116 protein-coding genes, 2 tRNA genes, 1 other RNA gene and 8 pseudogenes (2 of these 127 cut by a window edge) are annotated in these 112,034 nt (G+C 51.1%); 68 read left to right on the forward strand and 59 right to left on the reverse strand.

The annotated features are described in order from the left end of the window. From uilS to OGV82_RS10835, 8 genes and pseudogenes are all read right to left on the reverse strand, one after another. Positions 1 to 271 carry the 5' end (the start) of a UilS family quorum-quenching N-acyl-homoserine lactonase gene (gene uilS / locus OGV82_RS10800; RefSeq protein ID WP_047461249.1) on the reverse strand. The gene continues 590 nt to the left of window position 1, outside the view, so only the first 271 of its 861 coding nucleotides appear in the window; its start codon is at positions 269 to 271; the stop codon falls past the left edge of the window. Between the two features lie 778 nt (positions 272 to 1,049). Next, on the reverse strand, positions 1,050 to 1,211 hold the full coding sequence (locus OGV82_RS10805; protein WP_180960686.1) for a hypothetical protein: 162 nt from the start codon (positions 1,209 to 1,211) through the stop codon (positions 1,050 to 1,052). Between the two features lie 117 nt (positions 1,212 to 1,328). After that, positions 1,329 to 1,805: a hypothetical protein gene (locus OGV82_RS10810; protein ID WP_047461251.1), complete on the reverse strand. Its 477-nt coding sequence runs from the start codon at positions 1,803 to 1,805 to the stop codon at positions 1,329 to 1,331. A 35-nt stretch (positions 1,806 to 1,840) separates the two neighbouring features. Continuing rightward, positions 1,841 to 2,287 (reverse strand): hypothetical protein, encoded by a 447-nt coding sequence (locus tag OGV82_RS10815; RefSeq protein WP_047461252.1) that lies wholly within the window; start codon positions 2,285 to 2,287, stop codon positions 1,841 to 1,843. After that, complete coding sequence (locus tag OGV82_RS10820; protein WP_174957257.1) at positions 2,284 to 2,655, reverse strand: hypothetical protein; 372 nt, start codon at positions 2,653 to 2,655, stop codon at positions 2,284 to 2,286. The genes OGV82_RS10815 and OGV82_RS10820 overlap by 4 nt, the downstream gene beginning before the upstream one ends. Before the next feature lie 252 nt (positions 2,656 to 2,907). Continuing rightward, positions 2,908 to 3,357: a hypothetical protein gene (locus OGV82_RS10825; RefSeq protein ID WP_180961895.1), complete on the reverse strand. Its 450-nt coding sequence runs from the start codon at positions 3,355 to 3,357 to the stop codon at positions 2,908 to 2,910. Next, positions 3,350 to 3,622, reverse strand: a complete 273-nt coding sequence (locus tag OGV82_RS10830) for a hypothetical protein (protein WP_127891255.1) — start codon at positions 3,620 to 3,622, stop codon at positions 3,350 to 3,352. Before OGV82_RS10830 ends, OGV82_RS10825 begins: the two co-directional genes overlap by 8 nt. Before the next feature lie 87 nt (positions 3,623 to 3,709). Further along, positions 3,710 to 3,832 (reverse strand): annotated as a pseudogene (locus tag OGV82_RS10835) (RHS repeat-associated core domain-containing protein); the annotation flags it as partial. Positions 3,833 to 3,952: 120 nt separating this feature from the next. Between OGV82_RS10835 and OGV82_RS22870 the strand changes: the two are divergent. Further along, a pseudogene (locus OGV82_RS22870) lies at positions 3,953 to 4,090 on the forward strand (hypothetical protein); the annotation flags it as partial. A gap of 30 nt (positions 4,091 to 4,120) precedes the next feature. After that, on the forward strand, positions 4,121 to 4,261 hold the full coding sequence (locus tag OGV82_RS10845) for a hypothetical protein (protein WP_257983259.1): 141 nt from the start codon (positions 4,121 to 4,123) through the stop codon (positions 4,259 to 4,261). A gap of 72 nt (positions 4,262 to 4,333) precedes the next feature. Here the strand turns inward: OGV82_RS10845 and OGV82_RS10850 are convergent, their stop codons facing one another. The 3 genes and pseudogenes from OGV82_RS10850 to OGV82_RS22960 all read right to left on the reverse strand — a co-directional run. Then, a complete protein-coding gene (locus OGV82_RS10850; protein WP_047461254.1) occupies positions 4,334 to 4,948 on the reverse strand; it encodes a hypothetical protein in 615 nt (204 codons plus the stop codon). Next, a complete protein-coding gene (locus OGV82_RS10855; RefSeq protein ID WP_145991251.1) occupies positions 4,942 to 5,226 on the reverse strand; it encodes a hypothetical protein in 285 nt (94 codons plus the stop codon). Before OGV82_RS10855 ends, OGV82_RS10850 begins: the two co-directional genes overlap by 7 nt. A gap of 99 nt (positions 5,227 to 5,325) precedes the next feature. Further along, positions 5,326 to 5,727: pseudogene (locus OGV82_RS22960) on the reverse strand (RHS repeat domain-containing protein); the annotation flags it as partial. On the opposite strand from OGV82_RS22960, the pseudogene OGV82_RS10865 reads away from it, so the two are divergent. The 3 genes and pseudogenes from OGV82_RS10865 to OGV82_RS10875 form a co-directional block, all read left to right on the forward strand. Further along, positions 5,683 to 6,519 (forward strand): annotated as a pseudogene (locus OGV82_RS10865) (type VI secretion system baseplate subunit TssF); the annotation flags it as partial. The pseudogenes OGV82_RS22960 and OGV82_RS10865 sit on opposite strands and share 45 nt — an antisense overlap. After that, positions 6,486 to 6,707 (forward strand): annotated as a pseudogene (locus OGV82_RS22880) (type VI secretion system baseplate subunit TssG); the annotation flags it as partial. The pseudogenes OGV82_RS10865 and OGV82_RS22880, both read left to right, overlap by 34 nt. Before the next feature lie 249 nt (positions 6,708 to 6,956). Continuing rightward, positions 6,957 to 7,514, forward strand: coding sequence for a hypothetical protein (locus OGV82_RS10875; protein WP_145991252.1), 558 nt, complete (start codon positions 6,957 to 6,959; stop codon positions 7,512 to 7,514). 211 nt (positions 7,515 to 7,725) lie between these two features. Here the strand turns inward: OGV82_RS10875 and OGV82_RS10880 are convergent. Beyond that, positions 7,726 to 8,360: pseudogene (locus tag OGV82_RS10880) on the reverse strand (tyrosine-type recombinase/integrase); the annotation flags it as partial. A 454-nt stretch (positions 8,361 to 8,814) separates the two neighbouring features. On the opposite strand from OGV82_RS10880, the gene OGV82_RS10885 reads away from it, so the two are divergent. From OGV82_RS10885 to OGV82_RS10910, 6 genes are all read left to right on the forward strand, one after another. Continuing rightward, positions 8,815 to 9,657, forward strand: a complete 843-nt coding sequence (locus OGV82_RS10885) for a DUF6387 family protein (RefSeq protein ID WP_101744075.1) — start codon at positions 8,815 to 8,817, stop codon at positions 9,655 to 9,657. Between the two features lie 175 nt (positions 9,658 to 9,832). Continuing rightward, positions 9,833 to 10,051, forward strand: coding sequence for a helix-turn-helix transcriptional regulator (locus OGV82_RS10890; RefSeq protein WP_000249902.1), 219 nt, complete (start codon positions 9,833 to 9,835; stop codon positions 10,049 to 10,051). 139 nt (positions 10,052 to 10,190) lie between these two features. Then, positions 10,191 to 10,508, forward strand: coding sequence for a hypothetical protein (locus tag OGV82_RS10895; protein ID WP_000030115.1), 318 nt, complete (start codon positions 10,191 to 10,193; stop codon positions 10,506 to 10,508). A gap of 65 nt (positions 10,509 to 10,573) precedes the next feature. Further along, the gene (locus OGV82_RS10900) at positions 10,574 to 10,810 is read left to right on the forward strand and encodes a hypothetical protein (RefSeq protein ID WP_101744076.1); all 237 of its coding nucleotides are present in this window, start codon (positions 10,574 to 10,576) and stop codon (positions 10,808 to 10,810) included. A gap of 70 nt (positions 10,811 to 10,880) precedes the next feature. Then, positions 10,881 to 11,177: a hypothetical protein gene (locus OGV82_RS10905; protein WP_101744077.1), complete on the forward strand. Its 297-nt coding sequence runs from the start codon at positions 10,881 to 10,883 to the stop codon at positions 11,175 to 11,177. Between the two features lie 62 nt (positions 11,178 to 11,239). Continuing rightward, the gene (locus tag OGV82_RS10910) at positions 11,240 to 11,476 is read left to right on the forward strand and encodes an H-NS family histone-like protein (protein ID WP_000564587.1); all 237 of its coding nucleotides are present in this window, start codon (positions 11,240 to 11,242) and stop codon (positions 11,474 to 11,476) included. 48 nt (positions 11,477 to 11,524) lie between these two features. Here the strand turns inward: OGV82_RS10910 and OGV82_RS10915 are convergent, their stop codons facing one another. Continuing rightward, positions 11,525 to 11,992: a DUF4756 family protein gene (locus tag OGV82_RS10915; protein ID WP_101744078.1), complete on the reverse strand. Its 468-nt coding sequence runs from the start codon at positions 11,990 to 11,992 to the stop codon at positions 11,525 to 11,527. 101 nt (positions 11,993 to 12,093) lie between these two features. Further along, positions 12,094 to 12,795, reverse strand: coding sequence for a helix-turn-helix domain-containing protein (locus OGV82_RS10920; RefSeq protein WP_101744079.1), 702 nt, complete (start codon positions 12,793 to 12,795; stop codon positions 12,094 to 12,096). An 881-nt stretch (positions 12,796 to 13,676) separates the two neighbouring features. On the opposite strand from OGV82_RS10920, the gene OGV82_RS10925 reads away from it, so the two are divergent. From OGV82_RS10925 to OGV82_RS10945, 5 genes and pseudogenes are all read left to right on the forward strand, one after another. After that, the gene (locus OGV82_RS10925; RefSeq protein ID WP_101744080.1) at positions 13,677 to 14,009 is read left to right on the forward strand and encodes a hypothetical protein; all 333 of its coding nucleotides are present in this window, start codon (positions 13,677 to 13,679) and stop codon (positions 14,007 to 14,009) included. A gap of 502 nt (positions 14,010 to 14,511) precedes the next feature. Beyond that, positions 14,512 to 15,078: a hypothetical protein gene (locus OGV82_RS10930; RefSeq protein WP_101744081.1), complete on the forward strand. Its 567-nt coding sequence runs from the start codon at positions 14,512 to 14,514 to the stop codon at positions 15,076 to 15,078. Positions 15,079 to 15,093: 15 nt separating this feature from the next. Continuing rightward, complete coding sequence (locus OGV82_RS10935) at positions 15,094 to 15,645, forward strand: SEN1982 family lipoprotein (RefSeq protein ID WP_101744082.1); 552 nt, start codon at positions 15,094 to 15,096, stop codon at positions 15,643 to 15,645. A gap of 10 nt (positions 15,646 to 15,655) precedes the next feature. Next, positions 15,656 to 15,931: a hypothetical protein gene (locus OGV82_RS10940; protein WP_000428933.1), complete on the forward strand. Its 276-nt coding sequence runs from the start codon at positions 15,656 to 15,658 to the stop codon at positions 15,929 to 15,931. A 105-nt stretch (positions 15,932 to 16,036) separates the two neighbouring features. Then, positions 16,037 to 16,276: pseudogene (locus tag OGV82_RS10945) on the forward strand (hypothetical protein); the annotation flags it as partial. A gap of 178 nt (positions 16,277 to 16,454) precedes the next feature. On the opposite strand, the gene OGV82_RS10950 reads toward OGV82_RS10945, so the two are convergent. Together OGV82_RS10950 and mobQ are read right to left on the reverse strand one after the other, a co-directional pair. Further along, positions 16,455 to 16,667 carry a hypothetical protein gene (locus tag OGV82_RS10950; protein WP_047406826.1) on the reverse strand — a complete coding sequence of 71 codons (213 nt, stop codon included), beginning with the start codon at positions 16,665 to 16,667 and terminating at the stop codon, positions 16,455 to 16,457. Between the two features lie 96 nt (positions 16,668 to 16,763). Next, entirely contained in the window at positions 16,764 to 18,284 is a 1,521-nt protein-coding gene (gene mobQ, locus OGV82_RS10955; protein ID WP_101744084.1) for a MobQ family relaxase, read from the reverse strand. A gap of 816 nt (positions 18,285 to 19,100) precedes the next feature. On the opposite strand from mobQ, the gene OGV82_RS10960 reads away from it, so the two are divergent. The 3 genes from OGV82_RS10960 to OGV82_RS10970 all read left to right on the forward strand — a co-directional run bounded on the left by OGV82_RS10960 (position 19,101) and on the right by OGV82_RS10970 (position 21,394). Continuing rightward, positions 19,101 to 19,409, forward strand: coding sequence for a conjugal transfer protein TraD (locus OGV82_RS10960; protein WP_064839909.1), 309 nt, complete (start codon positions 19,101 to 19,103; stop codon positions 19,407 to 19,409). A 225-nt stretch (positions 19,410 to 19,634) separates the two neighbouring features. Continuing rightward, positions 19,635 to 19,769, forward strand: a complete 135-nt coding sequence (locus tag OGV82_RS10965) for a hypothetical protein (protein WP_001440510.1) — start codon at positions 19,635 to 19,637, stop codon at positions 19,767 to 19,769. Next, entirely contained in the window at positions 19,766 to 21,394 is a 1,629-nt protein-coding gene (locus OGV82_RS10970) for an Eco57I restriction-modification methylase domain-containing protein (protein WP_101744085.1), read from the forward strand. Before OGV82_RS10965 ends, OGV82_RS10970 begins: the two co-directional genes overlap by 4 nt. 52 nt (positions 21,395 to 21,446) lie before the next feature. Here the strand turns inward: OGV82_RS10970 and OGV82_RS10975 are convergent, their stop codons facing one another. From OGV82_RS10975 to OGV82_RS10995, 5 genes are all read right to left on the reverse strand, one after another. Continuing rightward, positions 21,447 to 22,571, reverse strand: a complete 1,125-nt coding sequence (locus tag OGV82_RS10975) for a hypothetical protein (protein WP_233607634.1) — start codon at positions 22,569 to 22,571, stop codon at positions 21,447 to 21,449. A 79-nt stretch (positions 22,572 to 22,650) separates the two neighbouring features. Continuing rightward, the gene (locus OGV82_RS10980) at positions 22,651 to 23,076 is read right to left on the reverse strand and encodes a hypothetical protein (protein ID WP_223349716.1); all 426 of its coding nucleotides are present in this window, start codon (positions 23,074 to 23,076) and stop codon (positions 22,651 to 22,653) included. 466 nt (positions 23,077 to 23,542) lie between these two features. After that, positions 23,543 to 24,787, reverse strand: a complete 1,245-nt coding sequence (locus OGV82_RS10985; RefSeq protein ID WP_101744086.1) for a tyrosine-type recombinase/integrase — start codon at positions 24,785 to 24,787, stop codon at positions 23,543 to 23,545. Positions 24,788 to 24,966: 179 nt separating this feature from the next. After that, positions 24,967 to 25,042 (reverse strand) — tRNA-Phe (locus tag OGV82_RS10990). A gap of 105 nt (positions 25,043 to 25,147) precedes the next feature. Then, complete coding sequence (locus OGV82_RS10995; RefSeq protein ID WP_012135082.1) at positions 25,148 to 25,855, reverse strand: DUF554 domain-containing protein; 708 nt, start codon at positions 25,853 to 25,855, stop codon at positions 25,148 to 25,150. Positions 25,856 to 26,282: 427 nt separating this feature from the next. Between OGV82_RS10995 and OGV82_RS11000 the strand changes: the two genes are divergently transcribed. After that, a complete protein-coding gene (locus OGV82_RS11000) occupies positions 26,283 to 28,418 on the forward strand; it encodes an ornithine decarboxylase (protein ID WP_047461337.1) in 2,136 nt (711 codons plus the stop codon). 72 nt (positions 28,419 to 28,490) lie between these two features. Here OGV82_RS11000 and OGV82_RS11005 read toward each other — a convergent pair whose 3' ends face one another. From OGV82_RS11005 to mutY, 4 genes are all read right to left on the reverse strand, one after another. Beyond that, complete coding sequence (locus tag OGV82_RS11005; protein WP_047461338.1) at positions 28,491 to 29,747, reverse strand: nucleoside permease; 1,257 nt, start codon at positions 29,745 to 29,747, stop codon at positions 28,491 to 28,493. Positions 29,748 to 29,958: 211 nt separating this feature from the next. Next, positions 29,959 to 31,041: a membrane-bound lytic murein transglycosylase MltC gene (mltC, locus tag OGV82_RS11010; protein WP_024130939.1), complete on the reverse strand. Its 1,083-nt coding sequence runs from the start codon at positions 31,039 to 31,041 to the stop codon at positions 29,959 to 29,961. Between the two features lie 97 nt (positions 31,042 to 31,138). Then, the gene (locus tag OGV82_RS11015) at positions 31,139 to 31,414 is read right to left on the reverse strand and encodes an oxidative damage protection protein (protein WP_012135077.1); all 276 of its coding nucleotides are present in this window, start codon (positions 31,412 to 31,414) and stop codon (positions 31,139 to 31,141) included. 28 nt (positions 31,415 to 31,442) lie between these two features. Beyond that, on the reverse strand, positions 31,443 to 32,495 hold the full coding sequence (gene mutY / locus OGV82_RS11020) for an A/G-specific adenine glycosylase (protein WP_047463933.1): 1,053 nt from the start codon (positions 32,493 to 32,495) through the stop codon (positions 31,443 to 31,445). Positions 32,496 to 32,656: 161 nt separating this feature from the next. Here mutY and trmB point away from each other — a divergent pair, with 161 nt between their 5' ends. The 4 genes from trmB (at position 32,657) to ansB (ending at position 35,703) form a co-directional block, all read left to right on the forward strand. After that, a complete protein-coding gene (gene trmB / locus OGV82_RS11025; protein WP_024130937.1) occupies positions 32,657 to 33,376 on the forward strand; it encodes a tRNA (guanosine(46)-N7)-methyltransferase TrmB in 720 nt (239 codons plus the stop codon). Next, on the forward strand, positions 33,376 to 33,702 hold the full coding sequence (locus OGV82_RS11030; RefSeq protein ID WP_012135074.1) for a YggL family protein: 327 nt from the start codon (positions 33,376 to 33,378) through the stop codon (positions 33,700 to 33,702). Before trmB ends, OGV82_RS11030 begins: the two co-directional genes overlap by 1 nt. 52 nt (positions 33,703 to 33,754) lie before the next feature. Continuing rightward, positions 33,755 to 34,474 carry a YggN family protein gene (locus OGV82_RS11035; protein ID WP_047461341.1) on the forward strand — a complete coding sequence of 240 codons (720 nt, stop codon included), beginning with the start codon at positions 33,755 to 33,757 and terminating at the stop codon, positions 34,472 to 34,474. Between the two features lie 182 nt (positions 34,475 to 34,656). After that, positions 34,657 to 35,703, forward strand: coding sequence for an L-asparaginase 2 (ansB, locus tag OGV82_RS11040; RefSeq protein WP_047461343.1), 1,047 nt, complete (start codon positions 34,657 to 34,659; stop codon positions 35,701 to 35,703). Positions 35,704 to 35,821: 118 nt separating this feature from the next. On the opposite strand, the gene hemW is transcribed toward ansB, so the two are convergent. The 5 genes from hemW to OGV82_RS11065 are packed head-to-tail and all read right to left on the reverse strand — an operon-like array spanning position 35,822 to position 39,128. After that, positions 35,822 to 36,958, reverse strand: coding sequence for a radical SAM family heme chaperone HemW (gene hemW, locus OGV82_RS11045; protein ID WP_047461345.1), 1,137 nt, complete (start codon positions 36,956 to 36,958; stop codon positions 35,822 to 35,824). Further along, complete coding sequence (locus tag OGV82_RS11050) at positions 36,951 to 37,544, reverse strand: XTP/dITP diphosphatase (protein WP_012135070.1); 594 nt, start codon at positions 37,542 to 37,544, stop codon at positions 36,951 to 36,953. Before OGV82_RS11050 ends, hemW begins: the two co-directional genes overlap by 8 nt. Positions 37,545 to 37,551: 7 nt before the next feature. Then, complete coding sequence (gene yggU, locus OGV82_RS11055) at positions 37,552 to 37,842, reverse strand: DUF167 family protein YggU (RefSeq protein WP_012135069.1); 291 nt, start codon at positions 37,840 to 37,842, stop codon at positions 37,552 to 37,554. Further along, positions 37,839 to 38,405 carry a YggT family protein gene (locus OGV82_RS11060; RefSeq protein WP_012135068.1) on the reverse strand — a complete coding sequence of 189 codons (567 nt, stop codon included), beginning with the start codon at positions 38,403 to 38,405 and terminating at the stop codon, positions 37,839 to 37,841. The genes yggU and OGV82_RS11060 overlap by 4 nt, the downstream gene beginning before the upstream one ends. A gap of 18 nt (positions 38,406 to 38,423) precedes the next feature. Then, positions 38,424 to 39,128: a YggS family pyridoxal phosphate-dependent enzyme gene (locus tag OGV82_RS11065; RefSeq protein WP_047461347.1), complete on the reverse strand. Its 705-nt coding sequence runs from the start codon at positions 39,126 to 39,128 to the stop codon at positions 38,424 to 38,426. Between the two features lie 17 nt (positions 39,129 to 39,145). Between OGV82_RS11065 and OGV82_RS11070 the strand changes: the two genes are divergently transcribed. Then, on the forward strand, positions 39,146 to 40,126 hold the full coding sequence (locus tag OGV82_RS11070; RefSeq protein WP_047461349.1) for a type IV pilus twitching motility protein PilT: 981 nt from the start codon (positions 39,146 to 39,148) through the stop codon (positions 40,124 to 40,126). A 110-nt stretch (positions 40,127 to 40,236) separates the two neighbouring features. On the opposite strand, the gene ruvX is transcribed toward OGV82_RS11070, so the two are convergent. From ruvX to metK, 8 genes are all read right to left on the reverse strand, one after another. Next, the gene (ruvX, locus tag OGV82_RS11075) at positions 40,237 to 40,653 is read right to left on the reverse strand and encodes a Holliday junction resolvase RuvX (protein ID WP_047461351.1); all 417 of its coding nucleotides are present in this window, start codon (positions 40,651 to 40,653) and stop codon (positions 40,237 to 40,239) included. Then, entirely contained in the window at positions 40,653 to 41,216 is a 564-nt protein-coding gene (locus OGV82_RS11080; protein ID WP_012135063.1) for a YqgE/AlgH family protein, read from the reverse strand. Before OGV82_RS11080 ends, ruvX begins: the two co-directional genes overlap by 1 nt. A gap of 176 nt (positions 41,217 to 41,392) precedes the next feature. After that, positions 41,393 to 42,340 carry a glutathione synthase gene (gene gshB, locus OGV82_RS11085; RefSeq protein WP_047461353.1) on the reverse strand — a complete coding sequence of 316 codons (948 nt, stop codon included), beginning with the start codon at positions 42,338 to 42,340 and terminating at the stop codon, positions 41,393 to 41,395. Between the two features lie 12 nt (positions 42,341 to 42,352). Beyond that, positions 42,353 to 43,084: a 16S rRNA (uracil(1498)-N(3))-methyltransferase gene (rsmE, locus tag OGV82_RS11090; protein WP_286462716.1), complete on the reverse strand. Its 732-nt coding sequence runs from the start codon at positions 43,082 to 43,084 to the stop codon at positions 42,353 to 42,355. Positions 43,085 to 43,161: 77 nt separating this feature from the next. Continuing rightward, positions 43,162 to 43,869 carry a deoxyribonuclease I gene (gene endA / locus OGV82_RS11095; RefSeq protein WP_047461355.1) on the reverse strand — a complete coding sequence of 236 codons (708 nt, stop codon included), beginning with the start codon at positions 43,867 to 43,869 and terminating at the stop codon, positions 43,162 to 43,164. A gap of 82 nt (positions 43,870 to 43,951) precedes the next feature. Beyond that, on the reverse strand, positions 43,952 to 44,449 hold the full coding sequence (locus OGV82_RS11100; protein WP_024130936.1) for a SprT family zinc-dependent metalloprotease: 498 nt from the start codon (positions 44,447 to 44,449) through the stop codon (positions 43,952 to 43,954). 158 nt (positions 44,450 to 44,607) lie between these two features. Next, positions 44,608 to 46,002, reverse strand: coding sequence for a galactose/proton symporter (galP, locus tag OGV82_RS11105; RefSeq protein WP_012135058.1), 1,395 nt, complete (start codon positions 46,000 to 46,002; stop codon positions 44,608 to 44,610). 417 nt (positions 46,003 to 46,419) lie between these two features. Further along, a complete protein-coding gene (gene metK, locus OGV82_RS11110) occupies positions 46,420 to 47,574 on the reverse strand; it encodes a methionine adenosyltransferase (RefSeq protein WP_012135057.1) in 1,155 nt (384 codons plus the stop codon). Positions 47,575 to 47,989: 415 nt separating this feature from the next. Between metK and yqgG the strand changes: the two genes are divergently transcribed. From yqgG to speB, 4 genes are all read left to right on the forward strand, one after another. Further along, positions 47,990 to 48,127 carry a small protein YqgG gene (yqgG, locus tag OGV82_RS11115; RefSeq protein ID WP_269475138.1) on the forward strand — a complete coding sequence of 46 codons (138 nt, stop codon included), beginning with the start codon at positions 47,990 to 47,992 and terminating at the stop codon, positions 48,125 to 48,127. A 97-nt stretch (positions 48,128 to 48,224) separates the two neighbouring features. Next, complete coding sequence (gene yqgB, locus OGV82_RS11120) at positions 48,225 to 48,356, forward strand: acid stress response protein YqgB (RefSeq protein ID WP_047463939.1); 132 nt, start codon at positions 48,225 to 48,227, stop codon at positions 48,354 to 48,356. 8 nt (positions 48,357 to 48,364) lie between these two features. Then, complete coding sequence (speA, locus tag OGV82_RS11125) at positions 48,365 to 50,341, forward strand: biosynthetic arginine decarboxylase (RefSeq protein ID WP_024130934.1); 1,977 nt, start codon at positions 48,365 to 48,367, stop codon at positions 50,339 to 50,341. Between the two features lie 230 nt (positions 50,342 to 50,571). Continuing rightward, positions 50,572 to 51,492 carry an agmatinase gene (gene speB, locus OGV82_RS11130; protein WP_012135054.1) on the forward strand — a complete coding sequence of 307 codons (921 nt, stop codon included), beginning with the start codon at positions 50,572 to 50,574 and terminating at the stop codon, positions 51,490 to 51,492. A 38-nt stretch (positions 51,493 to 51,530) separates the two neighbouring features. Here speB and OGV82_RS11135 read toward each other — a convergent pair whose 3' ends face one another. Together OGV82_RS11135 and loiP are read right to left on the reverse strand one after the other, a co-directional pair. Next, positions 51,531 to 52,799, reverse strand: a complete 1,269-nt coding sequence (locus OGV82_RS11135) for an OprD family outer membrane porin (RefSeq protein ID WP_012135053.1) — start codon at positions 52,797 to 52,799, stop codon at positions 51,531 to 51,533. A gap of 332 nt (positions 52,800 to 53,131) precedes the next feature. Continuing rightward, positions 53,132 to 53,890 carry a metalloprotease LoiP gene (gene loiP, locus OGV82_RS11140; RefSeq protein ID WP_047461362.1) on the reverse strand — a complete coding sequence of 253 codons (759 nt, stop codon included), beginning with the start codon at positions 53,888 to 53,890 and terminating at the stop codon, positions 53,132 to 53,134. 277 nt (positions 53,891 to 54,167) lie between these two features. Between loiP and tkt the strand changes: the two genes are divergently transcribed. The 7 genes from tkt (at position 54,168) to OGV82_RS11175 (ending at position 61,849) form a co-directional block, all read left to right on the forward strand. Next, on the forward strand, positions 54,168 to 56,159 hold the full coding sequence (tkt, locus tag OGV82_RS11145; protein WP_024130933.1) for a transketolase: 1,992 nt from the start codon (positions 54,168 to 54,170) through the stop codon (positions 56,157 to 56,159). Positions 56,160 to 56,472: 313 nt separating this feature from the next. Continuing rightward, on the forward strand, positions 56,473 to 56,913 hold the full coding sequence (gene cmtB / locus OGV82_RS11150; RefSeq protein WP_047461368.1) for a PTS mannitol transporter subunit IIA: 441 nt from the start codon (positions 56,473 to 56,475) through the stop codon (positions 56,911 to 56,913). 27 nt (positions 56,914 to 56,940) lie between these two features. After that, positions 56,941 to 58,323 (forward strand): PTS mannitol transporter subunit IIBC, encoded by a 1,383-nt coding sequence (locus tag OGV82_RS11155; RefSeq protein WP_101744087.1) that lies wholly within the window; start codon positions 56,941 to 56,943, stop codon positions 58,321 to 58,323. 24 nt (positions 58,324 to 58,347) lie between these two features. Further along, a complete protein-coding gene (locus OGV82_RS11160; protein WP_012135046.1) occupies positions 58,348 to 59,625 on the forward strand; it encodes a zinc-binding dehydrogenase in 1,278 nt (425 codons plus the stop codon). Next, the gene (gene glpX / locus OGV82_RS11165) at positions 59,622 to 60,593 is read left to right on the forward strand and encodes a class II fructose-bisphosphatase (protein WP_047461372.1); all 972 of its coding nucleotides are present in this window, start codon (positions 59,622 to 59,624) and stop codon (positions 60,591 to 60,593) included. Before OGV82_RS11160 ends, glpX begins: the two co-directional genes overlap by 4 nt. A 15-nt stretch (positions 60,594 to 60,608) precedes the next feature. Continuing rightward, positions 60,609 to 61,118: an MltR family transcriptional regulator gene (locus tag OGV82_RS11170; protein ID WP_047461374.1), complete on the forward strand. Its 510-nt coding sequence runs from the start codon at positions 60,609 to 60,611 to the stop codon at positions 61,116 to 61,118. Beyond that, positions 61,115 to 61,849: a nucleoside/nucleotide kinase family protein gene (locus OGV82_RS11175; RefSeq protein ID WP_047461376.1), complete on the forward strand. Its 735-nt coding sequence runs from the start codon at positions 61,115 to 61,117 to the stop codon at positions 61,847 to 61,849. Before OGV82_RS11170 ends, OGV82_RS11175 begins: the two co-directional genes overlap by 4 nt. On the opposite strand, the gene OGV82_RS11180 is transcribed toward OGV82_RS11175, so the two are convergent. The 5 genes from OGV82_RS11180 to OGV82_RS11200 are packed head-to-tail and all read right to left on the reverse strand — an operon-like array spanning position 61,782 to position 64,884. Further along, the gene (locus OGV82_RS11180; protein ID WP_047461378.1) at positions 61,782 to 62,489 is read right to left on the reverse strand and encodes an ABC transporter ATP-binding protein; all 708 of its coding nucleotides are present in this window, start codon (positions 62,487 to 62,489) and stop codon (positions 61,782 to 61,784) included. The genes OGV82_RS11175 and OGV82_RS11180 overlap by 68 nt on opposite strands. Further along, positions 62,483 to 63,160 (reverse strand): energy-coupling factor ABC transporter ATP-binding protein, encoded by a 678-nt coding sequence (locus OGV82_RS11185; RefSeq protein ID WP_012135041.1) that lies wholly within the window; start codon positions 63,158 to 63,160, stop codon positions 62,483 to 62,485. Before OGV82_RS11185 ends, OGV82_RS11180 begins: the two co-directional genes overlap by 7 nt. Beyond that, positions 63,148 to 63,855 (reverse strand): energy-coupling factor transporter transmembrane component T, encoded by a 708-nt coding sequence (locus OGV82_RS11190; RefSeq protein WP_012135040.1) that lies wholly within the window; start codon positions 63,853 to 63,855, stop codon positions 63,148 to 63,150. The genes OGV82_RS11185 and OGV82_RS11190 overlap by 13 nt, the downstream gene beginning before the upstream one ends. After that, positions 63,855 to 64,433 carry an ECF transporter S component gene (locus OGV82_RS11195; RefSeq protein WP_012135039.1) on the reverse strand — a complete coding sequence of 193 codons (579 nt, stop codon included), beginning with the start codon at positions 64,431 to 64,433 and terminating at the stop codon, positions 63,855 to 63,857. Before OGV82_RS11195 ends, OGV82_RS11190 begins: the two co-directional genes overlap by 1 nt. A gap of 25 nt (positions 64,434 to 64,458) precedes the next feature. Continuing rightward, the gene (locus OGV82_RS11200; protein WP_012135038.1) at positions 64,459 to 64,884 is read right to left on the reverse strand and encodes a PPC domain-containing DNA-binding protein; all 426 of its coding nucleotides are present in this window, start codon (positions 64,882 to 64,884) and stop codon (positions 64,459 to 64,461) included. A gap of 374 nt (positions 64,885 to 65,258) precedes the next feature. Here OGV82_RS11200 and epd point away from each other — a divergent pair, with 374 nt between their 5' ends. The 3 genes from epd to fbaA all read left to right on the forward strand — a co-directional run bounded on the left by epd (position 65,259) and on the right by fbaA (position 68,703). Beyond that, positions 65,259 to 66,278 carry an erythrose-4-phosphate dehydrogenase gene (gene epd, locus OGV82_RS11205; protein WP_012135037.1) on the forward strand — a complete coding sequence of 340 codons (1,020 nt, stop codon included), beginning with the start codon at positions 65,259 to 65,261 and terminating at the stop codon, positions 66,276 to 66,278. Between the two features lie 81 nt (positions 66,279 to 66,359). After that, entirely contained in the window at positions 66,360 to 67,523 is a 1,164-nt protein-coding gene (gene pgk, locus OGV82_RS11210) for a phosphoglycerate kinase (RefSeq protein ID WP_024130932.1), read from the forward strand. 100 nt (positions 67,524 to 67,623) lie between these two features. Further along, a complete protein-coding gene (fbaA, locus tag OGV82_RS11215; protein WP_012135034.1) occupies positions 67,624 to 68,703 on the forward strand; it encodes a class II fructose-bisphosphate aldolase in 1,080 nt (359 codons plus the stop codon). A gap of 133 nt (positions 68,704 to 68,836) precedes the next feature. On the opposite strand, the gene OGV82_RS11220 is transcribed toward fbaA, so the two are convergent. Beyond that, on the reverse strand, positions 68,837 to 69,742 hold the full coding sequence (locus tag OGV82_RS11220; RefSeq protein ID WP_047461381.1) for a carbamate kinase: 906 nt from the start codon (positions 69,740 to 69,742) through the stop codon (positions 68,837 to 68,839). A 337-nt stretch (positions 69,743 to 70,079) separates the two neighbouring features. Between OGV82_RS11220 and OGV82_RS11225 the strand changes: the two are divergent. The 8 genes and pseudogenes from OGV82_RS11225 to OGV82_RS11265 all read left to right on the forward strand — a co-directional run bounded on the left by OGV82_RS11225 (position 70,080) and on the right by OGV82_RS11265 (position 78,718). Then, positions 70,080 to 71,298, forward strand: a pseudogene (locus OGV82_RS11225) (MFS transporter). Between the two features lie 13 nt (positions 71,299 to 71,311). Continuing rightward, positions 71,312 to 72,973, forward strand: a complete 1,662-nt coding sequence (locus OGV82_RS11235) for an acyl-CoA synthetase FdrA (protein ID WP_101744088.1) — start codon at positions 71,312 to 71,314, stop codon at positions 72,971 to 72,973. A 16-nt stretch (positions 72,974 to 72,989) separates the two neighbouring features. Then, a complete protein-coding gene (locus OGV82_RS11240; RefSeq protein ID WP_047461385.1) occupies positions 72,990 to 74,252 on the forward strand; it encodes a YlbE family protein in 1,263 nt (420 codons plus the stop codon). Positions 74,253 to 74,346: 94 nt separating this feature from the next. Beyond that, positions 74,347 to 75,219, forward strand: coding sequence for an oxamate carbamoyltransferase subunit AllH family protein (locus tag OGV82_RS11245; RefSeq protein ID WP_047461388.1), 873 nt, complete (start codon positions 74,347 to 74,349; stop codon positions 75,217 to 75,219). Further along, positions 75,137 to 76,069 (forward strand): HTH-type transcriptional activator AllS, encoded by a 933-nt coding sequence (allS, locus tag OGV82_RS11250; RefSeq protein WP_047461391.1) that lies wholly within the window; start codon positions 75,137 to 75,139, stop codon positions 76,067 to 76,069. Before OGV82_RS11245 ends, allS begins: the two co-directional genes overlap by 83 nt. A 129-nt stretch (positions 76,070 to 76,198) precedes the next feature. Next, positions 76,199 to 77,056 (forward strand): small-conductance mechanosensitive channel MscS, encoded by an 858-nt coding sequence (locus tag OGV82_RS11255; protein ID WP_012135025.1) that lies wholly within the window; start codon positions 76,199 to 76,201, stop codon positions 77,054 to 77,056. Positions 77,057 to 77,260: 204 nt separating this feature from the next. Beyond that, on the forward strand, positions 77,261 to 77,896 hold the full coding sequence (gene argO, locus OGV82_RS11260; protein WP_047461394.1) for an arginine exporter ArgO: 636 nt from the start codon (positions 77,261 to 77,263) through the stop codon (positions 77,894 to 77,896). Positions 77,897 to 77,989: 93 nt separating this feature from the next. Beyond that, positions 77,990 to 78,718, forward strand: a complete 729-nt coding sequence (locus OGV82_RS11265; protein ID WP_012135022.1) for an oxidative stress defense protein — start codon at positions 77,990 to 77,992, stop codon at positions 78,716 to 78,718. A 154-nt stretch (positions 78,719 to 78,872) separates the two neighbouring features. Here OGV82_RS11265 and argP read toward each other — a convergent pair whose 3' ends face one another. Continuing rightward, entirely contained in the window at positions 78,873 to 79,766 is an 894-nt protein-coding gene (gene argP, locus OGV82_RS11270; protein ID WP_012135021.1) for a DNA-binding transcriptional regulator ArgP, read from the reverse strand. A 158-nt stretch (positions 79,767 to 79,924) separates the two neighbouring features. Here argP and rpiA point away from each other — a divergent pair, with 158 nt between their 5' ends. Then, the gene (rpiA, locus tag OGV82_RS11275) at positions 79,925 to 80,584 is read left to right on the forward strand and encodes a ribose-5-phosphate isomerase RpiA (RefSeq protein ID WP_024130929.1); all 660 of its coding nucleotides are present in this window, start codon (positions 79,925 to 79,927) and stop codon (positions 80,582 to 80,584) included. A gap of 268 nt (positions 80,585 to 80,852) precedes the next feature. After that, positions 80,853 to 82,085: a phosphoglycerate dehydrogenase gene (gene serA / locus OGV82_RS11280; RefSeq protein WP_286462719.1), complete on the forward strand. Its 1,233-nt coding sequence runs from the start codon at positions 80,853 to 80,855 to the stop codon at positions 82,083 to 82,085. An 88-nt stretch (positions 82,086 to 82,173) separates the two neighbouring features. Here the strand turns inward: serA and OGV82_RS11285 are convergent, their stop codons facing one another. The 3 genes from OGV82_RS11285 to zapA all read right to left on the reverse strand — a co-directional run bounded on the left by OGV82_RS11285 (position 82,174) and on the right by zapA (position 83,351). Next, positions 82,174 to 82,776, reverse strand: coding sequence for a 5-formyltetrahydrofolate cyclo-ligase (locus tag OGV82_RS11285; RefSeq protein WP_047461402.1), 603 nt, complete (start codon positions 82,774 to 82,776; stop codon positions 82,174 to 82,176). Between the two features lie 20 nt (positions 82,777 to 82,796). After that, a non-coding RNA gene (ssrS, locus tag OGV82_RS11290) (6S RNA) lies at positions 82,797 to 82,980 on the reverse strand. Between the two features lie 41 nt (positions 82,981 to 83,021). Then, positions 83,022 to 83,351, reverse strand: a complete 330-nt coding sequence (gene zapA / locus OGV82_RS11295; RefSeq protein WP_006686880.1) for a cell division protein ZapA — start codon at positions 83,349 to 83,351, stop codon at positions 83,022 to 83,024. A gap of 166 nt (positions 83,352 to 83,517) precedes the next feature. On the opposite strand from zapA, the gene ygfB reads away from it, so the two are divergent. From ygfB to ubiI, 4 genes are all read left to right on the forward strand, one after another. Continuing rightward, the gene (gene ygfB / locus OGV82_RS11300; protein ID WP_123907426.1) at positions 83,518 to 84,096 is read left to right on the forward strand and encodes a UPF0149 family protein YgfB; all 579 of its coding nucleotides are present in this window, start codon (positions 83,518 to 83,520) and stop codon (positions 84,094 to 84,096) included. Between the two features lie 25 nt (positions 84,097 to 84,121). Then, complete coding sequence (gene pepP / locus OGV82_RS11305) at positions 84,122 to 85,447, forward strand: Xaa-Pro aminopeptidase (RefSeq protein ID WP_047461409.1); 1,326 nt, start codon at positions 84,122 to 84,124, stop codon at positions 85,445 to 85,447. Next, positions 85,444 to 86,622 (forward strand): 2-octaprenyl-6-methoxyphenyl hydroxylase, encoded by a 1,179-nt coding sequence (ubiH, locus tag OGV82_RS11310; RefSeq protein ID WP_012135014.1) that lies wholly within the window; start codon positions 85,444 to 85,446, stop codon positions 86,620 to 86,622. Before pepP ends, ubiH begins: the two co-directional genes overlap by 4 nt. Before the next feature lie 142 nt (positions 86,623 to 86,764). Further along, complete coding sequence (gene ubiI, locus OGV82_RS11315; protein ID WP_047461414.1) at positions 86,765 to 87,967, forward strand: FAD-dependent 2-octaprenylphenol hydroxylase; 1,203 nt, start codon at positions 86,765 to 86,767, stop codon at positions 87,965 to 87,967. 76 nt (positions 87,968 to 88,043) lie between these two features. On the opposite strand, the gene OGV82_RS22965 is transcribed toward ubiI, so the two are convergent. Continuing rightward, complete coding sequence (locus tag OGV82_RS22965; RefSeq protein ID WP_425249024.1) at positions 88,044 to 88,127, reverse strand: hypothetical protein; 84 nt, start codon at positions 88,125 to 88,127, stop codon at positions 88,044 to 88,046. Between the two features lie 291 nt (positions 88,128 to 88,418). Between OGV82_RS22965 and gcvT the strand changes: the two genes are divergently transcribed. The 3 genes from gcvT (at position 88,419) to gcvP (ending at position 93,023) form a co-directional block, all read left to right on the forward strand. Further along, positions 88,419 to 89,513 carry a glycine cleavage system aminomethyltransferase GcvT gene (gene gcvT, locus OGV82_RS11320; protein WP_047461417.1) on the forward strand — a complete coding sequence of 365 codons (1,095 nt, stop codon included), beginning with the start codon at positions 88,419 to 88,421 and terminating at the stop codon, positions 89,511 to 89,513. A 25-nt stretch (positions 89,514 to 89,538) separates the two neighbouring features. Then, the gene (gcvH, locus tag OGV82_RS11325; protein WP_012135010.1) at positions 89,539 to 89,928 is read left to right on the forward strand and encodes a glycine cleavage system protein GcvH; all 390 of its coding nucleotides are present in this window, start codon (positions 89,539 to 89,541) and stop codon (positions 89,926 to 89,928) included. A 221-nt stretch (positions 89,929 to 90,149) separates the two neighbouring features. After that, a complete protein-coding gene (gene gcvP, locus OGV82_RS11330) occupies positions 90,150 to 93,023 on the forward strand; it encodes an aminomethyl-transferring glycine dehydrogenase (RefSeq protein WP_101744089.1) in 2,874 nt (957 codons plus the stop codon). Between the two features lie 105 nt (positions 93,024 to 93,128). On the opposite strand, the gene bglA is transcribed toward gcvP, so the two are convergent. After that, positions 93,129 to 94,562: a 6-phospho-beta-glucosidase BglA gene (gene bglA / locus OGV82_RS11335; RefSeq protein WP_286462720.1), complete on the reverse strand. Its 1,434-nt coding sequence runs from the start codon at positions 94,560 to 94,562 to the stop codon at positions 93,129 to 93,131. Between the two features lie 120 nt (positions 94,563 to 94,682). Beyond that, positions 94,683 to 95,411, reverse strand: coding sequence for a MurR/RpiR family transcriptional regulator (locus OGV82_RS11340; RefSeq protein ID WP_049008977.1), 729 nt, complete (start codon positions 95,409 to 95,411; stop codon positions 94,683 to 94,685). A 52-nt stretch (positions 95,412 to 95,463) separates the two neighbouring features. Between OGV82_RS11340 and yqfB the strand changes: the two genes are divergently transcribed. Further along, positions 95,464 to 95,775 (forward strand): N(4)-acetylcytidine aminohydrolase, encoded by a 312-nt coding sequence (gene yqfB, locus OGV82_RS11345; protein ID WP_047461422.1) that lies wholly within the window; start codon positions 95,464 to 95,466, stop codon positions 95,773 to 95,775. A 161-nt stretch (positions 95,776 to 95,936) separates the two neighbouring features. Next, positions 95,937 to 96,596 (forward strand): PAQR family membrane homeostasis protein TrhA, encoded by a 660-nt coding sequence (gene trhA / locus OGV82_RS11350; protein WP_012135004.1) that lies wholly within the window; start codon positions 95,937 to 95,939, stop codon positions 96,594 to 96,596. 154 nt (positions 96,597 to 96,750) lie between these two features. Here the strand turns inward: trhA and ygfZ are convergent, their stop codons facing one another. Then, the gene (ygfZ, locus tag OGV82_RS11355; protein ID WP_047461425.1) at positions 96,751 to 97,731 is read right to left on the reverse strand and encodes a tRNA-modifying protein YgfZ; all 981 of its coding nucleotides are present in this window, start codon (positions 97,729 to 97,731) and stop codon (positions 96,751 to 96,753) included. A gap of 256 nt (positions 97,732 to 97,987) precedes the next feature. On the opposite strand from ygfZ, the gene sdhE reads away from it, so the two are divergent. Further along, the gene (sdhE, locus tag OGV82_RS11360) at positions 97,988 to 98,254 is read left to right on the forward strand and encodes an FAD assembly factor SdhE (RefSeq protein ID WP_024130922.1); all 267 of its coding nucleotides are present in this window, start codon (positions 97,988 to 97,990) and stop codon (positions 98,252 to 98,254) included. Then, positions 98,235 to 98,642: a protein YgfX gene (locus OGV82_RS11365; protein WP_024130921.1), complete on the forward strand. Its 408-nt coding sequence runs from the start codon at positions 98,235 to 98,237 to the stop codon at positions 98,640 to 98,642. Before sdhE ends, OGV82_RS11365 begins: the two co-directional genes overlap by 20 nt. A gap of 97 nt (positions 98,643 to 98,739) precedes the next feature. Here OGV82_RS11365 and fldB read toward each other — a convergent pair whose 3' ends face one another. Further along, a complete protein-coding gene (gene fldB, locus OGV82_RS11370) occupies positions 98,740 to 99,264 on the reverse strand; it encodes a flavodoxin FldB (RefSeq protein WP_012134999.1) in 525 nt (174 codons plus the stop codon). A 103-nt stretch (positions 99,265 to 99,367) separates the two neighbouring features. On the opposite strand from fldB, the gene xerD reads away from it, so the two are divergent. The 5 genes from xerD (at position 99,368) to lysS (ending at position 105,456) form a co-directional block, all read left to right on the forward strand. Beyond that, positions 99,368 to 100,264 carry a site-specific tyrosine recombinase XerD gene (xerD, locus tag OGV82_RS11375; protein ID WP_047461431.1) on the forward strand — a complete coding sequence of 299 codons (897 nt, stop codon included), beginning with the start codon at positions 99,368 to 99,370 and terminating at the stop codon, positions 100,262 to 100,264. 23 nt (positions 100,265 to 100,287) lie between these two features. Further along, positions 100,288 to 100,998, forward strand: coding sequence for a bifunctional protein-disulfide isomerase/oxidoreductase DsbC (gene dsbC, locus OGV82_RS11380; RefSeq protein WP_047461435.1), 711 nt, complete (start codon positions 100,288 to 100,290; stop codon positions 100,996 to 100,998). 5 nt (positions 100,999 to 101,003) lie between these two features. After that, complete coding sequence (gene recJ, locus OGV82_RS11385; protein ID WP_047461438.1) at positions 101,004 to 102,737, forward strand: single-stranded-DNA-specific exonuclease RecJ; 1,734 nt, start codon at positions 101,004 to 101,006, stop codon at positions 102,735 to 102,737. A 93-nt stretch (positions 102,738 to 102,830) separates the two neighbouring features. Beyond that, positions 102,831 to 103,929, forward strand: a protein-coding gene (gene prfB / locus OGV82_RS11390; protein ID WP_096753903.1) for a peptide chain release factor 2 whose coding sequence is annotated in 2 segments (ribosomal slippage) — positions 102,831 to 102,905 and positions 102,907 to 103,929 — 1,098 coding nt in all. Because the reading frame shifts where the segments join, the coding sequence is not laid out codon by codon here. A 9-nt stretch (positions 103,930 to 103,938) separates the two neighbouring features. After that, complete coding sequence (gene lysS / locus OGV82_RS11395; RefSeq protein WP_012134993.1) at positions 103,939 to 105,456, forward strand: lysine--tRNA ligase; 1,518 nt, start codon at positions 103,939 to 103,941, stop codon at positions 105,454 to 105,456. 99 nt (positions 105,457 to 105,555) lie between these two features. Here the strand turns inward: lysS and idi are convergent, their stop codons facing one another. Beyond that, on the reverse strand, positions 105,556 to 106,101 hold the full coding sequence (idi, locus tag OGV82_RS11400; protein WP_047461443.1) for an isopentenyl-diphosphate Delta-isomerase: 546 nt from the start codon (positions 106,099 to 106,101) through the stop codon (positions 105,556 to 105,558). A 200-nt stretch (positions 106,102 to 106,301) separates the two neighbouring features. Between idi and actS the strand changes: the two genes are divergently transcribed. Both actS and OGV82_RS11410 read left to right on the forward strand, forming a co-directional pair. Then, on the forward strand, positions 106,302 to 107,048 hold the full coding sequence (gene actS / locus OGV82_RS11405) for an amidase activator ActS (protein ID WP_047461446.1): 747 nt from the start codon (positions 106,302 to 106,304) through the stop codon (positions 107,046 to 107,048). Positions 107,049 to 107,127: 79 nt separating this feature from the next. Further along, positions 107,128 to 107,201 (forward strand) — tRNA-Gly (locus tag OGV82_RS11410). A gap of 96 nt (positions 107,202 to 107,297) precedes the next feature. On the opposite strand, the gene OGV82_RS11415 is transcribed toward OGV82_RS11410, so the two are convergent. From OGV82_RS11415 to OGV82_RS11425, 3 genes are read right to left on the reverse strand one after another with little or no spacing between them, the layout of a single operon-like run. Beyond that, positions 107,298 to 107,993: a LutC/YkgG family protein gene (locus tag OGV82_RS11415; protein ID WP_049011223.1), complete on the reverse strand. Its 696-nt coding sequence runs from the start codon at positions 107,991 to 107,993 to the stop codon at positions 107,298 to 107,300. Continuing rightward, positions 107,986 to 109,413, reverse strand: coding sequence for a LutB/LldF family L-lactate oxidation iron-sulfur protein (locus OGV82_RS11420; RefSeq protein ID WP_101744090.1), 1,428 nt, complete (start codon positions 109,411 to 109,413; stop codon positions 107,986 to 107,988). Before OGV82_RS11420 ends, OGV82_RS11415 begins: the two co-directional genes overlap by 8 nt. Positions 109,414 to 109,423: 10 nt before the next feature. Next, positions 109,424 to 110,143, reverse strand: a complete 720-nt coding sequence (locus OGV82_RS11425) for a (Fe-S)-binding protein (RefSeq protein WP_024130919.1) — start codon at positions 110,141 to 110,143, stop codon at positions 109,424 to 109,426. A 492-nt stretch (positions 110,144 to 110,635) separates the two neighbouring features. On the opposite strand from OGV82_RS11425, the gene OGV82_RS11430 reads away from it, so the two are divergent. After that, on the forward strand, positions 110,636 to 112,034 hold the 5' portion of the coding sequence (locus OGV82_RS11430) for an L-lactate permease (protein ID WP_101744091.1). The gene runs 155 nt beyond the window's last position; only the first 1,399 of its 1,554 coding nucleotides appear in the window; it begins with the start codon at positions 110,636 to 110,638; the stop codon falls past the right edge of the window.

The raw sequence follows: 112,034 nt of genomic DNA on the forward strand, positions 1-112,034 counted from the left end.
TTGCCCAGTTAATAACGGAAAGGATATCGGCAATTTGCATTGAGGGAACCAGACGGCCACGTTCACCGTCGCTGTCGCCAAACCCACGATAGTCAAATGTGATCGTGGAAAACCCTGCACGGGTAAAGGCTTCGGCGAACTCAGGTAACAGAATTTCCCTGATGCCACAGAAGCCGTGACATAAAATAATCACTGGATTTTTTGTACTGCCTGAAGGGGAGCGATGTGTCAGAACGATACCGTCAGAAAGCGTGTGTGTTGATATTTCCATACAAATATGCACCTTATTAAGCTAATAATAACGTTGGAAACAAATATCAGGGAAGTAACTTTTTAATAAAGTAAAAATAATCTGAAATAGATGTACATATAAAGCAGATATTTCCCTGGAAAGTAACTCGGCAAAAAAGATACTTTATTTCTCATTATTAATCAATTTGTTATGTTGTAATAAAGTTTTAAGAAAATATCTTTGTACAGTTAAGAATAGGGAATTGGCGGTCGCTTTATTTTAAAGTTTAAACCAGGTCAATTAACATGGCGGTTACGATGACATTATATCTCCGCGTGTCAGCAGGCAGTTCCTTCTGTGCATGCAGAGCGGCCAGCTCGGGGGCAGTCGGTTGTACGGCAAGCATTCTTCGTACGCTTCTGGCCGAGTGATTTTTCTGATTCATTGACAATGCTAAAACGTTACTTCTGGTAGGCAGGGAGCTTGAACTTGCCCGTGCGTACCGTGGATGTATAAATCCTGACGACATCGTTGCGTTTACAGTTTATCACGCCGGTGTTTTCTTCGGAGAACGGCAGTTGGAGTATGTTGAAAGCAATCTGGATAAGGTCAGGGACATGCTGGCGGAGCTGGATGTGGCATAAGATGAATCTTAAATTAAATCTAAGTTAATGAAATTAAAAACAGAAAAAATGGGGGGGTGTTACAAAAGATTGATGGAGGAGGATCTGAAGGTAGATGCGTTCGTGCAGTAAAAATGCGGATAATGATAAATCCAAAGGGTGTTCGTACCATCCTCTGGATTTAAGTCCAGTGTTCAACTGATGCGGTAAACAAGTACCATCATCATGCCGTTCGGGGACTGCTGTCTTGCCCATCTGACCGCGTCAAAAGTTCGTCCCAGGATTTCTGCAATCTTTGCTGTTGGAACAATACCATAGTAGGTCTTTACGAATTCCAGTTCTTCGGGCGTCCACATTTTTCGGTGACTCCTGGCCTGTGGTTTTCCCATCAATTTACTTCCCGGATGAAATTATGTATTACAAAAATAATATTTATTCTGAACGTTCTGTTCTCGAAAGAGGATACTCATTTTTTAAACCCTACAGTATCCAGTCATATTAAGAATCTTTTCACTGTGTTTTGTTTTGTTTTGTTTTGTTTTGAGGACGATAGTAGCTTTAACGTCGCTTCCCTCATCATTGTTTGGTTCTGTCATCGGAGTCTGTTTTATGGAAATATAGAAATCACTATTTCTATATACTGAGTTATTTTCACCTGACGATATTTGTTTCAATATAGCTATTTCCCCATTTAATTTCATGATAGCAGTGTACGTACAATTTCTTCCATCCGGGGGACAGATATCTCCTTCAACATAGTTATAGAAATCCACTTTCTTATTATTAGCCAGGCTCAGGGTGCAAACGGGGTGCCCCAGGTCAGGAATCTCACCAACCTCAAAACTATTCATGATAATGCTGTCTGACTGTATTTTATCTGGTTCCGCTGCAATACAAGCAACAATACCCGACGACATCAGAGTTAAAAGAAGCGTTATCTTTTGGAACATTTTTATCAACTCCTTGATATCAGGGTTTGGGAAGATTATTTATACAGAATATATTTACACTCTATTTCATTGTAGTCATAGTCTATTTGAATCTGAAAAGAGAGATTGCAAGATATTATTCTTATCTCGTCTGAATGTAATTTATAAAAGTTATAATCACTAAAAAACCCATTGCTTATTTTATATATTTCGCAAAACTTCCATTCTTCATCAATTAATAAATAAGAAGAAAGACCTGCAACTTTCTCTTTGATAAATTCAACAACTTGTTGATAGTTATCAATTTTCAATTTAGTTTTTGAACTTATTTCCTTCTCTTTGAGAAAATTTATAATACCATCAGTTTCTTCCAGGGTAAGAAACTTACCATCTTCAACAACACCATTGGTAAATGCTTGTATTTTATTAAAATAATCACTTTTGCATACATTAGCCTGAGCTTTTCTATAGAGCAATGCTCGTTTATATTCAGATACACTCATTTGCATCCTCCTTTATCATAATATGCTTTCCCTTTACCATTACGTAATTGAGGACGCCCATATTTATTCATTCGGGGATTTCCAAAGTTATCTGTTTTAACTTGTCCTGCTTCCCAATGTGGCTTATCTGGATAGCTAATATCCATTGTTTGTTCTTGCACAGATGATAAGCCAGTACCGCCACTTGGTTTCGGTGTTTCGTAAGAATATTCTCGACCAGAGCTATTTTGTGATTGACTGATCGGTTGCTGGTTGGTGGGTATCCCTGCTTGCCTCATAGCTTCACGACGAGCAGCGCGAGAAGAACCAAATGGATTGTTCTCACTGCCTATCGGTTCTCCACTTAAACCAAGCGGATCGATCCACAAAAGAGGATTAGGCGCATACTGATAAAGATTTAACCCGCCAAGTAGCCCTATCGGGTCATCCGAACAATCCTATCCCCTGAATCAATAGTACCGTCAATCTGCACCATAATCTGCTAAAACGCCCGCATCATGCAGACATGCTACCACCATACCCCGATACTCCATCGCACTATTCTAAGGCCAAAGACAGGGTTTCCAAAGCATAGTGCCGCTATAAAGGCCGGGAAGAGTTAATTTCTTACCCGGCTACTTTTATTTTAATATTTCAGCATAGAAAAATATTTCTTCATAAGAAAAAATTATATTTTTTGTATTCGGAATATAAATAATACTCGCTTCATCACTAGGATAGAAAAAATCATCCCATGCTTTTATAAAAATATCTGAAGAAATGACAATAGCCGCTGCTCTCCGCCCCCAAAAGAATAAAATATCGGAGAACCCTCTTAACTTCTCGCGAAAAAAAAATGCAGATTCTTCTGCCTCATCAAAATCTAATTCCATTTTTTCAATGATACGACATTGCGATGGTTTAATACTCATTAACATATCAAATGGAAAAACTAGATCCCAAAGCTTCTCAGACTCGTCCCCATTAAGAAGCACAATCTTTCTTTTCTCATCAGGAGATAAACGACAATCTTCTGAATTCAGACGCCAGGCTATAGGGTAGAGAGCTTCATCAAAAATGATATCAGTCATAAAAAATATGTCCTTTTCCGCTACCAGGAGCCTTCTTACCTGAACCGTAATCCGACCATTTTATATGTGGCAGGTTATTCTCTGGCGCATTTATAGTATGAGACTCATTAGGATGATGTTCAAAACCAGTTTTATCAGGATAATTTTTACTTCCAAAATACTCTGGATACTCCGGGATTTTAGGTTTGGAGTCTTTCAATAGACTTTCTGCAGTACTCTTATCTGCAACCCTAAAATTAGGTTTACTACTGCCATTATTCCTCATCGTATCAACAGCCTGTTTCCACTCTTTAGAACCAGGTTTTATAACAGGCAGATTCGAAGCATCACCAACCTCATTACCAGTCAGACCACATCTTAATAACCCAAGCGGATCGAGCCATGACAGTGGATTAGGTGCATACTGATAAAGATTCAGTCCCCCCGCCAGACCTATCGGGTCAAGTTGCGTAATCTGACCGAAGTCCGGTTTATACCGTCAGTTTCGGTCATACTGACCTGAAATTACCAGGTCATAATACATACGCTACCGCCATACCCTGATCAGTTAAGCTATCTGCACACTCATTATTGTACTATTAAATCAGTAAGTTAAATACATAGATATTCATCCAAAACCCGGCACAGTCTTAAAGTCGGTTATGCCGCATCCCCCGCACCAACCGTAAAACCAAAGTCCCCACCAGATATACACGCAGCCCCAGCCTGCACCTTAAAGGGAACGCTGGAAGAGGCGGGATTTGAGACCGGGCGCGGCGTGACGGTGAAGATTTCAGAGGGGTGCATTGTGCTGATGGCTGAGTGCAACGAGGTGCAGGAGCTGCGCGAGCAGCTTTATCAGGCTAAACAGACGGTTAAGGGAATGCAGAAAGGGATGTTTAGTATGCTGAACGAGGCTAAATAATAAAAAAGCCGGGAAGATTTAATTTCTTCCCGGTTCTTTTATCAATCAGTTAGCTAACTTACAAAAACAATCTTACCATTCTTTCAAATTATCAACTGAGTCAACCTCTTGAAAATCAATTCCATTGTTTTTGCAATATTCAATGGCTCTATCCCATATATTACAATCAAAAACAATTATACTTTTCCCGGCTACTGGAGTAAAAAAACAATCAAATAGAAAGTGATAACCTTCTTCTATTAAAGAATTTATTACACTTACTTCAATTCCACCATAATCATTATAGAGATTAAGTAATATAGGTTTTTCAGGACAGGTTTCTTCTAATAATCCTTTGTTAGTTCTTAGCTTATTTTTCAGAAGCACCTTGCGATACTCCACTAACTGTTTATTCATTCGATCATTATTGTTACCATAAAAATAAACCCCATTCTTACTTAGGGTTGAGCAAGCATCAAGCGTTTTGCCCTCTTTACTAAAAAACATAAGATTAGTAAATAAAATTGACAATAACCTATCCGATCTTTCCGTTAAAAAACCATAAGGACCATATCCATTACTATCTATATTGTATTGGTAGCAAATACAATAAGCTACCGATGGTAAATCAGTTTTGAAACGACCTGATTGAACCATCCATTCGGAAATGGGGAATTTAATTAATCTTTCAGGCATATTATTTACCATGTAAAAATCACCTCATTACCTTTAGGATCTATCGCATGTATATGACCACCAGAATGATGCTCAGGAATACCAGCTTGTCCAGCATCAGGATGACCGTCGGGGTGTTCAAACCATTGATTTTTCCCATTGGGATTACGCCGACCTAATGATTGCCCACCATTGGCTTTCATTTTACCCCAATTATTTCCACGACTGGTTAAATTTAAATCATCCAGACCAATATTTTCACCACCCCGCGAAATTCGTGGTACTTGAGCATGCTGCTGAGCTTGTCTCAAAGCATCATTTCGACTTTTAGCTTTGACAGTCTTACAACTTAATCCCAGCGGATCTATCCATGAGAGAGGATTCGGAGCGTAACTATAGAGGTTTATTCCCCCCCTCAGCTCTATCGGGTCTGCACAAATGTACTGCCCTGTCTCGCAATCATAGTACCTGAACCGGTTATAGTACAGCCCTGACTCCGCATCCTCATACTGCCCCGGAAAGCGCAGTCTGCATGAGTGGTTATCGTCGTTCGCACTTTCTTCCCGGCCCCAGAATTGCTGTTTACCCCGCCAGACAATCGTGCCGTCTTCGGTCAGCAGCTCCTGAATGCGGCCAACCGTATCTGTGATGGCATAGTGCAGTTGCCCTTTCTCATAACGCGCCAGCGGCGTAAAGCTCCCCGGCTCGTATATCCACCGAATCGCGTTTTCGTCATCCGGTGTGCCATCAGCGTTAGCAGCGCACCACAGTACCTGTTGTATGCCAGTCAGCAGTATCCGGAGTCCTGCGATATCTTTCGGGTAAAATCAGTATCCAGTAAGCTCCCGACGACCAGTCAGGGGAAAAAGTTTTGCCTCTGGCCCGAGTTTGAAGGGTTTCAGCATCAGATCGAGTACAGCCGTCAGCGTGAAGTTGTCTACTGGCACCACCGTACCAGAACCTCCCTGTTTCATCGTGGTCTGGAGCACGCCATTGCCTTTGTTCATGCCGATGGCAATCAGCCTGACTCTTCCCGGCTGAACGGTGAAGTATTCACCGCTTCGCTGGTCTGCACTAACCGGATGTTACCTGCGTCACTGCATACCGGAGATATCTGTGAGGCTGTTAACAAAAATCCGGCGGTGGCATCTTTCAGCAACGTTACGCGCCCGACCCGCCCGCTATATCCGGTAACGGATGGCGATATGCACTGGTCGCTGATTTCCTGCATGAACCTGAACTACCTTTCGCTGCTGGACCGGGAAGCACTGATCCAGGTGTTGCGTACCTTCGATATGCCGGGTATCCACCATCCACAGCAGGCGCGACTTTCCTCACAGAAGCTCGATGCCATCGAAAAAATGGAATCCCGCCCGGTTGACCGTCTGTTTAAAGGCGTCCCGGTTCGCGGTCTGTCCACCACGCAGTGGATCAATCCCGCCCCCTTTGTCTGTGAAGGCGAGATCTACCTGTTGGGTACCGTGCTGTCATACTTTTTTGCGCTGTACGCCAGCATCAACTCATTTCACTGCCTCAAAATTATTAACACGGAAAGTCAGGAGTCCTGGGAATGGCAACACACAGGCCAGCACGCCCTGATGTAGGGGAAACGTCATCGCTCCCGGATGTGCGCGGGATGAATTTTTATGTGCTGATGGAGTCACTGTACCGCCGGTATGGCGGGGCAGATCGTGAGCCGTCCCTGCGCACTGAGCCAGAGCGGGAAGTGGCGCTGTTCAAATCTGATGCCAGCATTGCTTTTCCGGGCAGTGATCTGAGTACGCTTGTCCGTTGCCCTGACTGTGGATCGTCCTGGCTGGTTTATAGCGAGGATGCGCCTTCTGAAAAACCGCTGGTGATATGTGAAGACTGTGGAAAACGGTTTCGTAGGCATCCGGTGTCGGAGGAAGGGGGGATGACTGACGATGCAGGGATGAAAAGAGCGTAGGGCGATGCATTACCCGCCTGGTTCCGGCGCGAGTTTACACACACCACTCCGGCGCAGTTTGAGCATCTGAGTGCGGTCTGGCTGCGGGAACCGGTGCTGCGGGAGTTGATTGATCGGCTGGATGCAATGAACCCGCTGATGGGGGATGTTTATGAGTGTGTCTGGTGCGGTGGTCGCGAGTTGTCTAAATATGAGACGGATACATCACCGAATGCCGTTTATTACGGCCACGCCTGCCAGCAACGGTTTGTGTCTGTTGAGAAAACGATTTTTTATAATATTCCGGTCAAATGCTGGCCCCGGTTTTATACGGTGGCCGTGTCTCTCTGGACCTCCTGGAAACCCGTGCAGGCGCGTGCGGTGTGCCTGATCCCAGCAGTGAGTAGCTATTCGAAGTACCGCAAACGGCTCCGGCCTTTGGTTGATGAATTGTGCAAAGACAGGGCGGTGACACCGTATCCCCGTTTGCTGGTGGGATTTTCTCCGGGGGAGCAGGGCGTTCGCTGTATTTACTGTGGTTCGGCGCGCCTGAAAACGTATTGCGTGACAAAATATTCGCAGGAAAACCCGAAGATAGATTGCCTGGCGTGTGGGAAGCATTTCAGGCTGTATGCGTGGACAAAACCTGAACCTGTGGCACCGAATGAATGACAGTGGGGAATGTTAATTTCCCGCACTTTCACCCCCATCTGCTGCTGATTACCCGGCTGGCGACACAGGAGCCTCATTGCTTCGGTTAAACGCCCGTGTTCATCAAAATGGCGTACCCAGGGCAAGAGCATGAATTACGATATTGTAAAAAAAACCACAATCACAAAACAAAAGCCTGGTTCAAATGGAGGCAAAGTTGTTGGCGGCTGGCATCCGGCAGACGTTTCAGGGGCAGGGCGGGTGATGTTGGGTCACAACAGGGGTCACGACGCCATCCAGATCGAAAGCTGGATTATATTTAATCAGGCCTTTCTGTATGGCGTAGCGCATGACTTTGGTCAGATACTGGCGAACCTGCCCGGCGACATCATGTACGCCTTTATCATCAATAGTTCTGACAAGTAGTGCGAGATGCCGGGTTTCAATCGTAGCAATATCCATTGCGCCGATATCGGGGAAAACGTAGCGTTTAAGGCAGATAAGAATTTTATCGGCGTGACCTTCTGACCAGAGTTTCAGGCAATCGGTATGCCACAACGTGGCGATGTACTGAAACGTCCGTAACTCATTGACAACCTTTTTTTCGGCCTTGCGCTACTGAGAAGGGTTAAAACCGGATTTTAGCACCCGCCGGGTGTCATCGCGTTTTTCGCGGGCGACAGCAAGAGACGTTTCGGGATAAGAGCCAAATGATACCCTGGACTCTTTTCCTTCAAAGCGATATTTGAGATCCCAGATGCGGGAACCATTGGGTTTTACGAGAAGATACAGACCCAGCGTATCAGCGAGCTTATAAGGTTTGTCAGAAGGTTTTGCACTGCGGACTTGTTTATCGGTTAATGCCATTTGGGGGGCATTCCTTTATCGAACCAGGTTGACCACCAAAAGCCCCAGATACAGACAGATAAATAGATATCCGCTGGGAAGAGTTTTCCGCTAACTTATTGAACCCGCTACATATAGAGATTCATAGAAACGCGCAAAACAAGCAAGAAAGTGGTGCCGGACTCGGAATCGTAATTTGTATTAAATGTATGAAATAAATGTAAAATAATCATAATAACCTTAACTATACCAACAAATGTACCATCAATTTATAAATGTGATTGCAAATAAAGTCAATTATATTCAATTGGTTATGACAACATACCCTGCCGAACCTCACTGAACAATCTTCAAGTCTGGATTGATTGTTCCTCTGCTTTTCCCTGCTCTATTCAATAGATTACCGTCATCAAATCCGATATGTTTACTCATAACATATCAAAGCGATAAGTAAAGCCAGAAGGATAGATACCTCATGACCAAAGCGGAGATCGCCAGCGCTGTTAATGAGTGGTTCAACATTGAAAATTACAGCGTCCTGCAAAATTTGACAGTGGAACAGCTTTTCCAAGAGATAGAGAACAGGATTGTCGCCTATCGTATGGAACAAAACCGGGCTGAGTTGTCTCCCGAAAACCTTAGTAGGCATCAGAGATATTACGAAGAGTTGATTGAAGGTAAAGTCGTCTTTGGTGATATTTTCGGTGGACCAGAAAAAAGACTATCTTCCAGCTATGCCATCAAGCCTGTAACACACCAAGGGCTATGGGAAGTGGCGGGTTATGTTGCGGCTTTCGATAAATACGTTAACCCGGAAGGAAAACCCCTACCTCATATGGAAGTCTCGCACTATCTGAAGGAAGCCGAGGTAAACAACGAAGGGCTGATGCTGGTTCAAATTAATCTGGCAGAAACATCACCCGAAGAAATCATCAATCACCTGAAAGTCATGGTTCCTGAGTGGAAACAGCAGCTACAGGCTCCTGAGCCTCCAGCCAGAGATTTTCGCTTTGGGGTCAGCAACCTTAAAAAAATACTAGATTACAACATTATCCCCATCATGGACCTGCTGTACTGGGCGCAGGATGAAGAGGTCAGGATTGGTATGCCACAACTGACCAGCTTTTTATACCCTGATGAGTTTAAAGACGGTATCCGTGATGTTGATAAGGTGAAGTCAACAGATCATCCTCTGGCAGTTAAGTATCTTACAAACCTTGCTCACTATCAGTCTTTTGTAGATTTTACATATAGATACGACGACAGAAGACACTGGAAGGTTCAGGATCTCATCACTGACGAACTCGGTGAGGACTGACATTCCCGGAGGCGGTGTGTTGCGCAATGCGGATATCGCCTACATTCACTCAACCTGAACATACCCTATTTTTATCCTCCCAAAAATCTGCGTAAAAAACTTCTTCTCGAACGTCCCTCTTAAATCACAAGAAAAACCCATACAATTATCTCATTGAACAACACAGGAGATAAATATGGTTCAAATCAAAACAGATAAACATCCCAAGCTTATTCGTTTACCTGAAGTAATGAGCAGAACTGGATTCGGGAAAACATGGATATATGAGCTTATTAAAGCGGGTTGCTTTCCCGCACAGATAAAAACAGGTGTGAGAGCAATCGCCTTTATTGAAAGTGAGGTGGATGCGTGGATTGAACGAGCTATTCAGGCATCACGAAAACAAGCAGTTTAACAAATATTATCTATATAATGATCTAAGGAGGTTTTATGTAAACATAATAAAATAAAACTGTTGTAAATAATATCCCTTACCAAAATCATACAGATTTCTGTAGGGGGACGTTCACTTAAAAATAAAGAAGGAAATAAAAATGAGTAAAGCAATAACAGAAGTCCACGAAATCAAAGTTTACAATGAATCTACCAGATTATTCCTTGTAAAGTCATTTTATTGCTATGAGCTTTATATCAGTAATATGCAGGAATACATGGGCGATAGATTTGTTAAAATGGTTGAAGACAGAATATATATGGATGATGTTTTTGACAAGGTAATAGAAAACAGTAAGGAAGGATTTAATAAGTTTCTTAAGGAGTGTAAAAGCTCAGGCTCTCTCAGAGATGTTTTATTCGATGAGGTCAAAGTGAATCTGAGACATATGCACAACGTTATTTTTAACTCAAACTAATGGTCATGTGGTCAGTATATGGCCCCGCAAGGGGCTAATAATCAACTCAATAAAGGAACATTTAAATGAATGATAATATTGCAATATCAGTAAGTCTGCTATGTGAGCAAACGCCTGAAATATTCTGCACCATCCAAGCAAGCGTCAGTACGTTCATTGCGCTATGTGGGTATTCAGCAGAGGAAGTAATGGATGATGAAAACCTTACAGACGCACTGAACAGGTATGTTAATAACGAGCTTGTCAGTGAAATGGATTTAAGATACGGATCAGTGATCATTAATCTGGTTTATAAAAAGTAGTTATCTCTTTATCCCTATTCCGGGGCTAAATAAAATAAGTCAAACAAATATGTAAAAATGAGGATTAATTATGTCTAAAGAAACTATAGTAACAAATAAGTCTACACAGCTGTTCCTTGATCTTGCTATAAGATCGTTAGAGGCAAGCTGGAAGCTTTTTCAGGAAGTGAATGGAGATGGAGACGCTAATGACTATCTTGATGATCCTGATTTCATGAGTCCATTTATTATGAACATCATTGACCATATTCAGAATAACTTTGAGAGATTTACAACCCAAGAAGGTGATAGCGGGAGTATTAATGAAGTTAACTTCGAGCAGATTGCTGCTCTGTTAGTGTGGCATTCAGAACGATTCAGGAAATGAGTTCTAAAAGTTGCCCCGCAAGGGGCTAACTAAAAAACAGTAAATAAAAACAGGAGCCAAAAATGATTGATGAATTTCATGTGTTGTATATGTACAAAAAAATCCAAGCCGAAGCTCAGGCAACAGATATGAAAACACTGGAACGTTTATTGAAGAAGTTCCGCAAAGTTGTTGCGGAGCGTCGGGAAGAATACTATCAGGAGATTGGTGAGAAGAAGGCTCAAAAGCTAAGGGCAGAAAGATTACAACGGTTGCTTAAGAAAATGGAGCGTGATCGTGTATCACCACATGAGTTATAAAATAAAACCACCATATTGGTAATATACTGCCAGTATGGTAGTTTTATTTTAGATAGAAAATTTTCGGCGCTTTGTTGCTGATGCATTAAAATCAGAAGATATATCTGAAAGTTGCTCAAGACTCTGTTCAACAGAACGCTGGAACTCAATAGCAGCTTCTGTGCGCTGTTTTATGACCAGAGCGACGAGTTCATCAGGGCTTTTCTCAAGTAATGACTTTCGGTAGATAATGGACTCTTGTACTTTTTCAAGCTTTCTTGATGCAAGGGCTGATGCGTGACTTACAGGGTTGAGTTCTTCAATAAATTTTTCGAGTAGTGACTTTTTCTTCCTGTCTAATCTCAGAAGTTCGGTATGTGCCGATTTAAATTTTTTTGCTTCAATCAAGGGTGAGCCATCGGTTCTTAGCCTGCGATATTCCTCTCTGTATTCAGACATCGTTGGATATTTTTTTAATGCTTTAATGGTGTTCAGATACTGAATTAAATCATCATTGTCTAATTTTACTTTCCTCATATATACCTCGTAAATAAAATAGTGGATATATTTATATTACGAGATATAGTGTAAGTGTCAAATATAACCGAGAAATAAGAATGATAATATTCAGATGAAAACTATATTCTTTCTTCTTGATCAATATCTTCAGGATAATCAACAAAAATGCCATCTTCTGAAACAGAGTCCCAGTCAATATCTTCGTCGGGAGTAGAAAGTAAAGGTTTATCATTTTCTTTATCGATTGTTTTTTCTGCGTTATTTGTAAGTACCGTATCTTTATAAACGGTGACGAATACGTCTTCTATGCCTTCACTGGTCGTTCTCAGCGACTTCTTAACATATTCTTTCCTTGTGGCATTTAATGTTCTGTACTGGCCTTTCAGAAAGAGATTTGCGTTTATCATGGTATGCTTCCCTTCTTTGACCAGAATGCCTTTATTTACTAGCTTGTTCCAGCATTTACACACGTTAGATTTGCTCATATTAAGCTCTTCTGCGAGTGCCGACTGAGATATACTGGCAATGAGGTTTCCATGCTGCATGAGTTTACATAAGCGGATCATTATTGTGTATTCTGCGCCAGACATATTTTTTCCGAGTTTTTCCAGATTATCAAGAAAAGCATGAACATAGGCTATTCCCGGTTGAATATCAGAGCTTCTCTCTTTTTTTACATTTACGGTTATTTTATCTTTTCTGTTTCTGTTATAAAAACTGTAAATCTCCAGTTTCTGTTTGTCTGTAAAATGATTTCTGTTTATATATTCTTCCACTTCTTCACTGCTGGAGGTCATTATTGTATTGTAATCAATGCTCATCGGTTATCCTTTTATTGTTTTTATGTTTATTCTATATAATGCAGGATATACTTTTGTCAAAAATAAATGTGAAAAAAGGAAAAATAATACACTTTTGCGAAATAGTGTTCACTTCTTTCTGGAAATTTTAACTATAAAAAAGTTTCCACAGAAGAAACTTTAGTTTCCGTACAGGAAATTTCGGTTTCCACAGAAGAAACTTAAATTTCCGTACAGGAAACTTTTTTCGTCAAATCTCTTTTAAATATAATAGGTTACGCCTCCTTAATACTATAATATGTTTAATAACCTTAACGGGGAGTGTGCCGGTTAAATGGCACCGTCTATTTTTCCGCTATTTTTTTACTTGATGTTATGGACAGCAAGTGATTGTTTTATACAATCACGAAGCGCTGCTGATTTTTTAGTAAATATACAATTGTTTTTCCTCTACGTTATAGCGGCTACGCCGCAATTCTTTATGGATAAATCCATCATTAACAGGGATGAACCCTGTTTCAGCAGTGTGATTGTCTTGAGCAATCACTAAGTGCTGCTTCTATGAATATAGTTTTCCTATGCGTTTAAGAGCAAATACTATATCTTTTAGTGCTAATGCTGTTATGAAATATAGGATCGAAAATATTTAATCATGAATAAAAGAATAGATGTTGATCCTTTTGGCTTTACCCTAAAACATAGCAAGGACCATTGTTAAATCGTTAAATATATTTTACAGAGTTAGGGCGTAGCCGTGCGTCAGCACATGAGCTTTAGCTCATAAGAGATATATCTTTTCAAAAGAATAAGAAAAAACAGGTAAAACGTTTATTAAATGAGTTAAATTTGATTTTTACCGATTCGATATGGTATTAAATAATAAAAAAGAAGGAAAATAAAGAATGAACAACATTAAGATTATTACGCTCTTTCATACAAATAGAAAAATACCATTTATGACTTGTATTGTTAAAGATGTTGAAGAGAATGAACAAGTAATAAAACTCACTTTGCAAAATAGTGATAATATTCATGTCAAAGATTATGACTATTTCTTCTTATCAGAATCAGCACATGAGTGTGATCAGGAACGAATGATTAATACATATAGAAGATTGATTTCTGAACTGAGCCAAGTTAGCGAAGAAACAATAGAGTCCTTAGTTCCGAAGATATCGAATAATATGAAAACCAATTTCCCGGCAAGCGGTGTGAGTGCTTTGGAAGATGATTGAAAAATCTGAATGGTAGCCATTCCATATGAAACAGCATATTAAAACATGCGTTGCATACAGGTTTTTGCAACACCATATCGGAAGATAGCTACGTTACCTGAGATCTAACAATCCCTGTCTGCGTAATGGTCGACAGGGTATTACCTGTTCTGACCTATACCTTTCTATCTCCATCCATGTGCAAACAGCTACTGACATGGCTCTTCGTGCACATTACACCACTTATTGATCGATATAAAAGATCAATAAATTACATTTGATAGATTATAACTATCGAATGGGCATCAATTGATCGGTGTTTTAATTGTTTATATCGATCGATTGTGTGTTTATGATAGCTTAAAACTATCAAATGATTTGAATTCGATCGATACAAACGATATGACGAACAGAAAAATAAATTGAATCCTATCAATTGATTAATGCTTTTTTTCAGCCCAGAGAGACCAACCTATGGGTAGGGCTGTCTTTGACATAAAGTTTCAACACATTGGGGATAGATATGAAATTACGGATAGTGATGCCACTGGTACTGTCTGCTGCCGCACTAACAGGTTGTCAGCAGCTCAACGATGGCGTGAATACAGTTAATGGAGCAATCAGTTCTTCGTTGTCTTCAGTAGGTAAAGCGCTGGGGGGAACTGCCACCACTCAAAGCCTTGGCCCGGTATCGTCTGTATCTGGCCTTGGTGCTGTCTGCAAAGACTATGAAGAAAACGCAATGGCAGCAGAGAAAAAATGGACGGGAAAACGGATCTCAATCGCAAATGCGACTGTTCTTGAAGTTACGAAAGGCAGAAGTGCCAGCGATATGATGACGGGGATGCCTAAATCAGCCCCTAACTATTATCTGCTCTTTAAAACAGCCGATACAAGCTACTGCGGCGGGATGGTCTGGCTGGATTACTACTCCGGTATTGATAATGCAGTTCTTACTTATAAGAAAGGCCAGAAAGTCAGCGTCACCGGAACTGTAAACAATTTCGAAGTCCGTGGATTCGCTACCGTCAACAATGCCGATATGCCAGTTCGTCTGGTTGTTCTGAGAAACGGCACAATCAACCATTAACTCTGGGATAACACTATGCGTAAATTTTTACTCGTGGCGGGTCTTGCTGCTCTTGTATCGGGATGCGGTGAAAAAGGGGATTTTGAGAAAGCGATCAACGCAAAAATATCACAATCAAAGCTGTGCTACTCCCTGCAGGACAACGACATTGTATTTAATAAAGGTTTTCCGATTAAGGTTAACCGTGGCTACCGTTCAGCGGGGTATAGTGCCAGTGATGAAATATTGAAAGGTCTGGCTAATCAGGGGCTGCTTGATGTTTCTCAACAAGCTAATGGTTTCAGTAGTGTCGATGTTCTGGAAGTAACAGACAAAGGCCAAGCGGTTGAGTTTTGGGATCGTAAAGATGGTGCCTGTATTGGTCATCGTGCGGTTGCTGAGATAAAGGAATGGACTGAACCGGGAAACGGTAATCAGAAAGTTGTTCGCGTGTCATATACATGGAAGTTGGCGGATGTTCCTTCTTGGGTGGACAAAAAAGCGTTCTCCAGCGTCAAGGGTATGAATGAACCTGAAGAGAGCATGATTAATCTTGTTAAAACCAGCAATGGCTGGAAAGCGATCTAAGGGGTCTATCATGGAAAACAAAACTATTCAGTGTCCTTTTTGCCTAAAAGAAAGTCAGAGAGGCGTCCATGTCTGCACCGGCTGCATGGCGACGGTTCTGTATGGAACCTTCCCCGGCTGGTATGCTTTCGTGGTTATATTATTGACCTTCGGCCTGTCTATACTGATCGGAATGTCTACAGGTATGGCGGGAGCTACTATCAGCCTACCAATAATTGCGGCTGTTGGGTTTGTCGCAGGTAAGGCAATTTTCTCTGATAATGTTGTTTTCAGGCGAAGGATGTAAAATAGAATTTAAACCATGTCTTTTTTTGAAAGGCATGGTTTTATTCTCAGCTTTTTATTTGACATTGGATTTTGTTTTGCTAATTAATAATAAAAAGGAGAGAGTATGAAAATTTTAATAAAATTGAGTAATGACTGGCCTGAACATGTGAGTGGCAATCCAGTCCTTAATGAGTGGGTTCACAAGATTCCTTGGTCCGGCATCGAATGCTTTTTATTATGTGAAGATGGTAATGTTTATCAGTCATATATAAAAATGCCTTTTTCTGTAGAGATAAAAGAATTTCAACTTTTCAGGCATACACACATAGATGAAACTTCATTTATGATTGAAGAAATCAATGAATGGCCTGAAGGTGTTAACATAAGAAAAGGTTTTATATCAAAAACAGATAAGAGACATCCATATAATAAAAAAGAAAATGGCTGCTGGTATGTATCACCTGAAGGGAATGATGCAGTAATCATGTTTGATGCCCCTGAGATTCAGGAGCATAAAAACAGGTATAAAGAAATGCCAATCATTACATGCGAAGTTTTCGTGTAGATTTTAATTTTTCTTCAAGCTCGGTCTTTTTTAGCTGAGCTTCTTCTAAAGAACCATAAACCCCAATAACAACCTGAGAAACAATATCAAACACGATATGAAGAGGGATTTCCTGAGTGATTTCCTCTCCTTCCCCGATTCTGTAAGTAAGTGTGGTGCTATGTGGAGTAATCAAGAAACGGTCTGACATATTTAAACCCTCTGATTTTATAAAAGATAAGCATTATGTCAGGGGGTGTTCTGGTTTTCAAGTCCAGTGAACGAGGTTAGTGCGGTAAAAATCATCTCATTTTAGCGGAAAGCCCGGCGGTCTTAATTTAGGCCCGCTGCGCTTACCAGATGAGAGTGTAGGTCTGTACTCCGGTTCGTTGTTGTGTTGTTCAGATTTTTTCACACGACTTGGGAAACGACTAATTTCTTTTCCCGTTGGTTTAAGGACACAGGTCTCAGTTTGATGTTGTTTTTCATCATTATTGAATTTATCACGTTGTTCATATTCATTACGTGACACATGACGGCCTAATACCTCATCAAAGACGTAGTTTTCAGCAATACGCTTATCATGTTCTTCACTGATAATATCAACTTTAGTTTTGCCTGTTTTAGCCCATATAAATTTACCCCTGATAAAATCAACCAAAAGGGCTGTAAAGCGTTTAAAGACATTATCCTGACGTGGAATAGTCTGTTTCCTTTTAACACGTTCAGGGGCGCTTCTGGATGCCCTGTTTGGGTTTTGAGAGGAGGATGTTTGCAGAATAGTATTTGATCCAGAATCAGAAATACTGACCGATGGTTTTTTACCAGCAACAACTTTACTGACTTTTGTTTTATCACGGTAAGATTTAACGCCACGCATACGAGTATGAGGAGCTGGTGCTACCAATACAGGTCTTTGATTCTCATCAGTAGAAGAGCCGGAGTGTGTTTCAGGTAATACGATCTCTTCTGATTCAGCAAGAACAGCCACAGTAAAGCTTCTGACATCAACAATGATTTCAAGATCAAGCTCACTGAATGTTTTGTAGACTTCAACGGCTTCTTGCTTGGCAGCATCACGAACAGCTTGTTCTTTGGCTCTTTGCTCCTGAGCAGCCTTACTACGCCATTTAGCGCTGTGGATACGTTTCATTGCAGGACGATTTGTTTCAGCGGCCTTAGCAAGCCATAGCGCTTTTTCTTCATTATCCAAAGCAACTGCGGCTTTTTCTAACGCTTCCTCGTGCTGGGCCTGAAGGGAACGATGATCAATACGTTCTGACGAACCAGCGGCAGCAAGGTAGCTGTTAGCCATAGCTGACCATGATTCACGCCATAAAACAGACATTTTTCTGTCGTTCCAGCTCCTTTCCTTTTTACCAAAACCTTCTGGTCCTATAGTTTTTAATGTCAACATAACGTGAGCATGTGGGTTGTCGCTATCAAGATCATGAAAAGCGATGTCGGCAATCATGCCTTTATCAACGAAGTTTTTCTGACAATATTCGAGGACAAGTTTTTTCTTGTCGTCATTATTTAATTCAGCAGGGATAGCTACATCGAAATAACGGGCTGTTTGTCCATTGTTCTGGCGCTCAACTCTTTCAACTTCATTCCACAATGCTGTAGAGTCTTTTACTATATGTTCTGGAGCATTAACTGGTGCTAATATGAAATGCCCGTACAAATCAGTTCGGCGACTATAATCATAGGTATCACCTGTTCTTTCATCTGTTATGCGTGTACGAGCATGATAGGCAGCCTTCGCAACGGAAGACCTGCCTTCTGAACGTTTCACAATTTTAAAATCAAGATGAAAAATAGCCATATAATAAAAACAACCTCAATATAAATTTAAAAATCAAACCAAAAATTAAATCTCCAATGTGACTATGCTGGTTTTAGTTTTTCGCAAGAAAAACTTTGGTGTTGACGTTGACCTTGCTTTTAGCCTGCGGCAGGCAACCGTCGGTAGACCCCACACACTGCGTAGCAGTGTATAGGTGGGCATTGCTTTATTTTTATATCTCCTAAAGGAGCTAAAAATAATGACAATGTAAAAAGTTTTTCTATAGTTAAATAATAACGCTAGTTTCAATATCTGTGAAATTAACAGGGGTGGAATCGGATAAACGGTTGAGGTAGGATAATAATATTGGATTTTGGTGTTTAGAAAGCGCCCGTAAGGGCAAAAGTAGTTAAATTAGTCTCCCGCCGTAAGGCGGGAAAGTGGAATTGAGATAAAATAGTGAAAATAGCAGATGCTTTTATGTGTTGCACAATTCACAGGTTAAGATCAAAAAACAGAATCAAAAGATAACAAATGAAATTGTTTCCATTGATTTGATAAAATAAGTAACGTGGAGAGTATTAGGTATTAAATATTAGTGGTTGCACTCGTTTGTGTTGCATGATTTTATTTTTAGCTTACTGACATTTCATTTTTAAAACCAAAATGCCATTTTTTCGGGATAAATACAATCATTAACAGGCAAGCCTGTTCAGCTATTGATTGTCTGGAACAATCATATCGCGCTGCGTAATTTAATCTGGAATACAAAGCATTCAACCTTCTGCCTATGGTTTGACCTTTTCCTTTTTTAATTGTATTCCATGTTTTTGACAACCAAAAGGAAAATTAATTATGAATACGGATGATAAAAGCAGAAAGCCAAGATCAGAAAAAACCATTAAGCAAAAAATAGCATCAGCGCAGATGCGTTTGAATCGTCTCAAGACTAAAGAGAAATCTTTGTCCAAGAGTGCTGAGACACGCCTGAAGATCATTCTCGGGGCAGAAGTGGCTAAAGCTGTTGGCTGTAAAGTAGAAGATGTTGATAAGGAGTTTGTATTAGGCGTATTAATTCATTTTAAAAACCTTGGTGCTGAAGATAAGGCAAGGCTCAAATTGCGAGGAAAAAGGTTTCTTGATGAATTGATTGGCAGGCAATAATAAATGCTTATATTCACAATTATATCATCTTTATATATTCAATGGTGTTTAATTAATAAATTTATTTTGAATATTTATTTGCGCCATGCTTAGTAGTCTCTTAAAGATTAATTCTGCCATATATTCTTTAAAAAAATAACTTGAAATGCCTATGTCACATAGGTAACATAGGTGTGAATGAATTTAAGAGAGATATATATGGCTATCGGAAGATCTGGAAGGATCGTGTTACAAGTAGACCCTGAGTTAAAAAAAAAGCTTTACTCTATCTTAGCTATGGAGTCTATAACCCTTAAAGATTGGTTTACTTTAAAAGCGAAAGAGCAAATTGAAAATAAGAATAAAGAGAATGCGAAATGAAATTTAAAGCAGATCAGACAGCTCAAAAACTACGTGGTGGTTATTATACACCACAAAACATCGCTGACTTTACAACCAAATGGGTTCTTAATAACAAACCTAAAAGTATTCTAGAACCGAGTTGCGGTGATGGTGTATTCTTTCAGTCTCTATACAATAATAAATTTGACAAAAACACTAAAGTACAAGGTTATGAACTTTTCGATATAGAAGCTAAAAAATCTATGGAGTTATGCAAATCCTTAGGTTTTTCAGACGTTGAAATCACAGAAGGTGATTTTCTGGAATGGGCAAAAGTGGCAATTCAGAAAAAAAATACTTCTTTCGATGCTATTATTGGCAATCCTCCCTTTATACGTTATCAATTCTTAGAAAAGGATTTCCAAGAAAATACTGAAGCAATTTTCAAATTGCTTGACTTAAAATTTACTAAACATACAAATGCATGGGTGCCTTTTATTTTGTCTGGCGTTTCGCTCCTCAATCCCGGAGGACGTCTTGGCATGGTAATTCCATCAGAAATTATAAATGTAATGCATGCACAATCCTTGAGGACATTCTTGGGTGAGCATTGCTCTAAAATTGTAATTATTGATCCAAAAGAAATATGGTTCAGTGAAACCTTACAAGGCGCGGTCATTCTATTAGTTGAAAAGAAAATTAATCTGGATTGTGCATCACAAGGTGTCGGAATTAAAGGGGTCAGTGGCTTCGATTTTTTACAAAAAAATCCCGAAGATATATTCAACGAAACAAATACAATCAATGGTGATACCGTAAAAGGTAAGTGGACAAAAGCCGTCCTAGATAAAAATGAAGTTAACCTTCTTAATGAGATTATTAAACATCCAAACGTACACTCTTTTGATACTATAGCAAATGTTGAAGTGGGAATGGTCACAGGTGCCAATGAGTTTTTCCTCGTAAATAAAGATGTAGTTGACGCATTTGATTTAAGTGAGTTCACCCATCCAATGTTTGGAAGAAGTCAACATTGCCAAGGTGTTATATACGATGAGGTTCAACATTTAGCTAATATAGAGAATAAGCTTCCAGTTTATTTTTTATATTTGGATAAAGAATTTCATGAACTACCTAAAAAAACGCAAGAATACATTTTCAATGGTGAATTACAGGGCTTTCACAAGCGATATAAGTGCAGAATTCGAAAACCTTGGTATAAGGTTCCCTCTGTATTTAGCACAAAATTAGCTATGCTTAAACGATCTCATGATGCTCCAAGATTAATTTATAATCAATATCAAGCTTATACAACCGATACAGCCTATAGAATTAAACCTAAATCTAATATTAATGAGGAAAAATTGTCCTATTGTTTCCTCAATCCTTTAACTGCTATATTCGCAGAACTAGAGGGGCGTTCTTATGGTGGTGGCGTAATGGAGCTTGTCCCTTCTGAGATAAGGAAGCTGTTTATCCCTCTACCGGAAAAAATTGAGTTCGATTTATCTGAGTTAAATAACTCTATGATGAACAGATCCATGGAGCAAATTCTTGCAGAGCAAGGGAAGAAAATATTCTCTCACATGGGATATGGTGACGAAGTAGTTGAAAAGTTAATACATATTTGGAATAAGTTAAAAAATAGAAGGCAGCGAAGTTAGAAGTTTTAAAAGTGGCCCTATCATTAAATCAAAATTGATAGGGCTTCGATAATTACTCAACAGAAATTTGATATTTATTACCACCAATATGATATAAAATCATTGTTTTTCCTAGTAATTCTTCTCTTGAAATATAATTTTTAGCTCCTCCCCAATGGATCTGTGTAACACTATTATTTTGTTTATATGTTTTACTATCCGTTCTGCTGTCATGTGTTAACTTTAATTTAAAATCACCATAAGAAATCCCATTGACTATTATTTCAAATATGGCTTCGGCTCTTTCCAAATGTTTTTTATTAGGATTGGTATCTATAACCCATGTTAGTTCGCTAAATAATTCATTTCTGAAATAATGTCGTTGGTCAATGTTGCTGAACAATCCTTTTTTGAAAAACATTGATCCTGTTGGATTTGTTTTTGTAGCTGTCGGTATATTTAAATCTCTTCTTGTTAAAGGTTTACTTTTCCAGACCTCGCCCACATGATTTTCATTATGTGATATGTGGCTAGCAATGCTGGTTAATTGTTTTGTTTTAATAACCTTTGGGAATGCAGGAATAAATTTAGGGTTTTTAGTTTTTGTTTTACTTAGTATTAATGCTGAGTCTTTAATATCCTCATCTTCTAAAAAACCATCTTCATGTAAAATATTTAATTCTTCCTTGCTATTAATTTTTTTTACATTGTTAGGATGGTTGTTTTTTAATAATTCAAAACTTGAATCAATCTTATCAGTTAAAATATCATAATTTGATGTTCCCTTTTCTAAAAAAACATGCGTACTAATTTCTATATTTTCACTAAGCCCGGAATATGTTAAATTTGCACTGCCAGTGATAATATGTATGCCTTCGTTCTGAAAAGCGAGATATATTTTAGGGTGAAATATTCTCGATACTGTTCCCATATTTATTAAATATGGAGAAATACCACATCTAATGATTTCCTCTACCGCTTGCTTTGAGGTTACACCATTAGCAATACCAACGAATAGTTCAATTTTATCTTTGAACTTGGAGAGAGTATCTTTGAGCAGATGCACTCCATTTTTTCTTGCAAATGCCACGCTAATTATAATCTTATTATTTTTTTCATCTGATAACACATTCTTTACTGAATGAATATGTTCATCTCCCAAAACCAAACCCTGTAGTAGTATATTTTTTAAAGTCATCTGCATTAACTCTATTTTATAATATGCTGTATTGTCCAACAGGGAAGAACTATAGAGTTCTCCCTGAAAACTCTAAGTGTCAATGTATTGAAATTAAAAAATCGAAGTTTTCATCGATGGCCTTGTATAGTTCGAGATCACACCCTACTAAATCACGACGCTGAATCAAATATTTGGCGTCATCCCAGTGCAATCCGGTTGTATAATTATTCTGGCCTGCTTCCCATGAAGGTTTATGGCTTAATTTAAGCTTAAACGTACCTACCGATGTACCTTTTATTTGTAAATGGAAGGTTGCCTCAGCCATTTCCTTTCCATCAATTTCATACCATAGCAATCCAGAGAATACCTGATACCGGAAATATTCCGTTTGATCAATAACTTTACCATTGTCAGTATAGCCAGCCTGTGTAAGGCGTAACACGCCAGAAGCATGTCCTTGAACCAGCAGTTGCAGATCCCCCTCTGGGAGGTTTGGCTTTCTCCAGCATAAGTTGAATGGCATTGTACGTATCTCCATGTAGTGTAGTCTACATATTTATATTAAAATTCCATCCGCTGCACAAGGTTTATTACATTTTTATTAGTGATTTTTTCTAAAGAAATTTCATTATTATCTATTCGCGAATTTTGAACATTAACTAGTTAATATACTAGTGCGCAAGTTCAAAAAAATTTTTACATGAAGATTTTGTATCATTAAAAGGAGGCAAATATTTTTATCACAATAACAAGCATAAAAAATTACATAAATTATTGACGCTGATAAAAACATTTTTTAAATAGAGCATTCTCAGCCGAATGCTGTTGACTAAAGTAATAAGGCCCAAGAATACGGGCCTCTAAGCAAGAAAAATAGGGATGAATACTGATTTCTTCGTTTCACTTTTAAGCATTATTATGAGTTTATATTCTTCAAAATGCTTAAGTGATTGGCATTATCTTCTCAGCCAACTTTTTTATAACGTCCCTCAGTTTTTAAAATCGTATGGCCGTAATATCCCTTTCCGGTTAGCATCTAGATAATCAGCCCACCACTGAAGCATTAGCCTCCGCTCATCAAGATGCTCAGCAAGATGGATGTAAGCAGCGCGGACGTTGTTACGCTCCTGATGGCTCATCTGACGTTCAACAGCATCTTTTGACCATAAGCCGGATTCGATTAAGGCACTACAGGCCATAGAGCGGAAACCATGTCCACAAACTTCTGTTTTGGTGTCATAGCCCATTTTACGAAGCGCGTTGTTGATAGTGTTTTCACTCATAGGCTTATAGGCATAATGATCACCAATGAAGATGATTTCCTGATCTCCACTGAGCTTCTGAATTTCTCTCAAGATGGCTAAAGCCTGCTTGCTTAATGGAACAAAGTGAGGGGTTTTCATCTTAGAGCCACGGCTGGAGTGTTTCACTCCTTGTAGTTCTTCACGTTCTGCAGGTATCGTCCAGAGCGCATTTTTGAAATCAATTTCAGACCAACGGGCAAAACGCATCTCACTTGAACGAACAAAAGTCAGTAAAGTGAGTCGCACAGCGAGGCGGGTTAGCTGTCTTCCTCTATAGCTCTCAATACGGCTGAGAAGCTCTGTAATGCGTTCAAATGGAAGAGCCGGGCGATGGACTCGTTTTGCTGTTGCAATGGCACCTGCTAAGTCCTGTGCAGGATTACTATCGATAATACTGTTATGGACAGCATATCGCATGATAGCGGTGATACGTTGCTGGAGACGAGCAGCAATCTCAAGATGCCCGGACTTTTCAGCCGCCTTAATTGGTTGAAGTAGGTCACGGGTTTTGAGGTCGGTAATGTTTCGTTTACCAATAACAGGGAACACATGGTTGGTAAGGCTGTTCAGCACTCTCTCTGCGTGAGTTTCTGACCATTTGATGTTGCTTGCATGCCAGTCTCTGGCAACGGACTCAAAAGCAAGAGCGCCGCTTTGCTCTACCTTTTCTGCTTTTTTCTTTTCGGAGGGGTCGATACCAGCAGCAATTAATCTTCTGGCATCATCTCTACGGTTACGGGCATCAGCAAGAGAGACTGCAGGGTAGACCCCAAGAGCCAGTAGCTTTTGTTTTCCTGCAAAGCGGTATTGTAGACGCCAGTATTTGGAGCCATTGGGATGAATAAGAAGATGCATGCCGTTGCCGTCAGTGAGCTTTACAGGCTTGTCGGCGGGCTTGGCATTTCTTACCTTGACATCAGTGAGAGCCATCGTTTACCCCTCCCTGTGATGGTACAAAACGTATCGAACTAACAATACCAACAGATATACCATCAAGGCAATGTGGATGTTGATGAATGTTAGTGAACGTCAGTGAGGGGGATAAAGTAGATAGTTTGTTGACTTTAAAAAGAAAAACGGACGTCAATGGACGTCCGTGTATGAATAAGTGGTGCCCGGACTCGGAATCGAACCAAGGACACGGGGATTTTCAATCCCCTGCTCTACCGACTGAGCTATCCGGGCAACGGGGCGCATTAAAACCGATTCGCTTCGTTTCGTCAACGAAATTTCTTCAAATCCATGCAGACTGCACAATCTATCACCAGATTGTTGGTATTGCACGCATTTTCAGGCAAAAAACGCGGTCCACGCGGCGGAAAGCGGCATCGCCAGGAGCAGGGCGGGGAGCATATTGACCACCGCAAACATCTTGATTCCGCAAATACGTAGACCGGTCGCCAGCAGCAGTAATCCGCCTACGGCACTGAAATCTGCCATCATCGCCGGGGTGGTGAGCGGTAAAATTAAGGCCGCGCAGGTGGCGAGCAATAGCTGGATAACCAACATGGGGGCGGAAATAACGGCGACGGCGACTCCCAGCGAGCAGGCGAAGATCATGGCCGTGAAGAAATCGAGAAACGATTTTGCGATGAGAATGCTCGGGTCGCCGGTCATGCCTTCATGCATCGCGCCGAAAATGCCGGTTCCGCTGGCGCAAAAAAGAACAATAATGGCGACATAGTTCTGAATAAAGGTGTCGTGGACGGCTTTCTTCCCCGGTTTCTTAATCAGTTGCTGCGCTTTCGTCACCGCCGTGTTGATGCCTTTTTCCAGGTAACAAAACTCGCCGATAAGCGCGCCGATGATTGTCGCCAGAACCATTACCGGAAGATTAGCGCATTTTATGACCAGTAAAATACCGATCCCCAGCGATGCCAGCCCGAAAATAGAGGTCATTGAGACACGAATCCGTTCCGGTAAACGCTGGCTGAGAAGCGCGCCAAGCACGCCTCCAGCTAAAACGGCGCTGGCGTTAATAAAAGGCCCGATTACCACAGTCGCTCCTGCTATTTGTTTTATCTGATTGCATTATTATGCCCTGAATATCACGTATTATGCGCGTTTGTCGATGGCGCGTATGTCCGGGATTTGATCTTGCGCCCCCAGGGGAAAGGTGCCATGATTGCGCGAATTTTCTCCTGTTTGTACGGGGCTGCCTGGGATGACCATATTACCCTTACATCGCCTTCAACTTCGCCTTTCTGCGCGACGATTGCCCCTTTCTTTGATCTCCCTTCATTCTCTCACCATGCGGTGAGGGCAGCGCACGCTCACTGCGGGACAACAGTAAGATCAGAGGCTGTCTGCTTTTACTGATGTCTGGCGGTCGGAGCTGGTGACCAGTTTGACCCAACATTTCGTGGGGCAGGGTAATGTTACCTTGCCTGGGACTTCTATTCTCCCGAAACGGGTTTTTGCGCTTATGAAATCAATGAATATTGCCGCCAGTGGTGAACTGGTCTCCCGCCTGTCTACCCACCGCCATGTGGTGGCGCTGGACGGCACTGACTTTACTGATGTCGCGGCAGTCGTCATTACCGTTGCGGATAGTCGCAGCGGCATCCTGGCATTGCTTAAACGCACCGGTTTTCAGTTGCCGGTGTTTATTCTCTCTGACGATCATGTTGATGCGCCTGCCGGTGTTGAGGCGGTGATAAGCGGCAACGCGCAGGACTGGCTGGAACTGGAGTCGGCCGCCTGCCGTTATGAAGAGAATCTGCTGCCGCCGTTTTATGACACGCTGACCCAGTATGTCGATATGGGTAACAGCACCTTTGCCTGCCCGGGCCATCAGCACGGTGAGTTTTTCAGAAAACACCCGGCCGGTCGGCATTTTTATGACTTCTTCGGCGAAAACCTCTTTCGGGCGGATATGTGCAACGCCGACGTAAAGCTGGGGGATCTGCTCATTCATGAGGGATCGGCCAAGCATGCGCAGAAGTTTGCGGCGAAAGTCTTTCATGCGGATAAAACGTATTTCGTGCTGAATGGCACCTCGGCGGCGAATAAGGTTGTGACCAACGCGCTGCTGACGTGCGGCGATCTGGTGCTGTTCGATCGTAACAACCATAAATCAAACCACCACGGGGCGTTGATTCAGGCGGGCGCCACGCCGATCTATCTCGAAGCCGCGCGCAACCCGTTTGGTTTTATCGGCGGCATTGATGAGCACTGTTTTGACGAGGCATACCTGCGTGAGCAGATCCGTGAGGTCGCCCCGCAGAAAGCCGATCGGCCGCGCCCGTTTCGTCTGGCCGTCATTCAACTGGGGACGTATGACGGCACTATCTACAACGCCCGTCAGGTCATCGACAAAATCGGCAGTCTGTGTGATTACATCCTGTTTGACTCCGCCTGGGTCGGGTATGAGCAATTTATTCCGATGATGGCGGACGGTTCGCCGCTGCTGCTGGCGCTGAACGAAAACGATCCGGGAATTTTTGTTACGCAGTCGGTACACAAGCAACAGGCTGGTTTCTCGCAAACCTCGCAGATTCACAAAAAGGACAACCACATTCGCGGTCAGGCGCGTTTTTGCCCGCACAAGCGCCTGAACAACGCCTTTATGCTGCATGCTTCCACCAGTCCGTTCTACCCGTTGTTTGCTGCGCTGGATGTCAATGCCAAAATCCATGAAGGGGAGAGCGGTCGCCGTCTGTGGGCAGAGTGCGTGGCGCTGGGCATCGAGGCACGCAAGGCGATACTCGCCCGCTGCAAACTGCTTCAGCTATTCATTCCGCCGCTTGTGGACGGTAAGCCGTGGCAGGAGCATCCAACGGCACTGATTGCCAGCGATCGACGCTTCTTCAGCTTTGAACCCGGGGCGAAATGGCATGGCTTTGCAGGCTATGCGGAGGATCAGTATTTTGTCGATCCGTGCAAACTGCTGCTGACCACGCCGGGCATTGATGCTGAAACCGGGCGCTATACCGACTTTGGTATCCCGGCCACTATTCTGGCGCACTATCTGCGTGAGAACGGCATCGTACCGGAAAAATGCGATCTCAACTCGATTTTGTTCCTGCTGACGCCTGCCGAAAGCGAAGCCAAAATGGCGCAACTGGTGGCGATGCTGGCCCAGTTCGAACAACATATCGAAGACGACACGCCGCTGGCGGATGTGCTGCCGACCATCTTTAACAAATATCCGGTACGTTACCGCGACTACACCCTGCGCCAGTTATGCCAGGAGATGCACGATCTGTACGTCAGTTTTGATGTGAAAGATCTGCAAAAAGCGATGTTCCGCAAAGAGAGCCTGCCTGCGGTGGCGATGAATCCGCAGGATGCCAATAGCGCTTTTATTCGCGGCGATGTTGAGTTAGTTCGTATTCGTGACGCTGAAGGGCGTATCGCGGCAGAAGGCGCGCTGCCATATCCTCCGGGCGTGCTGTGCGTCGTGCCGGGCGAAGTGTGGGGTGGGGCGGTACAGCGCTACTTCCTGGCGCTGGAAGAGGGCGTCAATTTGCTACCCGGCTTCTCGCCTGAGTTGCAGGGAGTTTACAGCGAAACCGATGCCGATGGGATTAAACGGCTGTATGGCTATGTGCTGAAATAAGTTCGCGTTATCCGGCCTACGGGGCGACTCCCTTGTAGGCCGGATAAGCATTAGCGCCATCCGGCGTAAAGATTAATGCGCGATAGTCTGCGCGCCTGCCGGAACGCGAACGTGTTTGTATTTAAACAGCGCCACGAACGCAAAGGCCAGAACCAGAGAGTAGCCTGCGAAAATCAGCCACACGGTCTGCCAGTCGGTAATGCCGTTCAGGGTGTAGTGTTCCACCACTTTACCACTCACGACGCCGCCAAGGATACAACCGAAGCCGTTAGTCATCATCAGGAACATGCCCTGCGCACTGGCGCGGATTTCAGGGCGTACCTCTTTTTCCACAAACACCGAACCGGAGATGTTGAAGAAGTCGAAGGCGCAGCCGTAAACAATCATCGACAGAACCAGCAGCACGGTACCGAACGGCGTTGGGTCGCCATAAGCGAACAGGCCAAAGCGCAGCATCCAGGCCACAATACTGATCAGCATGACGTTCTTAATACCGTAACGGCTTAAGAAGAACGGAATGGTCAGGATGAACAGCGTCTCGGAAATTTGCGAAATCGACATCATGACCGAGGCATGCTGCACGATAAAGCTGCTGGCGAACAGCGGATCTTTATCAAAACTGTGCAGGAAGGTGTTACCGAACATATTGGTAATTTGCAGCTCGGCGCCCAGCATCATGGAGAAGATAAAGAAAATCGCCATGCGTTTGTTTTTGAACAGCGCGAAAGCATCCAGCCCCAGCATTGAAGTCCAGCTCTGGTTCTTTTGCTGTCTGGCAACCGGAATGTGCGGCAGCGTAAGCGTAAACAGTACCAGAAGGACGGAAAGCGCCGCGCCGATGTACAGCTGCATATGGCTCAGTTCAAAGCCAGAGAAGCTTACGCCCCACATCGCCATAATAAAGCCGATGGTGCCCCAGATACGAATAGGCGGGAAGTCGGTGACGATGTCCATCCCTGCGGATTGCAGGCGGTAGTAGGAGATGGTGTTGATCAACCCTAACGTTGGCATATAGGCCAGCGAGTTAAGCAAGATCACAAAGAACATGGCGCCTGGCGTGGTCACTTCGGCAGCCATGAACAATGTTGCAGCGCCAACGACGTGGCAAATGGCGTATACCCATTTCGCACTCAACCATTTGTCGGCCACAATCCCTAACAGCGTGGGCATAAAGACGGCGGCAATCCCCAGCGAGCTATACACAGCACCGATGGATGCACCGTCGAATTTAAGGGTGACAAACATATATGAGCCGAGGGTGGTAAGCCAGCTTCCCCACAGGCAGAACTGCAGAAAGGAGAGGACTTTCAGCTGCAGCTTAAGATTCATGTTAATTTCCTCACACCATATAGCGGATGAATGTTTTAAAAGGCACATTTGCCGTTGCAATATGATGTGATTCTATCAATGAGGAAAGGGTATTTTTTGTTACCTGTGACAAATATTTGCAAACAATTTCTAATTGCAAAGCAAAAGAGTGATGGAGTTAACACTTTTCGGCCTTCCCGCCCCAGTGCGATCGGGGGCGGGAACGGCGAGATTACTTCCGACGATAGGATTTCTGGGTGGCATTGACCTTATACAGATAGCGACGCGATTCCGCAGAAGGATGCCTCGTGGTTAATGTCTGGTACACATCGCCCGGGGACATACTGTTGATAATGTTTGCCGCCTGAACCTTATCGTTAGAGAAAACGCGCAACACGCTGCCTGCACCGCCGTTATAGGCGGTGATCACCGCGTAACGACGCGATGTTGGATTATCAATGCCGCCTAAATAGACATTGTTGAGCATCGCCAGATAAGCGGTGCCGGTATCAATGTTGCTGGCAGGATCGAACAGGAAACTGCGGCCTGGCGTGCCCGATTTCCCCTGTGAACGGAATACGTCCTTCCCGGCGGTGTGCTGTACTACCTGCATCAGCCCCAGCGCGTCGGAACGGCTGACCGCATACGGGTTGAAAGAGGACTCGGTTTGCATAATCGCCAGAATCAGCGACTCATCGACGCCGTATTTGCGTGCGGCCTGGCGAACCATGCCAACATACTTATGCGCACGTTTATCCAGGTGGTTCGGCACCAGATTGATCGTCACGCTGTAGATGATGCGCAGACCGTTACTGCGACTCTTAAGACGCGTTTTCAGCAGATAGTCAGCGAAGTTGGTTGCGCGTCCCTCCCAGCGAATGGGTTGCCCGGTATTATCGACCACCTGACCATACAGGAACGGCTCTCTGGAGATCTGAATATCATCGACGTCGGAGTAGAGGTCGACCGAACCGGGATCGTCGCCCATTAACAGCGTCTTGATGATCGCGCGACGCAGGTGCGCGGCGGGCTCTGTTCCGGCAATGGTTTCGACGGTGATGGTACCGTCGTCAAAGTTGATATGGCTGCGGGTCTGATACTGGTCAGTGTACTTCACGTAGTCCTTCGGACCCGCGATCAACACTTCCTTGAACCCCCACAGATTCTCAATGTTATGGGCAAACTGCCCCATCAGAATATCAAAACCGTTGGTATCCTTGACCCAGGCTTCGTTATAGGTATCGCCTTTTTTGGTCGAACTGGAACAGGAGATGAGCAACGGCGCAACAAGAGCAAGCGCGAAAAATTTTTTCATCATTCCGGGAGTGCGTGTTGTGTTTGTTGTTGTATCGTTTTGCCGGATGGCGGTGCAAGCACCTTATCCGGCCTACGAGATTGCCAGCAAGAGATGCTTATTTTTTCTCTTCCGGCGTATAGCCTTCAATATGCACGTCTTTCCCTTCAAACAGGAAGTTGATCATCTCCTGCTCCAGCAGTTTGCGGTGCTCGACGTTCATCATGTTGAGTTTCTTTTCGTTGATCAGCATGGTTTGCTTATGCTGCCACTGCGCCCACGCTTCTTTAGAGATCTCGTTGTAGATGCGTTTCCCCAGTTCGCCCGGGTACAGCTGAAAATCCTGGCCTTCCGCTTCACGTTGCAGGAAAGTACAAAAAATGGTTCTGCTCATAAAAAATCCTCTTTATCGACCGGGGTGCTCAAACCGGCGCGCCAGTACGTAACTGCTGTAACAAACGCTCCACGGGGGCCGCCAGTCCGACCGACGGCGGTTGCGCTAAGTTATACCAGAGCGCGTTGCCTTCATCCATGCACTCGGTGAATGAAGACACGGGAAGCCACATAGGCACAATATCTAAGTGGAAATGGCTAAACGTGTGGCGAAAAGCATTAAGTTGACTGAGATTATCGGCCTGAATATGCCGTTGCGCCAGCCACTGACGCAAGTCATCTTCATCCTCAAACTGAGGAAAACAGTATAATCCGCCCCATAAGCCGCTCGGCGGACGCTGCGCCAGAAACACGTCGTCATTATGCTGCAACAGCAAAAAATAGCCTGTACGCTCCGGCAGCGTCTGTTTTGGCTTCTTACCGGGGTACAGCGACCAGCTCTCGTTCGCGGCGGCAACGCAGCCATTCTGGAGCGGGCACAGCGAACATTTCGGCCTGGAGCGCGTACACACCATAGCGCCTAAATCCATCATCGCCTGGTTAAAACGCGCCACGCCGTTGGCAGGTGTAACCTGTTCGCTCAGATCCCACAGCCGTTTCTCAACCTCTTTTTTCCCCGGCCAGCCGCTGACAGCATAGCAGCGTGCCAGCACGCGTTTAACGTTGCCGTCGAGAATCGGAAAATGTTTATCCAAAGAGAGCGAGAGAACCGCGCCGGCGGTGGAGCGGCCTACGCCGGGCAGGGCGGCGACCTCGTCGAACGTTTCCGGGAACCGGCCGCCGTGCAGCGTCGCCACCTGTTGCGCCGCCTTATGCAGATTGCGCGCGCGGGCGTAGTAGCCGAGGCCCGTCCACAAATGCAGAACCTCATCCAGCGGCGCGTTGGCTAAATCCGTCACCGTTGGAAAGTGCGACATAAAACGTTCGAAATAGGGGATAACTGTCGCAACCTGCGTCTGTTGCAACATCACTTCCGAGAGCCATACTTTGTAGGGCGTCTTGTCAATTTGCCAGGGCAGGGTTTTCCGCCCGTATTTATCGTACCAGCCCAAAACCTGAGCCGAAAATTGAGACGCTTGCATGGTCACCGCTTTAAAATTGCTGGGGGCAAGATTGCAGCACAGAGGCAACGAGGTGTAAACCGGAACTTTCCTGTGATCACTCTCTTCCTTTACTTGCATCCGGCAACTAACTTTGGATAATGCCCGTTTTCGGAACTCAATCACAAGCAGACTTAACTTTTATGAAGAACGACGTCATTTCACCGGAATTTGATGAAAACGGCCGCCCGTTGCGCCGAATTCGTAGCTTTGTTCGTCGCCAGGGGCGACTGACGAAAGGGCAGGAACACGCGCTGGAAAACTACTGGCCGGTGATGGGCGTTGAATTCAGCGAAGAACCGGTGGATTTCGCCACGCTGTTTGGCCGCGACGCGCCGGTTACGCTTGAGATTGGTTTTGGTATGGGCGCCTCGCTGGTGGCGATGGCGAAAGCCCGCCCGGAACAAAATTTCCTCGGTATTGAAGTGCATTCGCCTGGTGTTGGCGCATGTCTGGCGTCTGCGCACGAAGAAGGCGTGGGGAACCTGCGTGTGATGTGTCATGACGCGGTTGAAGTGCTGCATAAAATGATTCCTGACAATTCTTTATCGATGGTTCAGCTCTTTTTCCCTGACCCGTGGCATAAAGCGCGTCATAATAAACGCCGTATCGTTCAGGTTCCGTTTGCCGAACTGGTGAAAAGCAAACTGAAGCTGGGCGGTGTGTTCCATATGGCGACCGACTGGGAAGCCTATGCGGAGCATATGCTGGAAGTGATGTCCTCCATCGACGGGTACAAAAACCTGTCAGAGAGTAACGATTATGTACCGCGCCCGGAATCGCGCCCGGTAACCAAATTTGAACAACGTGGTCATCGTCTTGGCCACGGCGTATGGGACTTAATGTTCGAGAGGGTGAAATAATGGCAAAGAACCGTAGTCGTCGTCTGCGTAAAAAAATGCATATCGACGAATTCCAGGAATTAGGGTTTTCGGTTGCATGGCGTTTCCCGGAAGGCACTTCTGAAGAGCAGGTTGATAAAATTGTCGATGACTTTATCAATGACGTTATTGAGCCAAATAAACTGGCGTTTGACGGCAGCGGTTATCTGTCCTGGGAAGGGCTGATCTGCATGCAGGAAATCGGCAAATGCACCGAAGAACATCAGGCGATTGTGCGTAAGTGGCTGGAAGAACACAAACTTGAAGACGTGCGCACCAGCGAACTTTTCGACGTTTGGTGGGACTAATAAAGCATACGGGGCCAGCATTTGCTGGCCCGATTTGTCTTGAGGGAAAGTTATGATGCGCAAAACGCTGCTGGCGGCAGTTCTTTCGTTGACGGCGATGGCCGCACACGCAGATTATCAATGCAGCGTCACTCCGCGTGACGATGTGATTCTTAGCCCGCAAACGGTTCAGGTAAAAGGCGAAAACGGCAACCTGGTGATCGCGCCGGACGGCAACCTGATGTTTAACGGCAAACAGTACACCCTTAGCGCCGCGCAGCGCGAACAGGCGAAAGATTACCAGGCGGAATTGCGCAGCGCGCTGCCGTGGATCGATGAGGGCGCCAGAAGCCGCGTCGAGAAAGGCCGCGTGGCGCTGGATAAAATCATCGCGCAGGAAGTGGGCGAAAGCAGCAATATGCGTGGTCGATTGACCAAACTTGATGCGCAACTGAAAGAGCAGATGAACCGCATCATTGAGCATCGTACTGACGGCCTGACCTTCCACTACAAGGCGATTGATCAGGTGCGCGCCGACGGCCAGCAGCTGGTGAATCAGGCGATGGGCGGCATTTTGCAGGACAGCATTAACGAAATGGGCGCGAAAGCGGTGCTTAAAGGCGGCGGTAATCCGTTGCAGGGCGTGCTGGGTAGCCTCGGCGGTCTGCAAACGTCGATTCAGAACGAATGGAAGAATCAGGAAAAAGACTTCCAGCAGTTTGGCAAAGATGTGTGCAGTCGCGTTGTGACGCTGGAAGACAGCCGCAAAGCGCTGGTGAGCAGCCTGAAATAAAACTCTTGTCTATGGCACAGCGCCTGCTGTGCCGTTTTATGTTGTCATACCCCGCCGTTTTGATATCCATCTCTAAAAACCACAAACGTAAAAAGATATTTATCTGGTTAATTGGAAGACGTCACATTATTCATCTTCGACATTGGGATAATGCGTCAAATTCACGTAACTGGAGAAATAACATGGAGTTTTTCAGGAAAACGGTACTCGCCGCTCTGGTAATGGGTTGCAGCGGCGCGGCGCTGGCTTTGCCGAATGTCACTATTCTGGCGACCGGGGGAACCATTGCCGGTGGCGGTGACTCCGCGACAAAATCAAATTATACGGCGGGTAAAGTTGGTGTCGAAAGCCTGGTGGACGCGGTGCCTCAGTTAAAGGATATCGCAGTTGTAAAAGGTGAGCAGGTCGTCAATATCGGTTCGCAGGATATGAACGATGAAGTCTGGTTAACGCTGGCGAAGAAAATCAATACCGACTGCGATAACACCGACGGCTTCGTGATCACCCACGGTACCGATACGATGGAAGAGACGGCTTATTTCCTCGACCTGACCGTCAAGTGTAATAAACCGGTAGTGCTGGTCGGGGCGATGCGTCCGTCCACGTCAATGAGCGCAGACGGCCCGTTCAACCTCTATAACGCCGTGGTTACTGCGGCGGATAAAGCGTCCGCGAATCGCGGCGTACTGGTGGTGATGAACGACACTGTGCTGGACGGCCGTGACGTTACCAAGACCAATACCACCGATGTCGCCACCTTCCAGTCTGTGAATTACGGGCCGCTGGGCTACATTCACAACGGTAAAATCGATTATCAGCGTACGCCAGCGCGCAAGCACACCACTTCCACGCCGTTTGACGTTTCTAAGCTGACTGAGCTGCCGAAAGTCGGGATTATTTATAACTACGCGAATGCGTCCGATTTGCCGGCGAAAGCGCTGGTGGATGCGGGTTATGAAGGGATTGTGAGCGCGGGCGTGGGTAACGGCAACCTGTACAAAACGGTTTTCGATACGCTGGCGACTGCTGCGCATAAAGGCACGGTTGTCGTGCGTTCTTCTCGTGTACCGACTGGCGCCACCACGCAGGATGCTGAAGTCGATGACGCGAAATACGGGTTTGTCGCTTCCGGTTCGTTGAACCCGCAAAAAGCGCGCGTGCTGTTGCAACTGGCGCTGACGCAAACCAAAGATCCGCAACAGATCCAGACGATGTTTAATCAGTATTAATCGGTGAAGGTGGCTGCGCTTATCGCCCTAATCCTGTAGGCCTGATCAGCGCAGCGCCATCAGGCAATTTGCCGGATGGCGGCTCAAGGCCTTATCCGGCCTACATCTTCACCCGCCATCACTCCGCCAGAAACAGCTCCAGAAGGGAGTTTAAAAACAGCTTGCCGTGTTGGGTAATCTGCCAGTGCTGCTCGTATTCGGTGAGATACCCCTGGGCGATGGCCTCGTCGAGCTGCTCACGAATTACCGCTTCGGCAAGCCCGGTATACTGCGTAAACTCTGCCCGGGGAGCCGCTTCCAGTAACCGAAAACGGTTCATAAAGAACTCAAACGGCTTGTCGGCCTGTTCGACATCACGCTGGCTTTCCAGATAGCGCCCCTGCATATAACCGCGCGGGTGACGCGTTTTAGTGGTACGCAGGATGCGCCCGTCCGGGAAGGTCACTTTACCGTGCGCGCCGCAGCCAATTCCGAGATAATCGCCAAAGCGCCAGTAGTTCAGATTGTGCTGACACTGATAACCCGGCCTGGCATACGCGGAGGTTTCGTACTGCTGATAACCTGCCGCCGTCAGCAACTGGTGGCCTTGCTCGAAGATATCCCACAGTGCGTCATCGTCTGGCAATACCGGCGGGCGTGAGCCGAACAGCGTGTTAGGTTCGATAGTCAACTGATACCACGACAGATGCGGCGGATTGAGCGCGATAGCCTGGCGCAGGTCGCCCAGCGCCTCTTCCAGCGTTTGATCCGGCAGGCCGTGCATCAGGTCCAGGTTGAAGCTGCGCAGCCCCAGACCGCTCGCCAGATTCGCTGCCCGCTTCGCCTCTTCCGGGCCGTGAATGCGCCCGAGGCGTTTTAGCTTCGGTTCACTAAAACTCTGCACGCCGATGGAGATACGGTTTACCCCGGCGCGTTGGTAATCAACGAAACGGTCGGCCTCTACCGTCCCCGGATTCGCCTCCATCGTGATTTCTGCATCCGCCGCCAGCGGCAGGCGCGCCCGCACGCCGTCCAGCAGCGTTTGCATTGCCGGGCCTGAGAGCAGACTCGGCGTACCGCCGCCAATAAAAATGGTCTTTACTTCGCGTCCCTGCGCATATGCCACGTTGGTATCGAGATCGCTCAGCAGGTGCTGAACATAATCATCGTGCGGCACTTCGCCTTTCAGCGCATGCGAGTTGAAATCGCAGTACGGGCATTTCTGCACGCACCACGGGATGTGAATATAAAGACTCAGCGGCGGCAGCTTAACCATTGCGTAAGGCGTCCAGCAGCAGCTTCAGCGCCTGCCCACGGTGGGAGATCGCGCTTTTTTCTTCACGGGTTAACTCGGCTGCCGTTTTACCTTCCGACGGAACAAAGAAAATAGGGTCATAGCCGAAACCGCCATTGCCCGCCGCTTCGCGGGTAATCATTCCTGGCCAGCTTCCGTGGCACACCAGCGGCGTCGGGTCTTCTGCATGGCGCATGTAGACCAGCACGCAGTGGAAGCGCGCCTGGCGCTTCTCATCCGGCACCTCCCGCAGGGTATGCAGCAGTTTTTCCAGGTTACGCTGGTCGGTGGCGTCTTCGCCGGAATAACGGGCGGAGTAAATACCCGGCGCGCCGCCCAGCGCATCAACGGCCAGGCCGGAGTCGTCGGCAATGGCGGGCAGACCGGTAGCTTTTGCGGCATGACGCGCTTTCAGGATCGCATTTTCGATGAACGTCAGACCGGTCTCTTCGGCTGAGTCAACGCCCAGTTCGGTTTGCGCGATGACATCAAGCCCAAAATCGCTCAACAGTGAGGCAAGCTCACGCACTTTACCGGCATTGCCGGTAGCGAGGACAACTTTTTGCATAGGATACCTAATCAGTTAACGCCGCGATTTCTGGCGGGATCTGTTGCGGATGAATGATTTTAACCTGTTTGTGGCGGCCCAGTTCGCCCTTTTCAATGACGACCTGGCTTTTCGCCACGCGGAATTGTTTGCCAAGAAACTTCACCAGATGGCTGTTGGCCTGGCCATCAACCGGCGGGGCGGTAATGGCGACTTTCACTTCGTCGCCATGTAAACCCACAATACTGTCACGGCTGGCTTTCGGCTGAATATAGAGCCGTAAAATCAGACCGTCAGCGCAGGGTGTAACGGCACTCATAGCGCCATCCACAGCCCCGGCAGCAGCATATTGCCTGTCGCCTGTAAGACTTCAGCGATGCCCATGTTGATAACATACAGTAGCAGAACCAGGATCATCGGCGAGAAGTCGATGCCGCCCATCGAAGGGAGCAGACGGCGAATCGGGCGCAGCAAAGGGTCCGCCAGTTGAAGCAGAACGTATTCAATCGGGCTGCGGCCCTGGCTCACCCAGCTCATGATCGCCATCACCAGCAGTACCCAGAAAATCAGCAGGCCGATGGTTTTCAGGACGATAAGTATGGCGGCGATCCAGATAATCGGCTGGAACGTCACGACCATGAAAAGCACTATCGCTTTGATAAAGCTCAGAATAAATGCCAACAGCATGGAAGCGCTATCAATCGGCCCCATTGGCGGAATAATACGACGCAGCGGCCCGATAATGGGTTGAGTCGCTTTCACCACAAACTGTGAGAAAGGGTTGTAAAAATCACAGCGAGCCCACTGCATCCATACGCGCAACAATAGCACCATGGTATACAGTTCAATTACCGTTGAGAGCAGGAAGGTCAACGTCTTCATGGCGTTCCTCAGTTTTCCTTAATTTTTTGTGTAATCACGCGCACCAAAAATAGCGGTGCCGATGCGCACCATCGTGCTACCTGCCGCAATTGCGGCGTCCATATCATCCGACATACCCAGAGAAAGGGTATCAACGCCAGGATAGCGCGTTTTCAGCCCGGCAAATGCTACAGCCATTTGGCGTGCAACTTCAAACTGCCTTACATAATCTGACTCAGGGGCGGGGATCGCCATCAGTCCGCGCAGCCTGATACCGGGAAGCTCAACAACGCTTGCCGCCAGAGCGTCCAGTTCCGTAAGCGGAATCCCGGACTTGCTGTTCTCATCGCTGATATTAATTTGAATCAGCACGTTCAGCGGCGGCAGACCTGCCGGGCGCTGTTCGCTCAGGCGGGCGGCGATACGCAGACGATCGATCGTATGGCACCAGTCAAAATGCTCTGCCACCAGACGACTTTTGTTGGACTGCAAGGGGCCAATAAAGTGCCATTGCAACCCTTCGACGCCGCTTTCTTTGAAGTGGCGAATTTTCTCTACCCCTTCCTGAACATAGTTTTCGCCAAACGCTCGCTGCCCGACCGCGATGGCTTCCGCGATGGCGCTCGCAGGCTTGGTTTTACTCACTGCAAGCAGCGTAACTTCTTCTGAAAACCGCCCGCAACGCGTCGCGGCGGCTGAGATTTTGTCCCGGACATGTGCCAGGTTATGCGCGATATCGTTCATTTTCCGAGGATGTTCGTATGGATATGGAAGAAATAGTGGCCCTTAGTGTAAAGCATAACGTCTCGGATCTACACCTGTGCAACGCATGGCCTGCACGCTGGCGTAAACGGGGAAAAGTGGAAATAGCCCCGTTTAGCAGCCCGAATGTCGAGGTTTTGCTGTCGCAATGGCTTAACGACGCGCAGCGCCGGGCGTGGCAGGCGGATGGTCAGCTCGACTTTGCGGTGTCGCTGCCGGGCGAACTGCGGTTACGCGCCAGCGCTTTTCATCACGAGCAGGGCGCATCGCTGGCGCTGCGGTTGCTGCCCACTACGTGCCCGCAACTGGACGCGCTCCAGACACCTGCCGCGCTACCCGCACTCCTTGGCGGCGAGAACGGACTGATTCTGGTGACCGGGGCGACGGGAAGCGGGAAATCCACCACGCTGGCGGCAATGGTGGAATACCTCAACCAGCATCTCGATGGTCATATCCTGACGCTGGAAGATCCTATTGAGTACCGCCATACCAGCCAGCGCTGCCTGATTCAGCAGCGGGAGGTTGGCGTACACTGCCGCACCTTTGCCGCCGGGTTACGCGCTGCGCTGCGTGAAGACCCGGATGTGATTTTATTAGGCGAACTGCGCGACAGCGAGACTATTCGCCTGGCGCTGACGGCGGCGGAAACGGGGCATCTGGTACTGGCGACGCTACATACGCGCGGCGCGGCACAGGCGGTAGAGCGGCTGGTCGACTCCTTTCCGGCGCAGGAGAAAGATCCGGTACGCAGTCAACTTGCAGGCAGCCTGCGCGCCGTGTTGTCGCAGAAGCTGGAAACCGACAGGCAGGACGGACGCGTGGCGTTATTTGAACTGCTCATCAACACGCCAGCGGTTGGCAATCTTATTCGGGAGGGGAAAATTCACCAGTTACCCGGCGTTATTCAGACCAGCCAGCAGGTGGGGATGCAGACGTTTGCCCAGAGTCTGCAACAGCGGCAGGCGCAGGGCAGGCTTTAGCGAACGGTTGTGCCGGATGGCGGCCGATGGCCTTATCCGGCCTACAAGCGTGCCCGTAGGCCTGATAAGTTTGTAGGCCTGATAAGCGAAGCGCCATCAGGCAATTCGTATCAGTAACCCTGCTCGAAATAGCTTTCGAGGATGATGACGGCCGAGGCAGAATCCACTTTGCCTTTGTTGAGTGCGCGATAACCGCCCTGTTCAAACAGGCCAGAGCGCGCTTCTACGGTGCTGAGGCGTTCGTCATGCAGCGTAACCTGTACGCCAAAACGGCCATGAATGCGGTTGGCGAACTTGCGGGCGCGAGCGGTGAGGGGCTGCTCTGTGCCATCCATATTGAGCGGTAGCCCGACAATAATTTCATCCGGCTGCCACTCTTTCAGCAAACGCTCGATAATGTTCCAGTCTGGCGTTCCGTCCTGCGCTTTTATCGCTGGCAGTGCACGGGCGGTGCCGGTGATGCGCTGTCCTATCGCTACGCCGATACTTTTGGTGCCGAAATCAAATGCGAGTAAGGTTCCGCTCATCAGGCATGCCCCGCCACGCCAGGCATGGTCAGAATATCAATTCCGATTAATTTGGCCGCGTCGCGCCAGCGGTCGGCAATTGGCGTTTTGAACAGAATATTGAGATCGGCAGGGGCCGTGAGCCAGGCATTATCCATCAGCTCTTGCTCCAGTTGACCTTTATCCCATGATGAATAACCCAGCGCCACCAGCACCTCAGAGGGTTGCTCCGGTGTGCCTAACGTCTCCAGCACGTCGCGGGACGTGGTGATCACCGTATTGTCAGAAATACGAATACTGGACGAAAAGCGGGAGGGCGGAGTATGTAAAATAAATCCCCGATCTTCCGCCAGCGGTCCGCCGAGCATTACGGCTTTATCCAGACGAATCGCCGGATCGCGCGGTTCAGGCGTAATCTTCAGTTTTTCCAGAATCCCTTCAATCTGTAGATTTTCCAGAGGCTTATTAATGATAATCCCCATTGCGCCATCTTCATTGTGTTCGCAAATGTACACCACGGAGCGGCGGAAAATTGGGTCCTGGAGAGCAGGCATGGCAATAAGAAAGTGATGCTGTAAATTCATTGTCAGAGGTTCTGTATCCGGGTTCAAAAAAGCAACAGCGTCCAGTATGTGGGGAAAGCGCGAAGATGTCACCCTCTGAAAATAGCTTTGCCGGATGGCAGTTTCGTCTTATCCGGCCTGTGGGGTGAAATTCCAGGCCGGATAAGACGCGAAGGCGTCGTCATCCGGTAACTAATTTACTTCTGCAAACGCGCCTCAATGGCATCCATCAGCATTCCGGTAATCGAAACCGGGAACTCCGCTTCAATTTCACGAATACAGGTTGGGCTGGTGACGTTAATTTCGGTAAGACGATCGCCGATGATATCCAGACCCACAAAAATCAGCCCTTTCGCTTTCAGGGTTGGGCCAATGCGGCGGGCGATTTCCCAGTCGCTGTCGGTAAGCGGGCGCGGTTCGCCGCGACCACCGGCCGCCAGGTTGCCACGGGTCTCGCCGCCCTGCGGAATCCGCGCCAGGCAGTACGGAACGGGTTCGCCGTCAACAACCAGCACGCGTTTGTCGCCGTCTTTAATGGCAGGCAGGTAGTTCTGCGCCATGCAATAGCGGGTGCCATGCTCGGTCAGCGTTTCGGCGATCACGCCGAGGTTGGGGTCGCCTTCCTTCACGCGGAAGATAGACGCGCCGCCCATGCCGTCCAGCGGCTTGAGAATGATGTCGCTGTGCTTCTGCCAGAAGGCTTTCAGCTGCGCTTTGTTGCGCGTGACCAGCGTTTCCGGCGTCAGGTCGGAGAACCAGGCGGTGAACAGTTTTTCGTTGCAGTCGCGCAGGCTCTGGGGCTTATTGACGATCAGCGTGCCTTTCTCTTCCGCGCGCTCCAGAATATAAGTAGCGTAGATAAATTCGGTATCGAACGGCGGATCTTTACGCATCAGGATGACGTCCAGATCGGCCAGCGGCAGATCCTGCTCGTCGTTGAACGTATACCAGTTGTCATAGTTCTGCTCTACGCTCAGGGTACGCGTGCGGGCGCGAGCCTCACCGTTGATCAAATACAGATCGGCCATCTCCATGTAATGAAGTTCGTAGCCACGACGTTGTGCTTCCAGCAGCATAGCGAAGCTGGAATCTTTCTTGATGTTGATGCTTGCGATGGGGTCCATCACGATGCCGAGCTTGATCATTGTTCTTCTCCGTTAGCCCAGATCGCCAAAACGCACCTGTAGCGCGGTAATGGCGGTGAGCGCAGTTGTCTCAGTACGCAGAACGCGAGGTCCTAACAGGATATCAGTAAACTGGTAGCGGGCGGTCATGGCGATTTCATCTGCCGACAAACCGCCTTCCGGGCCAATCAACAGGCGTACGCGCTCCACGGGGAGCGGCAGGGTGTTGATACTGGCGCTGGCGCGCGGGTGAAGGTTCAGTTTCAGCCCCTCGTCCTGCTCGGCGCACCAGGCTTCCAGATCCATTGCCGGGCGAATTTCCGGCACCCGGTTACGACCGCACTGTTCGCAGGCGGCAATAGCGATTTTTTGCCACTGCTGGCGCTTCTTGTTCAGACGTTCGCTGTCCAGTTTAACGCCGCAGCGCTCAGAAAAAAGTGGCGTAATGAGGCTTACACCCAGTTCGATCGATTTCTGGATAGTGAATTCCATTTTTTCGCCGCGCGACATCACCTGGCCGAGGTGAATATGCAGCGGGGATTCACGATCGTCGAGGGTGGCGCTGAGCACTTTTACATCGACGCTTTTTTTGCTGGCGTTGGTTATCTCGGCGTCAAACACCTGATTACTGCCGTCAAACAGCTGGAGCGCCTGGCCTGGCCCCATACGCAGCACGCGTCCGATATGGTTGGCGGCGTCTTCACACAGGGAGAACTGTCTGCCGGATGTGATGGGTTCAGGGTGATAAATGCGGGGAATGCGCATAATAGAAAAATCCGCGTCATCTCCCCACGCCATCTGATCGCGTGGGGCAGGGTTAAAAATATTCCCGCTAGTGTAGGTTAGCTCTTTTGCGCCTGGCAAGCGCGTTGCACGTATGGATTGTGGTTCCCTTGTACCCTGGCGATGCGTTCGTCGCGCTCGCACTCCCAGTCCGTGACCGGATACAGCTTGTTCCAGGCGTTGAAAAGCTGCGTTTGCTGACGGGAGAGCGTCAGATTGTACTGGTCGCGCATATAAAAGTAGGTACGGGCGATCGCTCCACGGGCGCGAGCAGGCGGTTCGGCGATTTTTTCCTTGAAATTGACCTTCATGGCGCACTGGCCGTACTGACCTTCGCCGCCATTCCACTGGCTGTACATGAAGTTGCCGCGATCGCCATTCACCTCGCCGACGGCGGGTTGCAGATTGTGCATGTCGCTCTCCATCTTGCGGTAGACAGGATCTTTCGCACAGTTTTTTCGCCCGCCGTCCTGCCAGCACTGACGCTGGTGGCCGAACTGCCAGGCGGGTACGACGTGTTCCCATTCAATGCGGCTGGCGCGGTTTTCATTTTTTCGGACTTTATAGCCGCAGGAGGCGAGATCCACGACGCCTTTTTTACCCTGCCAGTTAATTTTACACCCGCAGTAGAAATCACCGGGAACATCGGCATTGACTTTTACCCCGGCGGTTTTGGCCTGAGAAAAACTGTTGATGCCTGTAGCCAGCACCTGCCCTGAGAGCATCATCGCCAATAACGCTGTGGCAAAAGAGAAATTACGGTACATCACGAACTCCGTGTCAAAACGAGCCCGCAACGTAGCGAAAGTTGTTCTTGTATGCAATCAGGCGGATCAGAAAAGTTCCTGATTATTCAGCAATAAGCGGTTCGCCGCAGTGAACGCAGCGGTAGGTGGCTTCACCGCGCACGATGCGATTATGGCGGCGCACGGTGAGCTGATGCTGCTGGCATTTACAGCGGTAGGTAAAGGTATTGCGGCGAACGGATTGCAGTTCAAACTGATGCGTGCGTCTGGCAGGGACGCCCAGTACGCTTTCCATCATCCATTTCCACTCTTTGCCGTGCGGCGCAACCCGGCCAAAATGCTTCCAGACCAGCAAATGCGCCAGTTCATGGGGCACCACTTCATTGACGAACGCGTCGACGTTTTCCATCAATAGCACAGGATTGAGACGGATTTCGTAGGTTTGTAGCCATGCTGTTCCCGCAGCAGTTCCACGTTGTTGATAAACCAGCCTGGGTTCCGGGTAATGACGTTCCAGTTTGAGATTGGCCTGGGCGAGTTTTTCCCGCAGGCTGCGCATAACGGCTTGCTGGACAGCGATAGGGAGACGGGAGGTTTTCATAACGACAGAGGATAATGGGAGGTGATGGAGACTGCAAGGGGGACGCTTCACCCCGCTAAGTTTTGCCGGATGGCGGCCGACAAACCGCGCTGCGTTCAACTGAGTGCAGTAGGCCCGATAAGCTTGCGCCATCGGGCACTTACCGCTAATTATCAGCGTTAGTCGTGAGCGCCGATTTCGCGCAGCTTACGGCCTTTCATCAGGTTACGCTCAATGTGTTCCAGAGAGACGTGTTTGGTTTCAGGAACCAGCCAGATGGTCAGGATGATGAAGAACAGGTTCAGACCGGCATAGACCCAGAAGGTGTTTGCGTTGCCCAGCGTGTTGAGCATGGTCAGGAACGTTGCGCCGACGATCATATTGGCGATCCAGTTGGTGGCGGTAGAGCAGGTGATACCGAAATCGCGGCCTTTCAGCGGCTGAATTTCAGAGCACAGTACCCAAATCAGTGGGCCGGCGCTCATCGCGAACCCGATGATAAACATCAGCAGCATGGCGATAGCGAAGTATTGCGCTGACGGCGAGTGAATGCCGATATGCATCATGGTGCCGAGAGTGCCCATGCCGATAGCCATGACCAGGAAGCCCAGCGTCAGCGTTGGTTTACGCCCCCAGCGGTCTACCAGACCGATAGCGATAAAGGTGGCCAGCACGTTCGTCAGACCAACGATAACGGTGCCCCACATCTGCTCGGTGGTATTGGTATAACCTGCCAGTTCAAAGATTTTCGGCGCGTAGTACATGATGACGTTCATCCCGGTGAACTGTTGCATCACCTGCAAAAGCACCCCGAGGAACACCGCGCGACGGAAGTTGCTGTTCTCTTTAAACAGCGCCCAGCCGCTCTGTTTTACTTGCAGACTTTCACGGATCTCATCCAGCTCGCGTTTGGCTTCTGCGCTGGTATCACGCAGGCGCAGCAGTACGCGTTCGGCATCAATAAAGCGACGTTTCGCCGCGAACCAGCGCGGGCTGTCCGGCAGGAAGAACACGCCGATCAGCAGCAGAATGGCCGGAATGATGATCACGCCCAGCATCCAGCGCCATGCGCCGCTGTAGCTGAACGCGGTATCAGACAGATAGGCGCCAAGAATACCGATGGTGATCATCAACTGGTACATGGAGATCATACTGCCGCGAATTTTCTCCGGCGCGATCTCAGACAGGTACAGCGGGGCGGTGTAGGACGCGACGCCAACGGCCAGGCCTAACAGAACGCGGGAAACGATCAGCACCTCAACGTTAGGCGCGGCGGCGGAAAACAGCGAACCGGCCACAAACAGGATCGCGCCGATCATCAGGCTTTTCTTACGACCTAATTTGAAGGAGAGCCAGCCGCTGCCGACGGCACCGACGGCGGCGCCGAACATCATCGAACTGACCACCCACTCCTGAGTGTGCGCGGTAATCTGGAATTCGTCAGTGATGAAGGGTAAAGCACCGGCGATAACGCCGATATCCAGGCCAAAAAGTAATCCTGCCAGGGCTGCAAGAAAGCAGACAAAAAATGTCATGGCCTTGTTTGAACGCCCCTGTTTTTTATTGTCAGGCATGATGCCTCCGGTTGGGTTGCCAGTTTTGTTGATGCTAAGGGTAGGTGAGTGGCCCGCAAAAATATGTGATTAGAATCACGTTAGTGTAATCGTTTACACTAACATTTGATGGTGAAAGTAATTAATGCTTTGAAAACATAGAGGTAAGTGAGGCGGTTTGTATCGCGAATACGCACATTTAAGACTTAACTGAAAAAAATGTAACGTCAGAAGAAAAACGATCATGCAAAAGGATTATTTTCAACGCGTGGCTTATAGAATGGAGGGTAAACGGTTTCATTAATCGCCGGGTGACGGTTACGCCAAAACGACAGAACCCGTAGGCCCGTGCAAGCGAAGCGACTCCGGGCAAAAGATGCGCGCACAAATACAAAAGGCCAGCACGAGGCTGGCCTTAAAAAAAGCAACGTCAGTAAATTACTTCAGACCTGCGGCATCACGCAGCAGCTGCGCTTTGTCGGTTTTTTCCCACGGGAAATGTTCGCGGCCAAAGTGACCGTATGCAGCGGTTTCTTTGTAGATCGGGTGCAGCAGATCCAGCATCTGAATCAGGCCGTACGGACGCAGGTCGAAGAACTCGCGTACCAGCAGGGTCAGCTGTTCAGAAGGCACTTTTTCAGTACCGAAGGTTTCAACCATGATAGAGGTTGGTTCAGCCACGCCGATAGCGTAAGAAACCTGAATCTCACAACGGTCAGCCAGACCTGCGGCAACGATGTTTTTCGCAACATAACGCGCGGCGTAGGCTGCGGAACGGTCAACCTTAGACGGGTCCTTACCGGAGAATGCGCCGCCGCCGTGACGCGCCATACCGCCGTAGGTATCCACGATAATCTTACGACCGGTCAGACCACAGTCGCCCATCGGGCCGCCGATAACAAAACGACCGGTTGGGTTGATGAAGAATTTCGTCGACGCGTTCAGCCATTCTGACGGCAGGATCGGCTTGATGATCTCTTCCATCACCGCTTCCTGAAGCGATTTCTGGTCAATTTCTTCAGCGTGCTGAGTAGACAGCACTACCGCGTCGATGCCGACAATTTTGCCGTCGTCATACTGGAAAGTGACCTGGCTTTTCGCATCCGGGCGCAGCCACGGCAGCGTGCCGTTTTTACGCACTTCAGCCTGACGCTGTACCAGACGGTGCGCGTAGGTGATCGGCGCTGGCATCAGCACGTCAGTTTCATTGGTCGCGTAACCGAACATCAGGCCCTGGTCGCCCGCGCCCTGTTCCAGCGGATCGGCACGGTCAACGCCCTGGTTGATATCCGGGGACTGTTTGCCGATAGCGCTCAGCACGGCGCAAGAGTTGGCGTCAAAGCCCATGTCGGAATGCACATAGCCAATCTCACGGACCGTGTTACGGGTGATCTCTTCGATATCAACCCATGCGCTGGTCGTGATCTCACCGCCAACTAAAACCATACCGGTTTTAACGTAGGTTTCGCATGCGACGCGCGCTTTCGGATCCTGTTCCAGGATCGCATCCAGCACGGCATCAGAGATTTGGTCAGCAATTTTGTCAGGATGCCCTTCTGATACGGACTCGGACGTAAAAAGGTGTTTTGCCATGTTTTATTTCACCTAAGGAGAATTTGGTTAGCTCAAACTGTTGTGTGGAATAGCCAAAGCAGAGGATTCTACCAAGGCTTGCAGGTTGATGACACTGGCAGTCTGAGTGTTAATCAGTATGGATGGATTAACATCTGGATGGCTATTTTAGGTCACTTCTTCACCCGATTTCCAGTTTTTTTTGAATCAACTCTCGTTGCGTTGAAAACACGACTGGAAATTTTTCAGGACACTGCTGGCAATGTGCGCATTTATGCTTTGCATTTTTCCCCTCTTGTCGGTATAAAACGCGGCGCGCGGCTCATACTAAAAAGCACACGACGGATTCCTCGTGTCGCCACTTCCAGCCGGGCTAAAACGTTGCTTTGGCTTAGAGGCTTGTCTTACGGGGCGGCCGTGGAGGTGATACGAGATAATGAACCGTTGTATTCTGCTGAATCTGTCGCACCGTTCTGGTGTGCGCATGTCCCCCGCAATCTGCATCTCTGCTTTGCATACCTGCCGATGTTATACCCATCTCGGCGCTTCTCAGGACTCCAGAGCCGGTCGGTAACGGAAGACTGAACAAGGGCGCTCTTGTTGAAACAAGAGTTTTCTCGTGGTTTCGCCGAACCGTCATACTTAAGTTCGGTTACGTGTTTTACAATGATATGAAAAAGAAACCGGTCGCGCAGGCGGAGCGTCAGCACTATCTGCTGGAAAATACGTCTGTTTATGGGTTGTTATCGCGTCTACGGATTGCGATAGTAGTCAACTGTTTTACACTTGTTAATAAAATTTGAGGTTCGCTATGTCTGACGACATGTCTATGGGTTCGCCTTCGTCAGCAGGCGAACAGGGTGTACTACGCTCCATGCAGGAGGTTGCAATGAGCTCCCAGGAAGCCAGCAAGATGCTGCGTACTTACAATATTGCCTGGTGGGGCAATAACTACTACGACGTCAACGAACTGGGACACATCAGCGTGTGCCCGGACCCTGACGTACCTCAGGCGCGCGTCGATCTCGCCAAACTGGTGAAAGCTCGCGAAGCGCAAGGCCAGCGTCTGCCTGCGTTGTTCTGCTTCCCGCAGATCCTGCAACACCGTCTGCGCTCCATTAACGCGGCGTTTAAACGCGCGCGTGAATCCTACGGTTATAACGGCGACTACTTCCTCGTTTATCCGATCAAGGTCAACCAGCACCGCCGGGTGATTGAATCGCTGATTCACTCCGGCGAACCGCTGGGGCTGGAAGCCGGTTCGAAGGCGGAGCTGATGGCGGTTCTGGCGCACGCCGGAATGACCCGCAGCGTGATCGTCTGTAACGGCTACAAAGACCGTGAATACATCCGTCTGGCGCTGATTGGCGAAAAGATGGGCCACAAGGTCTACCTGGTCATCGAGAAGATGTCAGAAATCGCTATCGTGCTGGATGAAGCCGAGCGTCTGAACGTGATCCCGCGCCTGGGCGTGCGTGCGCGTCTGGCCTCGCAGGGTTCCGGTAAATGGCAGTCTTCCGGCGGCGAAAAATCCAAATTCGGCCTGGCGGCGACGCAGGTGTTGCAACTGGTTGAAACCCTGCGTGAAGCCGGGCGACTGGACAGCCTGCAACTGCTGCATTTCCACCTCGGTTCGCAGATGGCGAATATCCGCGACATTGCCACCGGCGTGCGCGAATCCGCCCGTTTCTACGTTGAATTGCATAAGCTGGGCGTCAACATTCAGTGTTTCGACGTCGGCGGCGGTCTGGGCGTGGATTACGAAGGAACCCGCTCGCAGTCTGATTGCTCCGTTAACTACGGCCTGAACGAATACGCTAACAACATCATCTGGGCGATTGGCGATGCGTGTGAAGAACACGGTCTGCCGCACCCAACGGTGATCACCGAGTCTGGCCGTGCGGTAACTGCGCACCATACCGTGCTGGTATCGAACATCATCGGCGTGGAGCGTAACGAATATACCGTGCCCACCGCGCCTGCCGACGACGCGCCGCGCGCGTTGCAGAGCATGTGGGAAACCTGGCAGGAGATGCACGAGCCGGGCACCCGCCGCTCGCTGCGTGAATGGCTGCACGACAGCCAGATGGACCTGCACGACATTCACATTGGCTACTCTTCCGGGACGTTCAGTTTGCAGGAACGCGCCTGGGCGGAACAGCTTTACCTGAGCATGTGCCACGAAGTACAGAAACAGCTGGACCCGCAGAACCGTGCGCATCGTCCGATCATCGATGAGTTGCAGGAGCGTATGGCGGACAAAATGTACGTCAACTTCTCGCTGTTCCAGTCAATGCCGGATGCGTGGGGTATCGATCAACTGTTCCCGGTGCTGCCGCTGGAAGGGCTGGATCAGGTGCCTGAGCGCCGCGCGGTGCTGCTGGACATCACCTGTGATTCCGATGGCGCGATCGATCACTACATCGACGGTGACGGCATCGCCACCACTATGCCGATGCCGGAGTACGATCCAGAGAACCCGCCGATGCTCGGTTTCTTTATGGTCGGCGCCTATCAGGAGATCCTTGGCAACATGCACAACCTGTTCGGCGACACCGAAGCGGTTGACGTGTTTGTCTTCCCGGATGGCAGCGTGGAAGTTGAGCTGTCTGACGAAGGGGACACCGTGGCGGATATGCTGCAATACGTACAGCTCGATCCGAACACGCTGCTGACCCACTTCCGCGATCAGGTGAAACAGACCGGTCTGGACGATGCGCTGCAACAGCAGTTCCTCGAAGAGTTTGAGACGGGGCTGTACGGGTACACTTACCTGGAAGACGAGTAGCCGCTGATGCCCGGTGGCGCTGCGCTTACCGGGCCTACGAATATAGGCCGGATACGGCGAAGCCGCCATCCGGCAGAATGCTATACTCACTTGAACCCGTATGAATTAACGGCGATAATTCGCCCCAATAAGCGATTTACGAATCAATCCCTTCCTCGTCGGGTTTAACGACGCGGAGGGGATTTTTTTTCATCTGTTTTTAATGTATCGACTTTAAAAGAGGTCAGGACATGAGCACTTTAGGTCATCAGTACGATAACTCCCTGGTTTCCAACGCCTTCGGCTTTCTGCGTCTGCCGCTGAATTTCCAGCCTTATGACAGCGACGCCGACTGGGTGATCACCGGCGTACCGTTTGATATGGCGACTTCCGGTCGTGCGGGCGGCCGCCACGGCCCGGCGGCAATCCGTCAGGTTTCCACTAACCTGGCCTGGGAGCACAACCGCTTCCCGTGGAACTTCGACATGCGCGAGCGCCTGAACGTTGTGGACTGCGGTGACCTGGTCTATGCGTTTGGCGACGCGCGCGAGATGAGTGAAAAATTGCAGGCGCATGCGGAGAAACTGCTGTCAGCCGGTAAACGTATGCTCTCCTTCGGCGGCGACCACTTCGTGACCCTGCCGCTGCTGCGCGCTCATGCAAAGCACTTTGGCAAAATGGCGCTGGTGCATTTTGACGCGCATACCGACACCTACGCGAACGGCTGCGAGTTTGATCACGGCACCATGTTCTACACTGCGCCGAAAGAGGGGTTGATTGACCCGAACCACTCCGTGCAGATTGGTATTCGTACTGAATTTGATAAAGACAACGGTTTCACCGTGCTGGATGCCTGCCAGGTGAACGATCGCGGCGTGGATGACATCATCGCGCAGGTTAATCAGATCGTTGGCGATATGCCGGTCTACCTGACCTTTGATATCGACTGTCTGGACCCGGCGTTCGCACCGGGCACAGGGACGCCGGTGATCGGCGGCCTGACTTCCGATCGCGCCATTAAACTGGTGCGCGGTCTGAAAGATCTGAACATCGTCGGGATGGACGTAGTGGAAGTGGCTCCGGCTTATGACCAGTCCGAAATCACCGCGCTGGCTGCGGCGACCCTGGCGCTGGAAATGCTCTACATTCAGGCGGCGAAAAAAGGCGAATAAGTGCTTCCCCTCTCCGTCATCAGGAGAGGGGTTTTAACTTAAAAGATGTTAAACGGATATTCCACGTAAGCGCGAATCTCGTTGCCGCTGACGTTGTAGTCGCTGGCGTTGCTGGACACGCGTAATACGGAATAGCGCAGCTTCAGTTTCAGGTCTTTCGCCATGCCGTCCTGAACCTGGTATTGCACCTGGTTGAACCACTCGTGCTCTTTGCCGTTGCTGGTTGCCGATGTTTTGATGTTATCGCCGCGAACATAAGCGGTTGTCCAGCTCAGCCCCGGTAAACCGAGACCGGCAAAATCCAGTCCATATGACGCCTGCCAGGAACGTTCGTCTTCACCGTTAAAATCAGACCAGTAAGAGTTCGCCAGCCAGATGGTGTTGCCGCCATCGCCGACGCCGCCCTGATCGCGATAGCTGCCGTAGTGATAACCGGTGCTGCCGCTGCTTTGCTGATACGCCACTTTAAAGGTATGAATATCCCAGATATAACTTGCCGCCAGGCTCCAGATGCTGTTGCTGCGGCCAGTATTCAGGCTATCGGCGTAACCGGAATCCAGACGTGAGTTGTAGCCGTTGAAGTCCAGCACCAGCTGCTGTCCGGTGCTGAAAGGCTGTTTGAAGTTCAGCCCCAGATACTGTTTGTTCAGCACATCTTCGACGTGCGAGGCGTACAGGGCGCCGCTGAACTGATCGTTAAACTGGTAGCTCGCGCCGCCGAAAGAGAGGCTTTTCAGGCCACTGTTGTGGCGGTCGTCGCTTTTGCGCTGCTCGTCGGTGAAGTAACCGGCATTAATCTCCAGACCGTCGATCTCTCTGGAGGTCAACATGGTGCCGGTGAAGCTTTCAAACAGCAGACGGGAATCGTCGGCGTAGACGATCGGGAGCTGCGGACGCTGGTTGCCGTAGCTCAGGACGGTGTTGGATATGCGCATTTTGGCGGTTGCGCCAAATTTTGCCAGATCGGATTTCGCGCGGCCGTCGCTGTCTTGTTTGAAGAAGTCGATACCGCCTGCGCCACTGCGGCCACGGCCGCCGTCCAGACGCACGCCATACTGCGCAATACCGTCAACGCCAAAGCCGATCAAACCTTCGGTATAGCCAGATTCAAAGGTGGCGACAATGCCCTGGCCCCATTCGGCTTTGTCCTGTACGCCGCCCTGATAGTCGCGGTTAATCCAGGCGTTGCGTAAAAAGAGATTTAAATGGCTGTCATTAACAAAACCCTGGCTGTCGGATTGTTGGCTGGCAATGGCAGGCAATGCGGCGAATAAACTTAATGCGATTAACGATATTTCTTTTTTCACTGAGGGAACTTCTCTTTATGGATAATATCAAATTGAATTGCTGCGTTACGGATAGTTACCTGAATAATTATTGATTGCAAACATTTTGTGACAAAGGCTTACAGCCGTTGGCGTGCTGGCCATATCGGGGCTGGACTATTTTATATTTTGTCTGTGGCGTTAAAAAAAGTGATAAAACATGCCGGGGAATATAAATACTAAAATAATCCTCTATCAGAGAATAAAACGTCGAATATATCGCTACTGTTTATATTCTGATATTTAACGTTCTGTGCGCTTAAGTTATCAATTTATGCGTTATAAAAAAGGAGGCAATATTGCCTCCTTCGTTTTTATTTAATACCGTCTGCCGCCATTCGGTCGCGAATATGCTGGGCACGTTCGGCGGAGGCCGGGTGATCGTCAAACATGGAGCTTTGACGTCCCGCTTCCAGCTTCGCCAGTTTCTCAAAACTGGTTGCCAGACCGGCCGGACTGATGCCGCGTTTGCGCAACAAGTCATAGGAGTAATCATCCGCTTCGGACTCTTGGCGCTGGGAGAACTGTGAGTTCACCAGTTTCTCGCCAAGATCGCCCAACTGCGACTGCGACAGACTGCCGACAATACCGCCAGCGGAAGCGGCTGCGGCGCGAACCGCGTTAGTCCCCAGCGCAACCTGCATCCCTTTCTTCACATGGCCGAGCGCAACGTGTCCCATTTCGTGGCCGATGACCGCCTCCACTTCGTTATCGGTCATGATGTCCATCAGGCCGCTATAGACGCGGATACAGCCGTTCGCCATTGCAAACGCGTTAACGTCTTTCGCCACATAGACTTTGTAATTCACCGGCTGGCCGTTGATATTGTCGCCGAGCGCAGAGGCGATTTTGGTCAGTCGCTTCGCGTATTCGCTGCTGGCCGGGGCGATCGTCGCCTTGCTGTCCATTTCCGTACATGCCTGGTCGCTGAGCGCTTTTACTTGCTCATCACTAAGGCTGTAAGCCTGAAAAGCGCCTGCACCTGAAGCGAGCAGTCCATTGGAGTCCATATTCTGGCAACCGGTCAGAACCGTCGCCATGCTCATAGCAAGCAGTAAAGCGCGAATTTTCATGTTTTCTCTTCCGCACGAAATCAGGATTGTTCTAAAAGTGCGCCTTGTGTCGATGAACCAGCGCCACGCTAAGTATAAAGAAAAGAACGACAAGGGGGTGAGCAGATTGCGCAACATGCGAACACGATCCGGAGATTTCTGAAGCGGCGAAAGGATGCTCCATGTACATGGCTCGCGGCTTGGGTTACATTGTTGGCACTTTTTTCCGGCGTAGCCCAAAACGCGCTGTCGTCAAGTCGTTAAGGGCATGGCCTTCATCATCCGATCTGGAGTCAAAATGTCCTCACGTAAAGAGCTTGCCAATGCTATTCGTGCGCTGAGCATGGACGCAGTACAGAAAGCCAAATCCGGTCACCCGGGTGCCCCTATGGGTATGGCTGACATTGCCGAAGTCCTGTGGCGTGATTTCCTGAACCACAACCCGCAGAACCCTTCCTGGGCTGACCGTGACCGCTTCGTGCTGTCTAACGGCCACGGCTCCATGCTGATCTACAGCCTGCTGCACCTCACCGGCTATGACCTGCCGATGTCTGAGCTGCAAAACTTCCGTCAGCTGCACTCCAAAACGCCGGGCCACCCGGAAGTGGGTTACACCGCAGGTGTTGAAACCACCACCGGCCCGCTGGGTCAGGGGATTGCGAACGCGGTCGGTATGGCGATTGCGGAAAAAACACTGGCGGCGCAGTTCAACCGTCCAGGCCACGATATCGTGGATCACTTCACCTATGCCTTCATGGGCGATGGCTGCATGATGGAAGGTATCTCCCATGAAGTCTGCTCTCTGGCAGGAACGCTGAAGCTGGGCAAACTGATCGCGTTCTACGATGACAACGGTATCTCTATCGATGGCCACGTTGAAGGCTGGTTCACTGATGACACCGCTAAACGTTTCGAAGCCTACGGCTGGCACGTTGTGCGCGGTATCGACGGTCACGATGCTGAAGCGATTAAACGCGCGGTTGAAGAAGCGCGCGCTGTTACTGACAAACCGTCCCTGCTGATGTGCAAAACCATCATCGGTTTCGGTTCCCCGAACAAAGCGGGTACGCACGACTCTCACGGCGCGCCGCTGGGCGATGCTGAAATCGCACTGACCCGCGAACAGCTGGGCTGGAAATACGCGCCGTTCGAAATCCCGTCTGAAATCTACGCGCAGTGGGATGCGAAAGAAGCCGGTCAGGCAAAAGAAGCGGCCTGGAATGAGAAATTCGCCGCCTATGCAAAAGCCTTCCCGCAGGAAGCCGCTGAATTTACCCGTCGTATGAAAGGCGAAATGCCGTCTGACTTCGACGCGAAAGCGAATGAATTTATCGCTAAGTTGCAGGCTAACCCGGCGAAAATTGCCAGCCGTAAAGCGTCTCAGAATGCGATTGAAGCGTTTGGGCCGCTGCTGCCTGAGTTCCTCGGCGGTTCCGCTGACCTGGCGCCAAGTAACCTGACTCTGTGGTCGGGTTCTAAAGCCATCAACGAAGATGCTGCGGGTAACTACATCCATTACGGCGTGCGCGAGTTCGGTATGACCGCCATCGCTAATGGCATCTCCCTGCACGGTGGTTTCCTGCCGTACACCTCTACCTTCCTGATGTTCGTGGAATATGCCCGTAACGCGGTGCGTATGGCTGCGCTGATGAAACAGCGCCAGGTGATGGTCTACACCCACGACTCCATCGGTCTGGGCGAAGATGGCCCGACTCACCAGCCGGTAGAGCAGGTGGCTTCTCTGCGCGTAACGCCGAACATGAGCACCTGGCGTCCGTGTGACCAGGTTGAATCCGCAGTGGCGTGGAAATACGGCGTTGAGCGTCAGGACGGCCCGACCGCGCTGATCCTCTCCCGTCAGAATCTGGCGCAGCAGGAACGTACCGAAGAGCAGCTGGCGAACATCGCGCGCGGTGGTTATGTGCTGAAAGATTGCGCCGGTCAGCCGGAACTGATCTTCATCGCAACTGGTTCTGAAGTTGAGCTGGCCGTTGCCGCATGGGACAAACTGTCTGCCGAAGGCGTGAAAGCGCGCGTGGTCTCCATGCCGTCTACCGACGCGTTCGACAAGCAGGATGCCGCTTACCGTGAAGCCGTACTGCCGAAAGCGGTTTCCGCTCGCGTGGCAGTGGAAGCGGGTATCGCTGACTACTGGTTCAAATACGTGGGCCTGAATGGCGCTATCGTCGGCATGACCACCTTCGGTGAGTCTGCGCCTGCTGAGCTGCTGTTCGAAGAGTTCGGCTTTACCGTTGATAACGTTGTCGCGAAAGCAAAAGAACTGCTGTAATCACGATACAACTCCGAACGGGTCGCTCAGGCGGCCCGTTTTTTATAAAGAGATTATAACTAATTTCGTTCAGACAAGTAGCTATGTATGATCTAATTCACATATTTGATATTTAGTGATTTGATGTAATTGTGATGAATAGCACATAAATACAGTTGCTTTTTATTTTTATGTTTTTAACTGTCTGTTTTTATTGAGTTCTAAAAAAACACTTTCTCCTTCTTCGCATTTTTCCCCTCGATTGATTTCGCTTTGCCGCGCGAGTATTTTGTTTTTAACGATAAGCAGTACCCTATATAAATAAGGATAATTTATGCGGCTGATTGATTATTTCCCTGAATCGTCAATAGCAATAAAAAATTCAGCGACTGACTGGCGCGAAGCAATTGATTTTTCCATGTCCTCTCTGCTTTCTCATGACTATGTTAACTCACGGTATATTCAGGCCATTAAAGAGTCCACATTAACCAATGGACCTTATTATATTCTGGCGCCAGGCGTCGCAATGCCGCATGCGCGTCCTGAATGTGGTGCTTTAAAAACGGGGATGTCGTTAACACTCCTCCGGCAAGAAGTGAAGTTTACAGAAGATGATCCGATCAAACTATTAATCGGTTTATCCGCCGCAGATGCGGACTCTCACATTGGCGCTATTCAGGCGTTAAGTGAATTATTATGTGAAGATGAAATTCTTACTGAGTTGTTAACAGCGACATCTGAAAAACAGCTAGCGGATATTATTGCTCGCGCATAATTAATTTCTCCTCTACAGGATATTATTATGGAACACAAGTCTGCTCGTGCAAAGGTCCAGGCTTTTGGGGGCTTTTTGACTGCAATGGTCATTCCCAATATCGGCGCATTTATTGCCTGGGGGTTTATTACTGCCTTATTTATTCCAACCGGTTGGCTACCGAATGAACATTTCGCCAAAATAGTTGGCCCTATGATCACCTATTTGCTGCCAGTTATGATCGGTTCTACTGGCGGCCATCTGGTGGGTGGGAAACGAGGCGCGGTGATGGGGGGAATTGGTACGATTGGCGTCATTATCGGCGCGGATATTCCTATGTTCCTCGGCTCAATGATCATGGGGCCACTTGGTGGGCTGGTGATTAAACATATCGACCGACTGCTGGACAAGCGTATTCCTGCTGGCTTTGAGATGGTGATTAATAACTTCTCTCTGGGGATTGCCGGGATGCTCCTGTGCCTGCTGGGGTTTGAGGTGATTGGCCCGGCAGTGCTTATCGCGAATAATTTTGTGAAAGAGTGTATTGAATCGCTGGTGCATGCCGGTTATCTGCCGCTGCTGTCGCTTATTAACGAACCTGCGAAAATTCTCTTTCTGAATAACGCGATTGATCAGGGCGTCTATTACCCGTTGGGGATGCAACAGGCGTCGGAGACGGGGAAATCGATTTTCTTCATGGTGGCCTCTAACCCTGGCCCGGGATTAGGGCTACTGCTGGGCTTTACCTTCTTTGGCCGTGGTATGAGCAAAAAATCCGCGCCGGGAGCGATGATCATCCACTTCCTGGGGGGGATTCACGAGCTGTACTTCCCGTATGTACTGATGAAACCGTTAACGCTGATTGCGATGATCGCTGGCGGGATGACGGGAACCTGGGTGTTTAATCTGTTAGGCGGTGGACTGGTTGCAGGCCCAAGTCCAGGTTCGATTTTCGCGTACCTTGCGCTGACGCCGAAAGGATCTTTCCTGGCTACGATCGCGGGTGTAACGGCGGGAACGCTGGTGACCTTCATCGTGACTTCGATCATCCTGAAAATGGAAAAGAGCGTTGAAACGGAGAATGAAGAAGACAATTTCGCAGAGTCTGCGAAAGCCGTGAAGGCAATGAAACAGGAAGGCGCATTTTCTTATAAGAATATTAAACGTATCGCTTTTGTCTGCGATGCCGGAATGGGTTCCAGCGCGATGGGGGCAACGACATTCCGTAAGCGTCTGGAGAAAGCCGGTCTGGTGATTGCGGTGGCTCATCATGCTATCGAAAATGTTCCTGATGACGCCGATATTATCGTGACGCATGCCAGCCTTGAGGGCCGCGTTAAGCGTGTGAGTAATAAACCCACGGTGTTAATTAAAAATTACATCGGTGACCCACTGCTGGATGAATTATTTAAAAAACTCATCGCGGATTAGCATCATCAATTTTTCGGAGTAACTATGAAGACCAAAGTAGCTGCTATTTATGGTAAGCAGGATGTTCGCATCCGCGAGTTTGAATTGCCTGAAATTACAGATAATGAACTGTTAGTGAGTGTAATATCAGACAGCGTGTGTTTATCGACATGGAAAGCCGCCACGTTAGGTAGCGAGCATAAACGTGTGCCTGATGACTTAGAGAATCACCCGGTTATTACTGGTCATGAGTGTGCAGGTATTATTGTTGAAGTGGGGAAAAACCTGACCGATAAATATAAAAAGGGACAACGTTTTGTGTTGCAACCGGCGATGGGGTTGCCCAGCGGATATTCAGCGGGATATAGCTATGAATATTTTGGCGGCAATGCGACGTATATGATTATTCCTGAGCTGGCGATTAACCTCGGCTGTGTTTTACCGTATCACGGCTCTTATTTCGCGGCGGCGTCACTGGCAGAACCCATGTGCTGTATTATCGGCGCATACAATGCGAACTACCACACGACGCCTTATGTTTATGAGCACCGTATGGGGGTGAAACCTGGCGGTAATATTGCGCTTCTGGCGTGTGCCGGGCCGATGGGGATCGGCGCCATTGATTATGCCATCAACGGTGGTATCCAGCCTTCGCGAGTGGTGGTGGTCGATATTGATGAAGCCCGTCTGTCACAAGCGAAAAAACTGCTGCCGGTCGAGCTGGCGGCGGCGAAGGGGATTGAGCTTGTTTATGTGAATACCTGCGGCATGGAAAACCCGACGGCAAAACTGCGTGCGCTAACGGAAGATGCGGGTTTCGATGACGTTTTCGTTTACGCCGCCGTCCCGGCGGTGGTGGAAATGGCCGATACACTGCTGGCTGAAGACGGTTGTCTGAACTTTTTCGCGGGCCCAACGGATAAAGATTTTAAGGTTCCGTTTAACTTCTACAACGTGCATTACAACAGTACCCATGTTGTGGGAACATCCGGCGGTTCGACCGATGACATGAAAGAGGCCATTGCGTTGAGCGCCACAGGGCAACTACAGCCTTCATTTATGGTAACGCACATTGGCGGGCTGGATGCCGTCCCGGAAACGGTGCTTAACCTGCCCAATATTCCGGGCGGGAAAAAACTCATTTATAACGGTGTGACTATGCCGCTGACCGCTATCGCCGATTTTGCCGAAAAAGGAAAAACCGACCCGTTATTCAAAGCGCTGGCGCGTCTGGTTGAAGAGACGCACGGCATCTGGAATGAAAACGCGGAGAGATATTTGCTGGCGCAGTTTGGCGTAGATATTGGGGAGGCGGCGGCATGATGTCTCTGGCGTGGCCGCTTTTTCGGATTACGGAACAGGCAGCGCTTGCTGCCTGGCCGCAAACCGGATGCGGCGATAAAAACAAAATCGATGGACTGGCGGTGACAGCCATGCGTCAGTCATTAAATGAAGTCGCCATGCGGGGCAAAATTGTTATCGGCGAAGGCGAAATCGACCATGCGCCGATGTTGTATATCGGTGAGGAGGTCGGAACCGGGACAGGGCCGAGCGTGGATATCGCCGTCGACCCGATTGAGGGAACGCGCATGGTGGCGATGGGGCAGAATAATGCGTTGTCCGTGATGGCGCTGGCGCCGCAGGGGAGCCTGCTGCATGCGCCTGACATGTATATGCGCAAACTGGTGGTTAACCGTCAGGCGAAAGGGGCGATTAACCTCGCGTTATCACTGGAAGAGAACCTGCGTAATATTGCCGCTGCGCTGAATAAGCCGCTCACGTCGTTGCGTATGGCGACGCTGGATAAACCGCGCCATCAGGCGGTTATTCAGCAGGCCGCGCGGCTTGGCGTTAAGGTGTTTGCTTTGCCGGACGGCGATGTCGCCGCCAGTGTATTAACCTGCCAGCAGCATCATCCGTTCGATGTGATGTACGCTATTGGCGGCGCGCCGGAAGGGGTGATATCAGCCTGTGCCGTGAAGGCGCTTGATGGTGATATGCAGGCTGAGTTGATTGACTTTTGTCAGGCGAAAGGTGAAACGGCGGAACACCGATTGATCGCGAACGATGAGTTACGCCGCTGTAAGCAAATGGGTGTCGCGGTGAACCGGGTTTATACGCTGGATGAACTTGTGGGAAGCCAGGATATTCTGTTTTCAGCAACGGGCGTAACGGGAGGCGATCTGTTACATGGCGTGCAGAAAACGGAAAATGGCGTCAGTACGCAAACATTACTGATCGGCGGCATCGATCGAACGTGTAATATAATAGACTCTCTGCATTGCTGGTGATTTATCGAGAAACGCATGACGACGTTGACAGAAGATGATGTACTTGAGCAACTGGACGCTCAGGATAATTTACTTTCGTTTATGGCAACCGCAAATGACATCCTGTTGCAGGCCATCAAAAATTTTCTGCCGTCATTATTCGTCAATAACGATGAAGAAATCGTCGAATATGCAGTGAAGCCGTTACTGGCTCAAAGCGGCCCGCTTGATGACATTGATGTGGCAATACGTTTGATTTATGCGTTGGGAAAAATGGATAAATGGCTGTATGCCGATGTGATTCACTTCTCTCAGTTTTATCAGTATTTACGTGAACAGCGTGAAATCCCCCGTTTTTCTGATGATATCACCTGGGATTTTATGAGTAACGTCAATAGCATAACGACGAATGCCACACTCTACAATTCGTTGAAATCAATGAAGTTTGCAGATTTCGCCATCTATTCAGAAATACGTTTTGTCACCATGATCAAAACCGGGCTGGCTTTAGCGGTAACGACGATATTAAGGGAATTAACACCGTGAAAATATCGCTCCAGATTAATGGGCTGATGACTGACGCCTGGTATGATGACGATGAAGTAGAAAATGTCCATAAACCGCTGTTACGGCATCTGGCAACATTAAACGCGAAAACACCTGAGCGCCGCACCGTTATTTTTCTGAGCGCCCCGCCAGGAACAGGAAAGTCAACGCTCACCACCTTCTGGGAATATCTGTCGCGTAACGATCCAGAATTACCGACGATCCAGACGCTGCCGATGGATGGCTTCCATCATTATAATCGCTGGCTGGATGAGCATGAACTACGCGCCGCTAAAGGTGCGCCTGAAACCTTTAACGTTGAAAAACTGGCGAGTAATTTACGTCAGCTCCATGAGCAAAATGCAACCTGGCCTCAATATGATCGCCAACTGCATGACCCTGTCGAAAATGCCATTCAGGTGACGGCGCCTGTCGTTATTATTGAAGGAAACTGGCTGTTGTATAACGCGCCGTCCTGGCGCGAGCTACGGCAGTATTGCGATTATTCACTGTTTATCCGCGCGCCTGCCGATGTGCTGCGCGGCCGTTTAATCGCACGTAAACAGGCAGGAGGGCTGAGCGAAGAGCAGGCGCAGATATTTTTTGACCGTACCGACGGGCCTAACGTTTGTCGGGTGCTGGAAAACAGCTTACCTGCGAGTCTTACGTTAGAGATGACGGCAAAGGGTGAGTATCGTCTTGCGCAGGCGTTGCCTGACGAGCCCCAGTAATGGCCCCGTTATGCAGACGAACCACCCTGGAAAAATGGCGCTGCGTAAAGGCGGCGTCATGACTGATCGCCACCACGCTGGTTCCCCGTTGTCGGCAAACCGCGAGCCAGTTTTCAAAGATTGCCAGCCAGTGGGCGTCAAAATCCCGGCTGGGTTCATCAAGCATCAGAATTGCTGGTCTCATGACGTCAAGACTGGCAACAGCGACCATACGGCGTTGCGCCGTATGAAGATCTAACGGATGCATATCCGCGACCTCTTCCAGAGCGCATAATTTCAGCGCCGTAGCGGTGCGTTGCGCAATTTCGGTCGGCGGCAACTTTTGTAGCCGCAAGCCAAAAGCGACCTCTTCGGCGACATTACTGTGAAAAAGCTGGTTTTCCGCTTCCTGAAACAGCACGCCGAGAATCTGCGCGCGTTCGCGGTTTTTGCGTTGCGCAATCGGCGTTCCCTGAAGCAGCACGTCGCCGGATGACGGAGTGAGTAAGCCAGCCATGATGCGCAGAAGCGTCGATTTCCCCGCGCCGTTATCACCGGTCAGCGCCAGCCATTCCCCTGCGTTCAGCGTCAGTGAGATATCGTGAAGGCAGGGAGTAGCGGCGCCCGGCCAGCGAAAAGTCACCTGTTCTAGCGTCAGCATCGTAAAGATAATCCTTCGTTGTGCAACTGCCATGTGCGATCGCAATAGGCGAGAAAGGGGGCGGGGTCACGCTCAAAAAGAATGATTAACGCCTGTTGCGTATGCGCCCAGTCCTGTAAACGCGCCAGCAGCAGCGCCGTGGCCTGAGCCGTTAAACGGCTGAACGCTTCATCAAGAATCAACAGTTTCGGCTGCATAGCGAGTGCGCTGGCAATCACCACGCGCTGAGTTTCCCCGCCGGAAAGCGTACCCGGGTGGCGATGGCGCAATGGCTGGCATTCCGTCAGCGAGAGCGCGGCATCAACGCGACGCAGGATCTCCGCTTCTCTGAGCGCAAGGTTTTCCGGGCCGAACGCGATCTCTTCCTCTACGCTGAAGGTACAGCCGGAAAGTTGCAGCCAGGGCGACTGCTGGACAAGCTGGATGGTTTGCGCGTGTTCCGCCAGGGAGCGCTGCCCTATGGGCGTGCATAACAGTTCGCCTTTGCCGTCGATCGCGCCGGGAAGAAAATCGGGAAACCAGCCCGCCATTAACTGCGCCAGCGTACTTTTTCCGCTGCCGTTATTGCCAAAAATCGCCACGATACCGGGCGTGTCGTAATGAAAATCGAAGCACAGCGGGGCGCGCGTCGCATGTGTCGGGTGATAACGGAACTGCTCTAGCGTAACCATATCCACACTCCGGTTTCGACCAGCATCGCCAGTATCATGCTGTAGCGTGCGACCCGTTGCCGGGCGCTGTCCTCCGGCGCCCACAATGTGGTGCGACGGCGATGTAAACGAAACGCCCGCATATCCAATGCCGCGCCGCGAACCGCCAGATCGTTGAGCGCATTGTGCGTTAACGGAACGATAAGCGCAGGCATGGCGCGAAGTCGCTGATACCAACGTTCGTCCAGCGGCACGCCGCGGGCGCGCTGGGCTTCATGAATGATCGACAGCTGGCGTTTTAGCTGTTCGACAACCAGTAGTGGGCCGGCAAACAGGTAGGCGATGCCCGGCGGCAGGCGTGAGGCGAACAGGGCGCGAATAAACTGGCGAACCGGCACGTACTGCATCCACAACTGTGAGGTGGAGACTATCGCCAGAATCCGTAGCCAGAGCGTGACGGCGTGTTGCCAGCGTTGCGGATCGCGCGGCTGGCCGCTGATCCACTCGGTCAGCCAGCCTCCGTGTACCAGCCATAGGCCGAACCCCAGAGAAAACATCAGCCACGCGACATATTTCGCCCGCGGGCGCGTGGCGCTTATCCCCAGTAAACAGAGAAACGTCGCCGCGCTGTACAGCGTGAGCGCCATGCCGGCAGGAAGCAGCAGCGTGGTGCAGGCGGCCAGCGCCCAGAGCGTTAACGAGGTAAAAGGGTGCATTAGCGCACGGGCGACATCGTTGGGAAATGGCGCGTGGTGCGTAATGGCAACTGGCGCAACAGCACCCAGACGATAATCGCGGTCAGGATTTTATCGACCAGATTCGCCCCCAGGACGGTAATCGCAACGGACTCCACCAGGTTCTGACCGACAGAGTGCATCCAGGCGACAAACAGGTCGGCGCCGCTTCCGGTCACACCGCCAAACAGCGTGGTTCGCAGCGGCACGGCGACAACTGTGACCGCCAGCGTAATCACCACGCCGCTGGCCACCACTTTTGGCAGGGTGCGAAACCATCCGGCACGCGCCAGCCAACCGGCGACCAGACCAATCACCATCGCGACCGGCGCAAAGGCGGCGGCGATGGGATCGGTTAATAATCCCCAGAGTACGTTGGTGAGCAACCCGGTTAACATGCCGACAATCGGGCCGAGCAGGACGGCGCTGATCAACGTCCCGATGGAGTCGAGGAAAACCGGTAACTTCAACATGCTGATGAGCTGTCCGCCGATCATATTGATGGCGATAGCAATCACGATCAAAGCCAGGGACTGGCTGGAAAACTGGCGACGCGCCATAGAAAACCTCTTACTGAGTGAAACGTTAACGGGGTGAGATAACCAGTTCTTCATAACCGGAAACAGCGCAGGGCTGGCGGCTAAACGCCAGCGCGTTAAGCTCTCCGATGACCAGCTCAAGCGTGGTGCGAACGGTACAGCCTGCCATCATATGGCCGCCCAGCATTGCGCCTTTTGGGTCGGAAACAGAGAGATGAAGGTGTTCGCCAGTGAGTTCCAGCGTGCCGTTCAGGGAGATGACCTCATACGTTCCGGTGAGCAGGGTGGTTTCCTCTTGCCCGGCGAATCGCAGCGCGACGTCAGTCAGGCTGCCGGTACACCCGGCTATCCACGCGGCGCGCAGTTGGTGCTGTTGGACGAACGCGTGTAGTTGTGAAAAAACTTCCTGGCCGGGAAGCAGGCGCAGCGCATAAAAGCGTGCGGCAGATGAGGGAACTGGCGGCATTGTCATGGTTTGGGGACTCCGAGACTCGGACGTAGCGCTGATAATATAGACGCTGGCTCACGTACTTCCTGATATAAATCAGGATTTGTGATGCGGCAACGAAAAGATATTGCTACGCTTATTCGCCATTCTGGAATATGGAATAAATCGGGCGCTGAAGGGGGCGAAAGTGTGATGCAGGTCAGATAACTGGCTTCTTTGACTGGACAATCATTCCTTTTATTCCTCGTTTCGCTTATTCTAGCTGAAGCGTTTCAGTCGATTAAATGTTCGACAAATAATCAATCAGTCGCAGTTTGCGACAGGTAAGGTTTTCCTCGACGATTTGCTGGATTACTCTGTCAGCCTCATCTGAATCGGGATAGCCTTGCAGGAGACCTATGACCGTACGCGTAGCGATTAATGGCTTTGGTCGCATCGGGCGTAACGTGGTTCGTGCTTTGTATGAATCAGGACGCCGGGCGGAAATCAGCGTGGTGGCAATCAACGAACTTGCGGATGCTGCGGGCATGGCGCATTTGTTGAAATATGACACCAGCCATGGACGTTTTGCATGGGATGTTCGCCAGGAGCGCGAGCAGCTCATCGTCGGCGACGACACGATTCGTATTTTGCACGAGCGAACGCTGGATGCGCTCCCCTGGCGCGAACTGAGTATTGATGTCGTGCTGGATTGCACGGGCGTGTACGGTAATCGTGAACACGGCGAGGCACATCTTGCCGCTGGCGCGAAAAAAGTGCTCTTTTCACATCCCGGCAGCCACGATCTTGACGCCACCGTCGTGTTTGGCGTGAACCAGGAGCAATTGCGTGCGGAACACCGCATCGTATCGAATGCGTCCTGTACCACGAATTGCATCATCCCCGTCATTAAATTGTTAGATGATGCATACGGCATTGAGTCGGGAACCGTCACGACGATCCACTCCGCTATGCACGATCAGCAGGTGATCGACGCGTACCATTCCGATCTGCGACGCACCCGCGCCGCCAGCCAGTCGATTATTCCGGTTGATACCAAACTGGCGGCGGGCATTACGCGAATTTTCCCGCAGTTCAACGACCGTTTTGAGGCGATTGCGGTACGCGTACCGACCATAAATGTGACGGCGATCGACTTAAGCGTGACGGTGAAAAAGCCGGTAAAAGCCAATGAAGTCAACCAGTTGCTGCAAAAAGCAGCACATGGGGCATTTCATGGTATAGTTGACTATACGGAATTGCCGTTGGTCTCGATAGATTTCAACCACGACCCGCATAGCGCCATCGTTGATGGCACCCAGACCCGGGTCAGTGGCGCCCACCTGATCAAGACATTGGTCTGGTGCGATAATGAATGGGGCTTTGCTAACCGAATGCTCGACACGACGTTAGCGATGGCCGCAGTTGGTTTCAAGTAGGACATTCCATGCGCAAAATCCTTCAAAAGGATGAAGCGCATGACGTCTGCAAAACTTTATGAATCAATGAGAGGATTCACCATGTCTGTAATTAAGATGACCGATCTGGATCTTGCTGGTAAACGTGTTTTTATCCGTGCGGATCTGAACGTTCCAGTTAAAGAAGGGAAAGTAACCAGCGACGCGCGTATTCGCGCTTCCCTGCCGACCATCGAACTGGCCCTGAAACAGGGTGCGAAAGTGATGGTTACTTCCCACCTGGGTCGTCCTACCGAAGGCGAGTACAACGAAGAATTCTCTCTGCTGCCGGTTGTTAACTACCTGAAAGACAAACTGTCCAATCCGGTTCGCCTGGTAAAAGATTACCTGGACGGCGTTGAAGTGGCTGCTGGTGAACTGGTGGTTCTGGAAAACGTTCGCTTTAACAAAGGCGAGAAGAAAGACGACGAAGCCCTGTCTAAGAAATACGCTGCGCTGTGCGACGTATTCGTGATGGACGCTTTCGGTACTGCGCACCGCGCTCAGGCTTCTACCCACGGTATCGGTAAATTCGCCGACGTCGCTTGCGCAGGTCCGCTGCTGGCGGCAGAACTGGATGCGCTGGGTAAAGCGCTGAAAGAACCGGCTCGCCCGATGGTGGCTATCGTTGGCGGTTCTAAAGTGTCTACCAAACTGACCGTTCTGGACTCCCTGTCCAAAATCGCTGACCAGCTGATTGTTGGCGGCGGCATCGCAAACACCTTCGTTGCCGCTCAGGGCCACAATGTGGGCAAATCCCTGTACGAAGCTGACCTGGTTGACGAAGCGAAACGCCTGCTGACCACCTGCGATATCCCGGTTCCAACTGACGTACGCGTAGCAACCGAGTTCTCCGAAACCGCTACCGCGACCCTGAAATCTGTTAACGACATCAAAGACGACGAGCAGATTCTGGACCTGGGCGATACTTCCGCTGAGAAACTGGCTGACATCCTGAAGAATGCGAAAACCATTCTGTGGAACGGCCCGGTTGGCGTGTTCGAATTCCCGAACTTCCGTAAAGGCACCGAAATTGTTGCCAACGCGATCGCAGACAGCGAAGCGTTCTCTATCGCAGGCGGCGGCGACACTCTGGCGGCAATCGACCTGTTCGGCATTGCTGACAAAATCTCCTACATCTCCACTGGCGGTGGCGCATTCCTCGAATTCGTGGAAGGCAAAGTGCTGCCAGCAGTAGCAATGCTCGAAGAGCGCGCTAAGAAGTAATCGTTACGGGCAGGGATTCCTGCCCGTTGATTTATTGCCGTGCTGACATTCAGGGCGGCTCGTGTTTTTTCTAAGGCCCGACGATACAGGACAACGAAACATGTCTAAAATTTTTGATTTCGTAAAACCAGGCGTAATTACTGGTGATGACGTACAGAAAGTGTTCCAGGTAGCAAAAGAAAACAACTTTGCTCTACCAGCAGTTAACTGCGTGGGCACCGATTCCATCAACGCCGTTCTGGAAACCGCTGCGAAAGTTAAAGCGCCGGTCATCGTCCAGTTCTCCAACGGTGGCGCTTCCTTTATCGCGGGTAAAGGCGTGAAAACCGACGTTCCTCAGGGCTCGGCAATCCTGGGCGCTATCTCTGGCGCGCATCACGTTCACCAGATGGCTGAACACTACGGTGTTCCGGTAATTCTGCACACCGACCACTGCGCGAAGAAACTGCTGCCGTGGATCGACGGTCTGCTGGACGCGGGTGAAAAACATTTCGCTGCGACCGGTAAGCCGCTGTTCTCTTCTCACATGATCGACCTGTCTGAAGAGTCTCTGGAAGAGAACATCGAAATCTGCTCCAAATACCTGGCGCGCATGGCCAAAATGGGCATGACTCTGGAAATCGAACTGGGTTGCACCGGTGGTGAAGAAGACGGCGTGGACAACAGCCACATGGACGCTTCTGCACTGTACACCCAGCCGGAAGACGTTGATTACGCGTACACTGAGCTGAGCAAAATCAGCCCGCGTTTCACCATCGCGGCTTCCTTCGGTAACGTACACGGTGTTTACAAACCGGGTAACGTGGTTCTGACCCCGACCATCCTGCGCGACTCTCAGGAATATGTTTCTAAGAAACACAACCTGCCGCACAACAGCCTGAACTTCGTATTCCACGGTGGTTCCGGTTCTACTGCTCAGGAAATCAAAGACTCCGTAAGCTACGGCGTAATCAAAATGAACATCGATACCGATACCCAATGGGCGACCTGGGAAGGTGTTCTGAAGTATTACAAAGATAACGAAGCGTATCTTCAGGGTCAGCTGGGCAACCCGAAAGGCGAAGATCAGCCGAACAAGAAATACTACGATCCGCGCGTATGGCTGCGTGCCGGCCAGACTTCCATGATCGCGCGTCTGGAACAGGCTTTCAAAGAACTGAACGCGATTGACGTTCTGTAATTCAGTCTGCTGATTGTAAAACTGGCTTCCTTCGGGAAGCCAGTTTTTTTGCTGGATGGCGATTACGATTGGCAACCGTGCTTCCCGTAGGCCGGATAAGACGCTTTCGCGTCGCCATCCGGCAAAAAGAGGTTTACCGCGTCACACAGGTGCCTTTTTCCCCCGCCAGAATCTGTGGCGCATCTTTTAGCGCGCCGATAAACGCAGTGTTCCCGGTCTGTTTAACAAACTGCATCACCGCTGCGGCTTTGGGGCCCATTGCACCATCGGGGGCGGCAAACGGCGCCAGTTCTTCTACCGTTGCATGGCGCAGCGCGCGCGCCTGTGGCGTTCCCCAGTTCTCATACACAGCGTCCGCATCTGTCAGGATCAACAGATGATCGGCGTGGAGAGACTGCGCCAGCACCGAGGCCGTTAAATCTTTATCAATGACCGCTTCGACTCCCTGGTATCCCTCGTCTTGTGCGATAACCGGAATGCCGCCGCCACCGCAGCAAATTACCGTATGTCCGGCATCTATCAACGTTTGTATTGCGTCACTGTCGAGAATTTTTAATGGTGTCGGAGAGGGAACAACCCGACGAATATAGTTGCCATCGGCTTTCATCTGCCAGCCGTAGCGCGCTTCCAGCTCCGCCTGCTGCGCCGGTTGATATACCGGGCCGATATACTTGCCGGGCGTTGCAAAGGCGTCATCTCGCAGATCGACCGCCACACGGGTCATCAGCGTTGTGACGGGCGCGCCGCCGGTACATGACGCCAGTTCCTGAGCGATAGCAAAACCGATCATTCCCTGGCTTTCGGCGACCAGAATATCCAGCGGCCAGGCGGGGGAGTCTGTACAGGCCGCATTCTGTAACGCCAGCAGACCCACCTGCGGGCCGTTGCCGTGAACAATCACCAGTTGATAATCCCGGGCCAGTACGGATGCCATTCTGGCGAATATCTGAATGCTACGCTGCTGATTTTCCGCGCTAAGAATTTCTCCGCGCTGTAATAACGCATTGCCGCCAAGGGCAATGACGATTTTCTTTTTCATGATGACCTCATTGTGCGAAATATCTCGCGGTAAAAATATCGTCTTGTTATTTTCATAATGTGATGTAACCGACAGCTCATTTACCCACAAAAATATCTCGCTAATCCTTAGCGTTTTTATCTCTTTTATTTAAATTGTTTTAAAAATGATTATTAGACTTTTTTTAATAATGCAGCGGTCAGTTCCCAGGAATTTATAACAATGGATTTTGTGTGATTTTGTTCAAATGAAATGGATTTTTCCCCCGATAAGGTAGCCTCAGTTAAAACATCAAACCTCACGTATCATGTCAGATAGCATGAGGTGTTCAGCGGTAAATATTACCGGGAGATTGCTTATGTCTGGATCATATGAAGTGACTGAGGTCACGAATAAAAGAGGAATACCGGCCTGGTGGGTCACCGTTTTCCTGTTCTGGTTAGGGTGGATTTTTATGTACGCTGACCGCACGATACTCAATCCGGTAATGGGAGAACTGGAAAAAGAATTTGGCTTAAGTGGTACGCAATTAGGTATTCTTAATTCAGTTTTCTATTTTTCTTATGCTTTGCTTCAGGTTCCGGCAGGCATTCTGGGCGATAAGATTGGCAAAAAGAAAGTGCTGGTGCCGGGGTTTATTCTTTTTGGCGTATTCACCGCCGTCACCGGTTGGGCGAAAAGCTGGTATACGCTGCTGTTTGCCCGCGTGGTAACGGGAGCGGGAGAAGGGACTTACTATGGCCCTCAGTATGGCTTGTCTTCCGAGCAAATCCCCAAAAAATACCGCTCGCTGGGCAGCGCAATCATCAATAGCGGGATGGCCTTCGGTATTGCGCTGGGCCTGATGACCTCCAGTTGGCTGGTGTACGACCAGGGGTATTCATGGCGTATGCCATTTTACGCGATGGCGATCCCCTCCGTGCTGGTTGGGATTGCGATCTGGTTGTTTGTGAAAGAGAAGAAGCGCACGGCCGAAGCCGATGGCAAACCGGTAAAAAAAGGGAATTTCAGCGACCTTCTGAAAAACCGTAATTTAATTATCACCTATATTATGGTGTTCTGTAGCCTGTTTGGTTTCTTCGTTATTCTGACCTGGCTTCCCTATTATCTGCAAAGTGAACGTGGCATCGCGGGCAGTGAAACCGGATTTATTTCTTCGCTGGTGGCGTGGATTTCAATTCCTGGCGCGCTGTTATTCTCCAGCCTGTCTGACAAACTGGGTAAGCGTAAACCATTAATTATGTTCCTGGTGCCTGTTGCCATTCTCAGCATGCTGTCAATTATCTGGATGCCAAATATGACCGGCGTCATTATCGCTTTGTGCGTTTATGGCCTTGTCGGAAAACTGGCGCTGGACCCGGTACTGGTCGCTCTGGTGGCGGATAGCGTCGATGAAAATAATTACAGCACGGCATTTGGCTTATTTAATCGGCATGAGTTCCTCCATTCTGGCACCCATTATTGCAGGCGCAGCGCGTGATATCACCGGAAGTCTGGCTTCCAGTTTCTATGTTTCAGCCGCGCTGCTGGCTGTCGGTTTATTCGCCATGTTGTTTTTAAAAGAAAAACGCACATAAAGAGGTAGCGGTAATGATTTACGCCTTTATTAAAAAGGGAAGTTTTCAGGACTCCGTCAGCCTGATGATTATTTCCCGAAAACTCAGTGAACGCCCGGAAGTTGATCAGGTCTCGGTGATGATGGGCACGCCAGCGAATAAGTCGATGCTGGATTCAACCGGGTTCTGGCATGACGATTTTGCCGATGCCACGCCAAACGATATTTGCGTGGCGGTGCGAACCGAAGGCGAACAGCCCGGCATTCTGGATTTGATTCGTGAGCAACTGGAGAAAGAACTGAATGCGATGACGAATGCCTCGGGCAGCTCGCACCAGTTGATTAAAGCGCGCCGCTGGGAGAGCGCATGTCAAAAATTACCCCAGGCCAATCTGCTGTTAGTTTCCGTTGCCGGGGAATATGCCGCATCGGTTGCCAGAGAGGGGCTGCTGGCGAATAAAAACGTGATGCTGTTTTCCGATAACGTGCCGCTGGAACAGGAAGTCGAGCTGAAAACAATGGCGCGCGAGCGGGGGCTGATTGTGATGGGGCCTGACTGTGGCACGGCGATGATTGCCGGAAGTCCGCTGGCTTTTGCCAACGTACTGCCTGAAGGCGGGATTGGCGTAATTGGCGCATCGGGGACGGGGATTCAGGAAGTGACGTCGCAGATTGCGCTGCATCAGCAGGGAATCAGCCATGCAATAGGTCTGGGCGGGCGCGACCTGAGCGCGGAAGTGGGCGGCATCAGCGCGCTGACCGCGCTCGACATGCTGGCCGCGGATGACGCCACGCGGGTGATTGCTTTTGTCTCCAAACCGCCGTCGCCGCAGGTGCGAACCCGCATCATTGCGGCCATGCAAAACGTGGGGAAACCGGTGGTCGCGTTGTTCCTCGGGCGTCAACCGGAACAGCGCCGTGAAGGTAACGTCTGGCTGGCGAACTCCTTGTCAGATGCCGCCCAGCTGGCGGTGCTGCTGATGCGCGTGGCGCAACAGCGACGGATTCAGCCGGAAGTGGCAGGGAAAGGTATTTATGGCCTGTACGCCGGGGGCACGCTGGCAGCCGAAGCCGCCATGCTGCTCTCCGCCGGGCTGGGCGTCCCCGTCAGCGAAAGCCACGACCAGGGCGTGATGCTGGAGGCTGGCGGCCATCGCATTGTCGACCTCGGTGATGACAGTTACACCCTGGGCAGACCTCATCCGATGATTGATCCAACAACCCGCAGTATTGAAATTGAAAAACTGACTGCAATGCCGATGGTGGGCGTGCTGCTGCTGGATGTGGTGCTGGGCTATGGCGCCTGTGCCGACCCGGCGGGAGCGGTCGTCGAGACGATAGAGCAAGTGCGCGCCAAACGCGCCGCGCCGCTGGTGGTGATTGCCACCCTGACCGGTACTGATGCCGACCCGCAGGGGCGCAGCGGGCAGGCGGAAAAACTTCGCGAGGCCGGGATTGCGGTGGTGGAAACGCTGGAAGAAGCCGTCCTGCTCGCCATCAGTCTTACACGCCATCAGGAGCGCGGCATACCGCAAGCACATAGCGCGCTTCTTGATGGCGTGCAGGTCATCAACGCCGGGTTGCGCAGCTTCGCGCTGGATCTGCAAAGCAGCGGTACGCCGGTTGTGCATTATCAGTGGGCGCCCGTTGCCGGTGGCAACGCCCGTCTCGCCAGTCTACTCAAACAGTTACATTAAGTTCAGAGGTACGGATATGTATTCATCTATTGCACAGGCCAACGAAGCCATTATTGAACGAATCAAAGCCGCGCGCCCACATTGGGTTGCGGTACGCCCGGCGAAAGACGCGGTGGCCGAATTAGCGTCTGGACGTAAATTACTGCACGCCGGCCCGCCGATCGACTGGGAAGAGATGACCGGCCCGATGCGCGGCGCCTGTATCGGCGCGTCGCTGTTTGAAGGCTGGGCGGCCAGCGAGGAAGAGGCCGTACGCATGCTGGAACAAGGTGAGGTGGCGTTTATTCCTTGTCATCATGTGGGCGCGGTGGGGCCGATGGGCGGTATCACCTCCGCCAGTATGCCGGTGCTGGTGGTGCGTGACGTGGTGCATGGCAACTCGTCCTGCTGCAACCTTAATGAAGGGATCGGCAAAGTGATGCGTTTCGGCGCTTACGGCGATGACGTCCAGAAACGCCTGCGCTGGATGCGTGATGTGCTGGCGCCGGTGTTGCAGGAAGCGCTCTCGCGGATGGAAAACGGCGTCGATCTGACGGCGCTGATGGCGCAGGCGATCACTATGGGGGATGAGTTCCACCAGCGTAATATTGCCGCCTCTTCTTTGCTGCTGCGCACGTTGTCGCCGGTGATCGCCGGACTGGATCGTCCGAAGGCTGAAATCATTGACGTGCTGCAATTCCTCAGTGTCACCGACCAGTTCTTCCTCAACCTGGCGATGGCCTACAGTAAAGCGGTGATGGATGCGGCGGCGGAAATTAAAGCCGGATCGGTCGTTACGGCCATGACGCGTAACGGTCGCGACTTTGGTATTCGCGTAAGCGGCACCGGCGACCGTTGGTTTACCGCGCCGGTGAATACGCCGCAGGGGCTGTTTTTTACCGGTTACAGCCAGGCCGATGCGAACCCGGATATTGGCGACAGCGCCATCACGGAAACACTGGGGATCGGCGGCGCGGCAATGATTGCCGCGCCTGGCGTAACGCGTTTTGTCGGCGCAGGCGGTATGGGGGCGGCGCTGGAAACGTCGGAAGAGATGGCTGAAATCTATCTGTCCAGCAATCCGCTGTTTCAGATTCCGTCCTGGGATTTCAGGGGTGCCTGCCTGGGGCTGGATATTCGCCGCGTTGTTGAAACGGGGATCACGCCGCTGATTAATACCGGTATTGCCCATCGTGAAGCGGGAATTGGGCAGGTGGGGGCGGGAACCGTACGCGCTCCGCTGCTTTGTTTTGAAAAAGCGCTGGAAGCGCTGGCGGAGTTGCATCACATCACGGCGTAATCGCTTTGCCCGGTGGCGCTACGCTTACCGGGCCTACGGTCTGGCAATGCTGTAAAGGCGTTTACGCCGCCATCCGGCATACTGGAGTGTACCGATGAGCATTATCAATCCCCTGGCCTGTGCCGGACTTTATCGACTTCCCGATGGTGAGTGGTCGTTACACAGCCGCTTCTCGCAGGCGATTAACTTTTGCCATTCCGGTGGCGAGCTGTTGACGCTGTTTCGCTATGGGAAAGGAATGGGGCCGACGGGCGTGTTACTGAGCACCGCGCAGTTTTCCCGCGTGGCCCATGTTGAACGACTCATCAAACAGGGGAACACCCTGTGGGGGCAGGGCATAATGCTTGACCCTCGTCGCATACTTCGTGTGTTGCTGAGTTCTGCTGCTGTCGCTCCTGTCGATCTCTCATTCTGTACGCAACGCAGCGGCTTCTCCGGGGCGTTAAATCAACCGCTGACGGCTATGCCGTATTATCCTGAAATAATTAAGCAGCTTGCATGCTGGCATCATGGCATGATGCCGGACTGGCGCTGGCTTATTGGGTGCGGGCCAGGACTGACGCCCAGCGGCGATGATATGCTGACGGGTATGCTTGCCGTGCTGTATGCCGCCGGGTTTTCTGCACGGCTGAGGCATTTCTTACCTCCGGCGGATCAGCTTGCGCAACTTACAACATCGGTAAGTTGCAGCTATCTGAACAGCGCCAGAATGGGGGAGTTTTCAATACCGGTGCTGAAGGTGATGCGCCGTTTACAGTCAGGGCGCGACCCGCAGCCCGCGATTCAGCGTTTGCTCGCGGTTGGACACACTTCAGGCGCCGATACATTACTGGGGATAGCAATAGCGCAACGGTGGTTACAGATGGTCGACTCAAGGGGAAGGCATGCTCGATCAGGAAACAATACGCACATTTATTCGGGTTGCGGAGACGGAGAGCTTTTCCCGCGCGGCCAGCTCGCTACATAAAACGCCAGCGGCGATCAGCTATCGCATAAAAACGCTGGAGGAGCAGGTGGGAACGCAGCTCTTTTTACGCACGACCCGATCGGTCAGCCTGACCCTTGCCGGGCAGCACCTGCTTGAGCATTGCCGCCAGTGGCTTAACTGGCTGGATGCAATGCCGGACGAGCTTCAGCAGATCAACGCAGGCGTTGAGCGGCAGGTGAATATCGTTATCAATAACCTGCTGTATCAGCCGCAGACCACGGCGGACTTACTGACGTGGTTACATCAACAGTTTCCGTTTACCCGTTTTCAAATTTCCCGTCAGGTCTACATGGGCGTGTGGGATTCGCTTTTGTATGACGACTTCCAGTTAGCGATTGGCGTAACGGGCTCGGAGTCGCTCTCCAATAACATCTCTCTGCTGCCGCTGGGGGATATCAGCTGGCAGTTTGTGGTGGCGCAGAGTCATCCTTTGGCGAGCCATCCTGCGCCGGTATTGTCTGACGATATGCTGCGCCGTTACCCCGCCATTAATATTGAAGATACTTCGCGAACGCTGACGCGCCGTGTTGCCTGGTTGCTGAGCGGACAAAAGGAGATCAAGGTTCCTGATCTCAGCACCAAGCTGGCCTGCCATTTAAGCGGCCTCGGCGTCGGTTTTTTACCGGAGCGATTGTGCCGTCCGTATGTCGAGTCCGGGGCGCTGGTTGCCCGCTCAGTGGTCAATCCACGCCAGCCTTCGCCGCTTTCTATCGCCTGGAAGAATGCGGGCAGCGGAAAAGTGGTGAGTGAAATCGCCGACGTATTTAAGCAGAAGAGTGCATTAGTGAGCGGATTTATCAGAATGGTCGATCGACCTGCGGAGTATTAACGCTGCGCGTTTCCTTGATGGGATCATGTTGAAAAATGGCATATTCGACTGTTTTTGTTTACCTTTAAAAGGTCGTTTTCGTGAGAATGATCTCATTTGCGTTTTTTTGATATGACCAAGGAATATTGAATGGAAGATTTGAATGTTGTCGACAGCATAAATGGTGCGGGCACCTGGCTGGTGCGCAACCAGGAGCTGCTGCTGAGTTATGCGGTTAACATCGTTGCGGCTATCGCTATCATCATCATCGGGATGATCGTGGCGCGTATTGTTTCCAATACCGTTAATCGCCTGATGCTGGCGCGCCATATTGATGCGACCGTGGCTGACTTCCTGTCTGCGCTGGTGCGTTACGGCATTATTGCCTTCACGCTGATTGCCGCGCTGGGGCGCGTTGGCGTACAAACGGCTTCCGTTATCGCTGTGTTGGGTGCCGCCGGTTTAGCGGTCGGTCTGGCCTTACAAGGTTCTTTGTCTAACCTCGCGGCAGGCGTACTGCTGGTGATGTTCCGTCCTTTCCGCGCGGGAGAATATGTCGATCTCGGCGGCGTCGCGGGTACGGTACTGAACGTACAAATTTTTTCGACCACCATGCGTACCGTGGACGGCAAAATTGTGGTGATCCCGAATGGCAAGATTATTGCCGGAAATATCATTAACTTTTCCCGCGAACCGGTGCGTCGTAACGAATTTATCATTGGCGTGGCGTATGACTCTGATATCGACCAGGTGAAAAAAATCCTGACCGATATTATCCAGTCTGACGAGCGTATTCTGAAAGACCGTGAAATGACGGTGCGCCTGAATGAGCTGGGCGCCTCCTCCATTAATTTCGTGGTGCGCGCATGGAGTAAAAGCGGCGATCTGCAAAATGTTTACTGGGATGTGCTGGAACGTATTAAACGTGAGTTCGATGCCGCAGGCATTAGCTTCCCGTATCCGCAGATGGACGTGAATTTCAAACGAGTGAAAGAAAACGCGGAATAAGCCGTTTGCCGTTTCGCCCGGTGGCGCTGTCGCTTACCGGGCCTACAGGTTTGTTTTGTAGGCCGGATAAGGCGTTAGCCGCCATCCGGCATTTCCTTCCCCCTTTATTAATTCCCCTAATCTGCGATTAAAATTATCAATTTCCGCTAATGATTCTCTCGCGCTATAGTCTGCGCTTAAGAGAAACAGTTCGGAATAATTATCGTGATATCTTATTATTTTCAAGGTCTTGCGCTTGGCGCGGCCATGATCCTGCCGCTCGGCCCGCAGAATGCGTTTGTGATGAATCAGGGGATTCGTCGGCAGTATCACATCATGATTGCGCTGCTTTGCGCGATCAGCGATTTAGTGCTTATCTGCGCAGGTATCTTTGGCGGCAGCGCATTGCTCATGCAGTCCCCCTGGCTGATGGCGTTAGTGACCTGGGGCGGTGTGGCGTTTTTATTGTGGTACGGTTTTGGCGCGTTAAAAACGGCAATGAGCAGTAACCTGGAACTGGCCAGCGCAGAGGTGATGAAGCAGGGGCGCTGGAAAATCATCGCCACGATGCTGGCGGTGACGTGGCTGAATCCGCACGTTTATCTGGACACTTTCGTGGTGCTGGGTAGCCTGGGCGGGCAACTGGATATGGAGCCGAGGCGTTGGTTCGCTTTGGGAACCGTCAGCGCCTCTTTCCTGTGGTTCTTCGGTCTGGCGCTGCTGGCCGCCTGGCTGGCGCCGCGACTGCGTACCGCCAAAGCCCAGCGTATCATCAATACTCTGGTAGGGCTGGTGATGTGGTTTATCGCTTTTCAACTGGCAAAAGAAGGGGTTGCACACGTTCACGCATTGTTCAACTAAGCGTTGTCTGATGGACAACGCGCAGATACCCGCTAAGCTTGCCTGCATGCGCCCTGAGTTTCAGGGCGATTAACGTAACATGGAGGAGCGACAGTGAAGTTCAAAGTGATGGCCCTTGCGGCATTAGTCGGATTTAGCGCAATCCCGGTACAGGCAAATGAGTTGCCGAATGGACCGCACATCGTGACTTCCGGGACGGCAAGCGTGGATGCGACGCCTGACATCGCCACCCTGGCGATTGAAGTCAACGTGTCGGCAAAGGATGCCGCTTCCGCCAAGAAACAGGCCGATGAGCGTGTTGCGCAATACCTTTCTTTCCTTGAACAAAATCAGATTGCCAAGAAAGACATCAGCTCTGCAAATCTGCGCACTCAGCCGGACTATGACTACCAGAATGGTAAAAGTGTGCTGAAAGGCTACCGCGCGGTGCGAACCGTTGAAGTTACGCTGCGCCAGCTGGACAAACTCAACTCTCTGCTGGATGGCGCGCTGAAAGCGGGTCTGAATGAGATCCGTTCGGTGTCATTAGGCGTTGCGCAACCGGATGCCTATAAAGATAAAGCGCGTAAAGCGGCGATTGACGACGCGGTTCACCAGGCTGAGCAACTGGCAGCGGGCTTTAACAGCAAGCTGGGGCCGGTTTATAGCGTGCGTTACCACGTTTCTAATTATCAGCCGAGCCCGGTGGTGCGAATGATGAAAGCGGACGCGGCGCCTGCGGTGTCGGCCCAGGAAACCTATGAGCAGCCGACAATTCAGTTTGCTGATCAGGTCGATGTGGTGTTCCAGTTAGAACCAGCAGCAGAGACGAAAGCACAGTAAACGTTGTTGAAACGCCTTATCCGGCCTACGATGGTTTGTAGGCCCGGCAAGCGCAGCGCCTCGGGCAAATTGCCGGATGGCGGCGTAAACGCCTTATCCGGCCTACAAAATAACCTGTAGGCCTGATAAGCGTAGCGCCATCAGGCACGGCGCGTTAATCCTGCCTTAAAACCTTATGCCCATACTCCAGCAGCGCGTCAGTCACGTTGCGCATCATACGGCTTTCCGGCGCAAAACGGTGCCAGTAGAGCATCCGGCGCTGGAACAGGCCGGGCGTTAAATCGATCAGCTCACCGCTCTCCAGCTCTTTCTCGATCTGCAAATGCGGGATCATACAGCAGGTGGTGCCCTGACGCGCGAGCTGTACGAAGGCTTCGGAAGAGTTAACGATATGGCACGGCACGCTGCCCGGCGGTAAATCGAAGTTCTGCTGTAAAAAGGCCTGGTGCATGTCGTCCAGATGGTCAAACGCCACTGCGGGCGCTTTCAGCAGCGCAGAGCGGGTGACGCCGTTGGGGAAATAGCGCTCGGCGAAGGGTTTTGATCCCACGAACAGATAGTCGAGCGCGCCAAGTTTGTCTACCAGGCAGCTTGGCAGCGCCTGGTGCTGAATACTCACCGCGCCAACCACTTCGCCGCGACGCAGACGTTCCTGGGTGCGGGTTTCATCTTCCACCTGCAAATTGAGACGAATAGGCGAGTCGGCCAGAACCGGCGCCAGCGCCGGAAGCAGCCAGGTCGCCAGACTGTCGGCGTTGACCGCCAGTGACAGCAGCAGCGGCGTGGAGCCGGTTTGCTCATCGCCAAGCCACTCATCTTCCAGTAGCTCTACCTGACGCAGCAGCGCCAGCAATTTTTGTCCTTGTTCGGTAGGACGCGGCGGAACGGTACGTACCAGCAGCGGTTGCCCAAACATATTCTCAAGCTGTTTTATGCGTTGTGAGACAGCGGATTGTGTGATGCACAACTTCTGTGCGGCGCGTTCAAATCCCCGTTCACGAATCACCGCATCCAGCGCTTGTAGTGTTCTGTAGTCTGGACGTTTCATTGCTCTGAGGTACTCCTGAAATTTTTCTTATCCCGCACTATGACATAAATTTCACTCAGGTACAGACGAAATCCGCCGCTTGCGAGCGGGGTCGGAGGGATTTTTTCGCACAATGATCTATAATGCGCCTGAATTTTCACACCACAGGCGAAACGATCATGACGCAGGATGAACTGAAAAAAGCAGTAGGATGGGCGGCACTTCAGTATGTACAGCCCGGCACCATTGTGGGCGTAGGTACCGGTTCAACAGCCGCGCACTTTATTGATGCGCTGGGCACAATGAAAGGTCAGATTGAAGGGGCGGTGTCCAGCTCGGATGCATCTACTGAAAAACTCAAGAGCCTCGGCATTACCGTTTTCGATCTGAATGAAGTGGACAGCCTGGGCGTCTATGTTGATGGCGCGGATGAGATCAACGGCCACATGCAGATGATTAAAGGCGGCGGCGCGGCGCTGACGCGTGAGAAAATCATTGCTTCGGTGGCGAAGAAATTCATCTGCATCGCGGATGCCTCCAAAGAGGTCGATATTCTGGGTAAATTCCCGCTGCCGGTGGAAGTGATCCCGATGGCGCGCAGCGCTGTCGCACGCCAGTTAGTGAAGCTGGGCGGTCGTCCTGAGTACCGTCAGGGCGTAGTCACTGATAACGGCAATGTGATCCTCGACGTATACGGCATGGAAATTCTTGATCCGATCGCGATGGAAAACGCGATTAACGCCATTCCGGGCGTCGTGACCGTCGGCCTGTTCGCCAACCGTGGCGCGGATGTGGCGCTGATTGGTACGGCAGACGGCGTAAAAACTATCGTAAAATGATCTGGCGAGGGTGATTCATCCCGCGTTAAAAAAATTTGGCAGGGCAAATTTGGTGACTTGTGTCACGTTTTGGATGTTGCCCTGCCGATCTCTCCAAAGAAAATCTTATCCCCAGCATTTTCCTCTGCCATTTCACGCTGAATGATATTTCTTCAGAGTGGCGACGCAAACGTTCATATTGCCGCAATAGTTTTTTTTGATATGTTGAAAGGCGGATACAAATCCACATACAACACATCAGTTTCGATAAAAAGACAGGGTCGGGGAAATGGCAAAGGTATCACTGGAGAAAGACAAGATTAAATTTCTGCTGGTTGAAGGTGTGCACCAAAAGGCACTCGAAAACCTTCGCGCGGCAGGTTATACCAACATCGAATTTCACAAAGGCGCTCTGGATACTGAGCAGTTGAAAGAGTCCATCCGTGATGCCCATTTCATTGGCCTGCGATCCCGAACCCATCTGACCGAAGATGTGATTGACGCCGCAGAGAAACTGGTGGCGATTGGATGTTTCTGCATCGGCACCAACCAGGTTGATCTGAGCGCAGCGGCAAAACGCGGAATCCCCGTGTTTAACGCGCCGTTCTCCAACACGCGTTCTGTTGCGGAGCTGGTGATTGGCGAGCTGCTGCTACTGCTTCGCGGCGTACCGGAAGCGAACGCGAAAGCGCACCGTGGCGTGTGGAACAAACTGGCGGCCGGTTCGTTTGAAGCGCGCGGCAAAAAGCTGGGGATCATCGGTTACGGCCACATTGGCACGCAGTTGGGCATTCTGGCGGAATCGCTGGGCATGCACGTCTTCTTCTACGATATTGAAAATAAACTGCCGCTGGGCAACGCGACCCAGGTACAGCATCTTTCCGATCTGCTGAACATGAGCGACGTTGTGAGCCTGCATGTGCCGGAAAACGCCTCCACCAAAAACATGATGGGCGCGACGGAAATCGCACTGATGAAACCGGGCGCGCTGCTGATCAACGCGTCTCGCGGTACGGTGGTGGACATCCCGGCGCTGTGCGATGCGCTGGCGAGCAAACACCTGGCGGGCGCAGCTATCGACGTGTTCCCGACGGAACCTGCGACCAACAGCGATCCGTTTACTTCTCCGCTATGTGAATTCGACAATGTGCTTCTGACGCCGCATATCGGCGGCTCTACCCAGGAAGCGCAGGAGAACATCGGCCTTGAAGTGGCGTGCAAACTGACGAAGTATTCTGATAACGGCTCTACGCTATCTGCGGTGAACTTCCCGGAAGTCTCCCTGCCGCTGCACGGCGGCCGTCGTCTGATGCACATCCATGAAAATCGTCCGGGCGTGCTGACCGCGCTTAACCAGATTTTTGCCGAGCAGGGCGTTAACATCGCCGCGCAGTATCTGCAAACGTCTGCCCAGGTCGGTTACGTGGTGATTGATATCGAAGCGGATGAAGATGTGGCGGAGAAAGCCCTGCTGGCGATGAAAGCGCTACCGGGTACGATTCGCGCTCGTCTGCTGTACTAATTTGTATACTGTGCCGGGTGGCGGCTATGCCTCACCCGGCCTGTGAGATCGGTTCGTAGGCCGGGTAAGCGTAGCGCCATCAGGCAATTCACTGCGGCCACTCCCACACTTTTGACGGCGTCACCACCGCAGGCAGCGGGATATCCCACTCTTCGACAGGCAACTTTTCCACTAACTGACAATCGTGCGCATAACCCACCGGTTGGATCTTATGCTGTCGCCAGTTCTGCAACGTTCTGTCGTAGAACCCGCCGCCCATTCCCAGACGCTGGCCGTCTTCGTCGAAAGCGACTAACGGTGTGACCAGCACATCTAACTGAGAGAGCGGCAGCACGTCGCGCACATCCAGCTTCGGTTCCTGAATTTTCAGACGATTCATCACCAGCGAGCTTTGCGGATGATAATGCAGAAACAATAAATTGCCGGGGCTGAACGGATGGAGAACCGGTAAATACACGCGTTTTCCCGCGCGCCAGAGCTGCTCAATCAAGGGTTGCGTGTCCAGCTCGCCATCGAATGAAAGAAACACCGCGACGGTGTGGGCAAGAACCACGGGAGGATAAGCAAGCATTCTGGTGGCGGCCTGTTGACCGAACGCGGTTTGCTGTTGAGACGTCAGCGTACGGCGACGTTGCCGAATCATCTGGCGGATTTCTTGTCGGGATAAAAGAAGTTCAGGAAGTTGCGTCATGGCTGTCGCCAGGTAGAAGGGGAATCTCCGAGATGCCGCCGCAGGCTGTAACCCTTGAACCCTTGGTTCAAGGTGAATGCGTCGTCACGGTTTTAAGGCTTCTCGGACTAGCCGAGCATGCTCACCAACCATGGAGCGCCACATTCTTGTGGTATGAAATATCGGCTCAGGGGACTGGCCCGCTTGCAAACATCTCAGAGAAATTTTGTCTTCACGGTCACTCTACCATAGTAAACCGAAAAGTGTTATTCAAAGTTTTGGCCCGTTTTTTCGGTTATGCGACCCTGATCAAGCAACGCCTGTTCAATGGTCTGCTGAAGCATCCGAATTCGTTGTTCCATGCTCGCCGCGTAGTCGCGGGTCTTCGCTTTTTCCTGAGTTAATTCATAGCTGATGTTCAATGCGGCAATGAAAACCAGCTGCTCAGTATTTGTGACTCTAGTGCGAACTTTTAGATCTTGCAACCGCTGATTCAGATCGTCCGCAGCCTGATTCAACGCATCCCTTTGTTCAGGCGGGCAATTCACGCGGAGTGAACGGCCAAAAATTTGGATATCGACGGGTTGTGCAGACATGCCACCTTCCTGCTGATTGACTGCGCTGCCTTCGCCTCCAGACCCTGGGTCGGCGAAGGGGCGACACTATAGCTACCCCGGTGTGAAGATACAAGCCCTTTTCTGGTTCACCAGGGTCCAAAGTGGTAGCATATCATGAATATCCTCCCTTTGATGACGAATGCTTATGTCTATACAGAACGAAATGCCTGGTTACAACGAAATGAACCAGTTTTTGAACCAACAGGGGACGGGGTTAACCCCGGCCGAAATGCACGGTTTGATCAGTGGGATGATTTGCGGCGGCAACAACGACAGCTCATGGCAGCCGCTGTTGCACGACCTGACGAACGAGGGGCTGGCCTTTGGTCACGAACTGGCGCAGGCGCTGCGTAAAATGCACGCGGCAACCAGCGACGCGCTGGAAGACGACGGCTTCCTTTTTCAGCTTTTTCTGCCTGAAGGCGACGACGTGAGCGTGTTCGATCGCGCTGATGCGCTGGCCGGCTGGGTTAACCACTTTTTACTGGGGCTTGGCGTCACGCAGCCTAAGCTGGATAAAGTGACCGGCGAAACCGGTGAAGCCATTGACGATCTGCGCAACATCGCCCAGCTCGGTTATGACGAAGACGAAGATCAGGAAGAGCTGGAGATGTCGCTCGAAGAGATCATCGAATATGTGCGGGTTGCGGCGCTGCTGTGCCACGACACCTTTACGCGTCAGCAGCCGACGGCGCCGGAAGTCCAGAAACCGACTCTGCACTAAGAACGTAAACGCAATGGAGAGTGTTATGAGCGATATATCTCAGCAGGAGTATCAGCGTCGCCGCCAGGCATTACTGGCGCAAATGCAGCCGGGCAGCGCCGCGTTGATTTTTGCAGCTCAGGAAGCCACGCGCAGCGCGGACAGTGAATATCCGTATCGCCAGAGCAGTGATTTCTGGTATTTCACCGGTTTTAACGAACCGGAAGCGGTGCTGGTGCTGATTAAAAGCGATGACACTCATAACCACAGCGTTTTGTTTAACCGCGTTCGCGATCTGACGGCGGAGATCTGGTTTGGCCGCCGCCTGGGGCAGGACGCCGCGCCGGAAAAACTGGGCGTGGATCGCGCGCTGGCGTTCAGCGAAATCAACCAGCAGCTTTATCAGTTACTCAATGGCCTTGACGTGGTTTACCACGCGCAGGGCGAATATGCGTATGCCGACGAGATTGTTTTCGCCGCGCTGGATAAACTGCGTAGAGGTTCCCGACAGAACCTGACTGCACCGGCGACGATGACCGACTGGCGGCCAATGGTGCACGAGATGCGCCTGTTTAAATCGCCGGAAGAGATTGCCGTCATGCGTCGCGCGGGCGAGATCAGCGCGCTGGCGCATACCCGCGCAATGAAAAAATGCCGTCCGGGGATGTTCGAATATCAACTGGAAGGTGAAATTCACCACGAGTTTAACCGTCACGGCGCGCGCTATCCGTCTTATAACACCATTGTTGGCAGCGGTGAGAACGGCTGCATCCTCCACTACACCGAAAATGAAAGCGAAATGCGCGACGGCGATCTGGTGTTGATCGACGCCGGATGCGAATACAAAGGTTATGCTGGCGACATTACGCGTACTTTCCCGGTGAACGGCAAATTTACGCCCGCCCAGCGCGAAATCTACGATATCGTGCTGGCGTCGCTGGAAACCAGCTTACGCCTGTTTCGTCCGGGAACGTCTATCCAGGAGGTCACGGGAGAAGTGGTGCGCATCATGATCGCGGGGCTGGTGAATCTGGGCATTTTGCAGGGCGACGTGGAGCAGTTGATCGCGGAAAACGCCCATCGTCCATTCTTTATGCATGGTCTTAGCCACTGGCTGGGGCTGGACGTACACGATGTCGGCGTTTACGGGCAGGATCGCTCCCGTGTGCTGGAGCCGGGCATGGTGCTCACCGTTGAGCCGGGTCTGTACATTGCGCCGGACGCCGACGTGCCGGAAGCGTATCGCGGCATCGGCATCCGTATTGAAGATGACATTGTCATTACGGAAACGGGCAACGAAAACCTGACCGCCAGCGTAGTGAAAAAAGCGGACGATATTGAAGCCTTAATGGCGGCGGCGCGTCAGCTATGAGCGTGATTATTGTTGGCGGCGGTATGGTGGGCGCGACGCTGGCGCTGGCCCTTTCTCAGCTTAGCCACGGCAAACTGGCCGTGCACCTGATTGAAGCGAGCGCGCCTGAAGCCGCCGCGCATCCCGGGTTCGACGCCCGGGCGATCGCGCTGGCGGCAGGCACCTGTCAGCAACTGGCGCGGATTGGCGTCTGGCAGGCGATTGCTGATTGCGCAACGGCGATCAACACGGTACATGTCAGCGATCGCGGCCATGCCGGTTTTGTCACTCTGGACGCGCAGGATTACAGCATCGCTGCGTTGGGGCAGGTTGTGGAGCTGCATGATGTCGGTCAGCGACTGTTTGCGCTGTTGCGCAAAGCGCCGGGCGTGACGCTGCATTGCCCGGATCGCGTTGCCAGCGTGGCGCGAACGCAAGAAAAGGTGAATGTCACTCTGGAAAACGGTGACGTGATTTCTGGTCATGTCGTGGTGGCGGCCGACGGTACGCACTCCGCTCTGGCGACCGCCTGCGGCGTGGACTGGCAGCAGCAGCCTTATGAACAACTGGCGGTGATCGCCAACGTTGCGACCGCTACCCTGCATGACGGACGTGCGTTTGAACGCTTTACCCAACACGGCCCGCTGGCGATGTTGCCGATGTCTGAAGGTCGCTGTTCGCTGGTGTGGTGCCATCCGCTTGAACAGCGCGATGAGATCATGCGCTGGTCGGATGAACGCTTTTGCCATGAGCTACAGTCGGCGTTTGGCTGGCGGCTGGGACGAATCACCCATGCGGGTAAGCGCAGCGCTTATCCGTTAGCGCTCACCACGGCGGCCAAAGCGATAACCCATCGCACCGTGCTGGTCGGCAATGCGGCGCAGACGCTGCATCCTATCGCCGGGCAAGGGTTTAACCTGGGGCTGCGCGATGTGATGAGCCTTGCCGAAACGCTGGTGCAGGCGCATGAGTCTGGGGCGGACGTCGGCGAGTACGGCGTGCTTTCTGAGTACCAGTCGCGCCGTCAGGCTGACAGAGAGGCGACGGTTGGCATAACGGATAGCCTGGTGCATCTGTTTGCTAACCGCTGGGCGCCGCTGGTTGCCGGGCGCAACGTCGGCTTAATGGCGATGGAGTTATTGCCTCCCCTTCGCGACACGTTGGCAAAACGGACGTTGGGCTGGGTCGCACGATAATTCACCGGTAGGTCGGAATAAAGAAGTAGGCCTGATTAGCGCAGCGCCATCAGGCAATGCCGCGGAAGTAATGTAATGCCGGATGGTGGCTTTGCCTTATCCGGCCTACGGTTTTTGATTGTCCTATTTTCAGGAGTACACAGTGCAAAGTGTTGATGTAGCCATTGTTGGCGGAGGCATGGTAGGCCTGGCTGTCGCCTGCGGTTTGCAGGGCAGCGGTTTACGCGTTGCCGTTCTGGAACAGCGCGTTCCACAGCCGCTGGCGAGCGACGCTCCCCCGGCATTACGCGTGTCGGCTATCAATGCCGCCAGTGAAAAACTGCTTACGCGTCTTGGGGTCTGGTCAGACATTCTTGCTCGCCGCGCAAGCTGCTACCACGGTATGGAAGTCTGGGATAAAGACAGCTTTGGCCGCATCGAGTTTGATGACAAAAGCATGGGATACAGCCACCTGGGGCACATCATTGAAAATTCGGTGATCCACTACGCGCTATGGCAAAAGGCGCAGCAGTCAGCAGATATTACCCTGATGGCGCCGGCTGAATTGCAGCAGGTCGCCTGGGGAGAAAATGAAACCTTCCTGACCCTGAAAGATGGCGCGATGCTGACGGCAAGGCTGGTGATTGGCGCAGACGGCGCGAACTCCTGGCTGCGCAACAAAGCGGATATTCCGCTGACCTTCTGGGATTACCGTCATCATGCGCTGGTGGCGACCATCCGCACCGAAGAGGCGCACGGCGCCGTTGCGCGTCAGGCGTTTCATGGCGAAGGCATCCTGGCGTTCCTGCCATTAAGCGATCCGCATCTGTGTTCCATTGTCTGGTCGCTGTCTCCGCAGGACGCTGAGCATATGCAGCAGGCGAGTGAGGATGCGTTCAACCGGGCGCTGAACGTCGCGTTTGATAACCGCCTCGGCTTATGCCGCGTTGAGAGCGAACGCCAGGTGTTCCCGCTGACGGGACGCTATGCGCGTCAGTTTGCCGCACACCGGCTGGCGCTGGTGGGCGACGCCGCACATACCATCCATCCGCTGGCGGGGCAGGGGGTGAACCTCGGCTTTATGGACGCCGCAGAGTTGATCGATGAACTCAAACGTCTGCAACGCCAGGGCAAAGACATTGGTCAATACCTCTATTTGCGTCGCTACGAGCGCAGCCGTAAGCACAGCGCCGCGATGATGCTGGCAGGTATGCAAGGTTTTCGCGAACTGTTTGCCGGAGAGAACCCGGCGAAGAAATTGCTGCGCGATATTGGTCTGAAACTGGCCGATACTCTCCCGGGCGTAAAACCGCAACTGATTCGTCAGGCGATGGGATTGAACGATCTGCCTGAGTGGCTCCGCTAAGCATTTCCCTCCTGCTTCTGAGAGTTTGAAACCCGTCACATTTTCCTCTCCCGGCCTTCGCGCCGGGACGCTTTCCTCATTTGAAATAATCTAATTTCACCTCTCTTTTCGCATTAGTTTTTTTAATATCACTGTTTTCAACTATCGTCATTTTTGACATTTTTTCCACATTTAATATGGATATGTGCGGGGTGGCCGCGTATTTGATTATCGTTTATGGAGGTTTTTTGTTTATTTCATGGTTTTTTATGCTGATGCGGGTTTGGCGTTTTTTGGTCATAAGCTAATGTGATGGTTAATTTTGCCTTATGGTTTAGCGTCTGCTTCGGTGGTAAGTTCAGGTAAAAGAGAACGTTTGCGTCGAAGCCCTGGAGTGGCTGCGACGCCGGGTTTCGTGGCGAAGATTTCACCATGAAATGGTTGTAAGCCCCGCTTATTCAATGAGGACAAGATGGCTCAACAGACTCCTTTATACGAACAACACACGCTTTGTGGCGCGCGCATGGTGGATTTCCATGGCTGGATGATGCCGCTGCACTATGGTTCTCAACTTGATGAGCACCATGCAGTTCGCACTGATGCCGGTATGTTTGATGTGTCGCATATGACCATCGTCGATCTACGCGGTAGCCGCACCCGGGAGTTTTTGCGTTATCTGCTGGCGAATGACGTGGCGAAACTCACAAAGACCGGTAAAGCCCTCTACTCTGGCATGCTCAATGCCTCGGGCGGCGTGATAGATGACCTGATTGTCTATTACTTCACTGAAGATTTCTTCCGCCTCGTTGTAAACTCCGCCACCCGCGAAAAAGACCTCTCCTGGATTACTCAACACGCCGAACCTTACGCCATCGACATCACCGTTCGTGACGACCTGTCGCTGATTGCGGTACAGGGGCCGAATGCGCAGGCGAAAGCGGCCACGCTGTTTACTGAAGAACAGCGCAAGGCGGTGGCAGGCATGAAACCGTTCTTTGGCGTGCAGGCAGGCGATCTGTTTATTGCAACAACCGGTTATACCGGCGAAGCAGGCTATGAAATTGCGATGCCAAACGAAAAGGCGGCGGATTTCTGGCGTGCGCTGGTGGAATCCGGCGTGAAGCCGTGTGGCCTGGGCGCGCGCGATACGCTGCGTCTGGAAGCGGGTATGAACCTGTATGGTCAGGAGATGGATGAAGGCGTCTCTCCGCTGGCGGCGAACATGGGCTGGACCATCGCCTGGGAACCGGCCGATCGCGATTTTATTGGTCGCGAGGCGCTGGAAGTCCAGCGTGAAAAAGGCACCGAACAACTGGTGGGTCTGGTTATGACCGAGAAAGGCGTACTGCGTAATGAACTGCCGGTACGCTTTACCGATGCCCAGGGGAATCAGCTGGAAGGCATTATTACCAGCGGCACTTTCTCTCCGACGCTGGGCTACAGCATTGCGCTGGCGCGCGTTCCGGCGGGTATTGGCGAGACGGCGATCGTGCAGATCCGCAACCGCGAAATGCCAGTAAAAGTCACTAAACCTGTTTTTGTGCGTAACGGTAAAGCCGTCGCGTGATTCATCCTTTTTTGGAGATTTATTGATGAGCAACGTACCTGTAGAACTGAAATACAGCAAAGAACACGAATGGCTGCGCAAAGAAGCAGACGGTACTTACACGGTTGGCATCACGGAACACGCTCAGGAATTGCTGGGCGATATGGTTTTTGTCGATCTGCCAGACGTCGGCGCCACCGTTGCGGCGGGCGATGACTGCGCGGTAGCAGAATCGGTAAAAGCCGCTTCTGACATTTATGCGCCGGTGAGCGGTGAGATTGTGGCGGTAAACGACGCGCTCAGCGACTCCCCTGAACTGGTCAACAGCGAGCCGTATGCGGGTGGCTGGATCTTCAAAATCAAAGCCAGCGACGAAAGCGAAATCGACTCGCTGCTGGATGCAACCGCATACGAAGCATTGTTAGAAGACGAATAAATACGCTTCATCCTTCACGCAGCAGGTGTGTTGGCTTCCTCGCTCACCTCAGTCACTTACTTATGTAAGCTCCTGGGGGTTCTCTGCGTCGCCGCCGTCCTGCAACGTGAATGATTTTGCGTATTCGTTTTCGCACGCGTAGGCCCGGTAAGCGTTAGCGCCACCGGGCAATTGAGCCAGAGACAATCACGATTCACTGCACGTTTCAGGAACCATCGCCCATGACACAGACGCTAAGCCAGCTTGAAAACAGCGGCGCTTTCATTGAACGCCACATTGGACCGGACGCCGCACAGCAGCAAGAGATGCTGAATACCGTTGGCGCCGAGTCGTTAAACGCGCTGATCGGCCAGATTGTGCCGAAAGACATTCAGCTTGCCACACCGCCGCAGGTAGGTGAAGCGGCGACGGAATACGCCGCGCTGGCAGAATTAAAAGCGATTGCCGGTCGCAACAAGCGCTTCACGTCTTACATTGGCATGGGTTATACCGCTGTGCAGTTGCCGCCGGTTATCCTGCGCAATATGCTGGAAAATCCGGGCTGGTACACCGCGTATACGCCTTATCAGCCGGAAGTTTCGCAGGGGCGTCTGGAAGCGCTACTGAATTTCCAGCAGGTGACGCTGGATCTGACCGGGCTGGATATGGCCTCCGCTTCGTTGCTGGATGAAGCAACCGCTGCCGCAGAAGCGATGGCGATGGCAAAACGCATCAGCAAACTGAAAAACGCCAACCGTTTCTTTGTCGCCTCTGACGTTCACCCGCAAACGCTGGACGTCGTGCGCACCCGTGCGGAGACCTTCGGTTTTGATGTGATCGTCGATGACGCGGAAAAAGTGCTGGATCACCAGGATGTGTTCGGCGTGCTGTTGCAGCAGGTTGGCACCACCGGTGAAGTCCACGACTACAGCGCGCTGATTAGCGAACTGAAGTCACGTAAAGTTATCGTCAGCGTGGCCGCCGATTTTATGGCGCTGGTGTTGCTGACGGCGCCGGGTAAACAGGGCGCGGACATTGTGTTCGGCTCTGCGCAACGCTTCGGCGTACCGATGGGCTACGGCGGCCCACACGCGGCGTTCTTTGCCGCCAAAGATGAATTCAAACGTTCCATGCCGGGCCGTATTATCGGCGTATCGAAAGATGCGGCGGGCAATACCGCACTGCGCATGGCGATGCAGACTCGCGAGCAGCATATCCGTCGCGAGAAAGCGAACTCCAATATTTGTACTTCGCAGGTGCTGCTGGCCAACATTGCCAGCCTGTATGCTGTTTATCACGGTCCGGTTGGGCTGAAGCGCATTGCTAATCGCATTCATCGCCTGACCGACATTCTGGCGGCGGGTCTGCAACAAAAAGGGCTGAAACTGCGCCATGCGCATTACTTCGACACCCTGTGCGTAGAGGTGGCCGATAAAGCCGCCGTCCTGGCGCGCGCGGAAGCCGCAGAGATCAACCTGCGCAGCGACATCCACAACGCTGTCGGCATCACGCTGGATGAAACGACAACCCGCGAAAACGTGCTGCAACTGTTCTCTGTGCTGCTGGGCGACGACCACGGTCTGAACATTGATACGCTGGATAAAGACGTGGCGCACGATAGCCGCTCTATCCAGGAGAGTATGCTGCGTGATGACGCGATCCTGACGCACCCGGTGTTCAACCGTTACCACAGCGAAACGGAGATGATGCGCTACATGCGCTCGCTGGAGCGTAAAGATCTGGCGCTGAACCAGGCAATGATCCCGCTGGGTTCCTGTACCATGAAGCTGAACGCGGCGGCGGAGATGATCCCCATCACCTGGCCGGAATTTGCGGAACTGCATCCGTTCTGCCCGGCAGATCAGGCGGAAGGGTATCATCAGATGATCAACCAGCTTTCTGACTGGCTGGTGAAACTGACGGGCTATGATGCCGTGTGCATGCAGCCGAACTCCGGCGCGCAGGGGGAATACGCGGGCCTGCTGGCGATTCGTCATTATCATGAAAGCCGCAACGACGGGCATCGCGATATCTGTTTGATCCCGGCCTCTGCTCACGGCACCAACCCGGCTTCCGCACAGATGGCGGGTATGCAGGTGGTGGTGGTCGCATGCGATAAGAACGGCAACATCGATCTGGCGGATCTGCGCGCTAAAGCCGAGCAGGCGGGTGACAATCTCTCCTGCATCATGGTGACTTACCCATCCACCCACGGCGTGTACGAAGAAACCATTCGTGAAGTGTGTGAGATCGTGCATCAGTTCGGCGGCCAGGTATACCTCGATGGCGCAAACATGAACGCGCAGGTTGGCATTACCTCTCCGGGCTTCATCGGCGCGGATGTTTCACACCTCAACCTGCATAAAACCTTCTGCATTCCGCACGGCGGCGGCGGCCCGGGTATGGGGCCAATCGGCGTGAAATCACATCTGGCACCGTTTGTTCCGGGTCACAGCGTGGTGCAGATCGAAGGGATGCTGACCCGTCAGGGCGCGGTGTCCGCCGCACCGTTCGGCAGCGCATCCATTCTGCCGATCAGCTGGATGTACATCCGCATGATGGGCGCGGAAGGGCTGAAGCAGGCGAGCCAGGTGGCGATTCTGAACGCCAACTATATCGCCAGCCGCCTGAAAGACGCGTATCCGGTGCTGTATACCGGTCGCGATGGCCGCGTGGCGCACGAGTGTATTCTCGACATCCGCCCGCTGAAAGAAGAGACCGGCATCAGCGAACTGGATATTGCCAAGCGTTTGATCGACTACGGCTTCCACGCGCCGACCATGTCGTTCCCGGTGGCGGGAACGTTGATGGTTGAACCGACGGAATCTGAAAGCAAGATGGAGCTGGATCGCTTTATCAATGCGATGCTGGCTATTCGCGCGGAAATCGATCGCGTGAAAGCCGGTGAGTGGCCGCTGGAGGATAACCCGCTGGTTAACGCGCCGCACACGCAGAATGAGCTGGTCGCGGAGTGGAACCACGGATACAGCCGTGAAGTCGCGGTGTTCCCGGCGGGGGTAGCGAACAAGTACTGGCCGACCGTGAAACGTCTTGATGACGTTTACGGCGACCGTAACCTGTTCTGCTCCTGCGTACCGATGAGCGAATATCAGTAATCTCTCTGCCATGCTGTAGGCCGGGTAAGCGCAAGCGCTGCCCGGCTTTTTTATTCGGAGACAGAACTTGTCGGCCGGATAAGCACAGCGCCACCCGGCAAAAAATTACAGCTTCTCGCCGTTGCTGGCGATAACCTCTTTATACCAGGTAAAACTTTTCTTCCGCGAGCGTGACATATCGCCGCTACCGTCGTCATGCTTGTTCACGTAAATAAAACCGTAACGCTTGCTGTATTGTCCGGTCGTGAATGACACGCAGTCGATGCAGCCCCACGGCGTATAGCCCATCAGATCCACACCATCATACGTCACCGCTTTCATCATCTCTTCTACGTGAGCACGCAGATAGTCGATGCGGTAATCGTCGTTGATGCTGCCGTCTTCTTCCACTTTGTCGTAGGCGCCAAACCCATTTTCCACAATAAACAGCGGCTTCTGATAGCGTTCATACAGCTCGCACAGGGAATAACGCAGGCCGACCGGGTCAATCTGCCAGCCCCAGTCGGAAGCTTTGACGTGCGGATTCGGCACGCTGCCCTCGAAGCCGGAAATGGCATCGCCGCTACCGCCTTCCGCTTTTACTGCGTTAGTCATGTAATAGCTGAAGCCAAGGTAATCGCAGGTGCCTTCGCGCAGAATCTCCGCGTCGCCAGCGTCCATGTTGATGTTAAAGCCGCGACGTTCCCATTCGTTCAGTACATAAGACGGGTAGTAGCCGCGTAGCTGAACGTCGGTAAACACATAGCGTTCGCGCATGGATTCCTGCGCGAACATGACATCTTCTGGCTTACAGGAAAACGGATAGAGCGCGACCATCGCCAGCATACAGCCGACCTTCATCTCCGGGTTGATGCGGCGTGCCGCCTTCACCGCCAGCGCGCTGGCGGTGAACTGGTGATGCAGCACCTGATACATGGTTTCTTCCGGGTTTTCATGCTCGGTATACACCACGCCGGAACAGCAGTAGCCAAACAGCGGCGCGCGCCAGTTGCGCTGGTTGTTGATCTCGTTGAAGGTCATCCAGTATTTGACTTTGTGCTTGTAGCGCTCAAATACCACCTCCGCGAAGCGGACGAAGAAATCCACCACTTTACGGTTGGTCCAGCCGCCGTATTGCTGTACCAGATGCAGCGGCATTTCAAAGTGGGAGAGGGTGATGACCGGTTCGATGTTGTATCTGAGCAACTCATCGAACATATCATCGTAGAATTTCAGCCCTTCTTCGTTCGGTTGCGTCTCGTCACCCTGCGGGAAAATGCGGGTCCAGGCGATAGAGGTGCGAAAGCATTTAAACCCCATCTCGGCGAACAGCTTAATGTCTTCTTTATAGTGACCATAAAAATCGACCGCTTCATGGTTCGGATAATATTTACCCGCTACGACTTGTCGGGTGATTTCACGCGGTACGCCATGCGCTCCGCCGGTCAGCACATCACAGATGCTCGGCCCTTTGCCGCCTTTGTTCCAGCCGCCTTCAACCTGATGAGCGGCAACTGCGCCGCCCCATAAGAAATCTTTTGGTAAGGTGAGTTTTTTCATTGTTGCTCAATCTCAAATTAATACAATCTGGTTTTGAGTCTAACAAAGGAAGGCAAAAAGTCACGATATAACAAAATAGCGCCGGTGTAATTTGTTACGCCCAAAAAACAATTTGTTTTTTTACGCTAATTTTTTCGCCAGCTTACGGCCTAATGATTCAAGAATATAGATAACGGGGATCTGCGTTGTAATATCATAAACGCCAGCAATACGGGTTTGTGGTACATGCCAGGAGAGATTAAAATCGGCCAGCTTTGCCAGAGCCGAATGTTCATGGCTGGTAATCGACAGCACTTTGCAGTTGTGCAGGCTGAACTGGCTGGCAAAACGCAGGATCTCCGCAGTCTCTCCCGATACTGAAAGCACAATCGCCAGCGCGTTTTTTGCCATATCGTTGGTGACCGGAAAATAAGGATCGTCAATATGATTACTGAATTTCCCGACGTTAGAGAAAAAACGTGCGCCATATTTTGCCAGCGCGCCGGAAGTTCCTGCGCCGACAAATATAATACGTTCGGAAGATAAAATGATATCGACAGCCTGATTGAGTAATTTATCAAATTCATCGTTATTGACGCTTTTAAAGAAACTGATAATTTCGCTGGCGCCAAAATTAGCCTGTTGCGGCTCATCCTGCTCTAAATATAATTTAAAGCGCACGCGGAATTCAGAGTAGCCGTCACAGTGAAGTTTGCGACAAAAGCGCAGCACGGTGGTGGTGGAAACGCCCACGGCATCAGCCAGTTCGCGAATGGTCATGTACATGACTTTGTCACGGTTTTTGATGACATAGTTGTAGACCAGCATCTCAAGATTGTTGAGACTGGCGATGGCAGCGTGGGAGAACATACTCACAATGGCAAAACTCACTCATCAGACTTCATCTACAGGGAATAATAACATGCAGCCAAATGACATCACTTTTTTTCAGCGTTTCCAGGATGACATTCTGGCCGGACGCAAAACTATCACCATTCGTGACGAGTCCGAATCACACTTCAAAGCCGGGGATATTCTACGGGTTGGACGCTTCGAAGATGAGGGTTACTTCTGCACAATTGAGGTTGTTGGCACCTCAACCGTCACGCTGGACACGCTAACGGAAAAACATGCCCGGCAGGAAAACATGACGCTTGAAGAGCTTAAACATGTGATTGCCGGGATTTACCCGGATCAGACGCAATTTTATGTGATTGATTTTAAATGCCTTTGATTTTAATGAACAACTGTTAGTTGAAAAATAAGTTTCAACATCATGATTTACAAAGATTAATCTTAAGTTGATATTTATTTTAGCTAACAGGTGTTCACTGGAACCATTCTCAGTTACGCTAGGAACGCTATCACGATTGTGAACGTTCTTTGGAGTAAGCTATGGTGCAGAAACCATTAATCGCACAGGGATATTCGCTGGCAGAGGAAATTGCCAATAGCATCAGCCACGGTATTGGGTTGGTGTTTGGTATTGTCGGTCTGGTGCTGTTACTGGTTCAGGCGGTAGACGCGAATGCCAGTGCAACGGCCATTACCAGCTACAGCCTGTACGGCGGCAGCATGATCCTGCTGTTTCTTGCTTCAACCCTCTACCACGCGATTCCGCATCAGCGGGCGAAGATCTGGCTGAAAAAATTCGACCACTGCGCTATCTATCTGCTGATTGCCGGAACCTATACGCCGTTTTTGCTGGTGGGGCTGGATTCGCCGCTGGCGCGTGGGCTGATGATTGTCATCTGGAGCCTGGCGCTGCTCGGTATTTTATTCAAGCTGACTATTGCCCACCGGTTTAAGGTTCTCTCGCTGGTAACGTATTTAACGATGGGGTGGCTGTCGCTGATTGTGGTTTATCAACTGGCGATCAAACTGGCGGCGGGAGGCGTGACGCTGCTGGCGGTCGGCGGCGTGGTCTATTCGCTAGGCGTGATTTTCTACGTCTGCAAACGCATTCCCTATAACCATGCAATCTGGCACGGGTTCGTGCTGGGCGGCAGCGTGTGCCACTTTCTGGCGATCTATCTGTATGTAGGGCAGGTCTGACACACTGTTGCCGGATGGCGGCTACGCCTTATCCGGCCTACGAGGGATGGGGCCTGAAACCCAACTGCCGGATGGCGGCTAATACCTTATCCGGCCTGCATGGCGCACTGAACCGTAGGCCTGATAAGCGCAGCGCCATCAGGCGTTATTCTTTTCACTCTTCCAGCGAATAGGGCAGCGGTACGATGTGCAGAGTATTCGCATCATCGCGTACGCGAAATACGCTGTCAGCTTCCATATCGTTGTTCATGACCACCTGCACCAGAACCTGGCCGTCATCCAGTTGCACTGCCGCAAGAACGGTGCCGGTACGACGCCAGTTCTCACCCATCTGCAACTCCAGATCTTCTCCGGCTTCCGGTACGCGGCTGGCTTTACCCGCCAGAGACCAGAGCGCGCGTTTGTTCGCACCGCGGAATTTTGCCCGGGCGACCATCTCCTGCCCGCTGTAGCAGCCTTTCTTAAAGCTGATGCCGCCCAGCGCCTGTAGGTTGGTTGCCTGCGGTATAAATTGCCCGCTGTTCGCGGAGTCAATGACCGGAATGCCCGCTTCAATATCCAGCGCCAGCCACTGCTGGCTGTTGTTCAGCGCCGCTTCGCCACGCAGTTTTTCAGTCAGGGATTCAGCCGTGGCGACATCCGTAATCAGCAGAAAACGTTCCGCCGGATGTTCAAACCAAAGCAGGGTGGATGCCCCTTCGCTCACGACCTGTTTTTCGCTGTTCGGTAACCCGCTAAAGATATTCGCCAGCGCTGCGCGAGCCTGAAAACCAGCGATACCGAGCAGAACACGCTCATCGTCAGGCGCGATCGCGACTTTAGAGAACACGGCGTATTTTTTCAGCTCGGTCAGTTGGGCCTCGCGCAGAGTACGGCGTTCGATCCAGGCAAAACCGTCGCCGTCGCGGAACAGACGCAGGTTGCTCCACATCTTCCCTTTTGCATCGCAATGGGCGACCAGTAAGTGTTGCTGTTCGGTAAGCTGGTTGACGTCCGCGGTGACCTGACCTTGCATATACTTCTCGCTGTCGGCGCCGGTGATCGAGGCCAGCGCCCAGTCATCGAGAGTGATCAGCGTCAGAGGCAAACGGGCTGACGCGGACGGTTGACGAGGAGGAAAAGGTGTAAAAGCCATAATAATGTCCTGATTTGCTTAACGCAGTAATAGTGACTAATGGTAAAAGAGCTATAGCCCATTGCAAGCGGTTTAAACATCCCATTTGTGCCTTATCGCCCGCTTTGCGAGGCGCGATGCAAAATCGATGAACCCTTTGACTTAATGTGGTTTTATTTGCCGATCATGCTTCCGTTTATGGAGATTCCCGTAAAAGAACATGAAAAACACGTTACAATAGCCGGGTACTTCATTTTCGCGAGACAGGAAGAAGAACATGGATATTAATAACAAAGCACGTATTCATTGGGCATGCCGTCGCGGTATGCGTGAGCTCGACATTTCCATCATGCCGTTTTTCGAACATGAGTACGATAACTTAAGCGATGAAGAAAAATGCATCTTTGTTCGTTTGCTGGAATGCGACGATCCTGATTTATTTAACTGGTTGATGAACCACGGTAAACCGGGTGATGCAGAGCTGGAACAAATGGTGAAACTCATCCAGACACGGAATCGGGAACGTGGTCCTGTGGCAATCTGATTTACGCGTCTCCTGGCGCGCACAATGGCTCTCTTTGCTCATTCATGGGCTTGTCGCCGCATTGGTTTTATTGATGCCCTGGCCATTGAGCTACACGCCGCTCTGGCTGATATTGCTTTCGCTGGTGGTGTTCGACTGTGTGCGCAGTCAGCGGCGGATTAATACCCGACAGGGCGAAATTAAATTGCTGATGGATGGGCGTTTACGTTGGCAAGGGCAAGACTGGACGATTCAGGGGCCGCCCTGGATGCTTAAAACTGGCATGATGCTGCGTTTGCGCGCCGACAGCGGGAAGCGTCAGCACTTGTGGCTGGCGGCAGACAGCATGGATGACGCCGAGTGGCGGGATTTACGGCGGTTAATGTTGCAACAGGCGACGCAGGGGTAACGCCAACGAAGGCCTGATGGCGCGCAGCTTTAAGGCCTACGGTTCGGTGCACCATGCAGGCCGGACAGGGCGTTCACGCCGCTATCCGGCAAAACGGTCAGCAGGAATAGTGCTCTGCCATCTCACCGAGAATTTGCTCGCACCAGGCCTGGATGCGCTCATCGCTGAGATCGTACTGGTTGGTTTCATCCAGCGCCAGGCCGACAAAAAGTTGCCCATCGGCAATGACCGGTTTCGGGCTGGTGAACTCATAGCCTTCGGTAGGCCAGTAGCCGACAAATTTAACGCCTTTGGTGACAAGTTTGTCATGCAGCATACCCAGCGCATCCAGGAACCACTCGCCGTAGCCCAACTGGTCGCCCATGCCGTAGAGCGCGACAATTTTGCCTTCCAGCTTGAGATCGTCCAGTTGATTCCAGACGGCTTCCCAGTCTTCCTGTATTTCACCAAAATCCCAGGTCGGAATGCCTAAAATGAGCACATCGTACTGCTCCATTAAGGTCGGAGAGTCATCCTTGAGGTTGTGTAATGTGACCAGTTCCGGGCCAATAATGTCGCGAATTTTTTCCGCTGCCATTTCGGTATAGCAGGTGCTGGAACCATAAAAAAGGCCGATATTCATGACGTACTGCTCTCGATTCTTGCGATGACGATGCGGCTAGTGTACCAGAAAGGCATCGGCTTCAGGCATAATGGCGTTGATTTAACACGCAGAGGGGCCCGAGATGGATAAGGATCTGGCGCGTATCGAGCAGTTTCTCGATGCCCTGTGGCTGGAGCGTAATCTGGCGGAAAATACGCTGAGCGCGTATCGGCGCGACTTGTTGATGGTGGTCGAATGGTTGCATCATCGTGGAAAAACGCTGGCGACGGTGCAGAGTGATGATTTACAAACGCTGCTGGCGGAACGTATGGATGGCGGGTATAAAGCCACCAGTTCCGCACGGTTGTTGAGCGCCACGCGGCGCTTCTTTCAGCATCTGTACCGTGAAAAATTTCGTGAGGACGATCCGAGCGCGCAGCTCGCGTCGCCCAAACTTCCGCAGCGTTTGCCAAAAGATCTCAGCGAAGCACAAGTTGAGAGATTATTACAGTCGCCAGTTGTTGACCAACCGCTGGAATTACGCGACAAAGCAATGCTGGAAGTGCTGTATGCGACGGGCCTGCGCGTTTCTGAGCTGGTTGGGCTGACCATGAGCGATATCAGCCTGCGCCAGGGCGTTGTGCGGGTTATCGGTAAAGGCAATAAAGAACGTTTGGTGCCGTTGGGCGAAGAGGCGGTGTACTGGCTGGAGACGTATCTGGAGCACGGGCGCCCGTGGCTGCTGAACGGCGTGTCGATTGACGTTTTATTTCCCAGCCAGCGGGCGCAACAAATGACGCGTCAGACCTTCTGGCACCGCATTAAACACTATGCCGTGCTGGCGGGAATCGACAGCGAAAAGCTGTCGCCGCATGTTTTGCGTCACGCTTTCGCCACCCATTTGCTGAATCATGGCGCTGACTTACGCGTTGTACAGATGCTGCTTGGGCATAGCGATCTCTCGACCACACAAATTTATACTCATGTCGCAACGGAGCGCTTGCGTCAACTTCATCAACAGCATCACCCGCGAGCGTGAGTGCTGACAGGAAAGGATAGGTTATGAAAAAACGTTTTATGATGTTCACCCTGCTGGCGGCATTTTCGGGAATGGTTCATGCGGACGATGCAGCCATTCGCCAGTCGCTGACTAAGCTGGGCGTGCAGAGCACGGAAATTCAGCCCGCGCCGGTTGCAGGCATGAAAACCGTGCTGACCAACAGCGGCGTGCTGTACGTCACCGACGATGGTAAGCATATTATTCAGGGGCCGATGTATGACGTCAGCGGCGCGTCGCCGGTAAATGTCACCAATCAGTTGCTGATGAAACACCTGAATGCGCTGGAAAAAGAGATGATTGTTTACAAAGCGCCGCAGGAAAAACACGTCATCACCATCTTTACCGACATCACCTGCGGCTACTGTCACAAGCTGCATGAAGAGATGAAAGACTACAACGCGCTGGGGATTACCGTGCGTTATCTGGCCTTCCCGCGCCAGGGGCTGGAAAGCCAGGCCGAGCAGGATATGAAGTCCATCTGGTGCGCGAAAGACCGAAACAAAGCCTTTGATGACGCGATGGCGGGCAAAGGCGTGAAAGCCGCCACCTGCGATATCGATATCGCCAATCATTATGCGCTGGGCGTGCAGTTCGGCGTGAGCGGCACGCCAGCGATTGTGCTGAGCAACGGCTATGTGGTGCCTGGCTATCAGGGGCCGAAAGAGATGAAGGCGTTCCTTGACGCGCACCAGAAACAGACCAGCGGTAAATAATTCGCGTGAAACAACAGATACAACTTCGTCGGCGTGAGGCCGACGAGACAGCTGAGCTGCCTGCTGACCTGCCGCCGCTGCTGCGCCGTTTATACGCCAGCCGGGGCGTACGCAGCGCGCAGGAGCTGGAGCGCAGCGTAAAAGGGATGCTGCCGTGGCAGCAGCTTAGCGGCGTCGAAAAGGCGGTTGAGATCCTCTATAACGCGTTTCGCGAGGGGACTCGCATCGTCGTCGTGGGCGATTTTGACGCAGATGGCGCCACCAGTACGGCGCTTAGCGTCCTCGGTATGCGTTCGCTGGGCTGTAACAATATCAGCTACCTGGTGCCAAACCGTTTTGAAGACGGCTACGGATTAAGCCCGGAAGTGGTCGATCAGGCGCATGCTCGCGGCGCGCAGCTGATTGTGACGGTGGATAACGGTATCTCTTCTCATGCCGGTGTGGAACATGCCAGAGCGTTGGGGATTCCGGTGGTAGTGACCGATCACCACCTGCCGGGCGATACGCTACCTGACGCAGAAGCCATCATTAACCCGAATCTGCGAGATTGCGATTTCCCGTCGAAGTCGCTGGCAGGCGTTGGCGTGGCGTTCTATCTGATGCTGGCGTTGCGCACTTTCCTGCGTGATAAAGGCTGGTTTGATGAGCGTGGCATTACGCCGCCGAATCTGGCGGAACTGCTCGACCTGGTCGCGTTAGGCACGGTGGCGGACGTGGTGCCGCTGGACGCCAATAACCGCATCCTGACGTGGCAGGGGCTGAGCCGTATCCGCGCCGGGAAATGTCGTCCAGGCATTAAGGCGCTGCTTGAGGTGTCGAACCGCGATCCGCAGAAGCTGGCGGCCAGCGATTTAGGCTTTGCGCTGGGGCCGCGTCTGAATGCCGCAGGGCGGCTGGATGATATGTCCGTCGGCGTGGCGTTGCTGCTGTGCGATAACATCGGCGAAGCGCGGGTGCTGGCGAATGAACTGGATGCGCTGAACCAGACGCGTAAAGAGATCGAACAGGGGATGCAGGCGGAAGCGCTGACCCTGTGCGAGAAACTGGAACGCAGCCGTGAAACGCTGCCTGGCGGCCTGGCGATGTATCATCCAGAATGGCATCAGGGCGTGGTCGGCATTCTGGCTTCGCGCATTAAAGAGCGCTTCCATCGCCCGGTGATTGCCTTTGCGCCCGCCGGTGACGGTACGCTGAAAGGTTCCGGTCGTTCCATTCAGGGGCTGCATATGCGCGATGCGCTGGAGCGTCTGGATACGCTGTATCCGGGGATGATGCTCAAATTCGGCGGCCATGCGATGGCGGCAGGATTGTCACTGGAAGAGGCGCAGTTTGAACATTTCCAGCAGCGTTTTGGCGAGCTGGTAACCGAGTGGCTCGACCCATCGCTGCTACAGGGCGAAGTGGTTTCTGATGGCCCGCTGAGCGTGGCTGAGATGACGATGGAAGTGGCGCAACTGCTGCGTGACGCAGGGCCGTGGGGGCAGATGTTCCCGGAACCGCTGTTTGACGGACGTTTTCGCCTGTTGCAGCAGCGGCTGGTCGGCGAACGCCACCTGAAAGTGATGGTCGAACCGGTTGGCGGCGGCCCGCTGCTGGACGGCATTGCGTTTAACGTTGATACCGCCTGCTGGCCGGATAACGGCGTACGCGAAGTTCAGCTTGCCTATAAGCTGGATATCAACGAGTTTCGCGGCAACCGTAGCCTACAGCTGATCATTGATCACCTCTGGCCAAATTGACAACAGTATATTGTATATTAATGAGAGCGCGAATCCGGTAGAATTCCGCTCTTATCACTGCATTTTGACTAGTCCAATAAAAGAAATCAGACCATGTTTGAAATTAACCCGGTAAATAACCGCATTCAGGACCTCACGGAACGCTCTGACGTTCTTAGGGGGTATCTTTGACTATGATGCCAAGAAAGAGCGTCTGGAAGAAGTAAACGCCGAGCTGGAACAGCCGGATGTCTGGAACGAACCCGAACGCGCGCAGGCGCTGGGCAAAGAGCGTTCCTCCCTTGAAGCGATTGTCGACACCCTCGACCAAATGACTCAGGGTCTGGAAGATGTTTCCGGGCTGCTGGAGCTGGCTGTAGAAGCCGACGACGAAGAAACCTTTAACGAAGCCGTAGCTGAACTCGATACGCTGGAAGAAAAGCTGGCGCAGCTGGAATTCCGTCGTATGTTCTCCGGTGAGTATGACAGCGCGGATTGCTACCTCGATATTCAGGCAGGTTCCGGCGGTACTGAAGCGCAGGACTGGGCAAGCATGCTGGAGCGTATGTATCTGCGCTGGGCAGAAGCGCGCGGCTTTAAAACCGAAATTATTGAAGAGTCTGAAGGTGAAGTCGCGGGGATCAAATCCGTCACCATCAAGATTTCCGGCGAATACGCCTATGGCTGGCTGCGTACCGAAACCGGCGTTCATCGCCTGGTGCGTAAGAGCCCGTTCGATTCCGGCGGCCGTCGTCATACCTCGTTCAGCTCCGCGTTCGTATACCCGGAAGTTGACGATGATATTGATATCGAGATCAACCCGGCAGACCTGCGTATCGACGTTTATCGCGCATCCGGCGCGGGCGGTCAGCACGTTAACCGTACAGAATCTGCGGTACGTATTACGCACATCCCGACCGGGATTGTGACGCAGTGCCAGAACGACCGTTCCCAGCACAAAAACAAAGACCAGGCCATGAAGCAGATGAAAGCGAAGCTTTATGAACTGGAGATGCAGAAGAAAAATGCCGAGAAACAGGCGATGGAAGATAACAAATCCGACATCGGCTGGGGCAGCCAGATTCGTTCTTATGTCCTTGATGACTCCCGCATTAAAGACTTGCGTACCGGGGTTGAGACCCGCAACACGCAGGCGGTGCTGGATGGCAGCCTGGATCAATTTATCGAAGCAAGTTTGAAAGCAGGGTTATGAGGAACCAACATGTCTGAACAACACGCACAGGGCGCTGACGCGGTAACCGATCTTAACAATGAACTGAAAACGCGCCGCGAGAAGCTGGCTAGCCTGCGCGAGCAGGGTATTCCGTTCCCGAATGATTTTCGTCGCGATCACACCTCAGACCAACTGCACGCTGACTTCGACGCGAAAGAGAACGAAGAACTGGAAGCGCTGAACATCGAAGTGTCCGTTGCGGGCCGTATGATGACCCGTCGTATTATGGGTAAAGCGTCTTTCGTTACGTTGCAGGATGTCGGCGGCCGTATTCAGCTGTACGTTGCCCGTGACGATCTGCCGGAAGGCGTTTACAACGAGCAGTTCAAAAAATGGGATCTGGGCGATATCCTCGGCGCGAAAGGGAAGCTGTTCAAGACCAAAACCGGTGAGCTGTCCATCCACTGCACCGAACTGCGTCTGCTGACCAAAGCGCTGCGTCCGCTGCCGGATAAATTCCACGGCTTGCAGGATCAGGAAGCGCGCTATCGCCAGCGTTACCTGGATCTCATCTCTAACGATGAATCCCGTAACACCTTTAAAGTCCGTTCACAGATTATGGCGGGTATTCGTCAGTTCATGGTTGGCCGCGGCTTTATGGAAGTGGAAACCCCGATGATGCAGGTGATTCCTGGCGGTGCGGCAGCTCGTCCGTTTATCACCCATCACAACGCGCTGGATCTGGACATGTACCTGCGTATCGCGCCGGAACTGTACCTGAAGCGTCTGGTGGTTGGCGGCTTCGAGCGTGTGTTCGAAATCAACCGTAACTTCCGTAACGAAGGGATCTCCGTTCGTCATAACCCAGAGTTCACCATGATGGAACTCTATATGGCGTATGCGGACTATAAAGACCTGATCGAACTGACCGAATCGCTGTTCCGTACGCTGGCGCAGGATATCCTGGGCAAAACTGAAGTGCCTTACGGCGATGAAGTGTTCGACTTCGGCAAGCCGTTCGAAAAACTGACCATGCGCGAGGCTATCAAGAAATACCGTCCTGAAACGGATATGGCCGATCTGGATAACTTCGACTCCGCCAAAGCGATCGCTGAATCTATCGGCATCAAGGTTGAGAAAAGCTGGGGCCTGGGCCGCATCGTAACTGAGATCTTCGAAGAAGTGGCGGAAGCGCACCTGATTCAGCCGACCTTCATCACCGAATATCCGGCAGAGGTTTCTCCGCTGGCGCGCCGTAACGACGTGAACCCGGAAATCACCGACCGCTTTGAATTCTTCATCGGCGGCCGTGAAATCGGTAACGGCTTTAGCGAGCTGAACGATGCAGAAGATCAGGCGCAGCGTTTCCAGGATCAGGTTAACGCGAAAGAAGCTGGTGACGACGAAGCGATGTTCTACGACGAAGACTACGTTACCGCTCTGGAGCACGGCCTGCCGCCGACAGCGGGTCTGGGAATTGGTATCGACCGTATGGTAATGCTGTTCACCAACAGCCACACCATCCGCGACGTGATTCTGTTCCCGGCGATGCGTCCGGTAAAATAAAACGTGAGATGCCGGATGGCGGCTTCGCCTTATCCGGCCTACGTTTTGCACCTCTGTAGGCCCGGTAAGCGTAGCGCCACCGGGCACAAAGCCAGTAAATTAACCTTGGCTGTACTCCCGCAACAACTCACGCGCTTGGTCGTCAGACGTCTGCAACACCATCCACGGACTGAACGCCCACGGCGCCGCGCTCAATGCTTGCAGTACGGTTTCCAGGCCGCTCCACTGGTAATCCATCACTTCATCCGGGTTTACCTGTAGCGCGCTGGTCACCTGCGCGGCGTATACCGGACAGACCTCATTTTCCACGATGCCATTCGGGTCAGTTGCCCGATAGCGAAAATCTGGATAGACGGGCGTCAGGTTGGTAATTTCGACGCCAAGCTCAAAACGGCTGCGTCGGATAATTGCCGCTTCAGTGCTTTCTCCCTGCTGTGGGTGTCCGCATACTGAGTTGGTCCAGACTCCTGGCCACGCTTTTTTACTGAGTGAGCGGCGAGTGACCAGCAATTGCCCCTGCGTGTTAAACAACCAGCATGAGAAGGCGAGATGTAAAAGGGTATCAGAGGTATGAGCCGCATATTTCTCCAGTATGCCGTCAGGATTACCCTGCTCATCCAGCAATATGACATGTTCCCCGGTCATAAAAACTCCTGAATATGAAAATAGCCGCATACTGCTGCAAGCCATATACTCTGGCAACTAGCGTAGTCTATATAGGGTGGAAAGGCATTACCAAAAGTAGCGGTGGCAAGAAGGAGATATCGTGACGTCGATGGCAATACATTGGGCATCTGGCTTTTGGCTGCTATGATAAGGCGTTTGAAATGTTGCGAGGAATAGTTTTGAGTGCAGGACGCCTGAACAACAAGAGCCTGAGTATTGTGATGCTGCTTTGTGCAGGCTTGCTTTTAGCGGGCTGCTCCAGCAATCAATCTTCTGATTCGGGTTCCGTCTATACCGTTAAGCGGGGAGATACGCTCTACCGCATTTCGCGCACGACGGGAACCAGCGTGAAAGAACTTGCCCGCCTGAACGGTATTTCCCCGCCTTACACCATTGAGGTCGGGCAAAAACTGAAACTGGGCGGCGGGGCGAAGCGTTCCGGTTCATCGCGTGCGGCCACGGCGAAATCCTCTACGAAAACGGCGGCAGTCAGACCGTCCTCTTCTGTGCCGCAATCTTCCTGGCCTCCGGTAGGGCAACGTTGCTGGCGCTGGCCTGCCAGCGGCAAAGTCATTTTGCCTTATTCAACGGCGGAAGGCGGCAACAAAGGCATTGATATTTCCGCCGCGCGCGGCACGCCGATTTATGCGGCAGGGGCAGGGAAGGTGGTCTATGTCGGCAACCAGTTACGCGGTTACGGGAACCTCATCATGATTAAACATAATGAGGATTACATCACCGCTTATGCCCACAACGACACGCTGTTAGTTAACAACGGGCAGAGCGTGAAAGCCGGGCAGAAAATTGCCACAATGGGGAGCACTGATGCGGATTCTGTTCGCTTGCACTTCCAGATTCGCTACCGCGCAACAGCGATTGATCCGCTGCGTTATTTACCGCCGCAGGGGAGCAAACCAAAATGCTGACGGTGAATTAATCGCCAGTCAGTGAGCAAGCACCTTGTCAATAAGAGCGTAAGGTTTATAATGCCTTACGCATCTCGAAGCGGGCGTAGTTCAATGGTAGAACGAGAGCTTCCCAAGCTCTATACGAGGGTTCGATTCCCTTCGCCCGCTCCAGCTTCAAGTTTCCTGAACTCCGCATTCAACTCCCAACAGGATTAACTGCCCGCTATTATGGCGTCCGTGCCAGTAGTGCGGTCATTAACAGTCGTATCAACAATCTTCAATAATCAGATATACCGCCTTAACCGGGCCATGCACGCCGACCACCTTGATCAGTTCGATATCCGCCGTTGAGCTGGGGCCACTGATGATGTTAATACACGATGGCATGCGTTCACCGGCCTGCGCTTTCTGATGCAGTTTTTCCGCCAGTTGCGCCACGCGTGGCAGGATAGTGCTCTTGCGCAGCACGAAAATCGAGGATTCCGGCAGCAGGCTTAATGAACGCCCGCGCTCCGGCGCGGAAAACAGTACCACGCCGCCCGATTCCGTTAAGCCGTATTCGGCATACACTACACCGACTTTCGCTTGTTCGGCCTGGGTAACATTCTCTGCTCCCCGGGTCGGGTCCCAGACCACGGCGTTGCATTCCTGCTGCAAGCGTTCGGTGATGCCCAGTTCAACCAGCCGGCTATCGCCGCTGAGCACCACCGATTTATGTCCCAGTTCTTCACACAAGCGTAACGCCGCTTCCGGCGCCTGCGCTTCGCTGGTCAGTTCGCAGCGTACCAGCATGACATCGCTCGCAAACTGGATAAACGCGTCGCAGCGCTGCTGCTGGCTAAGTTCGGTCAGTCGCTCGTTCGCATAGTTGTTAACCGGCAGCGTATCTGCCTGCGGTTCGAATCGCAGCGGGCGGCCCAGCGCCTGGGCGATGGTGTTTAAAAACGCGCTACGGTTATCCATTCTTTTTCTCCTCTGCCTGATGTTTCTTAAACCAGCTACGGAAACTCTCTCCGTCAGCATCAGGGAGATCTCGCGCCTCCATCCAGTCACCAATAGCGCCGACTTTAAGCGGTGTTTTACCGCCATTAATAAACCAGCTTGCCGCATGAGCACCCGCCATCATCCCGACTTTCCACAGCCCAGGATGGCTATTGGCATAAGCGAACATTTTGATCGCCCGGCGCTCGGCTTTCGGGGTAATGCCCTCTTCGGCCATCACTCGGCGATGGCGCAGGATCAGTTTTGACAGCGGAATGCGCACCGGGCAGACGCTGTCGCAGGCCGTGCATAATGAACAGGCATACGGCAGATCTTTAAAATCCTTATAGCCGCCGAGCAGCGGGGAAATCACCGCGCCGATAGGGCCGGGATAGATTGAGCCATAGCCGTGTCCACCAATGTGGCGGTATGCCGGGCAGGTGTTCATACAGGCTCCGCAGCGAATGCAGCGCAGCACGTCGCGAAATTCAGAACCGAGTACCTGGGAGCGCCCGTTATCCACGATAACCAGATGGAACTCTTCCGGCCCGTCAACGTGGCCTGCCTCGCGTGGGCCGGTGAGCCAGGTGTTGTAACCCGTCAAACGTGCGCCAACGGCGCTGCGCGCCAGCATGGTGATCAGTACATCCACCTCGGCAAAGGTGGGGGCGATACGCTCCATCCCCATCACCGCAATGTGCGTTTTCGGCAGCGTGGTACACATCCGCGCATTGCCTTCGTTGGTCACCAGGCACACCGATCCGGTTTCCGCCACGGCGAAATTACAGCCGGTAATACCGATTTCAGCGCTGAGGAAATCCTCGCGGATCTTCTGGCGGATGAATAAGGTCATCGCTTCTGGCGTTTCCGGGCCGTTATAGCCCAGACGTTCATGCAGCACGCGGCGGATCTGATAGCGATCCTTATGGATTGCCGGAACCACAACGTGTGAAGGTGGGTCTTGATCCAACTGGAGAATATACTCGCCCAGATCGGTTTCGATCACCTGAATTCCGGCATCCTGCAATACATGATTGACGCCAATCTCTTCGGTCACCATCGACTTGGACTTCACTACCTTGCGCGCGTTTTTACTTTGTGCGACCTGTAAAATGTAGCGGGTGGCTTCTTCTTTGGTTTTGGCGAAATAGACGTGTCCGCCGTTTTCTGTCACTTTCTCGGTGAGTTGATACAGGTAAGCGTCGAGATTACTCAGAACGTGATCGCGGATCTGGCTGGCACGGTCACGCCATTCGTCCCAGTGCCCTAACTCATCGACCATTTTTTGCCGATTCGCGCCGATACGCTCCTGCGCATTGGCCACGGCTTTGCGCATGATCGGATCTTCAATTTGCTGACGAATGCGCAGTTTAAATTCTACATCGCTGGTTTTTATCGACATCTCTTTCCCCTCAGCGGCTCATCAGCACTTCAGCAATATGCATCACTTTGACCGGCTGGCCTTCCCGTTGCAGTCGACCGCCAATGTTCAGCAGGCAGCTGACGTCTGCGCCAATCAAATATTCAGGCCGGGCATCCATCAGGTGTAAGACTTTCTCTTTCACCATCTCGCCGGATATTTCGGCCATTTTGACCGAGAACGTCCCGCCAAATCCGCAGCAGGTATCCTGATCGGCAAACGTCAACAGCTCCAGCCCGCGCACATTTTTCAGTAGCGTGAGCGGCTCTTCCTTCACTCCCAGCTTGCGGGTCAGGCTACAGGATGGGTGATAGACGGCTCTGCCCTGAAGGCTGGCTCCCACATCCACCACACCCAGTTTATTAACGATAAAGGAGGTGAGATCCTGCATGCGTGCGGCGACCTTTTCCGCACGTAACGCCCATTCAGGTTCATCGACCAGATATGTCGGGTAGCTTTTTACCGCGTAGGTACAGGAGCCAGCAGGAGAGATAATCGGGTCGTCGTTGTCTTCCAGCGCTGCGATCAGGTTTTTCATCCCCGGGATCGCTTCTTTGATGTAGCCGCTGTTGATGGCTGGCTGGCCGCAACACCCTTGCTTCTCAGGGAAATTAACGCGGCAGCCCAGTTTTTCCAGCAGCAATACGGAGTCTCGGGCCATCCGTGATTTCAGCGCGTCACCAATACAGGTAACAAAGAAATTTACATTCACAATCAATGCTCCATTGCTTCACTTCTATTTAGCCCCGATGGCAACCGGCCACCGGGTCATAAATCAATAATAAAAACGACCATTGTTTTTCGGTTTATCCTACTCTACGTTCATTTGTATGACAAAATAGAATAATCCACCAATCAATACCCATATGCAATACCCGGGTTTATTTATTTCGGCATCGCTCACATTTTTATAATGAAAACCACAGCGATGTGAACGTCCGAAAAATAGTTTCAAGTGATTACTAATTTCGTCAGTATCATTATTAAACAGGTTGTTAAATAACTATTTATAGGTATCTGTCTTGCTCTTAAGTATATTTGCCTGGCATTGAATTTTAATTAAAAGATTACAATAGTTACAAAACTACAAATCATAATTACTTTATTCACTGAAGCGATTCAGTTTACATATTTCATTTGACCAGCAATGTAGCCTCCCCACCATAAATATAAATCAGGTTTAATGAACCAATCAGGAATAGTAATGAACGAATATTTTATGTTTGCCCTGGCACTCTCTCCTTTGCTGCTTATGGTATTTTTAATTCTGAAATTGAAAATGCCCATCCATTATTCAGTTTTGATTTCGCTGGCATTCACTGCCGCGCTGTCTGCAATATTCTGGGACATGCCAGTACAAAATCTTAAAGCCTCGATGGGTTATGGCGCACTGAAAGGATTATGGCCGATCGTGATTGTGATCCTCGGCGCTATATTCAGTTATAACGTCATGCAGGCGACCAAAGCGCTGGATATTCTCCGCGATATTCTCGCCAGTATTAGCGAAGATAAGCGTATTCAGGTACTGCTGATTTCGTGGTGTTTCGGTGGATTCCTTGAAGCGGCTGCCGGGTACGGTACGGCGGTCGCGATACCTATCGGTATTCTCATCGCGCTGGGATTCAACCCACTGAAGGCAGCAATTGCTTCACTTGTGGCCAACACCGTACCCACGGCGTTCGGGGCGGTTGGTATTCCGGTCTCTATCCTGGCTGAACAGGTTAATCTGCCGGTTTACACCTTAGGCGGAACGATTATTCTGCAATTAGCCCTTTTTAATATCCTGCTGCCGTTTGTCATAATTTGCATTATTGGCGGTGGCCTGAAAGCCATTCGCGGCGTGTTCCTTATTACGCTGCTTTGCGGTATCACAACGCTTGTTCCGCAGTATTTTGTCGCCATACATCTCGGGGCAGAATTACCCGCTTTTGCCGGCAGCCTGGTCAGTCTTTTTGCCGTCGCAATTGCCAGCCGCCTGCGTAAAGGGAAAACAGATCCCGAGTGGCGCATTGAAGTCAGCCACACCCGTGAAACGACGCCGCGCTCGGCGAAAGTGCTGTTCCGGGTCGGTTCTATCTATCTGTTTATTTTTGTCTTTATTCTGCTGTGCTCGCCGTTATTTCCAACGATAAAAGCGGCGGCTTCTCAGTTGGCTTCGGTGCTGCATTTTACGCTGGCCGATGGCAAAACGCTGGCGCTGAAAGTTGAATGGGTCACCACGCCCGGAATGTTGATTATCTTTGCGACCATTATTGGCGGTTTTATTCAGGGGGCATCAGCACGCGGTATGCTGGAAGTGTTTATCAAAACCGTGTTCCAGCTTAAAAATTCCATTGTCGCGATTATGGCGATCGTCGCCCTGGCAACGGTAATGGATCTTAGTGGTATTATCTCCACGCTGGCCCAGTCGATTGTCGATCTGACCGGAAGCTCGTACGTTTTTCTCGCTCCGGTGATTGGCGCGCTGGGAACGTTTGTTACCGGCAGCGACACCAACTCGAATATTCTGTTTGGCAAACTACAAACCATTGCCGCCAGTAAATTAAATATTGATCCAAACTGGCTGGCTGCGGCAAATACCTCCGGCGCAACAGGCGGGAAAA

The sequence above is a fragment of the Citrobacter sp. CK191 genome, assembly GCF_030333435.1.
GTDB classification, from domain to species: domain Bacteria; phylum Pseudomonadota; class Gammaproteobacteria; order Enterobacterales; family Enterobacteriaceae; genus Citrobacter_B; species Citrobacter_B koseri.

Coding starts and splice junctions, on each gene's coding strand:
- OGV82_RS11420 (WP_101744090.1), bottom strand. CDS start 109,413: ATGTCGATAAAAACCAGCGATGTAGAATTTAAACTGCGCATTCGTCAG.
- yggU (WP_012135069.1), bottom strand. CDS start 37,842: ATGAGTGCCGTTACACCCTGCGCTGACGGTCTGATTTTACGGCTCTAT.
- OGV82_RS10890 (WP_000249902.1), top strand. CDS start 9,833: ATGGTTCAAATCAAAACAGATAAACATCCCAAGCTTATTCGTTTACCT.
- mutY (WP_047463933.1), bottom strand. CDS start 32,495: ATGCAAGCGTCTCAATTTTCGGCTCAGGTTTTGGGCTGGTACGATAAA.
- OGV82_RS11100 (WP_024130936.1), bottom strand. CDS start 44,449: ATGAAAACCTCCCGTCTCCCTATCGCTGTCCAGCAAGCCGTTATGCGC.
- ruvX (WP_047461351.1), bottom strand. CDS start 40,653: ATGAGCGGAACCTTACTCGCATTTGATTTCGGCACCAAAAGTATCGGC.
- OGV82_RS11195 (WP_012135039.1), bottom strand. CDS start 64,433: ATGGCGCGTCGCCAGTTTTCCAGCCAGTCCCTGGCTTTGATCGTGATT.
- ygfZ (WP_047461425.1), bottom strand. CDS start 97,731: ATGGCTTTTACACCTTTTCCTCCTCGTCAACCGTCCGCGTCAGCCCGT.
- OGV82_RS11220 (WP_047461381.1), bottom strand. CDS start 69,742: ATGAAAAAGAAAATCGTCATTGCCCTTGGCGGCAATGCGTTATTACAG.
- fldB (WP_012134999.1), bottom strand. CDS start 99,264: ATGAATATCGGCCTTTTTTATGGTTCCAGCACCTGCTATACCGAAATG.
- OGV82_RS10960 (WP_064839909.1), top strand. CDS start 19,101: ATGAATACGGATGATAAAAGCAGAAAGCCAAGATCAGAAAAAACCATT.
- sdhE (WP_024130922.1), top strand. CDS start 97,988: ATGGATATTAATAACAAAGCACGTATTCATTGGGCATGCCGTCGCGGT.
- yqgB (WP_047463939.1), top strand. CDS start 48,225: ATGAAAAAGAAACCGGTCGCGCAGGCGGAGCGTCAGCACTATCTGCTG.
- OGV82_RS10915 (WP_101744078.1), bottom strand. CDS start 11,992: ATGAGGAAAGTAAAATTAGACAATGATGATTTAATTCAGTATCTGAAC.
- OGV82_RS10805 (WP_180960686.1), bottom strand. CDS start 1,211: ATGTGGACGCCCGAAGAACTGGAATTCGTAAAGACCTACTATGGTATT.
- argP (WP_012135021.1), bottom strand. CDS start 79,766: ATGAAACGTCCAGACTACAGAACACTACAAGCGCTGGATGCGGTGATT.
- OGV82_RS10930 (WP_101744081.1), top strand. CDS start 14,512: ATGAAATTACGGATAGTGATGCCACTGGTACTGTCTGCTGCCGCACTA.
- OGV82_RS11035 (WP_047461341.1), top strand. CDS start 33,755: ATGATGCGCAAAACGCTGCTGGCGGCAGTTCTTTCGTTGACGGCGATG.
- OGV82_RS10970 (WP_101744085.1), top strand. CDS start 19,766: ATGAAATTTAAAGCAGATCAGACAGCTCAAAAACTACGTGGTGGTTAT.
- epd (WP_012135037.1), top strand. CDS start 65,259: ATGACCGTACGCGTAGCGATTAATGGCTTTGGTCGCATCGGGCGTAAC.
- OGV82_RS11015 (WP_012135077.1), bottom strand. CDS start 31,414: ATGAGCAGAACCATTTTTTGTACTTTCCTGCAACGTGAAGCGGAAGGC.
- OGV82_RS10810 (WP_047461251.1), bottom strand. CDS start 1,805: ATGTTCCAAAAGATAACGCTTCTTTTAACTCTGATGTCGTCGGGTATT.
- metK (WP_012135057.1), bottom strand. CDS start 47,574: ATGGCAAAACACCTTTTTACGTCCGAGTCCGTATCAGAAGGGCATCCT.
- gcvT (WP_047461417.1), top strand. CDS start 88,419: ATGGCTCAACAGACTCCTTTATACGAACAACACACGCTTTGTGGCGCG.
- serA (WP_286462719.1), top strand. CDS start 80,853: ATGGCAAAGGTATCACTGGAGAAAGACAAGATTAAATTTCTGCTGGTT.
- OGV82_RS10975 (WP_233607634.1), bottom strand. CDS start 22,571: ATGACTTTAAAAAATATACTACTACAGGGTTTGGTTTTGGGAGATGAA.
- OGV82_RS10940 (WP_000428933.1), top strand. CDS start 15,656: ATGGAAAACAAAACTATTCAGTGTCCTTTTTGCCTAAAAGAAAGTCAG.
- OGV82_RS11255 (WP_012135025.1), top strand. CDS start 76,199: ATGGAAGATTTGAATGTTGTCGACAGCATAAATGGTGCGGGCACCTGG.
- rsmE (WP_286462716.1), bottom strand. CDS start 43,084: ATGCGCATTCCCCGCATTTATCACCCTGAACCCATCACATCCGGCAGA.
- pepP (WP_047461409.1), top strand. CDS start 84,122: ATGAGCGATATATCTCAGCAGGAGTATCAGCGTCGCCGCCAGGCATTA.
- dsbC (WP_047461435.1), top strand. CDS start 100,288: ATGAAAAAACGTTTTATGATGTTCACCCTGCTGGCGGCATTTTCGGGA.
- OGV82_RS11005 (WP_047461338.1), bottom strand. CDS start 29,747: ATGAATCTTAAGCTGCAGCTGAAAGTCCTCTCCTTTCTGCAGTTCTGC.
- idi (WP_047461443.1), bottom strand. CDS start 106,101: ATGACCGGGGAACATGTCATATTGCTGGATGAGCAGGGTAATCCTGAC.
- OGV82_RS10900 (WP_101744076.1), top strand. CDS start 10,574: ATGAATGATAATATTGCAATATCAGTAAGTCTGCTATGTGAGCAAACG.
- OGV82_RS11200 (WP_012135038.1), bottom strand. CDS start 64,884: ATGACAATGCCGCCAGTTCCCTCATCTGCCGCACGCTTTTATGCGCTG.
- OGV82_RS11070 (WP_047461349.1), top strand. CDS start 39,146: ATGGATATGGAAGAAATAGTGGCCCTTAGTGTAAAGCATAACGTCTCG.
- yqgG (WP_269475138.1), top strand. CDS start 47,990: ATGAACCGTTGTATTCTGCTGAATCTGTCGCACCGTTCTGGTGTGCGC.
- OGV82_RS10980 (WP_223349716.1), bottom strand. CDS start 23,076: ATGCCATTCAACTTATGCTGGAGAAAGCCAAACCTCCCAGAGGGGGAT.
- hemW (WP_047461345.1), bottom strand. CDS start 36,958: ATGGTTAAGCTGCCGCCGCTGAGTCTTTATATTCACATCCCGTGGTGC.
- endA (WP_047461355.1), bottom strand. CDS start 43,869: ATGTACCGTAATTTCTCTTTTGCCACAGCGTTATTGGCGATGATGCTC.
- pgk (WP_024130932.1), top strand. CDS start 66,360: ATGTCTGTAATTAAGATGACCGATCTGGATCTTGCTGGTAAACGTGTT.
- OGV82_RS11185 (WP_012135041.1), bottom strand. CDS start 63,160: ATGGTTACGCTAGAGCAGTTCCGTTATCACCCGACACATGCGACGCGC.
- OGV82_RS11285 (WP_047461402.1), bottom strand. CDS start 82,776: ATGACGCAACTTCCTGAACTTCTTTTATCCCGACAAGAAATCCGCCAG.
- gshB (WP_047461353.1), bottom strand. CDS start 42,340: ATGATCAAGCTCGGCATCGTGATGGACCCCATCGCAAGCATCAACATC.
- OGV82_RS11065 (WP_047461347.1), bottom strand. CDS start 39,128: ATGAACGATATCGCGCATAACCTGGCACATGTCCGGGACAAAATCTCA.
- OGV82_RS11170 (WP_047461374.1), top strand. CDS start 60,609: ATGACGACGTTGACAGAAGATGATGTACTTGAGCAACTGGACGCTCAG.
- OGV82_RS11160 (WP_012135046.1), top strand. CDS start 58,348: ATGAAGACCAAAGTAGCTGCTATTTATGGTAAGCAGGATGTTCGCATC.
- OGV82_RS11155 (WP_101744087.1), top strand. CDS start 56,941: ATGGAACACAAGTCTGCTCGTGCAAAGGTCCAGGCTTTTGGGGGCTTT.
- OGV82_RS11340 (WP_049008977.1), bottom strand. CDS start 95,411: ATGTTCTCCCACGCTGCCATCGCCAGTCTCAACAATCTTGAGATGCTG.
- fbaA (WP_012135034.1), top strand. CDS start 67,624: ATGTCTAAAATTTTTGATTTCGTAAAACCAGGCGTAATTACTGGTGAT.
- OGV82_RS10885 (WP_101744075.1), top strand. CDS start 8,815: ATGACCAAAGCGGAGATCGCCAGCGCTGTTAATGAGTGGTTCAACATT.
- OGV82_RS11080 (WP_012135063.1), bottom strand. CDS start 41,216: ATGAATTTACAGCATCACTTTCTTATTGCCATGCCTGCTCTCCAGGAC.
- OGV82_RS10985 (WP_101744086.1), bottom strand. CDS start 24,787: ATGGCTCTCACTGATGTCAAGGTAAGAAATGCCAAGCCCGCCGACAAG.
- OGV82_RS11240 (WP_047461385.1), top strand. CDS start 72,990: ATGTATTCATCTATTGCACAGGCCAACGAAGCCATTATTGAACGAATC.
- rpiA (WP_024130929.1), top strand. CDS start 79,925: ATGACGCAGGATGAACTGAAAAAAGCAGTAGGATGGGCGGCACTTCAG.
- speA (WP_024130934.1), top strand. CDS start 48,365: ATGTCTGACGACATGTCTATGGGTTCGCCTTCGTCAGCAGGCGAACAG.
- xerD (WP_047461431.1), top strand. CDS start 99,368: ATGGATAAGGATCTGGCGCGTATCGAGCAGTTTCTCGATGCCCTGTGG.
- cmtB (WP_047461368.1), top strand. CDS start 56,473: ATGCGGCTGATTGATTATTTCCCTGAATCGTCAATAGCAATAAAAAAT.
- tkt (WP_024130933.1), top strand. CDS start 54,168: ATGTCCTCACGTAAAGAGCTTGCCAATGCTATTCGTGCGCTGAGCATG.
- allS (WP_047461391.1), top strand. CDS start 75,137: ATGCTCGATCAGGAAACAATACGCACATTTATTCGGGTTGCGGAGACG.
- OGV82_RS10950 (WP_047406826.1), bottom strand. CDS start 16,667: ATGTCAGACCGTTTCTTGATTACTCCACATAGCACCACACTTACTTAC.
- ansB (WP_047461343.1), top strand. CDS start 34,657: ATGGAGTTTTTCAGGAAAACGGTACTCGCCGCTCTGGTAATGGGTTGC.
- OGV82_RS10815 (WP_047461252.1), bottom strand. CDS start 2,287: ATGAGTGTATCTGAATATAAACGAGCATTGCTCTATAGAAAAGCTCAG.
- OGV82_RS22965 (WP_425249024.1), bottom strand. CDS start 88,127: ATGTCAAAAATGACGATAGTTGAAAACAGTGATATTAAAAAAACTAAT.
- OGV82_RS10830 (WP_127891255.1), bottom strand. CDS start 3,622: ATGAGGAATAATGGCAGTAGTAAACCTAATTTTAGGGTTGCAGATAAG.
- trhA (WP_012135004.1), top strand. CDS start 95,937: ATGGTGCAGAAACCATTAATCGCACAGGGATATTCGCTGGCAGAGGAA.
- ygfB (WP_123907426.1), top strand. CDS start 83,518: ATGTCTATACAGAACGAAATGCCTGGTTACAACGAAATGAACCAGTTT.
- trmB (WP_024130937.1), top strand. CDS start 32,657: ATGAAGAACGACGTCATTTCACCGGAATTTGATGAAAACGGCCGCCCG.
- gcvP (WP_101744089.1), top strand. CDS start 90,150: ATGACACAGACGCTAAGCCAGCTTGAAAACAGCGGCGCTTTCATTGAA.
- bglA (WP_286462720.1), bottom strand. CDS start 94,562: ATGAAAAAACTCACCTTACCAAAAGATTTCTTATGGGGCGGCGCAGTT.
- OGV82_RS10895 (WP_000030115.1), top strand. CDS start 10,191: ATGAGTAAAGCAATAACAGAAGTCCACGAAATCAAAGTTTACAATGAA.
- OGV82_RS11245 (WP_047461388.1), top strand. CDS start 74,347: ATGAGCATTATCAATCCCCTGGCCTGTGCCGGACTTTATCGACTTCCC.
- OGV82_RS10935 (WP_101744082.1), top strand. CDS start 15,094: ATGCGTAAATTTTTACTCGTGGCGGGTCTTGCTGCTCTTGTATCGGGA.
- OGV82_RS11190 (WP_012135040.1), bottom strand. CDS start 63,855: ATGCACCCTTTTACCTCGTTAACGCTCTGGGCGCTGGCCGCCTGCACC.
- OGV82_RS11180 (WP_047461378.1), bottom strand. CDS start 62,489: ATGCTGACGCTAGAACAGGTGACTTTTCGCTGGCCGGGCGCCGCTACT.
- OGV82_RS11030 (WP_012135074.1), top strand. CDS start 33,376: ATGGCAAAGAACCGTAGTCGTCGTCTGCGTAAAAAAATGCATATCGAC.
- OGV82_RS11060 (WP_012135068.1), bottom strand. CDS start 38,405: ATGAAGACGTTGACCTTCCTGCTCTCAACGGTAATTGAACTGTATACC.
- OGV82_RS10825 (WP_180961895.1), bottom strand. CDS start 3,357: ATGACTGATATCATTTTTGATGAAGCTCTCTACCCTATAGCCTGGCGT.
- mobQ (WP_101744084.1), bottom strand. CDS start 18,284: ATGGCTATTTTTCATCTTGATTTTAAAATTGTGAAACGTTCAGAAGGC.
- OGV82_RS11235 (WP_101744088.1), top strand. CDS start 71,312: ATGATTTACGCCTTTATTAAAAAGGGAAGTTTTCAGGACTCCGTCAGC.
- glpX (WP_047461372.1), top strand. CDS start 59,622: ATGATGTCTCTGGCGTGGCCGCTTTTTCGGATTACGGAACAGGCAGCG.
- loiP (WP_047461362.1), bottom strand. CDS start 53,890: ATGAAAATTCGCGCTTTACTGCTTGCTATGAGCATGGCGACGGTTCTG.
- OGV82_RS10925 (WP_101744080.1), top strand. CDS start 13,677: ATGAACAACATTAAGATTATTACGCTCTTTCATACAAATAGAAAAATA.
- gcvH (WP_012135010.1), top strand. CDS start 89,539: ATGAGCAACGTACCTGTAGAACTGAAATACAGCAAAGAACACGAATGG.
- lysS (WP_012134993.1), top strand. CDS start 103,939: ATGTCTGAACAACACGCACAGGGCGCTGACGCGGTAACCGATCTTAAC.
- galP (WP_012135058.1), bottom strand. CDS start 46,002: ATGCCTGACAATAAAAAACAGGGGCGTTCAAACAAGGCCATGACATTT.
- OGV82_RS10910 (WP_000564587.1), top strand. CDS start 11,240: ATGATTGATGAATTTCATGTGTTGTATATGTACAAAAAAATCCAAGCC.
- OGV82_RS11000 (WP_047461337.1), top strand. CDS start 26,283: ATGAAATCAATGAATATTGCCGCCAGTGGTGAACTGGTCTCCCGCCTG.
- OGV82_RS10905 (WP_101744077.1), top strand. CDS start 10,881: ATGTCTAAAGAAACTATAGTAACAAATAAGTCTACACAGCTGTTCCTT.
- ubiH (WP_012135014.1), top strand. CDS start 85,444: ATGAGCGTGATTATTGTTGGCGGCGGTATGGTGGGCGCGACGCTGGCG.
- yqfB (WP_047461422.1), top strand. CDS start 95,464: ATGCAGCCAAATGACATCACTTTTTTTCAGCGTTTCCAGGATGACATT.
- speB (WP_012135054.1), top strand. CDS start 50,572: ATGAGCACTTTAGGTCATCAGTACGATAACTCCCTGGTTTCCAACGCC.
- OGV82_RS10920 (WP_101744079.1), bottom strand. CDS start 12,795: ATGAGCATTGATTACAATACAATAATGACCTCCAGCAGTGAAGAAGTG.
- zapA (WP_006686880.1), bottom strand. CDS start 83,351: ATGTCTGCACAACCCGTCGATATCCAAATTTTTGGCCGTTCACTCCGC.
- OGV82_RS11415 (WP_049011223.1), bottom strand. CDS start 107,993: ATGGATAACCGTAGCGCGTTTTTAAACACCATCGCCCAGGCGCTGGGC.
- mltC (WP_024130939.1), bottom strand. CDS start 31,041: ATGAAAAAATTTTTCGCGCTTGCTCTTGTTGCGCCGTTGCTCATCTCC.
- OGV82_RS10850 (WP_047461254.1), bottom strand. CDS start 4,948: ATGGTAAATAATATGCCTGAAAGATTAATTAAATTCCCCATTTCCGAA.
- OGV82_RS11050 (WP_012135070.1), bottom strand. CDS start 37,544: ATGCAAAAAGTTGTCCTCGCTACCGGCAATGCCGGTAAAGTGCGTGAG.